The organism is Aeromonas sp. R2-2 (assembly GCF_040908355.1).
Classification (GTDB): domain Bacteria; phylum Pseudomonadota; class Gammaproteobacteria; order Enterobacterales; family Aeromonadaceae; genus Aeromonas; species Aeromonas veronii.
Genome location: NZ_JBFODQ010000059.1, coordinates 26,640 through 138,035, shown reverse-complemented (window position 1 = coordinate 138,035; position 111,396 = coordinate 26,640). Strand labels below are relative to the sequence as shown.

At 58.5% G+C, this 111,396-nt stretch carries 116 protein-coding genes; 80 read left to right on the top strand and 36 right to left on the bottom strand.

Translation table 11 applies throughout. The features are described 5' to 3' along the window. Positions 1–78 precede the first annotated feature (78 nt). Positions 79–1,416, top strand: a complete 1,338-nt coding sequence (gene mepM / locus AB5Z09_RS11610; protein ID WP_005354854.1) for a murein DD-endopeptidase MepM — start codon at positions 79–81, stop codon at positions 1,414–1,416. A 71-nt stretch (positions 1,417–1,487) separates the two neighbouring features. Here the strand turns inward: mepM and AB5Z09_RS11605 are convergent, their stop codons facing one another. Beyond that, positions 1,488–2,432 carry a D-2-hydroxyacid dehydrogenase gene (locus AB5Z09_RS11605; RefSeq protein ID WP_323915045.1) on the bottom strand — a complete coding sequence of 315 codons (945 nt, stop codon included), beginning with the start codon at positions 2,430–2,432 and terminating at the stop codon, positions 1,488–1,490. 162 nt (positions 2,433–2,594) lie between these two features. On the opposite strand from AB5Z09_RS11605, the gene AB5Z09_RS11600 reads away from it, so the two are divergent. The 5 genes from AB5Z09_RS11600 to AB5Z09_RS11580 all read left to right on the top strand — a co-directional run bounded on the left by AB5Z09_RS11600 (position 2,595) and on the right by AB5Z09_RS11580 (position 6,871). After that, positions 2,595–3,176, top strand: a complete 582-nt coding sequence (locus AB5Z09_RS11600) for a YjaG family protein (RefSeq protein ID WP_005335839.1) — start codon at positions 2,595–2,597, stop codon at positions 3,174–3,176. 139 nt (positions 3,177–3,315) lie between these two features. Beyond that, positions 3,316–3,879: an NnrU family protein gene (locus AB5Z09_RS11595; protein ID WP_368195345.1), complete on the top strand. Its 564-nt coding sequence runs from the start codon at positions 3,316–3,318 to the stop codon at positions 3,877–3,879. A gap of 58 nt (positions 3,880–3,937) precedes the next feature. Next, positions 3,938–4,474 carry a glutathione peroxidase gene (locus AB5Z09_RS11590; protein WP_368195344.1) on the top strand — a complete coding sequence of 179 codons (537 nt, stop codon included), beginning with the start codon at positions 3,938–3,940 and terminating at the stop codon, positions 4,472–4,474. Between the two features lie 82 nt (positions 4,475–4,556). Further along, on the top strand, positions 4,557–5,492 hold the full coding sequence (locus AB5Z09_RS11585; protein ID WP_368195384.1) for a LysR family transcriptional regulator: 936 nt from the start codon (positions 4,557–4,559) through the stop codon (positions 5,490–5,492). A gap of 182 nt (positions 5,493–5,674) precedes the next feature. Next, on the top strand, positions 5,675–6,871 hold the full coding sequence (locus AB5Z09_RS11580; RefSeq protein WP_368195343.1) for a NupC/NupG family nucleoside CNT transporter: 1,197 nt from the start codon (positions 5,675–5,677) through the stop codon (positions 6,869–6,871). Between the two features lie 101 nt (positions 6,872–6,972). Here AB5Z09_RS11580 and AB5Z09_RS11575 read toward each other — a convergent pair whose 3' ends face one another. From AB5Z09_RS11575 to AB5Z09_RS11555, 5 genes are all read right to left on the bottom strand, one after another. Then, entirely contained in the window at positions 6,973–7,392 is a 420-nt protein-coding gene (locus AB5Z09_RS11575; RefSeq protein ID WP_005341419.1) for a DUF4426 domain-containing protein, read from the bottom strand. Positions 7,393–7,435: 43 nt separating this feature from the next. Then, positions 7,436–7,738 (bottom strand): DUF167 family protein YggU, encoded by a 303-nt coding sequence (gene yggU / locus AB5Z09_RS11570; protein WP_123173809.1) that lies wholly within the window; start codon positions 7,736–7,738, stop codon positions 7,436–7,438. Next, positions 7,738–8,289: a YggT family protein gene (locus AB5Z09_RS11565; RefSeq protein WP_115521283.1), complete on the bottom strand. Its 552-nt coding sequence runs from the start codon at positions 8,287–8,289 to the stop codon at positions 7,738–7,740. Before AB5Z09_RS11565 ends, yggU begins: the two co-directional genes overlap by 1 nt. An 11-nt stretch (positions 8,290–8,300) precedes the next feature. Beyond that, positions 8,301–9,125 carry a pyrroline-5-carboxylate reductase gene (gene proC / locus AB5Z09_RS11560; protein ID WP_368195342.1) on the bottom strand — a complete coding sequence of 275 codons (825 nt, stop codon included), beginning with the start codon at positions 9,123–9,125 and terminating at the stop codon, positions 8,301–8,303. Between the two features lie 142 nt (positions 9,126–9,267). Further along, a complete protein-coding gene (locus tag AB5Z09_RS11555) occupies positions 9,268–9,969 on the bottom strand; it encodes a YggS family pyridoxal phosphate-dependent enzyme (protein WP_368195341.1) in 702 nt (233 codons plus the stop codon). Between the two features lie 39 nt (positions 9,970–10,008). On the opposite strand from AB5Z09_RS11555, the gene tapT reads away from it, so the two are divergent. The 4 genes from tapT to AB5Z09_RS11535 all read left to right on the top strand — a co-directional run bounded on the left by tapT (position 10,009) and on the right by AB5Z09_RS11535 (position 13,622). Further along, the gene (gene tapT / locus AB5Z09_RS11550) at positions 10,009–11,043 is read left to right on the top strand and encodes a type IVa pilus ATPase TapT (protein ID WP_123173807.1); all 1,035 of its coding nucleotides are present in this window, start codon (positions 10,009–10,011) and stop codon (positions 11,041–11,043) included. 28 nt (positions 11,044–11,071) lie between these two features. Beyond that, positions 11,072–12,181 (top strand): type IVa pilus ATPase TapU, encoded by a 1,110-nt coding sequence (tapU, locus tag AB5Z09_RS11545; protein ID WP_005340356.1) that lies wholly within the window; start codon positions 11,072–11,074, stop codon positions 12,179–12,181. A gap of 47 nt (positions 12,182–12,228) precedes the next feature. Then, positions 12,229–13,002 (top strand): peroxide stress protein YaaA, encoded by a 774-nt coding sequence (gene yaaA, locus AB5Z09_RS11540; RefSeq protein ID WP_368195340.1) that lies wholly within the window; start codon positions 12,229–12,231, stop codon positions 13,000–13,002. A 194-nt stretch (positions 13,003–13,196) separates the two neighbouring features. Continuing rightward, complete coding sequence (locus AB5Z09_RS11535; RefSeq protein ID WP_005340360.1) at positions 13,197–13,622, top strand: hypothetical protein; 426 nt, start codon at positions 13,197–13,199, stop codon at positions 13,620–13,622. 360 nt (positions 13,623–13,982) lie between these two features. Here AB5Z09_RS11535 and AB5Z09_RS11530 read toward each other — a convergent pair whose 3' ends face one another. Then, a complete protein-coding gene (locus AB5Z09_RS11530; RefSeq protein ID WP_368195339.1) occupies positions 13,983–14,474 on the bottom strand; it encodes a methylated-DNA--[protein]-cysteine S-methyltransferase in 492 nt (163 codons plus the stop codon). Between the two features lie 25 nt (positions 14,475–14,499). Then, positions 14,500–14,916 (bottom strand): alternative ribosome rescue aminoacyl-tRNA hydrolase ArfB, encoded by a 417-nt coding sequence (gene arfB / locus AB5Z09_RS11525; protein ID WP_021230947.1) that lies wholly within the window; start codon positions 14,914–14,916, stop codon positions 14,500–14,502. 201 nt (positions 14,917–15,117) lie between these two features. Here arfB and glnK point away from each other — a divergent pair, with 201 nt between their 5' ends. The 5 genes from glnK (at position 15,118) to AB5Z09_RS11500 (ending at position 20,512) form a co-directional block, all read left to right on the top strand. Continuing rightward, complete coding sequence (glnK, locus tag AB5Z09_RS11520) at positions 15,118–15,456, top strand: P-II family nitrogen regulator (RefSeq protein WP_005341406.1); 339 nt, start codon at positions 15,118–15,120, stop codon at positions 15,454–15,456. 257 nt (positions 15,457–15,713) lie between these two features. Continuing rightward, positions 15,714–16,721 carry a Fe(3+) ABC transporter substrate-binding protein gene (locus AB5Z09_RS11515; RefSeq protein WP_005357960.1) on the top strand — a complete coding sequence of 336 codons (1,008 nt, stop codon included), beginning with the start codon at positions 15,714–15,716 and terminating at the stop codon, positions 16,719–16,721. 39 nt (positions 16,722–16,760) lie between these two features. Then, positions 16,761–18,386, top strand: coding sequence for an ABC transporter permease (locus tag AB5Z09_RS11510; protein WP_368195338.1), 1,626 nt, complete (start codon positions 16,761–16,763; stop codon positions 18,384–18,386). 82 nt (positions 18,387–18,468) lie between these two features. Then, complete coding sequence (locus tag AB5Z09_RS11505; RefSeq protein ID WP_368195337.1) at positions 18,469–19,503, top strand: ABC transporter ATP-binding protein; 1,035 nt, start codon at positions 18,469–18,471, stop codon at positions 19,501–19,503. 103 nt (positions 19,504–19,606) lie between these two features. Further along, positions 19,607–20,512, top strand: a complete 906-nt coding sequence (locus AB5Z09_RS11500) for a Dyp-type peroxidase (RefSeq protein ID WP_320545424.1) — start codon at positions 19,607–19,609, stop codon at positions 20,510–20,512. A gap of 90 nt (positions 20,513–20,602) precedes the next feature. Here the strand turns inward: AB5Z09_RS11500 and argR are convergent, their stop codons facing one another. Then, entirely contained in the window at positions 20,603–21,073 is a 471-nt protein-coding gene (gene argR / locus AB5Z09_RS11495) for a transcriptional regulator ArgR (protein ID WP_005340378.1), read from the bottom strand. A 201-nt stretch (positions 21,074–21,274) separates the two neighbouring features. Here argR and AB5Z09_RS11490 point away from each other — a divergent pair, with 201 nt between their 5' ends. The 6 genes from AB5Z09_RS11490 (at position 21,275) to AB5Z09_RS11465 (ending at position 26,234) form a co-directional block, all read left to right on the top strand. Continuing rightward, positions 21,275–22,015 carry an ATP-binding cassette domain-containing protein gene (locus AB5Z09_RS11490; RefSeq protein WP_368195336.1) on the top strand — a complete coding sequence of 247 codons (741 nt, stop codon included), beginning with the start codon at positions 21,275–21,277 and terminating at the stop codon, positions 22,013–22,015. 24 nt (positions 22,016–22,039) lie between these two features. Then, positions 22,040–22,777 carry a transporter substrate-binding domain-containing protein gene (locus AB5Z09_RS11485; protein ID WP_149153638.1) on the top strand — a complete coding sequence of 246 codons (738 nt, stop codon included), beginning with the start codon at positions 22,040–22,042 and terminating at the stop codon, positions 22,775–22,777. A gap of 3 nt (positions 22,778–22,780) precedes the next feature. Further along, positions 22,781–23,431, top strand: a complete 651-nt coding sequence (gene artQ, locus AB5Z09_RS11480) for an arginine ABC transporter permease ArtQ (RefSeq protein ID WP_110304044.1) — start codon at positions 22,781–22,783, stop codon at positions 23,429–23,431. 3 nt (positions 23,432–23,434) lie between these two features. Continuing rightward, positions 23,435–24,097 (top strand): arginine ABC transporter permease ArtM, encoded by a 663-nt coding sequence (artM, locus tag AB5Z09_RS11475; protein ID WP_005348902.1) that lies wholly within the window; start codon positions 23,435–23,437, stop codon positions 24,095–24,097. Positions 24,098–24,318: 221 nt separating this feature from the next. After that, positions 24,319–25,254, top strand: a complete 936-nt coding sequence (mdh, locus tag AB5Z09_RS11470) for a malate dehydrogenase (RefSeq protein WP_005340384.1) — start codon at positions 24,319–24,321, stop codon at positions 25,252–25,254. Positions 25,255–25,622: 368 nt separating this feature from the next. Continuing rightward, positions 25,623–26,234 carry a tetratricopeptide repeat protein gene (locus AB5Z09_RS11465; protein ID WP_368195383.1) on the top strand — a complete coding sequence of 204 codons (612 nt, stop codon included), beginning with the start codon at positions 25,623–25,625 and terminating at the stop codon, positions 26,232–26,234. A 99-nt stretch (positions 26,235–26,333) separates the two neighbouring features. On the opposite strand, the gene hmpA is transcribed toward AB5Z09_RS11465, so the two are convergent. After that, the gene (gene hmpA / locus AB5Z09_RS11460) at positions 26,334–27,527 is read right to left on the bottom strand and encodes an NO-inducible flavohemoprotein (RefSeq protein WP_368195335.1); all 1,194 of its coding nucleotides are present in this window, start codon (positions 27,525–27,527) and stop codon (positions 26,334–26,336) included. Between the two features lie 111 nt (positions 27,528–27,638). Here hmpA and AB5Z09_RS11455 point away from each other — a divergent pair, with 111 nt between their 5' ends. Beyond that, positions 27,639–28,109 carry an Rrf2 family transcriptional regulator gene (locus AB5Z09_RS11455; RefSeq protein ID WP_103251359.1) on the top strand — a complete coding sequence of 157 codons (471 nt, stop codon included), beginning with the start codon at positions 27,639–27,641 and terminating at the stop codon, positions 28,107–28,109. A gap of 27 nt (positions 28,110–28,136) precedes the next feature. On the opposite strand, the gene AB5Z09_RS11450 is transcribed toward AB5Z09_RS11455, so the two are convergent. Next, complete coding sequence (locus AB5Z09_RS11450) at positions 28,137–29,417, bottom strand: HlyC/CorC family transporter (RefSeq protein WP_005348906.1); 1,281 nt, start codon at positions 29,415–29,417, stop codon at positions 28,137–28,139. Between the two features lie 42 nt (positions 29,418–29,459). Beyond that, positions 29,460–30,248, bottom strand: a complete 789-nt coding sequence (ccsA, locus tag AB5Z09_RS11445; RefSeq protein WP_005340390.1) for an inner membrane protein YpjD — start codon at positions 30,246–30,248, stop codon at positions 29,460–29,462. Positions 30,249–30,450: 202 nt separating this feature from the next. On the opposite strand from ccsA, the gene ffh reads away from it, so the two are divergent. The 5 genes from ffh to rplS all read left to right on the top strand — a co-directional run bounded on the left by ffh (position 30,451) and on the right by rplS (position 33,963). Continuing rightward, the gene (gene ffh / locus AB5Z09_RS11440; protein ID WP_005340391.1) at positions 30,451–31,827 is read left to right on the top strand and encodes a signal recognition particle protein; all 1,377 of its coding nucleotides are present in this window, start codon (positions 30,451–30,453) and stop codon (positions 31,825–31,827) included. Between the two features lie 177 nt (positions 31,828–32,004). Next, entirely contained in the window at positions 32,005–32,253 is a 249-nt protein-coding gene (rpsP, locus tag AB5Z09_RS11435) for a 30S ribosomal protein S16 (protein ID WP_005340392.1), read from the top strand. A gap of 24 nt (positions 32,254–32,277) precedes the next feature. Then, positions 32,278–32,799: a ribosome maturation factor RimM gene (rimM, locus tag AB5Z09_RS11430; RefSeq protein ID WP_005340394.1), complete on the top strand. Its 522-nt coding sequence runs from the start codon at positions 32,278–32,280 to the stop codon at positions 32,797–32,799. Positions 32,800–32,833: 34 nt separating this feature from the next. Continuing rightward, on the top strand, positions 32,834–33,583 hold the full coding sequence (gene trmD / locus AB5Z09_RS11425; RefSeq protein ID WP_005340400.1) for a tRNA (guanosine(37)-N1)-methyltransferase TrmD: 750 nt from the start codon (positions 32,834–32,836) through the stop codon (positions 33,581–33,583). A gap of 32 nt (positions 33,584–33,615) precedes the next feature. Next, complete coding sequence (rplS, locus tag AB5Z09_RS11420) at positions 33,616–33,963, top strand: 50S ribosomal protein L19 (RefSeq protein ID WP_005313505.1); 348 nt, start codon at positions 33,616–33,618, stop codon at positions 33,961–33,963. A 108-nt stretch (positions 33,964–34,071) separates the two neighbouring features. Here rplS and AB5Z09_RS11415 read toward each other — a convergent pair whose 3' ends face one another. Together AB5Z09_RS11415 and mutH are read right to left on the bottom strand one after the other, a co-directional pair. Continuing rightward, on the bottom strand, positions 34,072–34,395 hold the full coding sequence (locus tag AB5Z09_RS11415; RefSeq protein WP_005348910.1) for an isoamylase early set domain-containing protein: 324 nt from the start codon (positions 34,393–34,395) through the stop codon (positions 34,072–34,074). Between the two features lie 80 nt (positions 34,396–34,475). Further along, positions 34,476–35,150, bottom strand: coding sequence for a DNA mismatch repair endonuclease MutH (gene mutH, locus AB5Z09_RS11410; protein ID WP_042084339.1), 675 nt, complete (start codon positions 35,148–35,150; stop codon positions 34,476–34,478). A gap of 733 nt (positions 35,151–35,883) precedes the next feature. Between mutH and rppH the strand changes: the two genes are divergently transcribed. From rppH to AB5Z09_RS11370, 8 genes are all read left to right on the top strand, one after another. Next, a complete protein-coding gene (gene rppH / locus AB5Z09_RS11405; RefSeq protein ID WP_005340421.1) occupies positions 35,884–36,411 on the top strand; it encodes an RNA pyrophosphohydrolase in 528 nt (175 codons plus the stop codon). Between the two features lie 14 nt (positions 36,412–36,425). Then, on the top strand, positions 36,426–38,705 hold the full coding sequence (gene ptsP, locus AB5Z09_RS11400; RefSeq protein ID WP_335837067.1) for a phosphoenolpyruvate--protein phosphotransferase: 2,280 nt from the start codon (positions 36,426–36,428) through the stop codon (positions 38,703–38,705). 67 nt (positions 38,706–38,772) lie between these two features. Beyond that, a complete protein-coding gene (gene lgt / locus AB5Z09_RS11395) occupies positions 38,773–39,597 on the top strand; it encodes a prolipoprotein diacylglyceryl transferase (RefSeq protein ID WP_031227775.1) in 825 nt (274 codons plus the stop codon). Beyond that, a complete protein-coding gene (gene thyA / locus AB5Z09_RS11390) occupies positions 39,597–40,391 on the top strand; it encodes a thymidylate synthase (RefSeq protein WP_236323095.1) in 795 nt (264 codons plus the stop codon). The genes lgt and thyA overlap by 1 nt, the downstream gene beginning before the upstream one ends. Before the next feature lie 223 nt (positions 40,392–40,614). Beyond that, a complete protein-coding gene (nhaA, locus tag AB5Z09_RS11385; RefSeq protein ID WP_064338810.1) occupies positions 40,615–41,805 on the top strand; it encodes a Na+/H+ antiporter NhaA in 1,191 nt (396 codons plus the stop codon). Next, entirely contained in the window at positions 41,802–42,209 is a 408-nt protein-coding gene (locus AB5Z09_RS11380; protein ID WP_019445581.1) for a hypothetical protein, read from the top strand. The genes nhaA and AB5Z09_RS11380 overlap by 4 nt, the downstream gene beginning before the upstream one ends. Then, a complete protein-coding gene (gene nhaR / locus AB5Z09_RS11375; RefSeq protein ID WP_005340434.1) occupies positions 42,196–43,128 on the top strand; it encodes a transcriptional activator NhaR in 933 nt (310 codons plus the stop codon). Before AB5Z09_RS11380 ends, nhaR begins: the two co-directional genes overlap by 14 nt. Positions 43,129–43,179: 51 nt before the next feature. Further along, positions 43,180–43,482, top strand: a complete 303-nt coding sequence (locus AB5Z09_RS11370) for a metalloregulator ArsR/SmtB family transcription factor (protein WP_013724128.1) — start codon at positions 43,180–43,182, stop codon at positions 43,480–43,482. Between the two features lie 49 nt (positions 43,483–43,531). Here the strand turns inward: AB5Z09_RS11370 and rpsT are convergent, their stop codons facing one another. Further along, positions 43,532–43,795 carry a 30S ribosomal protein S20 gene (rpsT, locus tag AB5Z09_RS11365; RefSeq protein WP_005308808.1) on the bottom strand — a complete coding sequence of 88 codons (264 nt, stop codon included), beginning with the start codon at positions 43,793–43,795 and terminating at the stop codon, positions 43,532–43,534. A gap of 191 nt (positions 43,796–43,986) precedes the next feature. Between rpsT and murJ the strand changes: the two genes are divergently transcribed. The 12 genes from murJ (at position 43,987) to tapY2 (ending at position 57,816) form a co-directional block, all read left to right on the top strand. After that, entirely contained in the window at positions 43,987–45,549 is a 1,563-nt protein-coding gene (gene murJ, locus AB5Z09_RS11360) for a murein biosynthesis integral membrane protein MurJ (protein WP_227273005.1), read from the top strand. Positions 45,550–45,703: 154 nt separating this feature from the next. Then, the gene (ribF, locus tag AB5Z09_RS11355) at positions 45,704–46,678 is read left to right on the top strand and encodes a bifunctional riboflavin kinase/FAD synthetase (RefSeq protein ID WP_103251353.1); all 975 of its coding nucleotides are present in this window, start codon (positions 45,704–45,706) and stop codon (positions 46,676–46,678) included. Further along, positions 46,678–49,539: an isoleucine--tRNA ligase gene (gene ileS, locus AB5Z09_RS11350; protein WP_157161449.1), complete on the top strand. Its 2,862-nt coding sequence runs from the start codon at positions 46,678–46,680 to the stop codon at positions 49,537–49,539. Before ribF ends, ileS begins: the two co-directional genes overlap by 1 nt. After that, positions 49,539–50,036 carry a signal peptidase II gene (gene lspA, locus AB5Z09_RS11345; RefSeq protein WP_005340447.1) on the top strand — a complete coding sequence of 166 codons (498 nt, stop codon included), beginning with the start codon at positions 49,539–49,541 and terminating at the stop codon, positions 50,034–50,036. Before ileS ends, lspA begins: the two co-directional genes overlap by 1 nt. Further along, entirely contained in the window at positions 50,033–50,485 is a 453-nt protein-coding gene (gene fkpB, locus AB5Z09_RS11340; protein WP_005341354.1) for an FKBP-type peptidyl-prolyl cis-trans isomerase, read from the top strand. The genes lspA and fkpB overlap by 4 nt, the downstream gene beginning before the upstream one ends. Beyond that, entirely contained in the window at positions 50,485–51,420 is a 936-nt protein-coding gene (ispH, locus tag AB5Z09_RS11335) for a 4-hydroxy-3-methylbut-2-enyl diphosphate reductase (RefSeq protein ID WP_058057986.1), read from the top strand. Before fkpB ends, ispH begins: the two co-directional genes overlap by 1 nt. 110 nt (positions 51,421–51,530) lie before the next feature. Next, positions 51,531–51,935, top strand: coding sequence for a type IV pilin protein (locus AB5Z09_RS11330; RefSeq protein ID WP_005358030.1), 405 nt, complete (start codon positions 51,531–51,533; stop codon positions 51,933–51,935). A 2-nt stretch (positions 51,936–51,937) separates the two neighbouring features. Further along, positions 51,938–52,504 carry a type IV pilus modification protein PilV gene (pilV, locus tag AB5Z09_RS11325; protein ID WP_005340453.1) on the top strand — a complete coding sequence of 189 codons (567 nt, stop codon included), beginning with the start codon at positions 51,938–51,940 and terminating at the stop codon, positions 52,502–52,504. After that, entirely contained in the window at positions 52,501–53,484 is a 984-nt protein-coding gene (tppC, locus tag AB5Z09_RS11320) for a type IVa pilus pseudopilin TppC (RefSeq protein ID WP_107683790.1), read from the top strand. The genes pilV and tppC overlap by 4 nt, the downstream gene beginning before the upstream one ends. After that, the gene (gene tppD, locus AB5Z09_RS11315) at positions 53,484–53,921 is read left to right on the top strand and encodes a type IVa pilus pseudopilin TppD (protein ID WP_041202403.1); all 438 of its coding nucleotides are present in this window, start codon (positions 53,484–53,486) and stop codon (positions 53,919–53,921) included. Before tppC ends, tppD begins: the two co-directional genes overlap by 1 nt. An 11-nt stretch (positions 53,922–53,932) precedes the next feature. Continuing rightward, positions 53,933–57,544, top strand: a complete 3,612-nt coding sequence (locus AB5Z09_RS11310; RefSeq protein WP_368195334.1) for a pilus assembly protein — start codon at positions 53,933–53,935, stop codon at positions 57,542–57,544. Beyond that, the gene (gene tapY2 / locus AB5Z09_RS11305; protein ID WP_127006936.1) at positions 57,541–57,816 is read left to right on the top strand and encodes a type IVa secretion system protein TapY2; all 276 of its coding nucleotides are present in this window, start codon (positions 57,541–57,543) and stop codon (positions 57,814–57,816) included. The genes AB5Z09_RS11310 and tapY2 overlap by 4 nt, the downstream gene beginning before the upstream one ends. Positions 57,817–57,819: 3 nt before the next feature. Here the strand turns inward: tapY2 and AB5Z09_RS11300 are convergent, their stop codons facing one another. After that, positions 57,820–58,452 carry a GspH/FimT family pseudopilin gene (locus tag AB5Z09_RS11300; RefSeq protein WP_368195333.1) on the bottom strand — a complete coding sequence of 211 codons (633 nt, stop codon included), beginning with the start codon at positions 58,450–58,452 and terminating at the stop codon, positions 57,820–57,822. A gap of 11 nt (positions 58,453–58,463) precedes the next feature. On the opposite strand from AB5Z09_RS11300, the gene AB5Z09_RS11295 reads away from it, so the two are divergent. From AB5Z09_RS11295 to AB5Z09_RS11275, 5 genes are all read left to right on the top strand, one after another. Further along, positions 58,464–60,086: an NAD+ synthase gene (locus tag AB5Z09_RS11295; RefSeq protein ID WP_236353721.1), complete on the top strand. Its 1,623-nt coding sequence runs from the start codon at positions 58,464–58,466 to the stop codon at positions 60,084–60,086. 9 nt (positions 60,087–60,095) lie between these two features. After that, complete coding sequence (gene glnB / locus AB5Z09_RS11290) at positions 60,096–60,434, top strand: nitrogen regulatory protein P-II (protein ID WP_005308848.1); 339 nt, start codon at positions 60,096–60,098, stop codon at positions 60,432–60,434. 50 nt (positions 60,435–60,484) lie between these two features. Next, positions 60,485–61,087 (top strand): hypothetical protein, encoded by a 603-nt coding sequence (locus AB5Z09_RS11285; protein WP_058057992.1) that lies wholly within the window; start codon positions 60,485–60,487, stop codon positions 61,085–61,087. Positions 61,088–61,105: 18 nt separating this feature from the next. Then, entirely contained in the window at positions 61,106–61,615 is a 510-nt protein-coding gene (gene luxS / locus AB5Z09_RS11280) for an S-ribosylhomocysteine lyase (protein WP_101531102.1), read from the top strand. Positions 61,616–61,792: 177 nt separating this feature from the next. Further along, the gene (locus tag AB5Z09_RS11275) at positions 61,793–61,972 is read left to right on the top strand and encodes a DUF5363 family protein (protein WP_075113932.1); all 180 of its coding nucleotides are present in this window, start codon (positions 61,793–61,795) and stop codon (positions 61,970–61,972) included. Here the strand turns inward: AB5Z09_RS11275 and AB5Z09_RS11270 are convergent. Then, complete coding sequence (locus AB5Z09_RS11270; protein ID WP_158114311.1) at positions 61,941–62,567, bottom strand: type II secretion system protein; 627 nt, start codon at positions 62,565–62,567, stop codon at positions 61,941–61,943. The genes AB5Z09_RS11275 and AB5Z09_RS11270 overlap by 32 nt on opposite strands. A gap of 41 nt (positions 62,568–62,608) precedes the next feature. Between AB5Z09_RS11270 and AB5Z09_RS11265 the strand changes: the two genes are divergently transcribed. The 7 genes from AB5Z09_RS11265 to deoD all read left to right on the top strand — a co-directional run bounded on the left by AB5Z09_RS11265 (position 62,609) and on the right by deoD (position 69,829). After that, the gene (locus tag AB5Z09_RS11265; RefSeq protein ID WP_368195332.1) at positions 62,609–63,382 is read left to right on the top strand and encodes a TatD family hydrolase; all 774 of its coding nucleotides are present in this window, start codon (positions 62,609–62,611) and stop codon (positions 63,380–63,382) included. 222 nt (positions 63,383–63,604) lie between these two features. After that, positions 63,605–64,879, top strand: a complete 1,275-nt coding sequence (locus tag AB5Z09_RS11260; protein WP_005340466.1) for a NupC/NupG family nucleoside CNT transporter — start codon at positions 63,605–63,607, stop codon at positions 64,877–64,879. 125 nt (positions 64,880–65,004) lie between these two features. Beyond that, on the top strand, positions 65,005–65,175 hold the full coding sequence (locus tag AB5Z09_RS11255) for a XapX domain-containing protein (protein ID WP_005340467.1): 171 nt from the start codon (positions 65,005–65,007) through the stop codon (positions 65,173–65,175). A gap of 424 nt (positions 65,176–65,599) precedes the next feature. Beyond that, positions 65,600–66,373, top strand: a complete 774-nt coding sequence (gene deoC / locus AB5Z09_RS11250) for a deoxyribose-phosphate aldolase (protein ID WP_005340468.1) — start codon at positions 65,600–65,602, stop codon at positions 66,371–66,373. 109 nt (positions 66,374–66,482) lie between these two features. Beyond that, on the top strand, positions 66,483–67,814 hold the full coding sequence (gene deoA / locus AB5Z09_RS11245; RefSeq protein WP_368195331.1) for a thymidine phosphorylase: 1,332 nt from the start codon (positions 66,483–66,485) through the stop codon (positions 67,812–67,814). A 14-nt stretch (positions 67,815–67,828) separates the two neighbouring features. After that, positions 67,829–69,037, top strand: a complete 1,209-nt coding sequence (locus tag AB5Z09_RS11240) for a phosphopentomutase (RefSeq protein WP_123173778.1) — start codon at positions 67,829–67,831, stop codon at positions 69,035–69,037. Between the two features lie 75 nt (positions 69,038–69,112). Next, positions 69,113–69,829, top strand: coding sequence for a purine-nucleoside phosphorylase (deoD, locus tag AB5Z09_RS11235; RefSeq protein WP_005340471.1), 717 nt, complete (start codon positions 69,113–69,115; stop codon positions 69,827–69,829). A 67-nt stretch (positions 69,830–69,896) separates the two neighbouring features. On the opposite strand, the gene AB5Z09_RS11230 is transcribed toward deoD, so the two are convergent. Continuing rightward, entirely contained in the window at positions 69,897–70,517 is a 621-nt protein-coding gene (locus AB5Z09_RS11230; RefSeq protein ID WP_005340472.1) for an AhpA/YtjB family protein, read from the bottom strand. A gap of 120 nt (positions 70,518–70,637) precedes the next feature. Between AB5Z09_RS11230 and serB the strand changes: the two genes are divergently transcribed. After that, positions 70,638–71,648: a phosphoserine phosphatase SerB gene (gene serB / locus AB5Z09_RS11225; RefSeq protein ID WP_368195330.1), complete on the top strand. Its 1,011-nt coding sequence runs from the start codon at positions 70,638–70,640 to the stop codon at positions 71,646–71,648. Between the two features lie 28 nt (positions 71,649–71,676). Next, a complete protein-coding gene (locus AB5Z09_RS11220; RefSeq protein ID WP_110304068.1) occupies positions 71,677–72,582 on the top strand; it encodes an alpha/beta fold hydrolase in 906 nt (301 codons plus the stop codon). A gap of 54 nt (positions 72,583–72,636) precedes the next feature. On the opposite strand, the gene AB5Z09_RS11215 is transcribed toward AB5Z09_RS11220, so the two are convergent. Next, positions 72,637–75,015 carry a PilZ domain-containing protein gene (locus tag AB5Z09_RS11215; RefSeq protein ID WP_368195329.1) on the bottom strand — a complete coding sequence of 793 codons (2,379 nt, stop codon included), beginning with the start codon at positions 75,013–75,015 and terminating at the stop codon, positions 72,637–72,639. A 100-nt stretch (positions 75,016–75,115) separates the two neighbouring features. On the opposite strand from AB5Z09_RS11215, the gene radA reads away from it, so the two are divergent. Then, positions 75,116–76,483 (top strand): DNA repair protein RadA, encoded by a 1,368-nt coding sequence (gene radA / locus AB5Z09_RS11210; RefSeq protein ID WP_005340481.1) that lies wholly within the window; start codon positions 75,116–75,118, stop codon positions 76,481–76,483. Positions 76,484–76,564: 81 nt separating this feature from the next. Here the strand turns inward: radA and AB5Z09_RS11205 are convergent, their stop codons facing one another. Together AB5Z09_RS11205 and AB5Z09_RS11200 are read right to left on the bottom strand one after the other, a co-directional pair. Beyond that, entirely contained in the window at positions 76,565–76,945 is a 381-nt protein-coding gene (locus tag AB5Z09_RS11205; RefSeq protein ID WP_005340482.1) for a PilZ domain-containing protein, read from the bottom strand. Between the two features lie 100 nt (positions 76,946–77,045). Continuing rightward, positions 77,046–77,528, bottom strand: coding sequence for an Rsd/AlgQ family anti-sigma factor (locus tag AB5Z09_RS11200; RefSeq protein ID WP_005348975.1), 483 nt, complete (start codon positions 77,526–77,528; stop codon positions 77,046–77,048). Positions 77,529–77,865: 337 nt separating this feature from the next. Between AB5Z09_RS11200 and hupA the strand changes: the two genes are divergently transcribed. Further along, positions 77,866–78,138 carry a nucleoid-associated protein HU-alpha gene (gene hupA, locus AB5Z09_RS11195; RefSeq protein ID WP_005340484.1) on the top strand — a complete coding sequence of 91 codons (273 nt, stop codon included), beginning with the start codon at positions 77,866–77,868 and terminating at the stop codon, positions 78,136–78,138. Positions 78,139–78,265: 127 nt separating this feature from the next. Here hupA and AB5Z09_RS11190 read toward each other — a convergent pair whose 3' ends face one another. From AB5Z09_RS11190 to AB5Z09_RS11180, 3 genes are all read right to left on the bottom strand, one after another. Next, positions 78,266–78,709 carry a PACE efflux transporter gene (locus AB5Z09_RS11190; protein WP_368195328.1) on the bottom strand — a complete coding sequence of 148 codons (444 nt, stop codon included), beginning with the start codon at positions 78,707–78,709 and terminating at the stop codon, positions 78,266–78,268. 164 nt (positions 78,710–78,873) lie between these two features. Beyond that, on the bottom strand, positions 78,874–79,731 hold the full coding sequence (locus AB5Z09_RS11185) for a hypothetical protein (RefSeq protein WP_323892659.1): 858 nt from the start codon (positions 79,729–79,731) through the stop codon (positions 78,874–78,876). A 111-nt stretch (positions 79,732–79,842) separates the two neighbouring features. Further along, positions 79,843–81,066 carry an Nramp family divalent metal transporter gene (locus AB5Z09_RS11180; RefSeq protein ID WP_368195327.1) on the bottom strand — a complete coding sequence of 408 codons (1,224 nt, stop codon included), beginning with the start codon at positions 81,064–81,066 and terminating at the stop codon, positions 79,843–79,845. A 236-nt stretch (positions 81,067–81,302) separates the two neighbouring features. Between AB5Z09_RS11180 and rpsF the strand changes: the two genes are divergently transcribed. The 4 genes from rpsF to AB5Z09_RS11160 all read left to right on the top strand — a co-directional run bounded on the left by rpsF (position 81,303) and on the right by AB5Z09_RS11160 (position 83,291). Then, a complete protein-coding gene (rpsF, locus tag AB5Z09_RS11175; RefSeq protein WP_005308887.1) occupies positions 81,303–81,689 on the top strand; it encodes a 30S ribosomal protein S6 in 387 nt (128 codons plus the stop codon). Between the two features lie 30 nt (positions 81,690–81,719). Beyond that, positions 81,720–81,950 carry a 30S ribosomal protein S18 gene (gene rpsR / locus AB5Z09_RS11170; RefSeq protein WP_005308890.1) on the top strand — a complete coding sequence of 77 codons (231 nt, stop codon included), beginning with the start codon at positions 81,720–81,722 and terminating at the stop codon, positions 81,948–81,950. 52 nt (positions 81,951–82,002) lie between these two features. Continuing rightward, the gene (gene rplI, locus AB5Z09_RS11165) at positions 82,003–82,449 is read left to right on the top strand and encodes a 50S ribosomal protein L9 (protein ID WP_005340490.1); all 447 of its coding nucleotides are present in this window, start codon (positions 82,003–82,005) and stop codon (positions 82,447–82,449) included. A 101-nt stretch (positions 82,450–82,550) separates the two neighbouring features. After that, positions 82,551–83,291 (top strand): ferredoxin--NADP reductase, encoded by a 741-nt coding sequence (locus AB5Z09_RS11160; protein ID WP_368195326.1) that lies wholly within the window; start codon positions 82,551–82,553, stop codon positions 83,289–83,291. Positions 83,292–83,339: 48 nt separating this feature from the next. On the opposite strand, the gene AB5Z09_RS11155 is transcribed toward AB5Z09_RS11160, so the two are convergent. Together AB5Z09_RS11155 and AB5Z09_RS11150 are read right to left on the bottom strand one after the other, a co-directional pair. Then, on the bottom strand, positions 83,340–83,690 hold the full coding sequence (locus AB5Z09_RS11155; protein WP_368195325.1) for a hypothetical protein: 351 nt from the start codon (positions 83,688–83,690) through the stop codon (positions 83,340–83,342). A gap of 19 nt (positions 83,691–83,709) precedes the next feature. Continuing rightward, positions 83,710–84,006 (bottom strand): hypothetical protein, encoded by a 297-nt coding sequence (locus AB5Z09_RS11150; RefSeq protein WP_005358055.1) that lies wholly within the window; start codon positions 84,004–84,006, stop codon positions 83,710–83,712. Between the two features lie 255 nt (positions 84,007–84,261). Here AB5Z09_RS11150 and AB5Z09_RS11145 point away from each other — a divergent pair, with 255 nt between their 5' ends. Then, complete coding sequence (locus AB5Z09_RS11145; protein WP_042053368.1) at positions 84,262–85,272, top strand: hypothetical protein; 1,011 nt, start codon at positions 84,262–84,264, stop codon at positions 85,270–85,272. Between the two features lie 54 nt (positions 85,273–85,326). Here AB5Z09_RS11145 and AB5Z09_RS11140 read toward each other — a convergent pair whose 3' ends face one another. Beyond that, the gene (locus tag AB5Z09_RS11140) at positions 85,327–85,494 is read right to left on the bottom strand and encodes a hypothetical protein (RefSeq protein ID WP_005308905.1); all 168 of its coding nucleotides are present in this window, start codon (positions 85,492–85,494) and stop codon (positions 85,327–85,329) included. Positions 85,495–85,550: 56 nt separating this feature from the next. Between AB5Z09_RS11140 and AB5Z09_RS11135 the strand changes: the two genes are divergently transcribed. The 4 genes from AB5Z09_RS11135 (at position 85,551) to gshA (ending at position 91,463) form a co-directional block, all read left to right on the top strand. Further along, entirely contained in the window at positions 85,551–86,528 is a 978-nt protein-coding gene (locus tag AB5Z09_RS11135; RefSeq protein WP_164461871.1) for an NADP-dependent oxidoreductase, read from the top strand. Then, positions 86,525–86,962: a YqaA family protein gene (locus AB5Z09_RS11130; RefSeq protein WP_123173770.1), complete on the top strand. Its 438-nt coding sequence runs from the start codon at positions 86,525–86,527 to the stop codon at positions 86,960–86,962. Before AB5Z09_RS11135 ends, AB5Z09_RS11130 begins: the two co-directional genes overlap by 4 nt. Positions 86,963–86,989: 27 nt before the next feature. Next, entirely contained in the window at positions 86,990–89,803 is a 2,814-nt protein-coding gene (locus AB5Z09_RS11125) for a M16 family metallopeptidase (RefSeq protein WP_368195324.1), read from the top strand. Between the two features lie 61 nt (positions 89,804–89,864). Continuing rightward, positions 89,865–91,463: a glutamate--cysteine ligase gene (gene gshA, locus AB5Z09_RS11120; protein ID WP_368195323.1), complete on the top strand. Its 1,599-nt coding sequence runs from the start codon at positions 89,865–89,867 to the stop codon at positions 91,461–91,463. Between the two features lie 97 nt (positions 91,464–91,560). Here gshA and AB5Z09_RS11115 read toward each other — a convergent pair whose 3' ends face one another. After that, positions 91,561–93,351 carry a long-chain fatty acid--CoA ligase gene (locus AB5Z09_RS11115; protein WP_069528041.1) on the bottom strand — a complete coding sequence of 597 codons (1,791 nt, stop codon included), beginning with the start codon at positions 93,349–93,351 and terminating at the stop codon, positions 91,561–91,563. A gap of 185 nt (positions 93,352–93,536) precedes the next feature. On the opposite strand from AB5Z09_RS11115, the gene AB5Z09_RS11110 reads away from it, so the two are divergent. Beyond that, a complete protein-coding gene (locus AB5Z09_RS11110; protein ID WP_005340504.1) occupies positions 93,537–94,082 on the top strand; it encodes a hypothetical protein in 546 nt (181 codons plus the stop codon). A gap of 37 nt (positions 94,083–94,119) precedes the next feature. Here AB5Z09_RS11110 and rimI read toward each other — a convergent pair whose 3' ends face one another. Together rimI and AB5Z09_RS11100 are read right to left on the bottom strand one after the other, a co-directional pair. Next, positions 94,120–94,569, bottom strand: coding sequence for a ribosomal protein S18-alanine N-acetyltransferase (rimI, locus tag AB5Z09_RS11105; protein ID WP_368195322.1), 450 nt, complete (start codon positions 94,567–94,569; stop codon positions 94,120–94,122). 118 nt (positions 94,570–94,687) lie between these two features. Then, positions 94,688–95,122 carry a DNA polymerase III subunit psi gene (locus AB5Z09_RS11100; RefSeq protein WP_368195321.1) on the bottom strand — a complete coding sequence of 145 codons (435 nt, stop codon included), beginning with the start codon at positions 95,120–95,122 and terminating at the stop codon, positions 94,688–94,690. Positions 95,123–95,435: 313 nt separating this feature from the next. Between AB5Z09_RS11100 and AB5Z09_RS11095 the strand changes: the two genes are divergently transcribed. The 3 genes from AB5Z09_RS11095 (at position 95,436) to AB5Z09_RS11085 (ending at position 100,578) form a co-directional block, all read left to right on the top strand. Next, the gene (locus tag AB5Z09_RS11095) at positions 95,436–97,049 is read left to right on the top strand and encodes an ATPase RavA domain-containing protein (RefSeq protein WP_368172295.1); all 1,614 of its coding nucleotides are present in this window, start codon (positions 95,436–95,438) and stop codon (positions 97,047–97,049) included. A gap of 9 nt (positions 97,050–97,058) precedes the next feature. After that, positions 97,059–98,513, top strand: coding sequence for an ATPase RavA stimulator ViaA (gene viaA / locus AB5Z09_RS11090; RefSeq protein WP_368195320.1), 1,455 nt, complete (start codon positions 97,059–97,061; stop codon positions 98,511–98,513). Positions 98,514–98,730: 217 nt separating this feature from the next. Continuing rightward, a complete protein-coding gene (locus AB5Z09_RS11085) occupies positions 98,731–100,578 on the top strand; it encodes a diguanylate cyclase (protein ID WP_368195319.1) in 1,848 nt (615 codons plus the stop codon). A 141-nt stretch (positions 100,579–100,719) separates the two neighbouring features. Here the strand turns inward: AB5Z09_RS11085 and AB5Z09_RS11080 are convergent, their stop codons facing one another. Continuing rightward, entirely contained in the window at positions 100,720–101,442 is a 723-nt protein-coding gene (locus AB5Z09_RS11080; RefSeq protein ID WP_368195318.1) for an SDR family oxidoreductase, read from the bottom strand. A 429-nt stretch (positions 101,443–101,871) separates the two neighbouring features. On the opposite strand from AB5Z09_RS11080, the gene prfC reads away from it, so the two are divergent. Further along, positions 101,872–103,461, top strand: a complete 1,590-nt coding sequence (gene prfC / locus AB5Z09_RS11075; RefSeq protein ID WP_085942998.1) for a peptide chain release factor 3 — start codon at positions 101,872–101,874, stop codon at positions 103,459–103,461. 250 nt (positions 103,462–103,711) lie between these two features. On the opposite strand, the gene AB5Z09_RS11070 is transcribed toward prfC, so the two are convergent. Both AB5Z09_RS11070 and mdtH read right to left on the bottom strand, forming a co-directional pair. Continuing rightward, complete coding sequence (locus tag AB5Z09_RS11070) at positions 103,712–104,623, bottom strand: GNAT family N-acetyltransferase (protein ID WP_368195317.1); 912 nt, start codon at positions 104,621–104,623, stop codon at positions 103,712–103,714. A gap of 139 nt (positions 104,624–104,762) precedes the next feature. Further along, positions 104,763–105,959 carry a multidrug efflux MFS transporter MdtH gene (gene mdtH / locus AB5Z09_RS11065; protein WP_005340523.1) on the bottom strand — a complete coding sequence of 399 codons (1,197 nt, stop codon included), beginning with the start codon at positions 105,957–105,959 and terminating at the stop codon, positions 104,763–104,765. A gap of 92 nt (positions 105,960–106,051) precedes the next feature. Between mdtH and AB5Z09_RS11060 the strand changes: the two genes are divergently transcribed. After that, complete coding sequence (locus AB5Z09_RS11060) at positions 106,052–106,945, top strand: LysR family transcriptional regulator (protein WP_335827226.1); 894 nt, start codon at positions 106,052–106,054, stop codon at positions 106,943–106,945. Positions 106,946–106,977: 32 nt separating this feature from the next. Here the strand turns inward: AB5Z09_RS11060 and AB5Z09_RS11055 are convergent, their stop codons facing one another. Next, a complete protein-coding gene (locus tag AB5Z09_RS11055) occupies positions 106,978–108,753 on the bottom strand; it encodes a M4 family metallopeptidase (RefSeq protein WP_368195316.1) in 1,776 nt (591 codons plus the stop codon). 346 nt (positions 108,754–109,099) lie between these two features. Here AB5Z09_RS11055 and AB5Z09_RS11050 point away from each other — a divergent pair, with 346 nt between their 5' ends. Next, positions 109,100–109,654, top strand: coding sequence for a GNAT family N-acetyltransferase (locus tag AB5Z09_RS11050; protein WP_368195315.1), 555 nt, complete (start codon positions 109,100–109,102; stop codon positions 109,652–109,654). Beyond that, positions 109,654–110,205 carry a ribosomal protein S5-alanine N-acetyltransferase gene (rimJ, locus tag AB5Z09_RS11045; RefSeq protein ID WP_368195314.1) on the top strand — a complete coding sequence of 184 codons (552 nt, stop codon included), beginning with the start codon at positions 109,654–109,656 and terminating at the stop codon, positions 110,203–110,205. Before AB5Z09_RS11050 ends, rimJ begins: the two co-directional genes overlap by 1 nt. A 62-nt stretch (positions 110,206–110,267) precedes the next feature. Here rimJ and AB5Z09_RS11040 read toward each other — a convergent pair whose 3' ends face one another. Next, complete coding sequence (locus tag AB5Z09_RS11040; protein ID WP_005340533.1) at positions 110,268–110,516, bottom strand: hypothetical protein; 249 nt, start codon at positions 110,514–110,516, stop codon at positions 110,268–110,270. Between the two features lie 309 nt (positions 110,517–110,825). Beyond that, positions 110,826–111,396 (bottom strand): Gfo/Idh/MocA family oxidoreductase (locus AB5Z09_RS11035; RefSeq protein ID WP_368195313.1); only part of this gene is annotated, 571 nt, incomplete at its 5' end.

Sequence of the window (111,396 nt, the reverse complement as noted above, 5' to 3'; positions counted from 1 at the left end):
CTAACAAACAGTTTTATACGGTTTTGTCACAACTGACATCGCAACTCACACTCTTTAGATCTAAATACAGGATAGCGGATGAAACGTCTCCGTCCCTTGGTGGTACAGGCTGCCAATTGGGAACCACCGGTTCCCCGCAAACACTTTTACGCCATGCTGATGCTGACGGCCATGACCCTGTCAGCAGTGGCATTATTGCCAGCTCCGGGTGACATCCTCGAGCGGCCGCTGCGTCTTGAGTTGCCCATTGATACCGCAGGTACGGCAACCAACGAAAACAACACCGACTTTAACGAAATTCCCGATCACGAACTGGTTGATCAGAGTGCGCCGGATGACGACATCCCGGTTGACACCACCCCCCAGTGGCAGGATTACCGGGTCCGCAACGGCGAAAACCTGACTGCTATTTTTAACAATCTCGGTCTCTCCACCACCACCCTCTACAAGGTGCTGGACGCGGACAACAAGAACTATCTGGCGCGCCTCAAGCCGGGCCAGAATATCGAGCTGCTGATCGATCAGGACAACATCCTGCAGCAACTCAAAATCCGCCTGAACATCAAGCAGACGCTGGTGATGGCGCGCAGCGACGATGCCTATACCGCCTCCATGATCAATGAGAAGGTCGAGTGGCAACCGCAGCGTTACAACGGCGTGATCAACGGCAGCTTCTATGTCAGTGCCCGCAATGCGGGGATTCCAGCCAACCATATCCAGAAAATTGCCAACCTGTTCCAGTGGCGAATGAATTTCGCCAAGGATTTGCAGAAGGGCGACAAGTTCAAAGTGCTGGTACGCCAGGAGACGGTGGAAGGCAAGAGCACTGGTAACAGCCAGCTGCTGGGTGTGGAAGTGACCAGCCAAGGCAAGACGGTGTCGGCCTGGCTCTCCGATGACGGCAACTATTACGACGGTCAGGGCAACAGTCTGGAGCGCGGATTCCGCCGCTACCCGACCCATAGCCGCTATCGGATCAGCTCCAATTTCAACCCAGCGCGCAAACATCCGGTAACCGGTATGGTGCGTCCTCACGAGGGCACCGACTTCGCAGTGCCGGTGGGCACGCCAGTGCTGGCGACCGGCGATGGTATCGTCCAGAAGGCAACCAGCCACCCGCTGGCGGGCACTTATATCGTCATCAAGCATGGCCGTACTCTCTCTACCCGTTATCTGCACCTGAGCAAGCTGCTGGTCAAAACCGGTCAGCGAGTGAAGATGGGCGACAAGATCGGCCTCTCCGGCAACACAGGTCGCTCAACCGGTGCTCACCTGCACTACGAACTGCGGATCAACAACCGCCCGGTCAATGCCATGACCGCCAAGCTGCCGATGGCTGAACCGCTCAGCGGCAAGGAGCGTCGTCAGTTCCTTGCCAAGGTGAAGAGCTACCGCAAGGAGCTGGCTGCGGGTTGATACCTGTTGTCACCGCCTGAAATGAAAGGCCCCGCCAGATTGGCGGGGCCTTTTTACATGCGCAGTGAGGGTCAATAACCCTTGTCGAAGTCGATTTTGCCATCCAGTGGCTGGCCATCGATAAAGCGGATGTAGTTGCGCACAAAGATCTGGGCCACATCATCCGGGAAGCTGTAGGCGCTGTTGTGGGGGGTGACGATGAGGTTGGGTTGGCCCCACAGCGGACTGTCGGCGGGCAGCGGCTCCTGCTCGAACACATCCAGCACCGCCATCGCCAGCTTGCCGGTACGCAGTGCGGTGAGCAGATCGCCAGAGTGCACGGCGCTGCCACGGCCAACGTTGAACAGGATGGCGCCCGGTTTGCAGTGTTCGAAGCGGGCGGCATTGAACAGATGACGGGTATCGCGGGTGGCTGGCAGCACGCTGACGATGACATCGGCCTGCGCCAGCATCTTGTTGAGCGCAGGTAGTTGATAAACCTGATCAAACCCGGCCCGCTCCCGGCCGCTGCGGCTGATGCCCAGCACCTTCATGCCAAAATGTTTGCCGGTATGGGCGATATGCTGGCCAATGCTGCCGGTCCCCAGGATCAGCATGGTGCGCCCCTTGAGGCCCTGATAGGGGTGGCTTTGCCACAGTCGCTGTTTCTGCTGCTCCCGATAAAGGGGAATTTGGCGCATCAGGCTGAGCAGATGACCAAAGACATACTCGCTCATCAGCGGGCCGAAGATGCCGCGTACATTGGTGAGCTGATAATCACGGCGACTGTCAGGGTCGAGCAGCACATCGACTCCCGCATAGGTGGACTGGAACCAGCTCAGCTTGTTGGCTTTGGGCAGCAGCGGTTTGGCACGGGCCGGTTCGGCCATCAGAATATGGGCTTCGCCGATCAGCTTCTCGGCATCGCCCGGATTATCGGCTCGCAGAATGCGCAGATGGGGGAGATTGGCGACCTTGAGCAGCCGTTCGTAGTGAGCATTATCCTGGCTGAGCAAAAGAAGGGTACGTTGGCTCATACTCTTGTTCCTTATCAGAATTTGCGGCGCAACAAGATGCCGCTCTCGACCCATCTTACCTGACTTCATATCGCAACATAGCCGACCAGGGCGCTTTTTCGTTTTCGCCGCGCGCCTCGTGGGCTACAATCTGCCCCACATTTTGCAAAGGATCCGACTCCAGTGTTTGGTGACAAGTTTTATAAGCGACTGGCCGAGCTACAGCCTTGGCAACAGACCGTCTACACCCTGGCGCTGGCAGAGCGCATGTACCCCAACTATGCCCTGTTCTGTCAGGCTTCCGGCTTTGGCAATGCAGGCGCTTTCCGGCATGCGCTGGATCAGATGTGGGTCTACCTCACCGTCAAGGGATCCCGGGTCAATCTGGGTGCCATTCTCGAAGAGTTCGAGTCTCACATTCCGGATCCCCGCAAGTTTGAATCCTACGGTGCCTATCCGGCGCTTGATGCCTGTGTTGCGCTGGGCTGCGCCTACAACTCGGTGATCTGCCGGGTCGGCGAAGAGGCCAACGATGCCAGCCATGCGTCAGTCGGTACTGTGGCCGGTTTTATCGAGCTGCTGGAAGAGCGGGATCTGACCGAAGAGGAGCTCTACGAGCACGAGTACATGGAAGCCGAGCTGGAGTTCCAGGTCGAGCTGCTCAAGCGGGTTGCCCATGAGCGCGACAGCGATCGTATCCTGGCCATCAGAGTATTCGCCTCTCAGGATGGCGTCTCCAATATCGGGATCAGCCTGGAAGAGTAATCCTCTACGACCCCTGATAGAACAAAGCTCCCTTTCGGGAGCTTTTTCATATGAGCTGCAGTTCTGCCTGTCGTTGGTTTTTATAGGCGCATCTTTCCCTTTACGGCATAGTGGTCGTACCAAGTACAAGGAGAGACTCATGTTCCTGCTGACTCTGGGGGTTACGCTGTTTACCCTGATCCATCTCTACCCCTGTTTTGCGGTGGCCCATCGGGCGCGACTGAGAGAACGGCTGGGTGAAAATCGCTACAAGGGGCTCTTCTCCCTGCAGGTGTTTGTCGCCATTGCCTGCATCATCGCTGGTTGGCGGTCGGCCAGCTCGCTGCCGCTCTATTTCCTGCCGGATTGGGGGCCGATGACCATGACGGTGATGATGCCCTTTGCGCTGATCCTCTTCTTCTCCGGCCAGGGGCCCAACCATCTGCGCCGCTGGCTGGTGCATCCCCAACTGCTCGGTACCCTGCTCTGGGCGGTGGCCCATCTGCTGGTCAACAGCGAGGCGCGATCTCTGGTGCTGTTTGGCGGCATCGGGCTCTGGGCGCTGGTGAGCATGGTCTGGATTTCGGTGCGGGACTGGCAGCGATATCCCCGCCCGGCGGCTAACTGGACGGGCACTGGCATCAGCGTCGGGGCGGGCCTGGCTGCCACCGCGCTGCTGGTGTTCTGGGGCCACGGCTGGCTGACCGGCATTCCCCTGCATTGAGAGTGAACTGCGGCTCTGGTAACCGCGTATGATGGACAAAACAAAAGGAGTCTTGGCGATGAAATGGTTCACTCTGTTGCTGTTATTGGTGGCCGGTGCTGCCTCTGCGGCGTGCTCCGATTATTTCAATGTGGAGATGCGGGAGCTAAACAACTCTCAGCGCCACAACCTCTGTCAGCTGACCGAGGGCAAGGTGGTGCTGGTGGTCAATACCGCCTCCTACTGCGGCTACAGCGGCCAGTTCCGCGATCTGGAGAAGCTCTACCAGAGCTACAAGGATAAGGGGCTGATTATTCTGGGTTTCCCCTCCAACGACTTCTGGCAGGAGGCGGGCAACGAGACCAAGACCGCCGAGGTATGCCGCCGCGACTATGGCGTCACCTTCCCGATGTTCAATCGGGTAGCGGTGCGGGGCTCCGATGCAGTGCCACTGTTCAAGGGGCTGGCGGCGGCCGCTGACGGGGATGAGCCGAACTGGAACTTCCACAAGTATCTGGTGGGGCGCGATGGCAAGCTGATCGCCAGCTACGGCGCCAATCAGAATCCGGCTGACGACCCCCTCAAACTGCAGATCACCCGGGCGCTGGGGCTCTGACCCTACCCCTTGGCGGGCGGCTCTGGAATAATGGGCTCCCGCCACTCAATCCGGTTATCTTGTGCTGCAACGTCTTCCTCAAATGGTGATCTTCGATGCGCTGGTGCGCGAGCAGGGGATCTCTGCCGCCGCCCGTCGTCTCGGGGTCTCCAAATCCCATATCAGCAAGCAGCTGGCGCTGCTGGAGACCACCCTCGGTGCCCAGCTGGTCCAGCGCACCACCCGCCGCTTCGTCCTGACCGAGCTGGGTCAGGAGTATGCCCGTCACTGTCATGCGCTGGTGGCGGTGGCGCAGGAGGCGGACTCCATGATCGCCGAGCGGCGTGGCAAGGTGAGTGGCGTGCTCCATCTCGGGGTGGGCCAATCCTTTGGCCGCTTGCACGTCATTCCTCATCTCAAGGCGTTTCAGGATCGCTATCCCGAGCTGGAGCTGGAGGTCTCGCTGTTCGACCACAGAACCAATCTGGTGGATGAGGGGCTGGATCTCTGGCTCACCACCTATGAGGACAAGCCGGAAGGGCTGGTGGGACAGCGGCTGGCCGACATCGGCTTCGTGGTGGCGGCGTCGCCGGATTACCTGCTGAGCCACGGCACGCCGCTTCATCCCAAGGATCTGGCCCAGCACAACTGCATCACTTACCAGAGTCGGGAGCGGTGCTATCACCAGTGGTCGTTTCGCCAGGGCAAGGAGCGCCAGACGGTGCAGGTGGCGGGCAACTATCGGGTGGATATGGCGGAGGCGGTGCGGGATGCGGCACTGGCCGGGCTCGGCATCGCCTATATCGCCAACTACTTGCTGGACAAGGAGTTACAGAGCGGCAAGCTGATCCCTGTGCTGCCAGGGTGGCGACCGAACCAGCAGATGGCGGTACACGCCGTTTATGCCCGGCGTGAACATCTGGATCCCAAGATCCGTCTCTTCATCGATTTCCTCAAGGCCCGCTTTGGCCCCGAACCCTATTGGGAGCAGCGACTGGCCCCCTGGCTCGGGGGTAAATTGTCCGGTGGTGAGGAATGATTGTTTCCATTTAAGAACTCTCGATTTCTCCTGATACTAAAATCGAACCAAATCAGCCAGTTGGCGCAACCGATATCGTGCAAACGTTTTTTCTAACAGGGTTGTAACCAAGCGGACTTGCAGTGACGGGGTGAGAGGCGCAGAATCCGCGCCCATCTTTTGCCCCACCTGATGGAGTCCCTATGATTGCCCTGCTCGGCATCCTGAGTATCCTGGCGCTTGCCGTCATATGCTCTGATAATCGTCGTCGTATCCCGTTGCGAACAGTTGGCCTTGCCCTCTGCTTGCAAATCATGTTTGCCGGTTTGGTGCTCTGGTTGCCTGCCGGTCAGCATGTGCTGAACGGGGTCAGCGAGAGCGTAAGCAGCGTGATTGGTTATGGTCAGGAGGGGATCGCCTTCCTGTTCGGCGATCTGGCCAAGTTCAAGCTGGGCTTCATCTTTGCCTTCAACGTGTTGCCGGTCATCATCTTCTTCTCCGCGGTGATCGCCATCCTCTACCACATCGGTATCATGCCGCGGGTGATCGCCCTGCTGGGTGGTGGCTTGCAGAAGCTGCTGGGCACCGGCCGTGCCGAGAGTCTTTCCGCGACCGCCAACATCTTCGTCGGCATGGTGGAAGCGCCGCTGGTGGTCAAACCCTACCTCTCCAAGATGTCTGATTCCCAGTTCTTCGCGGTGATGAGCTGTGGCCTTGCCTCCGTCGCCGGCGGTACCCTGGTGGGGTATGCCAGTATCGGGGTTGAGCTGAAATACCTGATCGCGGCCGCTTTCATGTCGGCCCCTGCCGGTCTGGCGATGGCCAAGATCCTGGTGCCGCCGGGAGCTGAAGAGGTTGATCACCACCAGGATGTGGAGATCCCCCGCGCCACCAACGTGATTGAAGCGGCGGCCGATGGCGCCATGTCCGGTCTCAATATCGCAGTGGCGGTCGGTGCGACCCTGCTGGCCTTCGTCGGTGTGATCGCCATGCTCAATGGCCTGCTCGGCTGGGCTGGCGGTTTGGTGGGGCTGGATCTGAGCTTCCAGATCATTCTGGGCTGGCTGTTTGCCCCCATCTCCTGGCTGATCGGTGTGCCCTGGGATCAGGCGCAAGCCGCTGGCGCCCTGATCGGCACCAAGATCGTGGTCAACGAGTTCGTCGCCTTCATCGGTCTGGTGCAGGATCAGACCCTGAGCGAGTCGAGCAAGGCCATCGTGACCTTTGCCCTGTGCGGCTTTGCCAACATCTCCTCCATGGCGATCCTGATCGGCGGTCTGGGCTCCATGGTGCCGGAGCGCAAATCCTTCATCGCCCGTTACGGCATGCGCGCCATTCTCTCCGGCGTGCTGGCGAACCTGATGAGCGCCTGTCTGGCCGGTCTGTTCCTCGCCCTGTAACAGACGGGGGTACGGACTGGATGCAACAAGGGCGCCCTGATGGCGCCCTTGTCATATGGATAAAAGAAGCCCCGACCAAGGTCGGGGCTTCTTGTTGCTGTTCAGTCGACGTAGAATGTCTGCTGGAAGCTGAGGTTCTGTTGCTGCCCGCCACCCATGATCTTCAGGGTGAACTGATAGGTATCTTCGTTGCGGTAGGGGAGGGTCGCCAGATAGTAGATGGCATCGCCCTCTTTTACCTCCTGAAAGCTCAGGGTACGGATGGTGCCGGTCAGGTTCTTGGCCTCACCGGTGATCCCCACGGCTTGCGCCACTTTCTGCTTGTCCTGTACCGCGATATTGATGATGGCGTTGTAGCGACTGCGCTCCAGCCCGTATGTTTTGGCCACTTCCGGGGTAAGGAAGCTGGAGTTGAAGGCGTTGTAGTGCACCAGCCAGGGCCCCAGCTCCTTCATCTGTTCTGCCTTGAGCGGCAGGGTCATCAGCAGTGCCAGCAGGCCACTCATCCAGGCTGTTTTCATCTGTCATCCCTCTCATATCTACGGTTGGCGCAGGCCGATTCATTCAGCCTTGCGTGTCATTCAGCAGTGCACTCACTTCTTGCGGCAACTGTTTGGGGCTGTCGATGGTGACGGTTTTGTGTCGCCCCAGCTCGCCCCGCACTATGGTGATCTGTCCCTTGGCCACCTTGAACTGCTTGGCCAGAAACTTGATCAGATGGCTGTTGGCCTGGCCATCAACCGGCGGCGCCGTGATGGCCACTTTCAGCTCTTCACCATGCAATCCGATGATCTGATCCCGACTCGCCTTGGGCTGGATCACCAGATGCAGTACCAGTTCATCCCCTTGTTGCAGGACGGCTGGCATCAAATCATCCACCACAGCTGGCCGAACAGGTCACCCAGCAGGTAGTTGATGGCTTGCAGGCCGATAAAGGCGACCAGCACTGAGAGATCCAGCCCGCCCAGTGCTGGCAGTACGCGGCGGATAGGGGCGAGGAATGGCTCGGTCAGCTGATGCATCACATATTCGATGGGGTTGCGGCCCTGGCTGACCCAGCTCAGGATGGCGCGGATCAGCAGTACCCAGAAGATCATCGAGCCCGCTTTCTTCAGCACGGTCAGCGCGGCAAACAGGCTGATGCTGAGCCAGTCCGCCAGCAGTACGTTCATGCTCTTGAGCAGGGCCAGCTTGAGGAAGGCGACAGCCAGCGCCAGCACCACGGAGGCGAGATCGATGCCGCCCAAGCCCGGGATCACCCGGCGCAGCGGGATCACCAGCGGATTGGTCAGCTTGACCACCATCTGGCTCATCGGGTTGTAGAAGTCGGCACGGGCCCACTGCAGCCAGACGCGCAGCAGGATCACCATCAGGTAGAGATCGAAAACGGTGTTAATCAGAAAGTAAGCAGTGTTCATCTGGGCTCCTGTTAGAAGAGGGTTTCCATTTCGGTGGCGCGAGCGACGGCCGCCTGCATGGCTTGCGCAGTCAGCGGCATCAGCCCCTGCTGCTGGAATGTCTTGATGGCTTCGGCTGTGGTGCCGCCCTTGCTGGTCACCTGCTCACGCAGGGTCTGCAGCGCCAGCTCCGGGTTTTGCTCCACCATGGCGGCTGCGCCCAGCGCGGTCTGCTGCACCAGCAGGCGTGCTTGCTCGGGCGAGAAACCCATCGCCTCCGCCTCTTCGGCGATCGCCTGCATAAAGAGGAAGAAGTAGGCCGGGGCACTGCCCGCTGCGGCGATGACGCCGTTGATGCCGGACTCCTGCTCCACCCAGAGGGTCTTGCCGACCGCCTGCATCATCAGCTCGGCAAAGTCGCGATCCACGGCGGCAATATGTTCGGGTGCATAGAGGCCGGTCATGCCCAGACCCAGCAGGGCAGGGGTATTGGGCATAGTGCGGATGATGCGGTCATGGCCACCGGCCATCTCGCCAAGGCGCGCCACCTTGATACCGGCCGCGATGGATATGAGCAGCTTGCCCTCAAGGGAGCCCAACTCGGCAACCAGGGCTGCCAGCATGCCGGCCATCAGCTGCGGTTTGACCGCCAGCACGATCACCTCTGCGTTGCGGGCCGCCTCGGCATTACTCTGGGTGATGCGAATGCCATGTTCGCTCGCCAGAGCCTCCAGCTTGGGCAGACTGGGGTTGGCAGCAGTGATCTGCCCGGCGGGATAACCCGCCTTGACCAGTCCGGCGATGATGCTGCGGCTCATGTTGCCCGCGCCGATAAAGGCCAGCGTTCTATGCTGCATCAGATGCTCCTGTTGCACATGGGGTCGCGGCGGGGTTGGCGCTACCTGCACCACCTGACGCCAGAATTCGGTGTTCCATCAAACGCTCCTGTTGATGAAGTCGCGGCAAGAGGCGGACGTATGGGTTATCCGCTGGCCTTGCCTATGAGTAGTCACGGGCGCCGAAGATGGCGGTGCCGACCCGCACCATGGTGCTGCCGTGGGCTATCGCCAGTTCAAGATCCTCGGTCATCCCCATCGAGAGGGTATCCACCGTGGGGTATTGTCGCGCAAGCTCGGTGAACAGAGTCTGCATACGGGTCATTTGGGCGGCCAGTACGCGCTCGTCACTGGTGTGCTCGGGAATGGCCATCAGCCCCCGCAGCACCAGTCGCTCACTTTGAGAGACCAGCTCGGCAAGGCGGAAAATCTCTTGTTCCGACGTTCCGGATTTGCTGCTCTCTCCGCTAATATTGATTTGCAGACAAACATTTAGCGGTGCCATGGTAGTTGGGCGCTGGTTGTTGAGGCGGTCGATCAGCTTGTCCCGATCCACGCTCTGCACCCAGTCAAATCGTTCGGCGACCAGTTTGGATTTGTTCGATTGCAAAGGGCCGATAAAGTGCCACTCTATGTCGCGATATTCCGGCTGCTGGCGCAAGGTATCGATCTTGGCCGCTGCTTCCTGAGCGTAGGATTCGCCAAAGCAGCGCTGACCTGCGGCATGGGCGGCCATGATGGCCTCGACCGGCTTGGTCTTGCTCACGGCCAGCAGGCGGATCTGCTGGAGGTTGCGGCTCGCTCGTTCGGCGGCTTGGGCAATACGTTCCTTTACCTGAAACAGGTGCTGGGCAATCTGGTTCATATTTCGTTAGTGATCTTGTGATGGGAGAATGACAAGTCTATGGATATCACAGAGTTATTGGCTTTCAGTGTAAAGCATAAAGCCTCGGATCTACACCTCTCGGCCGGGGTTCCCCCGATGATCAGGGTTGATGGTGAGGTTCGCAAGATCAATTTGCCCGCCCTGGAACACCGGGAAGTGCATGGCCTCATTTACGACATCATGAACGACCATCAGCGCAAGGAGCTGGAGGAGAACTTCGAGGTCGACTTCTCGTTCGAGGTGCCCAATCTGGCCCGTTTCCGGGTCAACGCCTTCCAGCAGGCGCGCGGTTCGGGCGCGGTATTTCGTACCATCCCCAGCACTGTGCTGAGCCTCGAGGATCTCGATGCGCCGGAGATCTTCCGCAAGATCGCCGAGTTCCCGCGGGGTCTGGTGCTGGTGACCGGCCCGACCGGTTCCGGTAAGTCGACCACCCTGGCGGCCATGGTCAACTACATCAACGAGAACTTCCATCACCATATCCTCACCATCGAAGACCCCATCGAATTCGTCCACGAGAACAAGCGCTGTCTGGTGAACCAGCGAGAAGTGCACCGCGATACCAAGAGCTTCAGCAACGCCCTGCGCTCGGCACTGCGGGAAGACCCGGACATCATTCTGGTGGGCGAGATGCGCGACCTTGAGACCATTCGTTTGGCCATGACCGCCGCCGAAACTGGCCATCTGGTGTTTGGCACCCTGCACACCTCGTCGGCGGCCAAGACCATCGACCGTATCATTGACGTCTTCCCCGGCGCGGAGAAGGACATGGTGCGTTCCATGCTCTCCGAATCCCTGCGGGCGGTCATCTCCCAGACCCTGCTCAAGCGCATTGGCGGCGGCCGGGTGGCGGCCCACGAGATCATGATGGGCATTCCGGCGGTGCGTAACTTGATCCGGGAGGACAAGATTGCCCAGCTCTACTCGGTGATCCAGACCGGGATGACCCACGGCATGCAGACCATGGATCAGAGCCTCAAGCAATTGGTGAGTCGTGGTGTGGTGGCATCCCTCGATGCCAAGGCCAAGGCCGTGGATCCCAACAGCATTTAAGAGACTCGGACCCAGGGAGGGATAGATGATGAATCTGGATGATCTGCTGAGCGAGCTGGTCGAGCGAAAGGGATCGGATCTGTTTGTGACGGTGGGCTCGCCGCCTACCCTCAAGGTGAATGGCCATCTGGTGTCGCTGGGGGGTGAGGCGCTCGACAAGAAGGGGGCACTGACGCTGGTCAGGGATACCCTCAGCAGCGATCACTTCGAGCGCTATATCCGCACCAAGGAGGCCAACTACGCGATTTATCGCGAAGCGCTTGGCCGTTTTCGGGTCAGCGCCTTCTGGCAGCAGGAGCTGCCCGGCATGGTGGTGCGGCGTATCGAGACCCGCATTCCCACCTTTGAAGATTTGCAGCTACCCAAGATCCTGCAAGAGGTGGCGATGGCCAAGCGGGGACTGGTGCTGTTTGTCGGCGCTACTGGGGCGGGCAAATCGACCACCCAGGCGGCGATGATCGGCTATCGCAACCAGCATGCCGATGGTCACATTCTGACGGTGGAAGATCCGGTGGAGTTCGTCCATCAGCATGGTCGCAGTCTGGTGACCCAGCGAGAGGTGGGGATCGACACCGAGTCATTCGATGTTGCGCTGAAAAGTTCGCTGCGTCAGGCGCCGGACGTGATCCTGATCGGCGAGATCCGAAGTCAGGAGACCATGGAGTTTGCCCTGCAGTTCGCCGAGACGGGACACCTTTGTCTCGCCACTTTGCATGCCAACAATGCCAACCAGGCGCTGGATCGCATCCTCCATCTGGTGCCGCAAGACAAACACCGCCAGTTCCTGTTCGATCTCTCTTTCAACCTCAAGGCCATCGTCGCCCAGCAGCTGGTGCCGAGTATGGATGGCAAGCGGCGCTGCGCTGCGTTCGAGATCCTGCTCAATACCCCGCTCATCACCGACATCATCCGCAAGGGAGAGATGCATCGCCTCAAGGAGGTGATGACCAAATCCACCGAGCTGGGTATGCAGACCTTCGATCAGGCGCTCTTCAGCCTGTTCTGTGCCGGCCAGATTGGCTACAGTGAGGCCCTCGCCCACGCCGACTCGGCCAACGACCTGCGACTGCTGATCAAGCTCTCCGGTCGCGAACGGCTCGGCACCGGTACGCTGGACAATGTGACGCTGGATGAATGAATCATGGGGCCGCTCTGCCGTTCGGCCCCTCGCCATAAAGGAACGTTATGCTGATTGTGGTTTCCCCGGCTAAGACGCTGGATTACGAGTCACCGCTGGTGACACCCCGTTTCACCCAACCCGAGCTGCTGGATCACTCCGCCGAACTGATTAGCCGGGCCCGCCAACTGAGCCCGGACCAGATCGCCACTCTGATGAAGATCAGCGACAAGCTGGCCGGTCTCAATGCCGCCCGTTTTGCCGAGTGGCAGCCAGATTTCACCCCCGCCAACGCCCGTCAGGCGCTGCTGGCTTTCAAGGGGGATGTCTACACCGGTTTGGCGGTAGAGGATTTCAGCGAGGCCGATTTTGACTTCGCTCAGGCACACCTGCGGATGCTCTCCGGCCTCTACGGCGTGCTTCGCCCCCTCGACCTGATGATGCCCTATCGGCTGGAGATGGGGACCAAACTCGACAATAGTCGCGGCAAGGATCTTTACCAGTTCTGGGGGGAGGTGATCACTCACCATCTCAACGACGCGCTGGCAGCGCAGGGGGATGAAGTGTTGATCAATCTGGCCTCCGACGAGTATTTCAAGTCGGTACGCCCCAAGAGCCTGAAAGGGCGGATTGTCACACCGGTGTTCAAGGATGAGAAGAACGGCCAGTTCAAGATCATCAGCTTCTACGCCAAGAAGGCGCGCGGCATGATGGCTCGCCACATCATCAAGCACCGTCTGACCGAGGTGGAGCAGCTGACCGGTTTCAACGCCGAGGGCTACTACTTCGTGCCGGAAGAGTCGGACGCCAATACCATGATGTTTAAACGCGCCGAAAATTAATTACAAAAAGAGGGAACCAATCTTTCGACCCACGGGTCTGAATATGTGAATCCTCTGTTGTAAGCACTTTTTATTCGCCGACGTTTGATACGTCGGCTTTTTTATTGCCGTTTTTATTGTCCATCGATTGCCTTCGCCGGGACTATGTGGTTCAGATAGACTCAATACAGGGAGCGAGTCGTCGTGAGGTGAATATGGAACAGAAAAATGCCATTCGGCAGGTTGCCGTACCTTGGGCTCCGTCCCGCCAGCTACCGCCTGGTCTGGTTGTGGCCGAGCTGCATCAGGATCTCTGGAGCGACTCTCTGACCATCATGCTGGGGCGGGCACGCAGCATCGATCTGCCCCCGCAAATCCTCTGCCGGGTCTATTTTCGCCATATCTATGCCCTGCGGGTTATCGAAGATTGCGATCTGGCCGAGGGGAAGGATAGTCACGCTATCGAAGAGCAGATCCAGCTCATCACCCCATCCCGTTTTGCCAGCTGGTTCCATCAGGAGTCGGATGGTCTGCATCTGGATGAAGATCTGCAGCACTATCGCATCTCGACCTGGGATTATTGCGCCGATGTGCTGACCTCCTCGGCGCCAGAACTGCAGTTCCTGCCCCAGAGCGAGTAGCCAGCTGTTACGTCAGAGGCGAAGGATGATCCTTCGCCTCTTGGTTTTTGGGCGGGCGCAGATTTTGTGGCGTTCAGGCCATTCAGCCCAAGTGGTGGCCTGTTGTGTCGGCACAAAAAAAGCGCCTCAGAGGAGGCGCGGGGAAAAAGACAGATTGGAAGCGTCACATGGGTGCTACTTGAATCAGCGAATGAGCCGTGCCATTCAAGTATGGAGCCATCATGCCAAGCTCAATCTGAAGTAGTTCTGAGGCGATTCTTCATTTTCTGTTCATCTTGTCAGCAAAGCGTGGCCACTGGCTGAAAGCCTTTTCATTCTGATCACGATATTGTCCCGCCCTCTCTAGGGGCGCTCATAGTGTCATGGGGCCAGCTCGAATGTTGTGCCTGTCTGTTCCAGATCCAGCAACCAGCGCTTGATGGGAATGCCGCCAGCATAGCCGGTCAGCTCGCCGCTGCGTCCGATCACCCGATGGCAGGGCACTATGATGCTGAGCGGATTGCGGCCGTTGGCAGCACCCACCGCCCGCACTGCCTTGGGATTGCCGATAGCCTGGGCAATCTCGAGATAGCTCACGGTCTCGCCATAGGGGATATCGCACAAAGCGTTCCACACCGTTTGCTGGAACGGGGTGCCCTTCGCTACCATGGGCAGATCGAACTGCTGCAATTTTCCGGCGAAATAGGCGTTGAACTGGGCGAGATAGGGGGTCAGCGCCTTGTCATCCCGTTGCCAGTCAGTTTGCGGCATGACGGGCCGCTCTCCGTGCATGAACTCCACGTGGCGCAGGCCATCCTGATCGATGGCGACCAGCAGCGGGCCGCGGGCGCTGTCGCAAAAACTGTATCTCATCGGCGGACATCCTTTGGGGGTTGGCTCAGTCCAGAACCGGTTTGCCGCGGGCGGACTTGATATCCCCCTTGCGTTTCTTGGCATCGACCCGTTTGCGCTGGGAGCTGCGGGTCGGCTTGGTGGCATGGCGAGCCTTGGGGCGCCAGGCTGCTTTCTTCAGCAACTCCACCAGACGACTCATCGCCTCCTTGCGGTTCATGTCCTGGCTGCGATGGCTCTCGACCCGGATCAGGATAAAGCCATCGTGTACCCGGCTATCGCTCAGCTTGTCGAGACCCTCCTTGTAGAGGGGCGTCAGGCTGGGAGAGTTGCGGTAATCGAAGCGCAACCAGACGGCGGAGTCGGTCTTGTTGACGTGCTGTCCGCCGTTGCCCTGTGCCCGCATGGTCTGAAATTGCAGCTCATGCCAGGGAATCGTGACGCTGTTGGAGATAACTAACATGCTGTTTTGCTCTTGTTTGGTGCATACCCGCTGACCGCTGCAGCATGGTGCCTCATTATGGGGCGTGCTGGCCAGTTATGGGGAAGTGCCTGGCGAATGGCGCCGGCATTAAACTCTATCTATATGAAATAAAACAATAAAAATACTTGGCATAAGAATTGAAACCCGATTCATGACACACCATGGATTGGGAGCAACCAGATGAAGCTGATTAGTGCGATTATCAAACCGTTCAAGTTGGACGATGTCCGCGAGGCTATTGCCAACCTGGGGGTGGAAGGGCTGACCGTGTCCGAGGTCAAGGGATTTGGCCGCCAGAAGGGACACACCGAATTATACCGGGGAGCCGAGTATCAGGTCGACTTCCTGCCCAAGGTGAAGCTGGAGATTGCTACCGCCGATGATAACGTGGAAGGGGTGATCGAGGCGATCTGCAAGGCGGCCTATACCGGCAAGATCGGCGACGGCAAGATCTTTGTCTACGACTTGCTGCAAGCGGTGCGCATCCGCACCGGCGAGAGTGACGACGAGGCGCTGTGATGAACCGTATCCGTGACGTACAGATCTGTTGACCTCCCGACCTCGGGCATCCCGAGAGAGTGAGCGCTTATTGAAGCCTGATCAACATAACGTTTTGCTCAGAAGAGGCCGAATGGGATTCCATCCGGCCCTTTTCATTTATGGGCGATTAAATATGTGATGTGGCGACGGCGAGCTTTCTTGATCCGCTTATAAGATGTATGCAGAATGCAAACGGAAATCGTTATCACTCTGTATAGCTAATCAAGGAATGGATGATGAAAATGAAGATGTTGGCACTGGCTTTCTCTGCGTTGGCAGCTCAGTCGGCATTGGCGGCCGGGGAAGTGAATGTCTACTCCAACCGGCAGGATGAGCTGATCAAGCCCATCATCCAGCAGTTCGAGAAGGAATCTGGCATCAAGGTGAACGTGGTGTTCGCCAAAGAGGGGTTGAACGAGCGTCTGGAGCGGGAAGGCAAGCTCTCTCCGGCCGACCTGATGCTGACCGTTGATATCAGCCGTCTGACCGATCTGGTGGACAAGGGGCTGGTGCAGCCGGTAGACAGCAAGATCCTGCAGGAGAACATCCCCGCCATCTATCGTGATCCGGAGAATCGCTGGTTCGCCCTGACCACCCGGGTTCGCGCCATCTACTCCAGCAAGGAGCGCCTCGGCAAGCTCGATACCATCAGCTATGAAGATCTGGCCAAACCGGAATTCAAAGGGAAAATCTGCACCCGCAGCGGCAAGCATGAGTACAATGTGGCGCTGGTCTCCTCCATGATTGCCCATCACGGCATGGCCGAGACCAAAACCTGGCTGGAAGGGGTCAAGGCCAACCTGGCGCGCAAGCCGCAGGGCAACGACCGGGATCAGGTCAAGGCGATCAAGGATGGTATCTGTGACGTGTCACTCGGCAACAGCTACTATCTGGGCGCCATGTTGAAAGATCCTGCGCAGAAGTCCTGGGCGGATGCGGTCTATATCAACTTCCCGAACCAGGCTGACCGCGGTGCCCACGTCAACGTGAGCGGCGTGGCCATGACCAAATATGCCAAGAACAAGGCCGAGGCCCAGAAGCTGATGGAGTTTCTGGCTGGCGACACCGCCCAGCACATGTATGCGGACGTGAACGCCGAATATCCGGTCAAGGCCGGAGTCGAGCCTTCCGCCATGGTCAAGTCCTGGGGCAGTTTCAAGTCTGACGCACTACCGGTCAGCGATTACGCCAAGCACCGCAAGGACGCCTTGCAGTTGCTGGATGAAGTGAAGTTCGACTTGTAATCAGATGGGGCCAACGGCCCCATCAACATCTGTGGTCTCATGAAAAATTTTGGATGGATGATCGGCAGCTGGGCCATCGCCCTGCTGCTGGGTTTACCGGTTATAGCCCTGCTTTTCTCTGCCTTTTCGGCTGAGGGGGAGCTGTTTCGCCACCTCGCCGATACCGTGCTGCTCGATTATCTGGCCAATACCCTGGGGCTGGTGGTCGGCGTGGTGCTACTCAGCCTGCTGTTTGGCGTGCCCACCGCCTGGCTGGTGGCCATGTGTCAGGTGCCGGGGCGGCGCGCTTTGCAGTGGGCCTTGATGCTGCCGATGGCGATGCCTTCCTATATCGTCGCCTACGTCTATACCGACTTGCTCGATTACTCGGGCCCGCTACAGGCCGGATTGCGAGCACTCTTTGGCTGGAACAGTCCGGCCGATTACTGGTTTCCGGCCGTTCGCTCCCTTGGCGGCGCCGCCTGGGTGCTGGCGCTGGTGCTGTTCCCCTATGTCTATCTGCTGACCCGCGCCTCTTTTCTCGAGCAGTCAGTCAGCCTGATCCACTCAAGCCGCCTGCTCGGCTGTACCCCCTGGCAGAGCTTTCGTCGTCTCAGTCTGCCGCTGGCGCGCCCCGCCATCATGGTGGCGGTATCGCTGGTGGCCATGGAAACGCTGGCCGATTTCGCCACCGTCCACTTCTTTGCCATCAACACCCTGACCACCGCGGTCTACGACACCTGGCTCGGTTACGGCAGTCTGGCCACTGCGGCCAAACTCTCCTGCCTGATGTTGCTGGCTGTGGTGCTGCTGATCGCGCTGGAGCGGCGCTCGCGCAGTCGGCAGCAGGTGTTCCAGAAGTCGATGGGTCATGAGCAGCCGCTGCGCTATCCGCTCAAGGGGATGAGTCGCGCTCTGGCCGCTTTTTGGTGCTGGGGGCTGGTGCTGGCCGGTTTCGCTCTGCCGTTCGTCATCCTGCTCGATTACGGGGTGCGCTACTTCGAATTGTCGTGGACGCCGGAGTTTGTCCGCTTTGCGGGTAACAGTCTGCTCATCTCGGCGCTGACTGCTCTGCTGGCGATGGGCATCGCCCTGCTGCTCGGCTTCTTCCGTCGTCTTGATGGCGGGATAAAGAGTCTGTTGCCCCTGCGCATCGCCGCCATGGGTTACGCCATGCCGGGTACCGTGCTCGCCATCGGGGTGCTGGTGCCGCTCACCGCCCTCGACTTTGCCATCAACGATCTGGCCGAGTGGCTCGGGCGTCAGGGCCCGGGCTTGCTGCTGACCGGCACCATCACCGCCATCGTGTTCGGTTATCTGGTGCGCTTCGTGGCCATCGCCATCGGCTCGGTGGAGAGCAGCATGGGCAAGATCTCCCCCAGCCTCGACATGGCTGCCCGCTCTCTTGGGCAAGGGGATGGCGGCATGCTGCGCCGGGTCCATCTGCCGCTGGTGCGCCGTGGTCTGTTTGCCGGTGCCATGCTGGTATTCATCGAATCCATGAAGGAACTGCCCGCCGCTCTGCTGCTGCGGCCGTTCAACTTCGATACCCTGGCGACCCACGTCTACCAGTTCGTCTCGGACGAGATGCTGGAGCGCGGCGCGCTGGGGGCCATTGTTATCGTGCTGGTGGGACTGTTGCCGCTGATCTGGGTCAACCGCAGTCTGGATAGTCCGGGCCACTGAGTCGCTCCGTCGGTCAATGAAATTGCATGCGGTGTGCTGAACCGAAAGGCAGCGCGCCGCCAGAAACGAGAGGAAGTCAGCCTTGTCCTGTTTGCAGGTTGAAAATGTCAGCTGCCGTTACAACGGCCGCAATGTGCTGGAGCAGCTCTCCCTGACGGTGGCAGACAACGAGATCGTCTGCCTGCTGGGGGCCAGTGGTTGCGGCAAAACCACGCTGCTCAAGGCTATCGCCGGGTTGCTGCCGTTGGCTGAGGGCTCGATTCGCCTCGGCGATACCCTACTCGACGGGCCCGGTGCCAGCGTGCCGCCCGAGGCGCGCAACATCGGCATGATCTTTCAGGATTACGCCCTCTTCCCCCACCTGACGGTGGCCGACAATGTCGGCTTTGGCCTGACCAAACTCGATCGCCGCACCCGCCAGCAGCAGGTGGACGAGGCGCTGGCGCTGGTTAATCTGCAGGGGCTGGGGGATCGCTATCCGCACCAGCTCTCCGGTGGCCAGCAGCAGCGAGTGGCTATCGCCCGGGCGCTGGTGTGCAAGCCGCGGCTGATGCTGCTGGATGAGCCCTTCTCCAACATCGATACCCAGGTGCGGATGAAGTTGATCCTCGAGATCCGCGCCCTGCTCAAGCAGCAGGGGATCGGCGCCATCTTCGTCAGCCACAGCAAGGAGGAGGCGTTTGCCTTCGCCGATCGGCTGGCGCTGTTTCGCGCCGGTCATATCGAGCAGGTGGGCCAGCCGGAGCAGCTCTATCGCCGCCCGCAAAATCGCTTCGTGGCGGAGTTTCTCGGCGGGGTCAACTATCTGGCTGCCGAGGTGGTGGACAGCCACTGCGTGCAGACGGCGCTCGGGGTCATCTGTGGCAGCGAGCCTCATGGCCGGGTGGTGGGCGAGCAGTTGCAGCTGATGCTCAGACCCCAGCAGTTGTTGCTGGAGAGCGCCGCAGATGGGGAGCTCAAGGTGGTGGAGCAGCAGTTCCTCGGTCACCACTGCCGGGTGCTGTTCGAGTGTGGCGATCTGCAGCTGGAGGCGAGCATTGGCGAGCCCCTTGATGGGATGCAGGCACGGATCAAGGTCGCCCCCCATGGGCTGGTGTTGTTTGATCCTTTGCCCTGAACGCGTGATATCGTCGTGAAATCAAAGAACTGGATTCACTCTGGTTTATAATCGCGCAACGCAAATAGCCCGTAACGCTAACGCCTATTCAGGGGAGAGATATATGAAAGCCCAAGCCGGGATCTGCGCAGAGCCGAATCTGCACGCCCTCTATCTGATGTTCAATCGTACCGGCGATGCCGCCGAACTGGTCGGCCGTCTGGCCAAACTGCCCGCCTTGTGGCAGGCGGTCGCCGCCGATTTCCCTGATGCCGGTTTCAGCGGTCTGGTTGCTGTTGGCGCCGACGCCTGGGATGGTCTCTACCCTGCCGCCCGTCCGCCCCAGTTCCGCAGCTTTATGGCGCAATCCGCCAACGGTCAGGAGGCCCCCAACACCCCGTTTGATCTCTTTATTCAGCTGCGCGCCGATCGGGTGGATGTGCTGCACCACGCCGGTCACCGAGTGATGGCACTGCTGGCCGGACTGGTCGAGCTGGCCGAAGAGGTGCGCGGTTTCCGCAATCTGGATTTCCGTGACCTGACCGGTTTCGTTGACGGCACCGAGAACCCGCAGGATGAACACCGTGCCGAAGTGGCGCTGCTGGCGGAAGGCGAGTTTGCCGGTGGCTCCTACATTCATGTCCAGCGCTGGGTCCACGCCATGAGCGACTGGGAGAAGCTGGCGCAAAAAGAGCAGGAAGACATTATCGGTCGCACCAAGCCCGACAACATCGAGTATGAATCTGCCGCCAAACCGCTGACCGCCCACATCAAGCGGGTCAATCTCAAGACGCCGAAAGGGGAGTCCATGGAGATCCTGCGCCAGAGCATGCCCTGGGGCACCATGACTGAGCAGGGGCTCTACTTCATCTCCTGCTGCCGCACTCCGCAGCACTTCAACGCCATGCTGGCCAGCATGTACAAGGGGGAGGGCAGCCACTTCGACCACCTTCTGCGCTTCACCAAGGCGGTGACCGGCGCGGCTTTCTTCGCTCCATCTGAAAGTTTTTTGATGGCGCAGGGTAAATAAGCCCGCCTGACGAAGCTGCAGAAAACAAAAATCCCGGCCTTGGCCGGGATTTTTCGTTCTGGCGTGACCGCTATGACGCGGTGGCGGCCATTACGGCGTCTGTTCGAACAGCTCGAGGGCGGAGAGGTAGAGCTCTTCGATATCGGTGTCGCTGGTCGGGGTGATGAAGATGGTGTCATCACCGGCGATGGTACCGAGGATCCCCTCTGCCTTACCAAGGGAGTCGAGCAGGCGGGCGATCAGCTGGGCAGCGCCCGGGCTGGTGTGGATCACCACCAGTGCGCCGTTGTGATCGACGTCCAGTACCAGATTCTTGAGCGGGCTGGAGGTGGTGGGCACGCCCAGTTCCACCGGCAGGCAGTAGACCATCTCCATCTTGGCATTGCGAGTGCGAACGGCGCCGAAGCGGCTCAGCATGCGCGATACCTTGGACTGGTTGATGTTCTCGAAGCCCAGCTCTTGCAGGGCGGTGACGATTTCTGCCTGGGAGCCAAAGCGCTCTTCTTTCAGCAAGGCTTTAAAGGCCTTGGCCAGTTTTTCTTGCTTGTCGTTGTGTTTCATCTTGGTCTCACGAATGAGGAGGTGTGGCGGCCTGTGCGATACAGGCGGCAGATACGAACAGCGGGGCCATTTTGCATTCATATGCCGTTTTTTGCAAGGAAGCGGCGCTTGTTCTGCATATTGATTCAAAAATGGCTTGCATCAACCTTTATTAGGGATAGAATCGGGATGAAATTTTGAAAACTTATTCAATTGGGCTGTATGGGTATTGAATTAATAGGTATCGAGAAGTCCTGGCACAAGGTGCCGGTTCTGCAACAGGTCAGCTTTCGGACATCCCCCGGTGAAACCTTGGTGTTGCTGGGCCCGAGTGGTGCTGGCAAGAGTTCCCTGCTACGGATGATGAACCTGCTGGATACCCCGGATGCGGGTGTTCTGCGGATTGGCGAAAGTGAATTTTCTTTCCCGAACGCCCTCTCTGCTGCCGAATTCAACCGCCAGTCCCAACTGCTGCGTCGCAAGGTGGGGATGGTATTCCAGCAGTACAATCTCTGGCCACATCTCACTGTGATGGAGAATCTGATTGAAGCGCCGATCAAGGTGCTCGGCATGAGCAAGGAGGCCGCCATCGAGAAGGGGGCCTACCTGCTGGCCCAGCTGCAACTGGCCGACAAGCGCGATGCCTGGCCTGCCCGTCTCTCCGGCGGTCAGCAGCAGCGGGTGGCTATTGCCCGTACCCTGATGATGGATCCGGAAGTGCTGCTGTTTGACGAGCCTACCGCCGCCCTCGATCCCGAGATCACCAAGGAGGTGGCCGAGATCATCCGCAACCTGAGCCAGACCGGTATTACCCAGGTGGTGGTGACCCACGAGGTCGACTTTGCCCGCAAGGTAGCCAGCCAGGTGATTTATCTGGAGAAGGGGCGGATCATCGAATCCGGCACCGCTGCCATTTTCCAATCCCCGCAAACCAGCCGGTTTGCCGAATTCTTGATGCATTGATATTGAATCGATAAGGAAGCTGTCATGAAAAAGAGTCTGTTGTTGGTTGCTGCCATGGGCCTGTTGAGTACCTCCGTACTGGCCAAAGAGATCAAGTTCGCCACCGAGGCCACCTACGCACCGTTCGAATACCTGGATGACAAGAACGAGTTTCAGGGTTTTGACATCGATCTGGCGCGCGCCATCTGCGAGCAGGCCAAGCTGGAGTGCAGCTTCCATAACCAGGCCTTTGACAGCCTGATCCCCAGCCTGAAATTCCGTCGCTATGATGCAGCCATCGCCGCCATGGACGTGACCCCGGAGCGGGCCGCTCAGGTCGATTTCTCCGACATCTACTACGAGAACTCAGCAGTATTCGTCGCCAAGAAAGGTGCCTTCAAGGGGCCGGAAGAGATGGTCGACAAGACAGTCGGCGTGCAGAACGGCACCTCTCACCAGTCCTATCTGGTGGATAATTGGGTGAGCAAGGGTCTGCTGACCGTTCCTTATGCCAGCTACCAGAGCGCCTTCCTCGACATGATGAATGGCCGTACCGACGGTGTGTTTGCTGATACCGCCGTTGCTGCCGACTGGCTGAAGCAGCACAAGGAGTATGCGGTGGTGGGGGCGCCGGTGACCGATGCCAAGTACTTCGGTACCGGCTTTGGCATCGCGGTCGCCAAGGGCAATCAGGAGCTGCTGACCCAGCTGAACAAGGGGCTGGCCGAGATCAAGGCCAACGGCACCTATCAGAAAATCTTCGACAAATACTTCGCGCAGTAAGCCATGTTAAGCCTGTTGTTGGATGCAGCCTGGATGACCCTCGGGCTGGCCTTGGCATCACTGGTCGGGGGCATGGTATTGGCACTGGCGTTCAGTGCCGCCGAGCTCAGCAAGCAGCGTGCGCTGGTGTGGCCGGTGGCCACCCTGACCACGCTGATCCGTGGCCTGCCCGAGTTGCTGGTGGTGCTGTTCATCTACTTCGGCTCGACCCAGGTGCTGTTCCTCATCACTGGCGAGTATGTGGAGTTCAGTCCGTTCGCCTGTGGCGTGCTGGCGCTCTCCCTGCTGTTTGCCAGCTATGCGACCCAGACCCTGAGGGCGGCGCTCAATGCGGTGCCTTCAGGTCAACGGCTGGCGGCGCTGGCGCTGGGTTTGAACAAGAGCCACATCTTCTTTCGCATCGTGTTGCCTCAGGCGTGGCGTCATGCCTTGCCGGGTCTCGGCAACCAGTGGTTGGTATTGCTGAAAGATACCGCGCTGGTGTCGCTTATCGGGGTGAACGAGATGATGCGTCAGGCCCAGATGGCCTCGGCCAGTACCTATGAGCCGTTCACCTGGTATGCCGCCGCGGCCCTCATCTATCTGGCCATCAGTCTGGTGAGCGAGTACGGCCTCGGGCTGGCTGCCCGCTACACCCGCCGCTACGGAGGCTAACTGATGCAAGAGTATCTCGTTACGTTGCTGGGCGGTCTTGTCACCACGCTGGAGCTGACCCTGTTCAGCCTGCTGCTGGGGATTGTGTTGGCAGCCCTGATGACCTGGGTGCTGGAGCTGCGCCTGCCGGTGGCGACCCAGCTGGTGCAGCTGTGGGTGCTGCTCTTTACCGGTACGCCGCTGCTCATTCAGATCTTCCTGATTTACTACGGGCCGGGCCAGTTCGAGTGGCTGAAAGCCAGCCCGCTCTGGCCGCTGCTCAAGCAGCCCTGGTTCTGCGCCGTGTTGGCGCTGGGGCTCAACACGGCGGCCTACTCCACCCGGTTGTTCAAGGGGGCGCTCGATGCCATCCCGGCCGGTGAAGTAGAGGCGTGTCGTGCGCTTGGCTTTAACGGCCGCCAGACCTTGTGGATGAAGGTGCGCCACGCCGCCCGTCATCTGGTGCCTGCCTACTCCAACGAGGTGATCCTGGTGCTCAAGGGGAGCTCCCTTGCCAGTACCATCACCATCATGGATATCATGGGGCTGGCGCAGGGGCTGAATGCCCAGACCTACGATACCCTGGCGGTGTTCGGGGTGGCTGGTGGGCTTTATCTGGCGATGAACGGATTGTTAACAATTGGTTTTCGCTGGTGTGAAAAACGGGCGCTGGCATTCCAATCCTGAGACCTTCAAATCTACCTCTTTATGGTAAGGAGAAGTGCAGAAAAACTGTGCTTCTCCTCCAACTTTTTGTATTTCCCTCCAATTTTTGCTCCCGCATGTTTCGTGGCTCACAGAACCCGTGACTGCAACTGTTATCAGATTGTTTTTTATGGGGGGATCCATTAAGGTTGGGCGCACAACAACAAACAACCTTAAACCTACGCTTAAACATGGAGTTGATCATGAAAGTTGCCGTTCTGGGTGCCGCTGGTGGCATCGGTCAAGCCCTCGCTCTGCTGTTGAAAAACCGTCTGCCGGCTGGCTCCGAGCTGAGCCTGTATGACATCGCCCCGGTTACTCCGGGTGTGGCCGTTGACCTCAGTCATATTCCTACCGACGTCGCCATCAAGGGCTTCTGCGGTGAAGATCCGACTCCTGCGCTGGTTGGGGCCGATGTGGTGCTGATTTCCGCCGGTGTGGCACGCAAGCCGGGGATGGATCGCTCCGACCTGTTCAATATCAACGCCGGTATCGTCAAGAATCTGGTCGAGAAGTGCGCGGCCACTTGCCCGAAAGCACTGATCGGCATCATCACCAACCCGGTCAACACCACTGTGGCTATCGCCGCCGAAGTGCTGAAGAAAGCCGGTGTCTATGACAAGCGTCGCCTGTTCGGTGTCACCACCCTGGATGTGATCCGCGCCGAGACCTTCGTGGCCGCTGCCAAAGGGCTGAACATCGACAAGGTTCGCGTCAATGTGATCGGTGGTCACAGTGGCGTCACCATTCTGCCGCTGCTCTCCCAGATTGAAGGTGCCTCCTTCACTGCTGAAGAAGTGGCTGCCATGACCAAGCGCATCCAGAATGCCGGTACCGAAGTGGTAGAAGCCAAGGCCGGTGGTGGTTCTGCGACCCTCTCCATGGGTCAGGCGGCTTGCCGTTTCGGTCTCTCCCTCATCAAGGGTCTGCAGGGCGAAGCCAACGTTGTTGAGTGCGCCTACGTGGAAGGCAACGGCGAGCACGCCACCTTCTTCGCGCAGCCGGTACTACTGGGCAAGAACGGCGTCGAAACCGTACTGGATTACGGCAAGCTGAGCGCGTTCGAGCAGGAAGCGATGGAAGGCATGCTGGCTACCCTGAAAGCCGATATCCAGCTGGGTGTCGATTTCGTCAAGTAAGCGGGTCAACCGTGCCAACAAGGGAGCTTCGGCTCCCTTTTGTATTGATGAGATCCGCCCGGCAGGCTAAGGGGATGGGGCTTGATGCCGATAACAGAGTGCAGCAGGAGATCCTTATGATGAAACCCCTTACCCTTCTCGTTCTTGTCGGTGCATTCACCGCGCCCCTCTATGGTGCCGAGGCGGTATCGGCTGCCGTATCGAGCGATGCGCCTGCAGCAAGTGCATCGGCACCGACAGCAAGCAGTGCTGCGGTGTCAACGGCCCCTGTCTCTGCTGCTACGCCAGCGCCCTCTGAGGCCGTCCCCGTCTTGCTCCCGACCGAGCCGGTCACACTCGTTGCCAGCAGTGGCGAGGGGGCCGCGCCGCTGCCAAAACCGGCGGAGCCTGCCGCTGTAGTGGCGCCTCCCGCACCTCTGGCCGCTGGCGAGTTGCAGGCGGTGCCGCTCTATCGTCAGGACGAGCTGCTCAACTGGATTGAGCAGGGGCGCCACCTCACTCAGGTGAAGCAGGATCGCTGTCAGCTGACTCAGGATATCGAAGCGCGCGCCTCGGTGATGAAGATCCCGGCCTATCAATTCCTCTGGGGGGATATGCTGGCGTGGGGTGTCTGTACCAAACCCAATGCCGAGATCGGGGTGCAATATATGTGGGAGGCGGCCAATCAGGGGTTGGCTCCGGCGCTGGAGCAACTGGGCCGCTACTACTGGAAAGGAACTTTGGTGCAGAAGGATTTGGTGCGAGCCGAGACCCTGATGCGCGAGGCAGCCAGCCTCGGTTTTCTGCGGGCTCGCATCGAGTGGGTCGAGATGCTGTTGCAGGGGATGGGCAGTCCGCTTGATTATGAGGACGCCTATCGCTGGCTCCATGGCTCCGTCATAGGTGACAAGGCGCTGCACCAGAAGGCGGCGACTCTGCTCAACCGTCTTGGCAACAGGATGCCGGCCAACGTGGTGGCCCGCGCCAAGGCGATGCACTGATCCAAAAAAATGACCCACAGATCTGCACCTGTGGGTCCGGTTCCAGCCGCCGTGCCATGACAGGCCGGAACCTTCCTCTGTTATATGGCTTCCCGCGCCTTAGAGATCTTGGTGGGGGCCAAAAACTTCGTAATGGAGCTGCCCGACTGGCACTCCAGCCGCCAGCAGCTGCCGCTTGATCTCTTGCATGAAGCCGACAGGGCCACAGAAGTAGTAGTGGGCCTCTGGCGTGATGCGCTCCTTCACTGCGGCCAGATCCATGGTACCGGACTGATCGTAATCTTGACCCTGCACATCACTGGCCTCCGGTTCCCGATACCAGATCCGGCTCAGCAAGTTGGGATGCTGGCGGGATTTTTGCTGAATATCCTCCCGGAAGGCGTGTACAGCGCCCTGTTCGCAGGCGTGCAGCCAGGTGACATCAGCCTGATGGCCGTTCGCCAGCAGCTGGTTGAGCATGCTCATCATCGGCGTCACGCCGACACCGGCTGAGAGCAGTACCACCGGGGTCTGGCTGTCGGCTTTCAGGTAGAAATCGCCGGTAGGGGGCATCACCTCGATCTTGTCACCCGCCTGCAGGTGATCGTGCAGCAGGTTGGAGACCTGACCCTGCGGCTCACGCTTGACGCTGATGCGGTAATCCTGCCCGTTGGGAGCATCGGAGAGGGAGTATTGGCGGATCTCCTGATATTCCAGCTCGGGGTGAACCAGCTTGATGCTGAGGTATTGGCCCGGTTTGAAGGTCAGTACCGGCTTGCCATCTTCCGGCGCCAGCAGGAAGGAGGTGATGAGGTCGCTCTCGGCTCGCTTCTCCTTGATGATGAAGGTGCGGGTACCTTGCCAGCCGCCATCCTGATTGGCCTTCTCCTGATAGATCTCCTGCTCGCGGCCGATGAAGATGTCGGCCAGCACGCCATACGCCTTGCCCCATGCCTCCAGCACCTCGTCGGTGACCGCACTTCCGCCCAATTCTTTGAGCGTGGCCAAGAGATGACTACCTACAATGTGATATTGTTCCGGCTGGATCAGGAATCCGGTATGTTTGTGCGCAATCCGCTCGACCGCACCGGCGAGCGCTCCCAGATTGTCGATATTCTTTGCATACGCGGCGACTGCATTGAACAGGGCCAGCGGCTGGCCGCCACTGCGTTGGTGGGCCAGGTTGAAGATATCTTTCAGCTCCGGGTTATGGCTGAACATCCGCTGGTAGAAGTGCTGGGTGAGGGCAGGGCCTGCCGATTCGAGCAGCGGAATGGTGCTTTTGATGACGGCAACGGTGGTTTGATCTAGCATAGGGGCCTCGTTCTAATTGAACATATAAAATGTCATTTAATAAGTGGCATCCTAGATGTTTATTTGATTTGAATCAATACTCCACTTTTCGCATCGCGCTAATCAGGTTTTATGAGACTAACCAGTTATACAGATTTCGGATTGAGAGCCCTGCTCTATCTTGCCACCCTGCCGGAAGGGGAGTTGTCGAGCGTTGCCAAGGTATCGGCCCTGTATGGCGTTTCCCGCAACCACATGGTGAAGGTGGTCAATCAGCTGGTGAAGCTGGGCTATCTGCAATCCCAGCGGGGCAAGAATGGCGGTATTCGTATGGCTTGCGATCCCGCCACCATCAACATCGGGCAGGTGATCAGGTCGCTGGAAGGCAATCTGGACGGCATTGACTGCGGTTCGCCCGCTTGTCACATCGTCTCTGTCTGTCTGCTCAAGAGTGCGCTGAAAGAGGCGATGGATGCGTTTCTGGCGGTGATGGACAGCTATACGCTGCAAGACCTGCTGGCCAACCGTGACGAGCTGCAACGGGTGTTTGGCGAGTTGATCCCGACGCTGGTGCTGGAGCCGGATGATGACGATGAGCAATAGAAAAGGGCTGCCACTGGCAGCCCTTTTTCAATCTTGTGAATCCGACTCCGCCCGGTACGATGCCGGCATGATCCGCGCCATCTTCACCATGTTGTTCTCCACATCGAGGATCTCGATAGGATAACCGGCCAACCGGATCCCGATGTTGGGCTGGGGGATCTCCTCCAGATATTCGAGGATCAGGCCGTTGAGGGTACGAGGGCCGTCGATGGGCAGGTGCCAGTTCATCTCCTTGTTCAGCTCACGAATATTGGCTGAGCCTTCGACCAGATAAGAACCATCTGACTGGGGGTGGATCTCGTCGCTCGGCGCTGGCGTCATGGAGGTGGTGAAGTCGCCGACGATCTCTTCCAGAATATCGTCCAGGGTGATCAACCCCTGAATGTCGCCGTATTCGTCGACGATCAGGCCAATTCGCTCCTTGTTGCGCTGGAACTTGGCCAGCTGCACGTTGAGCGGCGTTCCTTCCGGAATGAAGTAGATCTCGTCCACTTCCCGCAACAGACTCGATTTGTTGAACTGGTCCCTGGCTACCAGCCGCAGGGCATCGCGCGCGTGCAAAAAGCCGACAACGTCGTCGATATTGTCGCGATAGAGCAGGATCTTGGTGTGAGCGCAGTGGGCCAGCTGGCGCTGGATGCTCTTCCAGTCATCGTTGATGTCGATGGCGTAGATATCGCTGCGCGGCACCATGATGTCCTCGACCAGCATCTTGTCGAGATCCAGAATGCTCAGCAGCATCTCTTGATGACGCTGGGGGATCAGGTTACCCGCCTCATTGACGATGGTGCGCAGTTCCTCGGTGTTGAGGGAGTCATCCTTGTTAGGATTGATCTTCAGCATCTTGAGCAGGCCGCTGGTGATGCCGTTGATCAGCCAGACCAGCGGCGAGAGCGGCACCATCAGCCCCTTGAGGATCCAGGAGGCGGGATAGGCGATCTTCTCCGGAAACATGGCTGCCAGGGTCTTGGGGGTCACTTCACCGAATACCAGCACTACCAGGGTCAGGCCGAAGGTGGCGATGGCGACCCCGAGATCACCAAACAGCCGGATACAGACGATGGTGGCGATGGCGGAGGCGAGGATATTGACCAGATTGTTGCCGATCAGGATCAGCCCCAGCAGGCGATCGGGGCGGGCGAGCAGTTGTTCGACGCGACGTGCGGCTTTGTGTTTGGTCTGTGCCAGATGCCGCAGTTTGTAGCGGTTGATGGACATCAGGCCGGTTTCGGCACTGGAGAAAAAGGCGGAAAGAAGGATCAAGATAACGAGAACAATCAGTAATGTACTCGTTGAGATGCTGTCCAAAAAGGGCTCCTGTTGGATGGTATGGCTAAAAGAGTATAGGTGTCAGCTCAACAGCACTTCTTTGACGAAGCGACTGCCAAAGTAGGCAAGAGTCAGGATGAAGCTGCCGATCAGACTGAGCGTGATGACTTTGCGGCCGCGCCAGCCATAGGTGTGATGACCCCACAGCAGCAACACGTAGACACACCATGCCAGGATGGAGAGCACTGCCTTGTGAGACTTGCCCTGGGCGAACATATCTTCGAGGAAGAAGAGGCCGGAAGCGATGGAGAGTGTCAGTAGCAGCACCCCTGCAGAGATCAACTGAAACAGCCGTTTCTCCACTGTCATCAGTGGCGGCATGGCTGGCAGGTTGCTGATTTTTCGAGATTTAAGCTGCTTGTCCAGACAGGCGAGCTGCAGCGCAAACAGACAGGCGATCATCAATACCGAGTAGGCCATCAGGGCGAGGCCGATGTGCAGCAACAGCTGGGGGTGGGCCTCCAGATGGGTTATGTAGCGACCCGGGATCAAGGCGCTGGCAGCCAGCAACAGGGCCGAGAAGCTGTAGACCACCGGCAGCAGGATCCAGCCGTTGAAGCGGCGGGTTACGCAAGTCATGAAGCAACTGATGATGAGGCTGACCAGCGAGGCAACGTTGAGCATGCTCAGGTTCTGGCCGTAACTCTGCAATACCTCTGAACCGAGGGCACTGGCGTGGGCGATCAGGGCCAATCCGATACAGGCAAACAGGGAGCGCTGTCCCACCGGCTTGGCGCTCAGTAACAGATGCAGGGAGGCGATGATGGCCAGCAGATAAAACGCCAGGGCCAGAACAGAGATTACGATCATAACCAGGTCGTTGTTGCACAAGCTTTTGAGGGTAAGAGGGGCAGTATACCTTGCACGAGAAGTGCTCGCCAGTTGTGCAGCGGCCGATCTGCCCATATATAGGGAGAAGCTCCCTGCTGCTGCGGTGCGGTGAATAATCGTCCTCGCGCCCGCTCTGGGTTATAATGCCCCCAATTTATTACGCCAAGAACCGGAATCCGTCATGTTTGAGAATTTGACTGAACGACTCTCGCGCACCTTGCGCAATGTCAGTGGCCGTGGTCGCCTGACCGAAGACAATATCAAGGAAACCCTGCGTGAAGTCCGCATGGCGCTGCTCGAGGCGGATGTCGCCCTGCCGGTCGTGCGTGATTTCGTGGCGCGTGTCAAAGAGCGCGCAGTCGGGCAGGAAGTGGCCAAATCCCTGAGCCCGGGCCAGGCATTCATCAAGATTGTGCACGGTGAACTGGTCACCGTAATGGGGGAGGCCAACGAACAGCTCAACCTGGCTGCCCAGCCGCCTGCCATCATCCTGATGGCCGGTCTGCAGGGGGCCGGTAAGACCACCACAGTTGGCAAACTGGCCAAGCTGCTCAAAGAGCGCAGCAAGAAGAAGGTGCTGGTAGTCAGTGCCGACGTTTATCGCCCAGCAGCGATCAAGCAGCTGGAGACCCTGGCCAGCGACATCGGTGTCGACTTCTTCCCCAGCGATGCCAGCCAGAAGCCGGTCGACATCGCCACCGCCGCCATCGATCAGGCGCGCAAGAAATTCTATGACGTGGTGATCGTCGATACCGCCGGTCGTCTGCACGTTGATAGCGAGATGATGGCCGAGATCCAGGATCTGCATGCCACCATCAAGCCGGTCGAGACCCTGTTCGTGGTGGATGCCATGACAGGTCAGGATGCCGCCAACACCGCCAAGGCGTTCAACGAAGCGCTGCCGCTCACCGGTGTCATCCTTACCAAGGCGGACGGCGATGCCCGTGGTGGTGCTGCTCTGTCGGTGCGTCACATCACCGGCAAGCCGGTCAAGTTTATCGGTATGGGTGAAAAGACCGATGCGCTGGAGCCGTTCCACCCGGATCGTCTCGCCTCCCGTATCCTCGGTATGGGCGATGTGCTCTCTCTGATCGAGGAAGTCGAGCGCAACGTCGATAAAGAGAAAGCGGCCAAGCTGGCTAGCAAGGTCAAGAGTGGCAAAGGCTTCGATCTGGAAGATTTCCGCGAGCAGCTGGCCCAGATGCGCAACATGGGCGGCATGATGGGGATGCTCGACAAGCTGCCCGGCATGTCCGGGCTGCCGGATAACGTTAAAGATCAGATGGATGACAAGCTCACCGTGCGGATGGAGGCCATCATCAGCTCCATGACGCCCAAGGAGCGCGCTCATCCTGATCTCATCAAGGGTTCCCGCAAACGCCGTATCGCCGCAGGCTCCGGCATGCAGGTGCAGGACGTGAACAAGCTGCTCAAGCAGTTCACCGAGATGCAGCGCATGATGAAGAAAATGTCCGGCAAGGGCGGCATGCGCAAAATGATGAGCCAGATGAAGAACATGATGCCCCCCGGGTTCGGTGGCGGTCGCGGCCCGTTCTGATCCGGCCTGCGTGTTGATGGGGGTCTGCAGTGGCAGGCCCCTTTTCATTGCCGCTCTGCGCAAAAAATGGCTGGCTTGGTTGCAATTATTACGAATCCAAGTAGAATTACGCGGCTTATTTTAAGCTAGGGTCCGCGTGTTTGCGGGCCTTGTTCATTAGATGTTAATGAGGACGATATGGTAACCATTCGTTTACAACGTGGTGGCGCGAAAAAGCGTCCGTTCTACCAGGTAGTAGTTTCTGACAGCCGTTGCGCCCGTGACGGTCGCTTCATCGAGCGCGTTGGTTTCTTCAACCCGGTTGCTGCTGGTCAAGCTGAAAAGCTGAACCTGGACCTGGCTCGTATCGAGCATTGGGTTGCTACTGGTGCCGCTGTTTCTGACCGCGTTGCCAAGCTGATCAAAGACGCTAAAAAAGCTGCTTAATCAGCCCAACGGTAAGGAGTTAAGGTGGAAAAACCTGTAGTTCTGGGCACCCTGGGTACCGTTTATGGCATCAAGGGCTGGCTTAAAGTGAACTCCTTCACCGATGTTGCCGAAGCGATTTTCGATTACAACCCCTGGCTGATTAATCAGAACGGGGCGTGGCGTGAAATTCGGGTTTCATCCTGGAAACGTCACAACAAGGGTCTGATCTGCAAACTCGATGGTATCGATGTGCGCGAAGATGCCCTGGCATTGACCAATGTCGAGATTGGCGTACCCGCCGATCTGTTGCCTGCGTTGCCTGAAGGTGAGTTCTACTGGCGTGACCTGATTGGTTGCTCCGTGGTGACCACCAAGGGATACGACCTGGGCAAGGTGACCGAATTGATGGAAACCGGCTCCAACGATGTGTTGGTGGTTGAGGCCAATGTAAAAGATGCCTTTGGTGCAAAGGAGCGGTTGATTCCGTTCCTGGAAGAGCAGGTGATCAAGAATATTGATCTGACTGCTCGAACAATCGAAGTTGATTGGGATCCTGGTTTCTAGTTTCCCGCGCTAACACGGGTGCCGGAGGTTTCTTATGTGGATTGGGGTTATTAGCCTCTTCCCTGAAATGTTCCGAGCCATTACCGAGCACGGGGTAACGGGTCGGGCCGTCAAGAGTGGCCTGCTGCAGATTGAGTGCTGGAACCCCCGGGAGTTTACCCACGACAAACACCGTACGGTCGATGATCGTCCTTATGGTGGTGGGCCTGGCATGTTAATGATGGTTCAGCCGCTGCGTGACGCGATTCATGCAGCCAAGCAAGCAGCGGGAGACGGGGCGAAAGTCATCTATCTCTCTCCTCAGGGACGCAAGCTGACTCAAGCGGGCGTAACCGAGTTGGCGACGAATCAGAAACTGATTCTGGTAGCCGGTCGATACGAAGGTATCGATGAACGCGTGATACAAACCGAAGTCGACGAAGAGTGGTCTATCGGGGATTACGTGTTAAGTGGTGGCGAGTTGCCTGCCATGACCCTGATCGATGCGGTTTCGCGTCTGGTCCCCGGGGTTTTGGGCGATCAGGCCAGTGCCGAGCAAGACTCCTTTACGGATGGCTTGCTGGATCATCCCCACTATACTCGGCCGGAGGTGTTGGATGGATTGGCGGTGCCCGAGGCGCTGACAAGCGGCAATCACGAAGTGATTCGACGCTGGCGTCTCAAGCAGTCGCTCGGACGAACCTGGCAAAGAAGGCCGGAACTTATTAACAACCTAGCTCTGACTGACGAGCAAGAATCACTTCTTGCCGAGTATGTCCGCGAAGTGCGTGACAGCGTTAAGTAGAGTTTTCAGTTTATCCTAGGTAAGGAAAGACAATGAGCAAGATTATTCAGCAGCTTGAACAAGAGCAACTGCGTACCGACATCCCGGCTTTTGCCCAGGGCGACACTGTACGTGTTCAAGTTCGTGTTAAAGAAGGTGGTAAAGAGCGTCTGCAGGCTTTCGAAGGCATCGTTATTGCCAAGCGTAACCGCGGTCTGCACTCTGCTTTCACCGTTCGCAAGATCTCCAACGGCGAAGGTGTTGAGCGTGTATTCCAGACTCACTCTCCGCTGATCCACAGTGTAGAACTGAAGCGTCGTGGTGATGTTCGCCGCGCCAAACTGTACTACCTGCGCAACCTGTCCGGCAAAGCTGCTCGTATCAAAGAGAAGCTCAACTAATTCGATTCGAATTGGTGTCGGTATGTCGGCAAATAGCTCGACAGGTAGTGAAAAGGCTCGCCAATGGCGAGCCTTTTTTGTATCCGTCTATTGGCTATCTGGGAGCCGTTACTGGATGACCCGAACTACCGAGTTGTCTCGCCCGAAGGGGCCTGGCACATAGTCATCCGCTGCCCAGTCATTCTCGTAGAGGGTTTCCCCTGCCGGAGTGATGAGCTGGTAGCAATATTCAAAGTACCCCGGGCCGTCGGTCGGCAGATTGAGGGTGGCTTTGAACTCGCCGCTCTTCATGCGTTTCAGCTCGACCGGTTGCCACTGGGTGAACTCGCCGATCAGCATCACCTGTTCTGCCCCAGCAGCCGCCTCTTTCTCTACGGCAAAGGTCACCTTGACCTCGGGCTTGGACTTCAAAAACTGTTTGATCAGTGGCATGACGCCTCCTTGTCTGTGAGTTAAAAATGGCTCCTGTCTATTTTTATACCACCATATGACAAAGATGTTGATAAGGCGGATCAAGTCGGCAAGGCAAAATAGCGTTGCAGCAAACTGTGGGTAAAGTCGATCTTGAGATAGAAGCCGCGGGGCAGGGTCATGATGGGTTGACCATCGCGGCCGATGGCGCGAGTCAGCGCCTTGTTGTTGGCCGCCTTGGGCCGCAGTTGCATCACCTGGCCGTGGCGGGCGCTGATCTGCTCCACTTCTCCCAGCACTATCATGTCCATCAGCTCCTCCCAGTCCTGACGCAGTAGTCGATCTTCCTCTTCATTCGGGCTCCACATCAGCGGCATGCCGACCCGCCGCTCGCCAACCGGGATCTCGCGACTGCCTTCCACCGGGATCCAGAGCACCCGGGAGAGCTTGTTGCGCACGTTGGACTCCTCCCAGCGCTGGCCGCTGACGCCGATCAGCGGGGCAACGCAGACGAAGGTGGTCTCCAGCGGTTTGCCTTGAGGATCCACGGGGATCGTCTTGAGTTCGATCCCCAGTTCCGGGAAGTCCTGCTCTGGCTTGCTCCCGGCGCTGGCCCCCAGTTGCAGCTCGATCAACTGACCGACCCACCCCTTGTCACGGCGCAGGTCTTTGGGCACAGCGACGCCAGCCTCGGCGGCCAGCTGCGCCAGCGTGAAGCCGGCCATGGCATAGGCGCGGCTCAATAACTCCTGCTCGGATTGGGGATTGCTTGGCATAGTTGGCTCCATCTTGCTCGCCATATTCTAACAGGGGAGGATCCCGAGAAGGATCGCTGTTTTTATAACCGATCCTGAGTGGATAAGATCAAATGCAGAGAATTTGGGGGCTATCAGCTCATCGTGATGATTTTAAAGGGTTTTGTCTGTTTTATCGAGCAGTAAACCAGGTCTGGTTTGACCTCGAAATAGTTGTCCAAGGGTTTGTGCATGATGTTACACACAGTTATCCACAGAAATCTTGGATAAGTGGATGAAAGTGGGTGGAGTCGCTGATATGTTACAAAAAATTGTGAATGCCACCCCATTTTTACAGGGTAAACGGGGTAGATATTGTGCCACTCCTGTGGATAATTTCGCCGCGGTGGATCTTTGAGCAGTTGAACTTGTTCACAATCAGGATCATGGATCTGGCTCTTGGTGGAACATGGATCTAGATCCAGTTGTTTTATCTCAAGCTTATAAAAAATAATGATTTTTTATATTTTATGTCGCGTGGTGATACGGAGAGGCACTTTTCGCGTACAGTTAAAAAGTACTGTATATACCCGTTTGCTAACAGCTTTATGCACAGCCTGGGTGGGCAACTTGGGGGCGCGGATCCTTGGATTTGTTTATAAGTATGTTTGAAATCGAAAGTTATTCATGAAACAGGGGATTCACTCCTTGTTTGCTGCCACGGAGTGAATGTGGAACAATCTCCTTATAGATTCAGCCTTTATAAGGTGATCACGTGATTGATGGCGACGGATTTCGTCCCAATGTCGGTATCGTGATCTGTAACCGTGAAGGACAAGTGTTGTGGGCTAAACGCTATGGGCAGCACTCCTGGCAGTTTCCGCAGGGGGGGGTTGATGATGGTGAAACGCCAGAGCAGGCCATGTATCGAGAGCTGTATGAGGAGATTGGCCTCAAGCCCGAAGATGTGACCATCATGGCCACCAGTCGTAACTGGCTAAAGTACCGTTTACCCAAACGTCTTGTCCGCTGGGACAGTTCACCGGTCTGTATTGGCCAAAAACAAAAATGGTTCCTGTTACAGCTGAATTCGGGCAAGGAGTCGCGGATCCAGTTCGGCTGTCATGGCCATCCCGAATTTGACGACTGGCGTTGGGTCAGCTTCTGGTATCCGGTGCGTCAGGTCGTCTCGTTCAAGCGGGAGGTTTACCGCCGGGTCATGAAAGAGTTTGCCCCGCTGGCGATGCCGGTGCCGGCAGTGCAGGTCAACAAGAAGGATGGGCGGCGCAACCGCGCCCGTTAAGGAGCACAGATTAGTTGTTAACGGAACTGAGACGTATCGTCGAGAGCATGGCCGAGGCCAATACCCTCGAGCAGGCCTTGCAAGCATTGGTGAGCCAGACCCGGCACGCCATGGCAGTGGACTGCTGCTCCGTCTATGTCTCGGAACCCGAGGTGCGCCGCTATCGCCTGGCGGCTACCGACGGCTTGGCCCCGTCCGCGGTGGGCAAGGTGACCCTGCCCTACGAGCAGGGCATCGTCGGTCTGGTAGGTCAGCGTGAAGAGTTGATCAACTTGGCTGATGCCCCCGCACACCCCAGCTTCAAATTCCTGCCCGATGTGGCCGAAGAGGCGTTCCGCTCCTTCCTCGGCGCACCCATCATGCATCAGCGTCAGGTGGTCGGCATTCTTGTGGTGCAGCAGAAGGAGAGCCGCCGCTTCGATGAGGGGGAAGAGTCCTTCATGGTCACCCTGGCGGCCCAGCTGGCGGCGCGGATCGCCCAGGCGCAAGCCAAGGGGTGGTTGCAGAAGACCGACTGGAGCAAGCCGCTGCGCGGTATTGCCGGTGCCAGCGGCATCGCCATGGCCAAGGCCTGGGTGTGGCGGCCCCGCAAGGCGCTCTCGTCCATTACCCCGCGCAAGGATGAAGACCATGCCAGCCAGCTGGCGCGGCTGGAGCTGGCGGTTGAGGAAGTGCGGCACGACTTGGAGAGTCTGGCGCTGCGTTTTCGCGAGAGCTACAGCCAGGATTCGGTGGCGATCTTCGACATCTATCTCCATCTGCTGAACGATCCCGGCTACATCAAGCCCATTCGCAACAAGGTGAGCAAGGAGCACTGGACTGCGGTATCTGCGGTCAAGCTCATCAGCGATCGCTTGATCGAGCAGTTCAAGGGGATGAAGGATCCTTACCTGCAGGAGCGCTCCACCGACGTGAAGGATATTGCCCAGCGGCTGATCAGCCGACTGGTGCAGAATGAACCGGAACATATCTCCATCGGCGAGCCGGTGGTGCTGGTTGCCGACGAGGTGACTGCTACCATTCTGGCGGAAGTGCCCCGCGAGTATCTGACCGGGGTGGTCTCGCTCAAGGGGGGAACCAACTCCCACGCGGCCATTCTGGCCCGCGCCATGGGGGTGGCCGCCATCATGGGGGTTGATCTGCCCCTTGGTGACATCGGTGGTCGCATGCTGGTCGTCGATGGCTATAGTGGTGATCTCTTCATCGAGCCCAATCAGGTGATCCTGACCGAGTATCGTCAGCTGCTGAGCGAAGAGCGGGCGCTCGATACCCTGGTGCGCAGCGTCGACAACCAGCCTTCGGAGACGGCGGACGGCACCAAGGTCTCCCTGCTGCTCAACGCCGGTCTCAGTGCCGATACCGAGATCTCCCTCAATCAGCTGGCGGACGGGGTCGGTCTCTATCGCACCGAGATCCCCTTTATGCTGCAGGAGAGCTTCCCCTCCGAGTGGGAACAGACTGCCCGCTATCGCGGCATTCTGGAGACCTACCGCAACCGGCCGGTCTGCATGCGGACGCTGGATGTGGGCGGCGACAAGCCGTTACCCTATTTCCCCATCGTCGAGGAAAACCCCTTCCTTGGCTGGCGGGGGATCCGGATCACCCTGGATCACCCCGAACTGTTTCTGGTGCAGCTCAAGGCGATGCTGAGGGCCAGTGAAGGGCTGGACAATCTGGCCATCATGCTGCCGATGATCAGCAGCGTCAGCGAAATCAAAGCTTCCCGTCGTCTGCTGGATCAGGCATGGCGGGAAGTGTCGGAAGAGGCGGCGAGCCGCGATGCGGTGATCCGCTACCCCAGCCTCGGGGTGATGATCGAGGTGCCCTCAGCCCTCTTTATCTTGCCGGAGATGGCGCCGCTCATCGATTTCTGGTCGGTGGGCAGTAACGACCTGACCCAGTACCTGCTGGCGGTAGATCGCAACAATTCCCGGGTCGCCAACATCTATGATGCCTTCCATCCTGCGGTGATCCGCGCCCTGCAACAGTTGGTTGATGCTTCCCACCGTTACCAGAAGCCGGTGTCAGTGTGTGGCGAGCTGGCCGGTGATCCGGTCGGTGTATTGCTGCTGCTTGCCATGGGCTATCGCCGCTTCAGTATGAACACCCACAACATCGCCCGGATCAAGTACGTGCTGCGTCAATCCACCCTGAGCGAGTTGACCGAACTGATGGCCGATGGCCTCAAACATGACAACCCCCATGTACTGCGCGGCCTGTTTGCCCGCTATCTGGAGGAGCATGGTTTGGGCGGTTTGCTGCGAGCCGGTCATAAATCGAAACAGAGTGATTGATAATCATGCCTTGTCCCTGCTGACGAATGATCGGAAAATGCGGCTTTTATTTTGACTGGGGCCGCATATGCAGCACGATGGATATTGGGTTTTCTCGCAGATTGATCCCGTAGCATTCAGTTTGGGACCACTATCGGTACGCTGGTATGGTCTCATGTACCTGTTCGGTTTCGCGTTTGCCATGTGGCTTGCCGGCCGTCGCGCCGATGCGCCGAACAGCGGCTGGACCCGCAACGAGGTGTCGGATCTGCTGTTCTACGGTTTCCTCGGGGTGATCCTTGGTGGCCGTGTCGGTTACGTGCTGTTCTACAACTTCGATCTCTTCCTCGCGGATCCCACCTATCTGTTCAAGATCTGGACCGGCGGTATGTCGTTCCACGGTGGGTTGATCGGGGTGATCACCGCGATGATCTGGTTTGCCCACAAGACCAAGCGCCACTTCTTCACCGTGGCCGACTTTGTGGCACCGCTCATTCCGTTCGGTCTCGGCGTTGGCCGGATCGGCAACTTCCTCAACGGCGAGCTGTGGGGCCGGGTCACCGATGTGCCCTGGGCCATCATCTTCCCGGAGGCCGGCCCCGAGCCGCGTCATCCCTCCCAGCTCTACCAGTTCGCCCTGGAAGGGGTGGTGCTGTTCATCATCCTCAACCTGTTCTGGCGCAAGAATCCGCCGCGCGGTGCCATCTCCGGCATGTTCCTGCTGTTCTACGGCCTGTTCCGCTTCCTGGTGGAGTTTGTGCGCCAGCCGGACAGCCAGCTCGGTCTCTACTTCCAGGAGATCAGCATGGGCCAGATCCTCTCCACCCCGATGATTATCGCCGGTGCCCTGATGATTTGGGCCGCCTACAAGCGTCCGCAGTTGTTCGGTAATGCCGTGAAGGAGGCGAAATAATGCGAGCTTATCTCGACCTGATGCAGAAAATCCTTGATGAGGGGACCGTCAAGTCTGACCGTACCGGCACCGGTACTGTCTCCCTGTTCGGCCATCAGATGCGCTTCAATCTGGTGGAAGGTTTCCCGCTGGTCACCACCAAGAAATGCCATCTGCGCTCCATCATTCACGAGCTGCTCTGGTTCCTCAATGGCGATACCAATACCGCTTATCTGAAGGAAAATGGCGTCAGCATCTGGGATGAGTGGGCCGACGAGAATGGCGATCTGGGGCCAGTTTACGGCGCGCAGTGGCGCTCCTGGCCTGCGGCCGACGGGTCTGTCATCGACCAGATCCAGAAGGCGGTGGATGACATCAAGCACAACCCGGATTCGCGCCGTATCATCGTATCCGCCTGGAACGTGGGTGAACTGGACAAGATGGCGCTGGCTCCCTGCCACGCCTTCTTCCAGTTCTATGTGGCGGACGGCAAGCTATCCTGCCAGCTCTACCAGCGCAGCTGTGATGTGTTCCTCGGCCTGCCGTTCAACATCGCCAGCTACGCCCTGCTGACCCATATGATGGCCCAGCAGTGCGATCTGGAAGTGGGTGACTTCGTCTGGACTGGTGGTGATGTGCATCTCTACTCCAATCACATGGAGCAGACTGCGCTGCAGCTATCCCGCGAGCCGCGCCCGCTGCCGACCCTGGTGATCAAGCGCAAACCTGACTCCATCTTCGACTACAAGTTCGAGGATTTCGAGATCGAGGGTTATGACCCCCATCCCGGCATCAAGGCGCCCGTCGCCATCTGATAGCAAGGCGCCTCAGGGCGCCTTTTTTATGCAGTTAAATAATTGAAAATTCATTTTATTGATTAATAAGACGGTAGCCAGAGACGAGGAAAAACCTGCTTATAGCAGGTATGTTCTATTTTGCCTTCGGTTTTTTCGTTGTATTGAGCAGCAAGAAACGATTTTCCATTGGTTGTTGCAAGGGATAGACTCAAACCAAAGCAATACGGTGGAAAATTTAACCATGAGTGACGTAATCAAAAAGTTCCTGAAGCTGGAGGCCGCCTCCGGAATTATTCTGATCATGGCTGCCATGCTGGCAATGATTTTAGCCAATACCGCGCTGGCTGGCGGGTATCAGGCGTTTCTCGACACGCCGGTGCAGGTGCGCATCGCGGCTCTCGACATCAACAAGCCGCTGCTGCTCTGGATCAACGATGGCTTTATGGCGATCTTCTTCCTGCTGGTTGGTCTGGAAGTGAAGCGTGAAATGCTTGAGGGGGCGCTCTCCTCTCGGGTGCAAGCGACTTTTCCGGCTATTGCGGCGGTTGGCGGCATGCTGGCTCCGGCCTTGATCTACGCCTTTTTCAACTATTCGGACGAAGTGGCGCGCGCTGGCTGGGCAATTCCGGCTGCGACCGACATCGCCTTTGCCCTCGGGGTGATGGCGCTGCTCGGCAAGCGGGTGCCGGTGAGCCTCAAGGTATTCCTGCTGGCGTTGGCCATCATGGATGACCTCGGCGTCATCATCATCATCGCGCTCTTCTATACCCAGCAGTTGTCGCTGGAGGCGCTGGCCATCGGTATTCTGGCAACCCTCACCCTGCTTTGGATGAATCGTCGTGGTGAGGACAGGATCAGCCTCTACATGCTGGTTGGCCTGGTGCTCTGGGTTGCGGTGCTCAAGTCTGGCGTCCATGCGACCCTGGCGGGTGTAGTGGTGGGCTTTATGGTTCCGCTTAACGGCAAGCGTTACGCCTCGCCGCTCAAGTATCTGGAGCATCAGCTGCACCCCTGGAGTGCCTATCTGATCCTGCCGCTGTTTGCCTTTGCCAACGCAGGGGTATCGCTGGAGGGGATTGGTCTCTCCTCCCTGCTGAGTCCGGTACCTATGGGGATCATGCTGGGGCTGTTTATCGGCAAGCCGCTCGGGGTGTTCACCATTAGCTGGCTGTCGGTCAAGCTGGGCATCGCCCAGTTGCCGCCCGGGGTCAACTTCAAGCAGATTTTTGCGGTCAGCATCCTCTGTGGCATCGGGTTCACCATGTCGATGTTTATCGCGTCGCTTGCCTTCGAGCACGGTGGGCTGGATTACGGCAGCTACTCTCGCCTCGGGATCCTGGTGGGCTCCACCATGGCGGCGGTAGTCGGCTATCTGGCCTTGCGCATGGCCCTTCCCAAGGGTGAAGGGGAACAGAGTACGGAGGGACTATGAAGCTGCATACAGGGTTGTTGATGCTGTTGTTGAGCCCCGCGGCATGGGCCGGCGGGCTGGAGGATTGCAAGCAGGACGCAGCTTCGGCGAACTGCTCTGCCTATCTGAACGGGGTGGTAGACAGCGCCCTGCTGCTGGGGGACAAGCAAGCCAAGGCGCGCTTTGGCGAGACTTTCTCCGAGCGGGCGTTGAGCAGCCGGGCAGGGGAGATGGTCAAGCGTTCCAACAAGCGTTATTGCGCTGACCGAATGCCGGACAAAGCACGCCTCAAGGCCAGTCTGATGGAGCAGTTTGGCGCGAACAAGGTTGACTCGGTTAGCGACATGTATGACATTCTGGCGGTTGAACTCAGCTGCTACCGGAGTCCGCGTCAAGCGGGAACCCCATCGGATGTCACACCTTAACTACAACCATCTCTACTATTTCTGGATGACTCAGAAGAAGGGCTCCGTTACCCAGGCTGCGGAAGCCCTTTTTTTGACCCCGCAAACCGTCACCGGTCAGATCAAGCTGCTGGAGCAGCGCCTCGGGGGCAAGCTACTCAAACGCAAGGGGCGCTCCCTTGAGGCGACCGAGCTGGGCCAGCTGGTGTTTCGCTATGCCGACAAGATGTTCAGCCTCTCCTACGAGATGCTCGATATCGTCAACTACCGCAAGGAGAGCCAGATCCTGTTCGACGTTGGCATCGCCGATGCCCTCTCCAAGCGCCTTGCCAGCCGCGTGCTGCTCTCTGTCATCCCCAATGATGGTTCCATCCATCTGCGCTGTTTCGAATCGACCCACGAACTGCTGCTGGAGCAGCTGAGCGAGCACAAGCTCGATATGATCCTCTCCGACTGTCCGGTGGACTCCAGCCAGCATGCGGGCCTGCTCTCCAAACGGTTGGGCGGCTGTGGCGTCAGCTTCTTCTGCAAGGCGCCGTTGCCTGAAAAGCCCTTTCCAGCCTGTCTGGAAGAGCGCAAGCTGCTGATCCCCGGTCGCCGTACTGCCATGGGGCGTCAGCTGACCCAGTGGTTCGAGCAGCAGGGGGTTTCTCCCAGCATTCTTGGCGAGTTTGATGATGCCGCCTTGATGAAGGCGTTTGGCTTCTTCAATCAGGGCATCTTCATGGCTCCCACCATCTATCGGGAGGAGATCCTTGAGGGGGAGGGGGTGATGCTGATCGGGGAAACTCAGGATCTGATGGAGGAGTATTACGTCATCTTCGCCGAGCGAATGATCCAGCATCCGGCGGTGAAGCGGGTCTGCGAGAGCGATTTTACCTTTCTCTTTTCCGGCCAGGAGAACTTCTCCGCCATCCAGCCGGCCACCCTGTCGTTTTAAAACGACCCGTCACCACGTATCATCGGCGATCAGTGGTAGAGGAGAGATGTGATGCAACTTGAAGAGATGGAAGCCAATGCGAGTAAAGCGGTGGCCTTGCTCAAGGCGCTAGCCAACGAACGGCGACTGTTTATTCTGTGCCAGTTGCTGGAGCGCGAACTGTCAGTGGGGGAGCTCAACGAGCGATTGGGATTGAGTCAGTCGGCCTTGTCACAGCATCTGGCGCTGCTGCGGCGGGATGAGCTGGTGACGACGCGCAAAGAGGCCCAGACGGTCTACTATTCGCTGCGCAGCCATGAAGTGCGTGAAATGATCAGCTTGCTGCATCGACTTTATTGCAGCGCAGATAAATAAAAAACCGGCACTAAGGCCGGTTTTTTCAGCTTTGATCAGCAGAAGCTGATTAAGCCATAGCTTTGATCTGGGCAGACAGGCGGCTCTTGTGACGAGCAGCTTTGTTCTTGTGGATCAGGCCTTTGGTCGCCATACGATCCATGATCGGCTGAGCAACAGCGAAAGCGGCAGTCGCAGCCGCTTTGTCGCCAGAGGCGATAGCAGCAATGACTTTCTTCAGGTAGGTACGGGTCATGGAACGACGGCTGGCGTTGTGCTGACGGCGTTTTTCTGACTGAAGAGCGCGCTTCTTAGCAGATTTGATGTTAGCCAAGGTAAAACTCCTAAAACTGTCTTAGCGAGTGTATTGAAAAGGCCCGGAAATATGCCCTTCCAACCACATATTGTCAAATGATTTGTGCAAATAAACACCGCCTCCCGGTGGTGTGTCAGTAGGGAGACGGTTAAACTGTCGGCCGATTCTAGCAGCATTCTTTTCATTCTGACAGTTCCAGAGGCCTCGTCTTGAGTAAGAAATTGATCAAATCCGGCATGATAGTGTCCGGAATGACGCTGGCATCCCGCGTAATGGGCTTGGTTCGCGATGTAGTCATCGCAAATCTGCTTGGTGCCGGGGTGGCCGCCGACGTCTTCTTTTTTGCCAATCGCATTCCCAACTTTCTGCGCCGTCTGTTCGCCGAAGGTGCCTTCAACCAGGCCTTTGTTCCCGTGATGACGGAGTACAAGAAAAATGGCGACGAGGGGGAAGTGCGTGAATTGCTGGCCGCAGTGGCGGGCACGCTGGGGGGCATAGTGACTGTGGTCACCCTGCTCGGTGTGCTGGGGTCGGGTGTGCTGACCGCGCTGTTTGGCTGGGGCTGGTTCTGGGACTGGCTGCATGGCGGCCCTGCGGCCGAGAAGTTCGAGCTCGCCAGTCTGATGCTCAAAATCACCTTCCCCTACCTCTGGTTTATCACTTTTACCGCCATGGCGGGAGCCATCCTCAACACCTTCGGCCGCTTTGCGGTCTCGTCGTTCACGCCGGTGTTTCTCAACATCACCATGATTGCGGCGGCCTGGTGGATTGCACCGCTGATGGACAAACCTGAGATCTCGCTGGCGATTGGTGTCTTTTTGGGTGGTTTGGTGCAGTTTCTGTTCCAGTACCCCTTTTTGCGCCAAATCAACATGCTGGTATGGCCCAAGTGGGGATGGAATCACCCGGGGGTGGTGAAGATCCGCACCCTGATGCTCCCGGCCCTGTTCGGGGTCTCGGTCAGCCAGATCAACCTGCTGGTCAACACCATGCTGGCTTCCTTCCTGGCGACTGGTGCCATCAGCTATCTCTACTACTCGGATCGCCTGCTGGAGTTCCCCCTCGGGCTGTTTGCGGTAGCCATCAGTACCGTGATCCTGCCTGCGCTGGCGAAAAAGCATGTGGATGCCGATCCGGCCGACTTCTCCCGCACCATGGATTGGGGGGTGCGGATGGTGATGCTGCTCGGCCTGCCCGCCATGATAGGCATTGCGGTCATGCGCGAGCCCATTTTGCGAGTGCTGTTCATGCGCGGCGAATTTGGCCTGCATGAAGTGGCCATGTCGAGCGCCAGCCTGCTGGCCTCCACTACCGGTCTGCTCTCCCTGATGCTGATCAAGGTGCTGGCGCCCGGTTACTACGCCCGTCAGGACACCAAAACGCCGGTGCGGATCGGGGTGATGTCGATGATTGCCAACATGGTCTGCAACCTCATCTTCATCTACCCGCTCGGTTACGTGGGGCTGGCGCTCTCGACCGCCTGCTCGGGCACTCTGAATGCGGCCTTGCTGTTCAAGGGGTTGTACCAGCAGAGCGTCTATCGTCCCTCCTGCCATACTGGCGTGTTCTGCCTTAAGCTGCTGGTCGCCAGCGTGCTGATGGGGGGCGTGCTCGCCTATCTGTCGCCAGATTTGGCCCAGTGGGGCGCATGGAGCATGGGCAAGGCCAGTTTGCAGCTGACCATGCTGCTGTCGCTGGGGGCTGCGGTCTATGCCGTGGTGTTGCTGCTGCTGGGCATTCGGCCGCGTCACCTTAAATCGGGGCAGCAGTAGCCGTGATCCTGCGGCGCCATGGGGATAGTGCCCCATGGCGCCGCAGGGGGCGTGATTGGGCCCGGATAGTTGAAATCAGGCTATGAGGGCTGATCCTGCCTGCTGCCTGATATATAATCCGCCGATTTCCATGGCAGCAACGCACAAGGCACTGATGGAGCTTATTCGCGGCATTCACAATCTCAAGCCCCGTCACCGGGGATGTGTATTAACCATTGGCAACTTTGATGGGGTTCATCAGGGTCACCATGCGGTATTGGCACGTCTCAAGGAGAAAGCGGCCCAGCTGGGATTGCCCGCCTGCGTCATGCTGTTTGAGCCGCAGCCGCTGGAACTGTTTGCCGGCACGGCAGCGCCCGCCCGGCTGAGCCGGTTGCGGGAAAAGTACGAAGCGCTGCAGGGGCTGCATATCGATCGCATGCTCTGCGTGCGCTTCAGCCACCGCTTTGCCGAGCAGGCGGCCTCGACCTTCATCGAGCAGTTGCTGGTGGAGAGACTCGGGGTGCGCTATCTGGTGGTCGGCGATGATTTTCGCTTCGGCAAGGGGCGGGAAGGTGACTTCCACCTGCTGGAGGAGGCGGGTCATCGCTTCGGCTTCGAGGTGATCAGCACCCAGAGCTTCCAGCTCGAACGGCAGCGGGTCAGCAGCACCCTGGTGCGTGAAGCCCTTAAGGCGGGCCGGATGGCGGAAGTGGAGCTGATGCTTGGCCGTCCCTACACCATCAGCGGCCGGGTGGCTCACGGCGACAAGCTGGGGCGCACCATAGGTTTTCCCACCGCCAATCTGGCCCTCAAGCGTCAGGTGATCCCGGTCGGTGGCGTGTTTGCGGTGGAAGTGATATGTTCCGGCAAGACCTTCCCCGGTGTAGCCAATGTGGGTGTACGGCCGACCTTGAGCGGTACACAAGCCAGATTGGAAGTACATCTATTTGATTTTTCTGGTGATCTATATGGTCAGCAGGTCAAGGTGCTGCTTCGCCACAAGCTGCGCGAAGAGCAGAAGTTTGCCTCTTTCACTGCCTTGAAAGAGCAGATCGAACGAGATGCCCTGGCGGCCCGAGCCTGGTTCGGGCTGCCACAATTCAATTTACCCAGCACTCTTTTAGAAAAGAAGGGAACCCAGGACTGATGAGCGACTATAAACACACCCTGAATCTTCCGGAAACCGAGTTTCCGATGCGTGGCGATCTGGCCAAGCGCGAACCCAACATGCTGAAACGTTGGTACGATCAGGATCTCTACGGCGCTATTCGCCGCGCCAAAGCGGGCAAGCCTTCTTTCATTCTGCATGATGGCCCCCCCTATGCGAACGGCAATATTCACATCGGTCACTCGGTCAACAAGATCCTCAAAGACATCATCATCAAGTCCAAGGGCCTCTCCGGTTTCGATTCCCCCTATGTGCCGGGTTGGGATTGCCACGGTCTGCCTATCGAACTGAAAGTGGAAGGCATGGTCGGCAAGCCGGGCGAGAAGGTTTCCGCTGCCGAATTCCGCGCCGAGTGCCGCAAATACGCCAAGACCCAGATCGAAGCGCAGAAGACCGACTTCATCCGTCTGGGTGTGCTGGGTGACTGGGAACACCCCTACCTGACCATGGATTTTGGCACCGAAGCCAACATCATCCGCTCCATGGCCAAGATCGTTGAAAACGGCCACCTGCACAAAGGCTCCAAGCCGGTGCACTGGTGTACCGATTGCGGCTCCGCCCTGGCTGAAGCCGAGGTTGAGTACTACGACAAAAACTCCCCCTCCATCGATGTGCGCTTCAAGGCCGTCGATGAGGCATCTGTTGCCGCCAAGTTTGACTGCGCCGAAGGCCACACCGGCAAGGGCCCGATCTCTGCGGTGATCTGGACCACCACTCCGTGGACCCTGCCAGCCAACCGCGCCATCGCCATGCACGCCGACCTCGACTACGCACTGGTGCAGGTTGAAGGTGAGCACCCCGAGCGTCTGATCCTGGCCGCCGAGCTGGTCAAGGATGTGATGGATCGCGCCGGTATTGAGAAGTTCCACAATCTGGGCTACGCCAAGGGGGCCGCGCTCGAGCTGCTGCGCTTCAACCACCCCTTCTACAGCTTCGATGTGCCGGTGGTACTGGGTGATCACGTTACCCTGGATGCCGGTACCGGTGCCGTTCACACCGCACCTGGCCACGGTCAGGAAGACTTCGTGGTCGGTCAGAAGTACGGTCTGGAAGTGGCCAACCCGGTTGGCAGCAACGGTGTTTACCTGCCGGATACCGAACTGTTTGCCGGTCAGCATGTGTTCAAGGCCAACGCCTCCGTGATCGAAGTGCTGACCGAGCGCGGCGCCCTGTTGCATCACAAGGTGTTCAACCACTCCTATCCGCACTGCTGGCGTCACAAGACCCCTATCATCTTCCGTGCTACTCCACAGTGGTTCATCAGCATGGAGCAGAAGGGTCTGCGCAAGCGCGCACTGGAAGAGATCGAGCGCATCGAGAAGGACGGTATTGCCCAGCAAGGCCAGAGCGGCTGGGTACCGGCCTGGGGTAAAAACCGCATTCAGGCGATGGTCGAGAACCGTCCAGACTGGTGTATCTCCCGTCAGCGTACCTGGGGTGTGCCCATCTCCCTGTTCGTCCACAAAGAGACCCAGGAACTGCATCCGGAATCCGTGCGCCTGATGCATGAAGTAGCCAAGCGGGTCGAGCAGTCCGGCATTCAGGCATGGTGGGATCTGGACAAGGCTGAGCTGCTGGGTGCCGATGCCGACATGTACGACAAGGTGCCTGACACCCTCGACGTCTGGTTTGACTCCGGTTCTACCCACGCCTCCGTGGTCGATGCCCGTCCCGAGTTCAACGGCAAGCCGGCCGACATGTATCTGGAAGGTTCTGACCAGCACCGTGGCTGGTTCATGTCCTCCCTGATGATCGGTGTGGCCATGAAAGACAAGGCTCCCTACAACCAGGTGCTGACTCACGGCTTCACCGTGGATGGTCAGGGTCGCAAGATGTCCAAGTCCATCGGCAACGTGGTGAGCCCGCAGGACGTAATGAACAAGCTGGGTGCAGACATCCTGCGTCTGTGGGTAGCGAGCACTGACTACACCGGCGAGATGACTGTCTCCGACGAGATCCTCAAGCGCTCTGCCGATGCTTATCGTCGTATTCGCAATACTGCCCGCTTCCTGCTGGCCAACCTGAACGGCTTCAATCCAGCGACCGACATGGTGGCACCTGCCGACATGGTAGTGGTGGATCGTTGGGCTGTGGGTCGTGCCAAAGCGGTACAGGCCGAGATCATGGCGGCATTCGACGAGTACAACTTCCACGGTGTAACCCAGAAGCTGATGCAGTTCTGCTCCATCGAGATGGGCTCCTTCTATCTGGACGTCATCAAGGATCGTCAATACACCGCCAAGGCTGACAGCCTGGCCCGTCGCTCCTGCCAGACCGCCCTCTATCACATTGCCGAGGCCATGGTGCGCTGGATGGCGCCGATCATGAGCTTCACCGCCGATGAAATCTGGGCCCTGCTGCCGGGTGAGCGCGGCGAGTTCGTCTTCACCGAAGAGTGGTACGACGGCCTGTTCGGGCTGGAAGCGGGTGAAACCCTCAACGACGAGTTCTGGGCCGAGATCCTCACCGTGCGCGGTGAAGTGAACAAAGCGCTGGAAGTGGCTCGTGGTGAGAAGCGCATCGGCGGCTCCCTGCAGGCCGAGCTGACCCTGTTCGCCAAGCCGGAGCTGGCTGCACGCCTGAATGCCCTGGCTGATGAGCTGCGCTTTGTGCTGCTCACCTCCAAAGCCAAGGTTGTGGAGGCTGACACTGCGCCGGAAGGCTCTGTGGCGACCGAGCGTGATGACCTGTGGTTGAGCGTGGCCCAGTCTGCTGCCGCCAAGTGCGACCGCTGCTGGCACCATGTAGAAGATGTGGGCACCATCGCGGGTCACGAAGAGATCTGTGGTCGCTGTGTGACCAACGTTGAGGGTGACGGCGAAACTCGTCAATTTGCCTGATGAACATGACTCAACATAAAAGCGGCCTGCGTTGGCTGTGGCTGGCAGTGCTGGCCTTTGTACTGGACCAGGCGAGCAAGCTCGCCGTGGTCAAGTTGCTGCCATTTGGTTACCCGGGGGTGGAGATCACCCCCTTCTTCAATCTGGTTCACGTCTACAACAAGGGCGCCGCATTCAGCTTTCTGGCTGATCAGGGGGGCTGGCAGCGCTGGTTCTTCGCGGTGCTGGCTTTTGCCATCTGTGGATTGCTGATCCACTGGCTGCGCAAGCAGTCGGTGACCCAGCGTTGGAGCGGTATCGCCTATTCACTCATCATCGGCGGCGCCCTCGGCAACGTCTTTGATCGACTGGTGTTGGGCCATGTGGTCGATTTCCTCGACTTCTACTGGCAGCGTGCGCACTGGCCGGCATTCAATCTGGCCGACAGCTTTATCTTTATCGGGGCCGCCATGATCGTGCTGGACGGTTTCCGTGGTGAGAAAAAGGAGCAGGCATGAGCCAGCAGATCACCGCTAACAGCAGCGTGCTGTTCCACTTCTCCATCAAGCTGGAAGATGGCTCGGTTGCCGACAGCACGGCGCTGCACGGCAAACCTGCCCGCCTGCGGATGGGCGATGGCAGCCTGACTCCCACCTTCGAGCAGTGTCTGCTGGGGCTGAGCGAAGGGGAGAGCAAGAGTTTTACTCTGGCGCCGGAAGAGGCCTTTGGTCTCTCCAACCCCGACAACATCTACCATCTCGACCGTGCCAAATTTGGCGCCGATGTGGAGCCAAAGGTCGGCACCATCATCCTGTTCGATCAGCCCAATGGCAGCGAGCTGCCGGGCATTATCCGGGCGGTAGCCGGGATGTCGGTCACGGTCGATTTCAACCACCCGCTGGCCGGTCATACCGTCACCTTCGAGGTGGAGATCTTGGGCGTTGATGATGAGGAGAAGGTGCATTAATGGATATTCTGCTCGCTAACCCTCGCGGTTTTTGCGCCGGTGTCGATCGTGCCATCAGCATTGTCGAGAGCGCGCTAGAGAAGTTCGGTGCCCCCATCTATGTCCGCCACGAAGTGGTGCATAACCGCTATGTGGTGAACAAGCTGAAAGAGGCGGGCGCTGTCTTCGTCGAGGAGCTCGACGAGGTGCCGGATGACAGCATCGTCATCTTCTCTGCCCACGGCGTGGCCAAGACAGTGCGCGAGATGGCCAAGTCCCGCGCCCTCAAGGTATTCGATGCCACCTGTCCGCTGGTGACCAAGGTGCACATGGAGGTTCATCGCGCCAGCCGCAAGGGCTCCGAGGCTGTACTTATCGGCCACGCCGGTCACCCCGAGGTGATCGGGACCATGGGGCAGTACGAGAATCGCGAAGGCGGCATGTATTTGGTGGAGACACCGGAAGATGTCGCCAAGCTCAAGGTGAAGAATCCGGATGACCTCTGCTTCGTCACCCAGACTACCCTGAGCGTGGATGAGACCTCTGACGTGATCGATGCGCTGCGCAAGCACTTCCCCAAGATCCAGGGGCCGCGCAAGGACGATATCTGCTACGCCACCCAGAACCGTCAGGATGCGGTGCGGGAGATGGCAGGGCTGGTGGACGCCATGCTGGTGGTGGGGTCTCGCAACTCCTCCAACTCCAACCGTCTGCGCGAGTTGGCCGAGAAGGTGGGTGCCAGAGCCTATCTTATCGACGATGCGTCGATGATCGAGGCGAGCTGGCTGGAAGGGGTGAAGGCGATCGGCGTCACTGCAGGTGCATCCGCCCCCGAGGTGCTGGTGCAAAACGTGATTGCCCGCCTGCGGGAGCTGGGAGGCAAGGTGGTTGCCGAGCATCCTGGCCGTGAAGAGAACGTAGTCTTTGAGGTTCCTCCCGAACTTAGAATAATTTGAGTGCAGCCAGGAAGGCTTAAGAATAAAGTGTGTTGATAATGACGCCGGGTTTGTTCAAGAGACAGGCTCGGCGTTAAACTTATGAAGCAGTCTGTCACCAAGGATGGGATATGATTGGATACTTTCGTGGCTTTTCTCTTATTGAGTTGATGATTGTCATCGCCATCGTGGCGATTCTTGGCACCATCGCTTATCCCGCCTATCAGCAATATGTGCTGACCAGTCATCGTGTCGAAGCCAAGAGCATGCTGTTGAATGCGGCCAATCGGCAAGAAACCTATTTTATGGATTTCAATCAGTATGCATCCTCTGCTGCTGCTCTTGGTATCAGTAGTGCATCTGAGAATGGCCTGTATCAATTATCCATTGCCGTATCAGGCAACACCTACACCTTGTCAGCCAGTGCCGGCGCGGCGACGGCCCAAGCTAAAGATACCGATTGCACGGTGTTTTCCATTAATCAGTTGGGTGTCAAAAGTGCTTCCGGTGCAGCTAGCAATAGCTGTTGGGAATAGCAATGGCCATTCATGTTTCATCACATGAGAGAGGATTCAGCCTGCTGGAGGTGATGATAGCTGCAGTTGTGTTGTCATTTGGCTTGCTGGGACTGGTTGCTATGCAGGCTCAGTCGAAGTTTTCCGGATATGAAGCCCGACAACGAACAATTGCCAGCTGGTTGGCTAACGATATGGTCGAGAGGCTCAGAGTCAACCGTGGAGCCTGGGAGTCGCAAGCTAACAATACCTGGATTGTCAGCGCCGGAACTTCATCATTGCCATCCTGTGCTAATGAAAATGGCACTATGAGCAGCTGTAGCGATGCTCAGTTACGGGATCTCGATCTTTATTATTGGCGACAGTCATTAATGGGAAGTGCTGCTTCGGGGGCCGGCGCAACATTACAAAATCCCACCGGCTGTATTATCAAGGGAGCCAGTAATGCATTGACGGTCTCAATTTTTTGGGCTGGACGTGAATCATCTCATGATGGGGCAAATGGCGTTGCGTCAACGATTACGACGGCATGTGGAATTGCAGGTGTTGATTTAACGAGGCGTCAGTTTGTTCTGATGACGACGCTATGAAACATCATGGGTTTACGCTGGTTGAATGGCTCATCGCAATGGTGATTGGTGTTTTTCTGCTCGGTGGGGTGATGAGTATTTTTGTGGCCTCACGCGCTACCACCAATGAGTCCTTCGATCAGAGTGAGCTGCTCGAAAATGGTCGAATTGCCATGCGTCTCATCACTCAGGATTTACGCTGGGCCGGGTTTTGGGGGGATTTCACGGGGGGGGCTCTGATTGCGGGTGATGAGCTCACTTTGTCTGCTGATGCTGCCGTGACAAATGACTGTCTGGATGAGAGAAATGAAGGGAGTCTACCCTCCAACCTTTTTCCAGTACGCCCGCTGTGGGTTACTCATATCAGTGCTGCAGGCACCATGAGTGGTTTTGCCTGTATCTCATCCTCTACTCGCGTTGCCGGCTCGGATGTTATCAGTATCAAGCGCCTGATTGGCAATCCGGTGACAGGAGGACTGGATGCCAATCGTTTCTATATGGCCACCAATACTCAACAGGCTCATTTATTCAGAGGTAATGAGGCTGCGCCTTCCGAGGCTGCCATGCCGATGCGTCAGATTTGGGAGTACCAGCATCATGTCTATTACCTCTCGCCTAATGGTCGTGGGGGTTTTGAACTGCGCAAGCGTATCCTCACTGCTGATGGCGGTTCTTGGTTGATATCTGGGGCTTTGGTTGATGGTATTGAACGCATGGTGCTGTTGTTTGGGGTCGATACAAGCAATGTGCCAGATGGGCGTGTAGACAAGTTCTCCTCCATAGATGCAGTCACCTCGCAAGAGTGGGGCGAGGGGCGGGTCATCGCAGTCCGTGTTTTTTTGCTTGTGCGCTCGCTGCAGGCATCCAGTCGCTATACCAACAACAATGTCTATCAACTGGGAGATATCAGCGTGGCTGGCAATGGGGATGGGTTTCGACGCTTGTTGCTGGAAAGTACTGTGGTACTGCGTAATCCCATGGTGATGGCGGGAGGTGGGTAGTGAAGCATTCACGTGGCGTGGCATTGATCGTGGCGCTGGTGATTCTGGCCCCTTTGACTTTGATTGCCGTGGTGTTGATGCAATCTGGGGGCATGGATTTACGTGCTAGTGGAGCGGCGGCAGCGTTACAGCAAGTCGAACACAGAGTAGAGGGCATCATAGGTGGCGCCATGCAGCAAGCAGGGCTTGCTACCCAGATTGCTCAGATGCCTTCTGTTTCGACGGCAACGTCAACAGTGAGTGGCTCTATGGGTAACGCCACCATGCAATATAGAAGTGAAACAGTGTGCAAGCGCCGATTTGACGCGACCAGCAAGAACGTCATACCAGCCTGCCGTTATGTAGAGCTAGAGGCAAGCCAAACGTACGGAAAACAGGGGCGTCCTATGACGTGGACGGTTGGAGTCGAACAGCCATTGTTAAAGACGGCTGAATAGGAGCGACAGCGATGTTACATCATGGAAAACTGTGGCTGATGGCCCTGTGTGCACTTAGTGTGCCAGCTGTCGCCAGCGATGCTTACTCGGATGATACCGAACTGTTCATCTATGACTTCTCGAAAGCGGGAGATTATCGGCCCAAGGTGCTGATTATCTTCGACAACTCTGGCAGTATGGCCGAAACCATGGAGCTGGAGCGGGAAAAGTATAATCCTGCCACTGTCTACCCAGCGCTGAACCGAGATCCTGATACCAGTAACTCGCTTAATTATATCTATTATTCGACCGATGGTTCTGTGCCCGCCATCAATAGTTCTCGGCGTTTTCGCGACAGCATCAATGCTTGCGCCTCATCAAAGACCCCCCTAAGCACGGTCGGTTATTTTCAGTCCCAAGTCTGGACGTATGTCTATTCAAGTTATCGCAATGGATTACCTCGTCAGGGGGATTGGGAGACCATCTCTGGCAAGTACGAAGATGACATCACCATTGTCGACTGCAAGCAGGATATTCAGAACCGCAATCCTGCCAATCCTTTCAACGGAACGCTGGTGGTGGGGGCGGTCGGCGATGGTTATCCGGTCGACAAAACCAGCAACACTCGCGGCGAGTGGTATTACACAGCTAATGCGAATAATGCCACATCGGGTAGCAATACCAGTGTAACTCTCTACACTGCCAACTATATCCGCTGGTATTACGGGCCGACGGGCTATGCCGTTGAATCGCGCTTACGTATCGCCAAGGATGCAGTCAAGTCGGTGATCTCCTCCACTCCTGGGGTTGATTTCGGCTTGGCCATCTTCAATACCAACAATAGTACCAGCACCAATGGTGGCAGAGTGGTGCGTCGCATCCTCAGTAACGACGATATTGTCGGCACCATTACTGCCGAACAGGACTTGCTCAATACTGTGGAAGACCTGTCGGCTACGACCAATACGCCATTATGTGAAACCCTCTATGAAGCCTACCGTTTCTACGGAGGGCAATCCGTGCTCTATGGCAAGCAAGGTGGTACGCGGGACAAGCTTGCTGAAGATCCGGAAGGTACTTACACCTCGCCTTATGACAAATGTTCAAATAATGGCTATGTCATCTATGTCACTGATGGTGCTCCGACCAGCGATACGGCTGCTGATAGTGCAGTAAAAGCGTTGACGGATTCGCTAAGCCCAGATGAACGGGCTGCCTACGGCTCAACAGTGGGATATGGTTCCGGCACTTCCAAGAGCTATCTGGCAGCGATGGCTGGCTACATGAAGAACAAGGATGTAAATACTTCATCGCCCGGCAAGCAGACTGTTACCACGTTTACCGTGGGGTTTGGTGATGACGCGATCTCTGGGGCGGGCAATCTGCTGGCAGAAACGGCGAGACGTGGAGGCGGTCAATATTACCCTGCGGTCAGTGCTGAAGCGCTCACTCAGGCGTTGCGATCTTCCCTGTTAGCCATTTTGCGGATAAACACCTCTCTGGTGTCGCCAGCTATTACCACTAACAACTTTGACCGGACTCGCAGCCTCAATAATATCTATTACGCCATGTTCGAGCCTGATACAGGGCCGCGCTGGAAGGGTAACCTGAAGAAGCTAGTTTTGTCTGGTGATGGGTATGTGGCAGATGTTAACGGTTTGCCCGCCATCAAGGTAGATGGTTCCATTCTGGATCAGGCTCAGACCTATTGGTCATCGGAACGGGATGGCAATCTGGTTGCCAAGGGCGGCGTGCAGGCCATGCTGGCAGAGAAGACCAATCGCAATCTTTATGTGATCAATACGGTTGCATCGCCCAAGCGATTGGATGCTTTTAACAAAGCCAATTTGGTGTCGATCGCAGGCTCTGCCGACAACTTGGCTAGTTACATGCGGTTGGCCAGTGCCACCGAACTTGACGGACAGATCGACTGGACAAAAGGTGTCGATGTGGACGATGAAGATTATGATGCCAGTACCACCATTCGGCCATACATAGTGGGAGACCCCCTGCACTCTCGTCCATTGGTGGTCAATTATGGTTGCTCCATTGCTTCAGGCCAGAGCACCTGTACCCCTGACTTGCGGATCCTGATGGGAACCAATGCTGGTTTCCTGCATATGTTCAAAGATCTCGGTAGTACGGTTGATGAAAGCTGGGCCATGATCCCCTATGGGCTGTTGCCCAGGCAAGAAGCTCTACGTCTCAATGCCGAGTCTGGCGATCATATCTACGGTGTTGATGCTTCACCGGTTGCGTTGATTAAGGATGCCAATAGGAATGGTGTTATCAAGGCATCAGAGGGAGACTTTGTCTGGCTGCTTTTCGGTTTGCGAGGGGGTGGTAGTAGCTACTATGCACTTGATATTACCAACCCAGATGCCCCCAGCTTGAAATGGACGATCAATAGTCAGACTGCGGGCTTCTCATTACTGGGGGAAACCTGGTCAGTACCGGAGGTGGCTTATATTCCTTGGGATGCTCCTCCGAGCAACAAGCGATTGGTGATGGTTTTTTCCGGTGGTTACGATGCCAATAAGAGTAAAGTCGGGATAGGTAGCTCTGACAGCAAGGGTATGGGCGTCTACATGGTCGATGCCGATAGTGGTGCTCTTGTGTTCAGCGCAACACCTGGAGCTGGCTCCAGTACCAACAAGCAGGTGACTGCGATGGTTGATAGCATGCCGGGGTCAGTTTCCACTCTAGACAGTGATGGTGATGGGAAAACTGACCGAATTTATGCTGGTGATACAGGCGGCAATATCTGGCGCCTGGATATGCCTTCAACCAGTACTAGCTCCTGGAGTGTTTTCAAGTTTGCCAGTCTTGGGTCTGATGATGTACAGGCTAATGACCGCCGCTTTTTCACTCAGCCTGTATTGGTACGTACTATCAACAAGCAAGTGACCAAGACGGTAATTAGTGGCGAAGATTATTTCTCGTTCAAAGATAGGCCATTCGATGCAGTGCTGATTGGTTCTGGTGATCGAAACCGCCCATCGTCCGAGTCTACCGTGCAAAACGCCTATTTTATGTTGCGTGACTACGGGGTAGTTACCAAGAGTTATAACACTGCTGCTCCAGCCCCTATCACGATGACGGACTTGTATGACGTATCGGTTGATCCTCTGGCTGGTGTCACGGACACCAATGACCTGCTTAGTTTGAGAGCTGCCATTACCAGTAAATTGGGTTGGAAATATTGGCTAGCCGAGTCAGGAGAGAAGTCGATGGGGTCTGGTGTTGTGCTGCAAGGCAAGCTCTATTTTACCTCTTTTTTACCGCAGGTTCAGTCATTCGAGGAGTGTACGATCCAGTCGATAGGCGCGATGCGGCAGTATATGGTCGACATGCATTACGGTACCTCTTTCAAATATGTGGTGGATCAGGATGGTAATGAAATCCCGGAACGCTATGTGGAAGTCAATAACAAGGTGGCCGATGATCTGGTGATCCATGCTGGTGATGATTCAAAGATCCGGATTATTGGCGGAGCCCCAGGTGAAGAGGTGATTCTCAAAGACGAAGGAGAAGGGGTTCCTGAGCGCTGTACCGGCGAGGGGGAGTGTTCGGAAGGTGCGGAGGAGGCTGAAATGGATATGACGCCCAAGAAAATATACCTGTATGAGGATGAGCCACAATGAAAATGATCCTCTGGCTGATGGCGTTGTCAAATGCGGCCAATGTCTATGCTGTCGTGGATAGAAAATGCTATGTCGAGTTGGCAAATGATACCTATGTCGTTATTCAGGGAACGATAAAGGATAGCCAGAGTGCTGAAATCGTCTTTCAAAAGAAAGGGTTTGAACTGAATGGGCAACTCCTGATGGTGAAGAGAGTTATCGAGTGTCAGCCAACCGAACAGCCATTCAATCTTGAGGCTGCGCAACGGCAAGAGAAACTGCAGCCAAGATAGTGGTCAAGGGCAAATGCTGGTGGTTTCGGATTTACTGCTGCGACCTGATGCTGCGATTACAACATCAACTCTGGGTTCTTCGCTGATGCAGACCCTTACGGTCATATTGGTACCTAGGCTGGTTCCATCAGCGGCAAACAATACTCGGGGTCTGGTTGAACTGATGGTGGTATCTGGAGTAAAAGCTGGTGTGCGTGCGAGTTCTACTTCCCCTTCGTCCAGCTCGGCATTACCGTCATCATCGATGAAAACCAATAATTGAACCGGATCCTGTTCAACACACTCGTTATTGTTGTTTATTAGGCATGCGGTGACGGTTTGCTGGTCACTGATAGCTTGGGTGCGGGCAAAGCGCAGGAGCTTAATCAACCGCTCGCTTTCATAGTTAGCCGTGCTGTCTTTAAGCAGAGAGCCCAAAGAAGGAATACCAATCCCCAACAGAATGACGCCCAGTGCAATGGCTATCATCAACTCCATCAGGGTAAATCCGGCGTTTTTCATATCTGCGAAGGCCTGTCGTTCCGTGACTATGTACAGCTTATCCTTCCCGCTGGTTGCTGTCACACGGTTACGCCCGTCTTGAACTGGCAGATTGCCCCCCTTTTCTTTATCATTCCCCATCATTTTCGAATTCAAGATGCATCGCCATGGCAAAAGCCCTCTCTCTGATGCTTGCCCAGTTGAATCTGACGGTAGGCGCCATCGAAGATAACACTGACAAAGTGCTCGCTGCGGCAGCTCAAGCCGAACAGCAAGGTGCCGATCTGCTTGTCTGCTCCGAGCTGGCCCTGACCGGTTATCCACCGGAAGATCTGTTGTTGCGTGCCGATCTGATGATCCGGGTCGAAGCCGCGTTGGCTCGTGTTGCCGAATGGCAGGGCAACTGTGCCATTTTGGTGGGTCACCCTTGGCGTGAAGGAGAGGCGCTCTACAACGCGGCTTCCCTCTATGAGCAGGGCCAGCTGATTGCCCGTTACTTCAAGCAGGATTTGCCCAACTACGGCGTGTTTGATGAGAAGCGCTACTTTACCGCTGCAAGCGAGACCTGCGTGGTGCCATTCCGGGGTCACCAGCTGGGGCTGCTCATCTGTGAAGATCTGTGGCAGCCGGGTCCGGCGCTGGCCGCCAAGGCGGCAGGGGCCGAACTGCTGCTCACCATCAACGCCTCGCCCTATGATCAGGAAAAACCTTGGATCCGCCGCGAGCTGATGGCCGAGCGCTGCGATCAGACCGGTCTGCCGCTGGTCTACCTCAATCAGGTGTGCGGTCAGGACGAGCTGATTTTCGACGGCTGCTCCAAGGTGTTCAGCAGCCAGGGTGAGTTGACCCACAAGCTGGCCCCGTTTGCCGAAGAGCTGGCGCTGGTACGTTTTGCTGATGGCCAGCCGGTGAAGGAGCGGGAACCCGCGGCGCCGCTCGAGCCGTTGGCCGAGACCTATCAGGCACTGGTGCTGGCAGTGCGCGACTATGTCACCAAGAACGGCTTTCACGGCGCGGTGCTGGGCCTATCCGGCGGCATCGACTCGGCGCTGACGCTGGCTATCGCGGCCGATGCCATCGGGGCCGACAAGGTGCAGGCGGTGATGATGCCGTTCCGCTACACAGCACAGATGAGTGTGGAAGATGCCAAGGAGCAGGCCGAGCGGATGGGGGTTGAGTTCAACATCATCTCCATCGAGCCGATGTTCGAAGGGTTTATGGCCCAGCTGGCACCACTGTTTGAAGGTACCGCCCGCGATACCACAGAAGAGAACCTGCAGGCCCGCTGCCGCGGTGTGCTGCTGATGGCGCTCTCCAACAAGCGTCGTCGTATCGTGCTGACCACTGGCAACAAGAGTGAAATGGCTGTGGGTTATGCCACCCTGTACGGTGACATGGCGGGCGGTTTCGACGTGCTGAAAGATGTGCCCAAGACGCTGGTTTTCAAGTTGTGCGAATATCGCAACTCGGTCGACTACGTGATCCCGCAGCGGGTTATCGACCGTCCTCCTTCAGCGGAGCTGGCGCCGGATCAGGTGGATCAGGACAGCCTGCCCCCGTATGACATCCTTGATGCCATCCTCAAGCGTTACGTGGAAGAGGATGCATCGGTCGCCGACATGGTGGCAGAAGGGTTCGAGGAAGCGGTGGTGCGCAAGGTGATCCGCTTGGTGGATCTCAACGAATACAAGCGCCGTCAGGCGGCGGTCGGGCCCCGCATTACGGCTCGCAACTTTGGTAAGGATCGCCGTTACCCCATTACATCCGGGTTCGGCAAACAGAACTGGTAAGGAGTCACCATGAAGAAGATTGAAGCCATCATCAAACCGTTCAAGCTGGACGATGTGCGCGAGGCCCTGGCCGAGATCGGCATCAACGGCATGACCGTATCCGAAGTCAAAGGCTTCGGCCGCCAGAAGGGCCATACCGAGCTCTATCGCGGCGCCGAATATATGGTCGACTTCCTGCCGAAAGTGAAGGTGGAGCTGGTGGTGCAGGACGAGGATCTCGATGCCTGTCTGGAAGCGATCCAGAACACCGCCCGTACCGGCAAGATTGGTGATGGCAAGATCTTCGTCTGCGAGGTGGAGCGTGTCATTCGTATCCGTACCGGCGAAGAGAACGAAGACGCGATCTGACCTTGGCTATCTCTTTACCTGACCAGAGGTGCGAAGTGCTGCCTCATTTGATGGGGTGGCTGCGCTTGGTGGTGGTCGCCAGCCTGTTGGCGGGCCTGACTGCTTGCAGTACCCGTCCACCTGCTCAGCCGGAGAATCTGTGCCAGATCTTTCGCGAGAAGCCGGAGTGGCACAAGGCCGCGCTCAAGATGAACGAGAAGTGGGGGACGCCGATCCATGTGGTGATGGCCATGATGTATCAGGAGTCCTCGTACGTACATGATGCCCAGCCGCCGATGCAGTATTTCCTCTTCATCCCGACCGGGCGGGCCAGTTCGGCTTATGGTTATGCCCAGGTCAAAGATGAAACCTGGGCTGATTACCAGCGGGAAACCGGCAACAGCTGGAGTGACCGCGATGATTTTGCCGACGCCATCGATTTTATGGGTTGGTACACTAACAAAGCCCAGCGGCTCAATGGCACCTCCAAGTGGGATGCCTATGGCCAGTACCTCAACTATCACGAAGGGTGGGGTGGCTACCGGCGTGGCAGCTATCGCAGCAAGGGGTGGTTGATGAAGACCTCTCGCAAAGTGGAAGCTCGCGCCCAGCGCTACGGCGCCCAGTACCGTCAATGCAAGGATCAGCTCTCCCGTGGGGGCTGGTTCTGGTAACCAAATCAGGAGTCAGAAATGCCGTTATTGGACAGTTTTACCGTTGACCACACCCGTATGGAAGCGCCAGCGGTGCGTGTGGCCAAGACCATGCAGACCCCGAACAAGGACACCATTACCGTGTTCGACCTGCGTTTCTGTGTGCCGAACCAGGAGATCCTCTCCGAGCGCGGTATCCATACGCTGGAGCACCTGTTCGCCGGTTTTATGCGTGATCATCTGAACGGCAATGGTGTGGAGATCATCGACATCTCCCCCATGGGTTGCCGTACTGGTTTCTACATGAGCCTGATCGGCGCGCCGGACGAAGCCCGTGTTGGCGCAGCCTGGCAGGCGGCCATGAGCGACGTGCTGACCGTGCAGGAGCAGGCCAAGATCCCCGAGCTGAACGAGTATCAGTGCGGCACCTACAGCATGCACTCGCTGGAAGAGGCGCACGCCATCGCCCGTCATGTGCTGGAGCGCGGTATCGGCGTCAACCACAACGACGAGCTGGCCCTGCCGGAAGAGAAGCTGAAGAGTCTGTGAGGCTGATGAGCTGTCGCTCATCGGATAACCTCTTCAGGGAATGTTAAAAGAGCCGGTCAGCCATGCTGACCGGCTCTTTTTTATCTCGCCCGACCGCAATAGTGGGGATGGCTTGCTCACCTTGCCGACTCTGATTAGGATGGTTTTTGAACCGAATCCTTTGGCGGAGGTGTGACGATGAAAGGGGTATTGCTGCGTTGGCTGGCCCGTTACGACGCGTGGTGCGAGGAGTGGGGGCTCACTCAGGAGAACCGGCGCTGCTGCACGCCGGTTCGTTATGATGATGATTCAAGCAAAGAGCGAGCTTGCGCAGAAGAGGCTGAGCTCAATCAAAATTGCGGGTCACGGCACCGGTAACACTGTTGTACTCGAAGCCGAGGCCGTTGGGGTGATCCGGGAGGCGGCCGATAGAATCGCGAAGAATATAGGTGCAATTCCTATGGGTTTGACCATGCTCGTCGGTTTTGTAATTACTGCTGACTGTAGATATGTAGTCTGCTTTGTCGATCAGAGCTTGGTTTTCATTGCTGGCTGCAACCGTGTATTCAGTTTCGAGTAACTCATTGAAGACAAGCTTGCAGTCATCATTTCCAGAAATAGAAATGTAGTCTGATGGCAGTTTGCTCAAATCATACGTCTCGTTTACGCCTTTTCCGCTGCCCTCTTCAGAGCCCACCGGCCAGCCATAGAGATTGATGTCCATATTCTTGGCACCAAAACTTCCCAGATTATATAGAGCGAGAGCTTGTCCTTGTGTGGTTACTGCCCAGCCAGCATGAGCCAGCTGAACTGCACTGGCAAAGCTGCCTGCGGTCGCCGAGACCGTGCTTTTCAGGGCATCATCCTTGATATTGATAAAGCGGGGCAGGGCGGTGACGGCCAGGATCCCCAGCACTATGATCACCAGCACCAGTTCAATCAGGGTAAAGCCGTTGTTTCTGTTGTTCATCATGTTCAATGACCCATTAAATACCGCAAACAGGTGTGAGTGATATGCAGCTGATAGATACCCATTGCCATCTCGACTTTCCGGTGTTCGACCAGGACAGGGAGGCGCTGCTGGCCCGTTGTCGGGCATTAGGGGTGACGGAGTATATCATTCCTGCCATCGCAGAGGATAACTGGACTCGTGTGATGGCTCTGGCAGATCAGCATGACGGCCTCTTTTATGGTCTGGGCGTTCATCCCTGGTATGCCGGTGAACAGCGGGAGGGGGTGATGGCGCGGCTGCGAACGCTGGTAATGAGCCAACCTGCTGGCCTGATAGCCATAGGCGAGTGCGGGCTGGACCTCCGTTCACAAGTGCCGCAGGAGGGGCAGCTTGCGCTGTTTGAGGCTCAGATCCGGCTGGCTGCCGATGTCGGGCTTCCCCTGATGATCCACTCGGTGCGTGCCAATGACACTGTGGCCAAGCTGTTGCGCCGCTTCAAGCCGCCACGTGGCGGGGTGATCCACGCTTTCAGCGGTTCGTTGCAGCAGGCGGAGACTTTCTGGCAACTGGGCTTTCGACTCGGAGTGGGCGGGGTGATCAGTTTTGAACGGGCGAACAAGACGCGAGAGGTATTTCGGGCTATGCCGCTCGAGGCTCTGGTGCTGGAAACCGATTCGCCAGATATGCCGTTGCAAGGCGCACAAGGCTCCCGAAATACACCGGAAGCGCTGCCAAAAATAGCGGAAGTATTGATGACCTTGCGGGATGAACCATCGGCAGATGTTGCCAAGGTGTTATTTGAAACTGCCCGGCATATTTTCCATCACGACCAATAGCGATGAAACAAATTCGCAACACCTGATTTAGTTGTCAGGAAAAAAAATGAGCGTAAAAATCGTTTGCTGTCTAATTTTGTGACACTTGGACATTTTGATAACGATAAAATGTGACCAGCATTCTATTTTATCGGACTTTAATTAGTATAATGCGCTCCCCTTGATTAGTTGGGTTTAATAACAACTCGCTAACAAGCCAGGTGCTACTAGAGGAAGATAATAATGAATTTGTTCATGGGTCTGGTAGGGATGGCGACGCTCGTCCTTATCGCGGTGCTGTTCTCCAGCAATCGCAAGGCAATCAACGTGCGTACCGTTGTCGGTGCGTTCGCTATTCAAGCCGGTCTGGGGGCGTTTGTTCTCTATGTTCCGGTTGGTCGCGATATCCTGGTCGGCGTGTCCGACGCGGTATCCAGCGTGATCAGCTACGGCCAGAACGGGATCGACTTCCTGTTTGGCGGTCTGGTCAGCAACAAGATGTTTGAAGTGTTCGGTGGCGGCGGCTTTGTCTTTGCCTTCCGTGTTCTGCCGGTCATCATCTTCTTCTCTTCCCTGATTGCAGTGCTCTACTACCTGGGCATCATGCAGATGGTCATCAAGTTGCTGGGCGGCGGTCTGCAGAAAGTACTGGGTACTTCCCGCACCGAATCCCTGTCTGCAACTGCCAACATCTTCGTCGGTCAGACCGAAGCGCCGCTGGTGGTTCGTCCCTACATCGCCAAGATGACTGACTCCGAGCTGTTCGCTGTCATGTGTGGTGGTCTGGCCTCCGTTGCCGGTTCCGTACTGGCCGGTTATGCCTCCATGGGCGTGAAGATGGAGTACCTGATTGCTGCTTCCTTCATGGCTGCACCGGGTGGTCTGCTGTTCGCCAAGCTGCTGGTTCCCGAGACCGAGACCCCGAACTACGACGAAAGCTCTGCCGATGCCGAGCTGGATGACAAGCCTGCCAACGTCATTGACGCTGCTGCTGCTGGCGCCTCTGCCGGCATGCAACTGGCCCTGAACGTCGGCGCCATGCTGCTGGCCTTCATCGGTCTGATTGCCATGATCAACGGCATCTTCTCCGGTGTGGGTGGCTGGTTCGGTTATCCGCAACTCTCTCTGGAACTGCTGCTGGGCTGGATCTTCTCCCCGCTGGCCTTCCTGATCGGTGTGCCTTGGAATGAAGCAGTGGTTGCTGGTTCCTTCATCGGTCAGAAGCTGGTAGTGAACGAGTTCGTGGCTTACCTGAACTTCGCTCCGTACCTGAAAGACGAAGTGCTGATCAACGGTGTGGCCATGTCCGATCACACCAAGGCTATCATCTCCTTCGCGCTGTGTGGTTTTGCCAACCTCTCCTCTGTTGCCATCCTGCTGGGTGGTCTGGGGTCCATGGCGCCGAACCGCCGCGGCACCATTGCACGCTTTGGTCTGAAAGCCGTACTGGCTGGCTCTCTGTCCAACCTGATGTCTGCCACTATCGCAGGCTTCTTCCTGGCACTGTCCGGCATGTAATCGCCGCCTGACTGACAGGATATAAACACGAACGCCACGGCATCTGCCGTGGCGTTCGCGTATGGAGCGGTGACAACCGTTTTCCTATCTAAACTAATAATAAAATGAGTCAAATCGGAGGTTATATGAATGAAGTGCTACTGGCGATGGTGGCCGGCTTTATAGTTGGTTTGTTGTTTTCTTTCCTCAAATTGCCGATCCCGGCGCCTCCCGTTTTGTCCGGGGTAATGGGGATCGTCGGGGTCTATCTGGGGGGATTGGCCTACTCCTGGATCCTGACTCGTTTCTTTTCGTAAGGCTTTTTTAGACCTGGATTTGCCAGATGTGAGGTACCTCTGAAATTGGCAAATCCGGCTTGCAAACAGGGGGTATCTCGGCTGAAATAGGCGTTGCCAGCAGGGTGCTGGCAATGACTAATACTCGATGAAATCGGGTGTTGGCGGTCAAATGGAATTGATTGGGAAGTCGGGTCAGATGTTGTCGGCCTTTCTCAAGTCTTCATGGAACCAAGTCCGCACTTTTGTAAGAAAGTGACAGGGCTCTTGCCTTATTTACAGTCGCAGTGCCTGCAGGGTGTTTTGAATAGCATCCCGATAGTGCCGGTGCCTTCGCACTGTAATTCCATTCCCGTATAGCTGGGGATTACTGCCTGTGCATCCATCGCTGGATGGTATGGTGGTGCCCGGTTATCTGGATTAAATCGAGACTTTGGAGAACAGAATGACTGATCTGAAAGTGGCCGCTCAGCGCGCCCTGAACCTGATGGACCTGACCACCCTGAACGATGACGACACCGATCAGAAGGTGATCGACCTGTGCCATAAGGCCAAGTCACCGGCTGGCCTGACTGCCGCCGTCTGCATCTATCCCCGTTTTATTCCTATCGCTCGCAAGACCCTGCGTGAGATCGGCGCTGCCGACGTACGCATTGCGACCGTGACCAACTTCCCGCACGGCAACGACGACATCGAGATCGCCGTGGCCGAGACCCGTGCCGCAGTCGCCTACGGTGCTGACGAAGTGGACGTAGTGTTCCCGTATCGCGCCTTCATGGCCGGTAATGAACAGATCGGTTTTGATCTGGTCAAAGCCTGTAAAGAGGCCTGCGGTGCCAACGTGCTGCTGAAAGTGATCATAGAAACCGGCGAGCTGAAAGAAGAGGCGCTGATCCGTCGCGCTTCCGAGATCTGTATCGATGCCGGTGCCGACTTCATCAAGACCTCCACCGGCAAGGTGCCGGTCAATGCGACCCCGGAAGCGGCACGCATCATGATGGAAGTGATCAAGGCCAAGAATCCGAAAGTCGGCTTCAAGCCTGCTGGTGGCGTGAAAGATGCCGCCGTTGCCGGTCAGTATCTGGCCATGGCCGAAGAGATCCTCGGCAACGACTGGGTATCCGCCCGAACCTTCCGCTTTGGTGCATCCAGCCTGCTGGCCAGTCTGCTGGCCACTCTGGGGCATGGCGACAAGCCAGCCAACACCAGCGGTTACTAATAGGTTGATGAGAGGGCGGACTGCTGTTCGCCCTGTTAGCCCCCACCATGCGGTGTGCGGGCAAGGATTCAGGCTTGTGTAACGCCAGCAATGGCGGAGGGAATGAAAGATGTTTTTGCCTCAAGAAATTATTCGCAAGAAGCGCAACGGTGAAGCGCTCAGTACCCAAGAGATTCAATTCTTCGTTCAGGGCATTACCAACAACACCATCGGCGAGGGGCAGATCGCTGCACTGGCGATGGCGGTCTACTTCAAAGACATGACCATGGATGAGCGGGTTGCCCTGACCTGCGCCATGCGCGACTCCGGCATGGTATTGACCTGGGATCACCTCAATCTGGGTGGCCCGATTGTCGACAAGCACTCTACCGGCGGTGTGGGTGACGTTGTCTCCCTGATGCTTGGCCCGATGGTGGCCGCTTGTGGCGGTTTCGTGCCGATGATCTCCGGCCGTGGCTTGGGCCACACCGGCGGTACCCTCGACAAGCTGGATGCCATTCCCGGCTACCAGACCTCGGTCGACAACGACCGCTTCCTGAAAGTGGTGAAAGAGGCGGGTGTCGCCATCATCGGCCAGACCGGCGATCTCGCCCCGGCTGACAAGCGTATCTATGCAGTACGGGACATCACCGCCACCGTCGAATCCATCGCCATGATCACCGGCTCTATCCTCTCCAAGAAGCTCGCCTCCGGGCTCGAAGCGCTGGTGATGGATGTGAAAGTGGGCTCCGGCGCCTTTATGCCGACCTTCGAAGCGTCCGAAGAGCTGGCCAAGAGCATTGTGGCCGTGGCCAACGGTGCCGGTTGCCGCACCTCTGCGCTCTTGACCGATATGAACCAGGTGCTGGCCTCCAGCGCCGGTAACGCGGTGGAAGTGCGTGAAGCGGTGCGCTACCTGACCGGTGAATACCGCAACCCGCGGATCCACGAAGTGACCATGGCGCTGTGCGCCGAGATGCTGATCTCCGCCGGTCTGGCCAGCGACGAGCGCAATGCCCGCACCAAGCTGCAGGCGGTGCTGGATAACGGCAAGGCGGCCGAGATCTTCGGTCGCATGGTGACAGGTCTCGGTGGCCCGGCCGATTTTATGGAGCGTTACGACGCTTACCTGCCCAAAGCCGCCATCGTGCGCCCGGTCTTCGCGGCCAACAGCGGTTTCGTGACCGCCATGGATACCCGCGAGCTGGGTCTGGCCGTGGTCGCCATGGGCGGTGGTCGCCGCGCTGCCGGTGACAAACTTGATTATGCGGTCGGTCTGACCGACTTTATCCGCCTGGGTCAAAGTGTTGATGCTGACAAGCCGATCGCGATGATCCACGCTCAGACTGAAGAGCAATATGCTCAGGCTGCCAGCATGGTGCAGGCGGCTGTCCGGATTGGTGGCGAGCGGCCGGAAGCACTGCCTGAAGTGTACCGCCGTATCACCCTGGCCGATTTGTAACAAGGGGAAGACCCATGAAACGTACCTTTATTCTGATGATGGACTCTTTCGGTATTGGCGCAGCTGCCGACGCCGACAAGTTCGGAGATGTGGGCGCCAACACCCTTGGCCATATCGCCAAGGCGTGTGCGGCGGGTGAAATTGAAGGCCGTGGCGCCCTCAATCTGCCCAACCTCAACAAGCTGGGTCTGGGCCATGCCTGCGAGCAGGCCTCCGGCTACTTCCCGGAAGGGCTGAAGAAAGATATCGAGGTGGTCGGTGCCTACGGCTTTGCGCAGGAGCTCTCCTCCGGCAAGGACACCCCGTCCGGTCACTGGGAGATCGCCGGTGTGCCCGTGCTGTTCGAGTGGGGCTACTTCAAGGATCACCACAACAGCTTCCCGCAGGAGCTGCTGGACGCCATCGTCGAGAAGGCTGGTCTGCCGGGCTATCTCGGTAACTGCCACGCTTCCGGTACCCAGGTGCTGGACGATCTGGGCGAAGAGCACATGAAGACCGGCAAGCCGATCCTCTACACCTCTGCCGATTCCGTATTCCAGATTGCCTGCCACGAAGAGACCTACGGCCTCGAGAAGCTCTATGAGCTGTGCCACATCGTGCGCGAGCTGCTGGAGCCCTACAACATCGGCCGCGTGATTGCGCGTCCGTTCGTAGGTACTGGCAAGGGCAACTTCAAGCGTACCGGCAACCGTCACGACTACTCAGTGCTGCCGCCGGCGCCGACTGTGCTGGATTACATGAAAGATGCGGGCGGTCAGGTGGTCTCCATCGGCAAGATTGCCGACATCTATGCCCAACAGGGCATCACCAAGCAGGTGAAAGGGACCGGTCTGACCGAGTTGTGGGATCGCACGCTGGAAGAGGTGAAAGCGGCCGGTGACAACACCATCGTCTTCACCAACTTCGTCGACTTCGACTCCTCCTACGGCCACCGCCGTGACGTTGCCGGTTATGCCGGTGCGCTGGAGTATTTCGATTCCCGCCTGCCGGAGCTGTTTGATCTGCTGCAAGATGGCGACGTGGTAGTGCTGACTGCCGACCACGGCTGTGACCCGACCTGGGGTGGCACCGACCACACCCGTGAATACATTCCGGTGCTGTTCTTCGGCAAGCCGGTCAAAGCCGGCTCCGTTGGTCGTCGCGAGACCTTTGCCGATATCGGCCAGAGCATCGCGGCTTACCACGGTCTGCCGAAACTGGCATACGGTACCAGCTTCCTGTAATTTACCCGCCCGCCACTTCGGCGGCGGGCAATTTATAAAACAATAAAACTCAACCTGTGTGAAGGAATCAAGAGAATGGCAACTCCTCATATCAATGCGAAAGATGGCGCCTTTGCTGATACCGTGCTGATGCCGGGCGACCCCCTGCGCGCCAAGTACATCGCTGAAACTTTCCTGGAGAACGTTGAGCAGATCTGCGACGTGCGCAACATGTTCGGCTTTACCGGTACCTACAAGGGCCGTCGTATCTCCGTGATGGGTCATGGCATGGGTATCCCGTCCTGCTCCATCTACGCAAAAGAGCTGATCACCGATTACGGTGTGAAGACCCTGATCCGTGTGGGCTCCTGTGGTGCCGTGCGTGAAGACGTGAAACTGCGTGACGTGGTGATCGGTATGGGTGCCTGCACCGACTCCAAAGTAAACCGTCTGCGCTTCAAGGATCACGACTTCGCTGCCATCGCCGACTTCGACCTGGTTGCCAATGCCGTGCAGGCCGCCAAGAACAAGGGCGTTGCCGTGCGCGTCGGTAACATCTTCTCTGCCGACCTGTTCTACACCCCGGACCCCTCCATGTTCGATGTCATGGAAAAATACGGCATCCTGGGTGTCGAGATGGAAGCCGCCGGTATCTACGGCGTAGCTGCAGAGTACGGTGCCAAGGCACTGACCATCTGCACCGTATCCGACCATATCCGTACCGGTGAGCAGACCACCTCTGAAGAGCGTCAGCTGACCTTCAACGACATGATCGAAATCGCACTGGATTCCGTCCTGTTGGGCGACAAGTAATTCCCTTGCGAATAAGAAACGGCGGCCTTCTGGCCGCCGTTTTTGTATTTGCTCTCTGGTTGCGCCATCAGTTTTCCGGAGGTGGCGAGGGGGGCGTACTCTTTTTCTTGTGCTTGCGCACCCGCATGTAGTTGCGGCGCACGCCGTAGGAGATGAGCACCCCGGCCAGCAGGGCGACCAGCAGCATCAGCCGCTGTTTCTCCTGCACCACCTTGAGCCGGGTGTCCTTGTCTGCCAGCATCTGCTGTTCTTCCAGGGTGATGCGCAGGAAGCCGATGGTCTGCTCGCCATCCCGGATCTCCTGCACGAACTGGATCCGCCCCTTGCCCTGCTCCGGCAGCGACTTGTTATCGCTGCCGATGGGCAGCAGGCTCTCCAGCGGCACCGCCTGCTCAGATTGGGCGAGGGGAATGCCGCGTCCGTCGTAGAGGGTGGCATCGAGGATCTCCGGCTCCGCCGCCAGATCCCGCGCCAGCCGCTCCAGCTCGCTGCTCTTCTCCTCCTTGATCCAGCGTTTCATGTCGCGGGCGGCATAGGCGACCAGCGCCTGCGCCCGGTTGCGCGCTTCGCTGTGCAGCGAGGCCTGGCTTTCACCCTGCATATGAATGAGCACACCGAGCACCCAGCATCCGAGCAGGATACCGGCACCCAGGCTGAGAACACGTTTGATGGGAAGATGACGCTGCAAGCGCGAGACCTCATGGTAACAAGGAGTGGCGGGATCTTGGCGCTTGCCTGTACAAAAAGCAATACGCTACTCTGGGCCAGCATTGTTAACCCCCTGATCACCAAGGAAGGCGTATCCCTTATGTTGTTGTCCCAGCTCCCCCCTCTGTTATCCGATTGGCCCGCGTTGTTGTCCGGCTCACCCTGTTGGCAGCTCAGCGCAGATGCGTTGCAACCGACAGAGACTCCGCTGGCTGGCGGCTGGTTGGTGCTGTTTGGCAAGGGGCTGGCTGCCTCCCATCTGGCGCATTTGTCTCCATTGTTGGCAGCGCAGGGGATGGCGGCTACCCTCTATCCTCCCACCGAGGTGGCGGGCGTACCACAGCTGCTGCTTGGCTGCGATCGCTTTTCTGCCGAGCTGGTGGCCGAGCTCAAGAGCGGTGAGTGGGAGATCGATCTCTGCCATCTGCCCGCGCTACCGACCCTGAAGGAGCCCGGCCTGCTGGTGATGGACATGGACTCCACCGCGATCCGCATCGAGTGCATCGACGAGATTGCCCGGCTTGCCGGGGTCGGCGAGCAGGTGGCGGCAGTGACGGCCGCGGCGATGCAGGGCAAGCTGGAGTTTTCCGACAGCCTGCGCAATAGGGTGGCCCTTCTGGCAGGGGCGCCGGTCACCATTCTCGACGAGGTGGCGGCATGGATGCCCTGGATGCCGGGCTTGCAGCTGATGGTCGATACCCTCAAAGGGGCGGGTTGGAAGGTGGCCATCGCCTCCGGCGGTTTTACCCGTTTTGCTGGCCAGTTGCAGCGCGAGCTGGGGCTCGATGCCATCTTCGCCAACGAGCTGGCGGTGGAAGGGGGTCAGCTGACCGGCAAGGTGAGCGGGCGCATCGTTGATGCCAGCGTCAAGGCCGAGGTGTTGCAGCAGCTGGCTCAGGAGTACGGCATTGCTGCCGACCAGACCGTGGCCATCGGCGATGGTGCCAACGACCTCAAGATGATGGGGGTCGCTGGCCTTGGCATTGCCATTCACGCCAAGCCGCTGGTGCGGGCGCAGGCGGCGGCCACCCTCAATCATCACGATTTGGAGGGGGTGATCTGCCTGCTGGCGGCGCGGGCCTGTAGCGAGCAACGCTGGGACAAGCGCTGACAGTGTTTCAAGGAGGAAACCAATAAAAATGGAATTGTTGCAGCAGTCTCTGTTTATCCCCTGTGGTGGCCATCAATTGCATGTGCGCCACATCAAACCCCGGGTCGCCGTGCATGGCGAGCCGATCCTGATGGTGCATGGCGCCATCGAGAACGGGCGGATCTTCTATACCGAATCGGGCAAGGGGCTGGCCTGCTTTCTGGCCCGTCACGGCTATCAGGTCTATGTGGCTGATTTGCGGGGGCGGGGGCTCAGCACTCCTGCCATCGCCGAGCAGGCAGAGCACGGTCAGCATGAGCTGATCACCGAGGATCTGCCCGCCCTGCAGCGCTGGATTGCAGAGCGCCATCATGGTTTCAAGGTGCACTGGGTAGCCCACTCCTGGGGTGGTGTCATCATGGCCTCGACTCTGGTGCGCTTCCCCGAGCTGGCGGAGCAGGTGGCCAGTCTGCTGTTTTTTGGCACCAAGCGCGGCGTGTCGGTGCACAATCCCGAGCGCTGGCTGAAGGTGGATCTGATCTGGAATCGGCTGGCCCCCTGGCTGGCCCGCCGCCGTGGTTTTCTGGCGGCTCGTACTCTGAAGATCGGTGCTGACGACGAGCCGCTGCGCTATCTGCAGGAGACCATCCCCTGGGTCAAGTGCGGCCCCTGGCAGGATCCTCACGACGGTTTTGCCTATGACGAGGCGGCGGCACGGGTCAACTGGCCACCGCTCTGGATGATTTCGGCCAAAGCGGACAAGGTGCTGGGTCACCCGACCGATGTGCGCCGCTTCAGCGACGAGATGGGTTCGGCAACTCGTCACACCCGATTGGGGCGGGACAACGGCAACCGCCTCGATTATGACCACATCAATATGCTGACCGCCCCGCAGGCCCAGGAGGATCACTTCCCCCAGATCCTCGACTGGCTGCTCAACCCGCAGGCGGCATGACAAAAAACAGGGCGCCTCGAGCGCCCTGTTTCATTTTTGTCTGTTTCCGGATCGTCAGTTCAGCGGCGGCGTGATGCCAAAGCGGAACAGGGTTGCCTGGGTGGTATCGGTCAGTTCGCCTACCCCCACCACACTCCACAGCTCCTCTTCCAGCTTGCGCGCCTTGTGGATGGCGAACTTGGCGATGTAGTCCAACTCGTTGGCGATGAAGTTGGTGTCGGGCCGTCCGGTACGGGAGATGCCGACCAGCACCGAGTAGAACTCCCCCTGTTGCTGCGCCAGCTCGATGAACTGACGCTTCTCTTTGACATTGGCAAAGCTGCTGGCCAGCCGGCTGCTGAAGATGGGCAGGCCGGCCTTGGTCTGGATGCTGGCGATATAGACCTCATCTTCTCTCGGTTTGTCCTCCCGCTCGATGGCACGCAGCGGGTTCATCAGCAGCTCCTTGAGCAACTCCCCCTGAAACAGCGGGTAGAGGTTCTCCTGCTCCGGCAGCTCGGCACAGGCTTGCAGCAGCCGCTGCAGACTGCGTGGTTGCAGAGACTTGCCGATGGAGGCCGGTTTGGGGGCCCCCTTCAGCTTGTTGACGTAGACCGGCGAGTTGAACAGGTGGTGGGTGTAGATGTTGCGCAGTGCCCGTGCCAGCCCACGATAGCGGCGCTGCTCCTGCGCCGCCTTGAGCTTATTCTGGTTGCTCTCGATCAACAGGCTGAAGAACTGGCGGCCGGTATGGCGATCCGAATCCCCTTCGATGCAGAGGTGCAGCACGGTGCGGGTCATGTTGAGGCTGACCAGCCGGTAGGAGAGGCGCTGCAGATCCATGCTCTTGGAGAGCTCCTGCAAGCGGGGCAGGGCGATGGTCACCACATCGTTTTTCTCGCCGATAAAGGCATCTTCCAGCTCGATTTGCAGGCCGTGAGTCGAGATGTCGCGGGTCCAGCCGATCCAGGATTTGCCGTTGTGATGGATGGCGACCGCGGTCTTGTGGATGTAGCGCGACTCCTTGCGTAGCTGAACATAGTGCAGGGTCTCGATCTCGAACGGGGCAACCCCCTGCTCGTGACCAAAGCGTTGCAGCTCGTTGGCGTTGTTGCTGACCCCTTCCTGATGGAACTCTTCCCGCTGGGACTCCAGGCCGATCTCCTGCAGCAGGCCGCAATAGCCGATCTGTTTGAGCCGCTCGAGTAGCAGGATGTCTTGCAACTGCGGGTTGTCCTGCCCCTGCAGTTGTCCCACATCCGCCTCGACCAGATCGCACGCCTCCAGCGTGAACTTGTAGACTCGCCAGCTGGGGCGGCGTGAGCCCACCTGGAAGAAGAGGGCGGTGAGGCCACTCTGGCGCAGCTCCTCGGCGGTGGCGGAGAAGAAGTAGATGTGGCTGCGCACCGTGTGGGTAAAGCAGTAGATGATGGTCTCGGTGGTGGTGCCGGGGGCCGGGCAGAGCCGTTTCATCCGCTCTGCGCTGAAAAGCCCCGCGAGAGCATCGCGGTTTTTCTCATCGCGCCAATACTCCAGCAGGTGCTGGTTGTTTTCCGTGCGCAGGGCAATCTCGAGATTGGGGCTGTCGCCGGTGCCGAAGAAGAGCGGCATGCCGGTCATCCGCGGCAGGTAGAACTGCTCATACCCCTTGATGATGGCGGCGGAGAGCAGATAGTCGACGCTGACCCGATAGCGGATCTTGTTGGCGTCGATAAAGTCGCTGAGGAAGGCATCAAAGGCTGGCTGTTCGCCGGAGCGCACCAGTCGCAGCCAGTATTTCCCCTCTTTGCTCTCTTCGCCGAGGATCTGATAGCCGACCGACTGATGCAGCACCGGATTGGGGGTGTCCCGCTCCAGTCCGGTAAAGAAGACCTCCACCTGGGTGCCGGTGTGATAGTTAGGCAGATAGGGTACCGAGACCCGCATGCCACCCAGCGAGAGATCGGAACTCTTGGCGAACAACTTTTCCCCGTCCTGAAACTTGATCAGCACCGGCGAGCTGAAGTGCATCCGCTCCTGACGGCGGCCGTAGTAGCTGGCAAAGGCAATAGTGTTGACATCATATTGCCGGAAGGGGCTGGCCGGCGGCGACAGCTGCCCATCCACGCGGGCGTTGTGGTGCTGTTTTTGCCACTGTTGCAGCGCCTCGTAGACACCGAGGGTATAGATATCGCGGTAGAGATAGCACTGGGACTGGAAAAGGGCTATCGCATCGGCGGGCATGAAGTGAGTGATGCCGTCAAACTCATGCACCAGGCACTCATCCTCCAGCTCATCGCGCATGTCGATGACCCTGCGGCAGGGGGAGCACTTGCGCTTGAGCTCCATCTTGATCAGAAAACGGCTGTTGCTGTTTTCCTCCTGAGTCATGCGGTTGAAGATCTCCTCGAAATCTTTCTCCCGCAGCAAGGGGACGAGTTGTTCAATCAGATGTTGCTGGTGTTCTGAATCCATTTGTTCCTGCCACGGAAAGTCACTTTTCCGATTCTGGGTTTGATCTGTCGGTCGCAAACAAGTATATCAAGCAGGAATTCATCCTGTCCCCGAGTTATCAATGGCCAAAAATAAAACTGCTTATGTTTGTTCCGAATGTGGTGCCGACTTCACACGCTGGCAAGGTCAATGCAGCGAGTGCAAGGAGTGGAATACCATCACCGAGGTGCGCCTCGGCTCGGTGAGCCCCGCTGGCAAGAGTGCCCGTTACACCGGTTATGCCGGCGCGGTCGGCAGTCAGGTACAGACACTGGCAGAGATCGCCACCACCGAAATTCCCCGTTTTACCTCAGGTTTCAAGGAGCTGGATCGGGTGCTTGGTGGCGGTGTGGTGCCAGGCTCAGCCATTTTGATCGGCGGCAACCCGGGGGCGGGCAAGTCGACCCTGCTGCTGCAGACCATGTGTGGTCTCGCAGAGCGGATGAAAACCCTCTATGTCACCGGCGAGGAGTCGCTCCAGCAAGTCGCGATGCGGGCCAACCGCCTTGGGCTGCCCACCGACAAGCTGCGGATGCTTTCCGAGACCAGCGTCGAGCAGATCTGCCTGATTGCCCAGCAGGAGCAGCCGCAGATCATGGTGATCGACTCCATTCAGGTGATGCATGTGGCGGATGTGCAATCGTCCCCCGGTTCTGTCTCTCAGGTGCGTGAAGCGGCGGCGCTGCTGACCCGCTACGCCAAACAGAATCATGTGGCCATCTTTATGGTGGGTCATGTGACCAAGGATGGCAGTCTGGCTGGTCCCAAGGTGCTGGAGCACTGCATCGACTGCTCTGTGCTGCTCGATGGTGGCCATGACTCCCGTTTTCGGACTCTGCGTTCCCACAAGAACCGCTTCGGTGCGGTCAACGAGCTGGGGGTCTTTGCCATGACCGAACAGGGGATGCGCGAGGTGAGCAACCCCTCCGCCATCTTCCTCAGCCGGGGGCAGGAGCAGGCGCCCGGTTCCATCGTCATGGTGATCTGGGAGGGTACCCGACCGCTGCTGGTGGAGTTGCAGGCGCTGGTGGACTACTCCCAGCTCTCCAACCCGCGCCGGGTGGCGGTTGGGATGGATCATAATCGGCTCGCCATGTTGCTGGCGGTGCTGCACCGTCACGGCGGGTTGCAGATGGCGGATCAGGATGTCTTCATCAACGTGGTCGGCGGGGTCAAGGTCGAGGAGACCAGTGCGGACCTGGCGCTGCTGCTGGCGATGGTCTCCAGCTTCCGGGATCAGGCGCTGCCCAAGGATCTGGTGGTGTTCGGCGAAGTGGGTCTTTCTGGTGAAATTCGCCCGGTGCCGTCCGGTCAGGAGCGGTTGCAGGAGGCGGCCAAACACGGTTTTCGTCGCGCAATCGTGCCGCACGCCAATGCCCCCAAGCATCCCATCGAAGGGATGGAAGTGGTGCCGGTCAAGAAGCTGTCCGAGGCACTCGAGGCGCTGTAATCCCTCAGCATTGCAATCGAGACAACCGCACAACGAAAAAAGAGCGCCTCGGCGCTCTTTTTTATGGGCTGGAACCTGCCATCAGGGCTGACTGTGTTCCAGATGTTCGCTCAGCAGTTGTTCCAGCTCGCGGTGGAGCAGCTCTTCGTCGCCGACGTTAAGCTCGATCATCCGCTTGAGATGGGTGGCACTGTCGATATCGATGTGGTGGCAGTAGAAACCCAGCTTCTTGCTGGCTTCGTGGGTCAGCTCGACCTGCATTTTGATCTCGATATCGCTCCCGCTCAGGATAAAGCTGAGCTGGTACTCCTTGTTGTCACGGCTCTCCCAGTCGTCGGGGCGGATCAGCAGGGCTCCCTGCAAGGAGACGTCGACAAGCTGGGTCTGCCACTTCTGTTCCCCCTGGGTGAGTTCTGCCATGGTCAAGTAGAGGATCCGTGCAAAACGGCGGCGCTCAGACATGCTCATCTCCTGTATGCAATAAGTGTGGACGCTAGGGTCATTGCTCTGAGTGTAATCCACCTTGGTTGCCAGTATCTTGAACTTGCTCCGAAAATGGCATTCAGGCTTGCTGGGTACTCAAGGATTCCACTACATGAAGCGCCTTGACCAGGCGATCTTCCTGTTTGAACCGCTCTTCCAGAACCGGACCCAACTCATTGAGGTCATCATCCAGTAGCAGCAATTGGGCCTCGTCGGCATCACTGTATTTGTCGTTGAACTCGAGGGCGAATTCAGTGCTGTTACGAATATGGGGATAGATGCGCTTGGCCAGCTCCAGTGTTTCGCCGCTGGCTTGCTCGAAGGCGGTGACGACGTGGTGGTAGATCTCGAAATGGCCTGCACTGACATAGTCGACCAGGCGGTCGCAAAACTGATGCAGCTCTTCTGTTTTGGGCAGGCTGCGTTGCTTGGTCCGCGCCGGAGTGAGGCCTGCCAGCTGCATGTATCCAACCAGCAGCGCTTGCCTTGCATCCAGCCAGTCGTCGATAGCCTTATGCTTGCCTGCCAGCGCCTGCTTGGTCTGTTCCAGTTTCGTCAACATAATCCCTATCCCTCCGTGGGGCAAAGGCTGGCCGATTGTTCGGTATTCCGAGCCGTTTGAGCAGTGACACAACCTATAACTAGGGAAAATCTGGGCAAGCGTCAATAGCCATGGGGGGATAATGTTAAGTGGCGAAGAAATAGTCAGCGGATTGTGTCTGCGTGCTAGCAGGTTTCAGGCCTGCTCACGGTTTTTCGCGTGTGGAATGTGACTATTTCCGCAGATCTTGATGAAAACCCCAGCGTTTGACGCGTTCGGCTCGATAAAGGCTTTGCCTGTGCGTTTTTTTTTGCATAGAGTGACCCAGCGCTAAATGCCCGATCATAAAGGAAATGTTATGAACAAAGCTCAACTTGTCGATGCGATTGCCGCCAAAGCAGATCTGAGCAAAGCTCAGGCCAAAGTGGCTCTGGAAGAGATCATCAATGGTATTACCCAGAGCTTGAAAGAAGGCGATGCTGTGCAACTGGTCGGTTTTGGCACCTTCAAGGTCACCCACCGCGCAGGCCGCACCGGTCGTAACCCGCAAACTGGTAAAGAGATCCAGATTGCTGCTGCCAACGTGCCTTCATTCGTGGCTGGCAAGGCTCTGAAAGACGCCGTCAAGTAAGTCCGAAAGTCTGTTTTGTCCAATGCCAGTCAGCTTGCTGACTGGCATTGTTTTTATGGGATTCTCACATCCTTCCTATTAGTCCTTCCTGACTTTTCCTTCTGTCAGCCTTATTGCGGCTGAGGCCTTATGCCGTCTGCGGGTTGGATGGCAGCGGCCATATCCGCTCATAGGCCCAGGTAAAGACCATGATGTAGACGAGGTAGAAGGCGACGAAACCGAGATCCAGCATCAGGGCGTCCCACACTCCCAAATCGAGCCAGAACATGACGCAGGGGAGGGAGAGCATCATAAAGCTCGCCTCATAGCCAAACGCGTGCAGGAAGCGGTCCAGTGGTCGCTTGGTGGTGCGCCCGCAAAGTTTGAGTAACCCCTTGTCAAACAACAGGTTCCAGCCATAGGTCCAGGCGGTGGCGACGATGGAGAAGAAGATGGCCAGCGAACCGACCTCGGCGACGCACTGACCGAACAGCTGGCTGATCAGCGGTGCGACCAGTGTCAGCCCGATGCCTTCGTAGAGAACCAGATAACGAAGTCGATCCGGGGTGGTGCGTAGTTGGGTACTACTCATGGGTGATGTGCCTCCTGTGGGAGGCGCATTCTAATCAGGGAGTGGTTAAAAGAGAAGCATCGGCCCGTCATGACTGACGTTGAGGGGCACGATGATGCCCCCTCATTTGCGATACTTCTCTATTGCCAATTTGGGCGTTAGCCCTGAGTGGTCAAGTCTGCGACTCAGGCGCCGGTTGGCGTGACCTGAGTCAGCATGGCAAAGCCCTCTTCCACTTGAGTGAGCTCTACCTTGACCTCTCCCAACTCGGCGAGCGAGGCAACATGGGTGCCACCACAGGGAATGGTCACCTCCTGGCCTTCCAGCATGCAGTGCCAGTAACGGGAATCGATGATCGCCTCGCCAGCGCGGCTGCGGCGGATTTCGCCTCCGGCTGCAATCCAGTCGGCCAGCTGCTGGTTTACCTTCTCTTCAATCAGCGCCAGATCTGCCAGCAGCGCCTCGCTGTTGACCCCTTTCTTGCGCAGGCTCTTGCCGATTCGGTACTGCTCCCGTGATCCGCAAGGCTCGACCCGAGAGCTTTGAATAGCCAGACGGTCGAAGTCGGGCTGGCCCAGAGCATCACGCTCGCTTACCACCTTGCGCCAGTAGGGAGTTAGTACTCGATTGAGCGCCAGCGCGGCCAGATGGCAGCCGCTATGGCCAAGGCTCAGGGCGTGGCGGGCAGCGCTATCTACTTGCAATTCGACCTGGCTACCAACGGCCAGCGCGTGGTCTCCGGTCAGCGGGTGGACCACCACGAAACGCCACCCCTCTGCGCCCCGCTTGACCGGAATGGCAGTATCGACGAACAGCTCGTCATCCGGGCTGATGGCTCCCATTCGGCAAGGGCCAATGGTTGCTTCGCCCCCTTCCCAGCGAACATGGCCCACATCCCCCGGCTGATCGGGCCAGAGGTGGCTCTGGGGATGAAAGGGGGTGAGGTCGGTGACCAGCAGCGTGGTGTCACCGCGCTGGCAGCAGACCACGCTGGCCTGCTCTTGATGATGGCCCAGTACGAAGCTGGCTCGGGTATGTTCCATGGCAAGGCTCCCGCAACGATAAATGAGAAGAGAAAGCGGCAGCATACGCCAAAGTGCGAAGAGGCTCATTAATCAGAGTTAATGAGCCTCTATTCTCGGTTTTACGGTTCGCTAGATCATGGCGACCAGCAGATAGGCATTGAGCCCGATCACCAGCGCAACGATAAGGCGGCCGACGGCTTGTGTGACCGGATGGTTGCGATGTTGCCCCATCAGCGCCCGATCGCCGGTCAGCATCAACAGCGGGATCAGGGCCAGCGCGATGCCAAAGCTCAGGATCACCTGACTCAACACCAGAATTTCGGTGGTGTTGAGCCCCATAGCGATTACCACGAAGGCGGGAGCCATGGTGATGGCGCGACGCAGCCAGAGCGGGATGGTAAAGCGGACAAAGCCCTGCATCACCACTTGCCCGGCCAGGGTGCCCACCACGGTAGAGCTGATGCCGGAGGCGACCAGCGAGAGGCCAAACAGGGTGGCGGCAGCCTGACCCAGCAGCGGAGTGAGGGTCTGATAGGCGGATTCCAGCTCTGCTACCTGCTGGTGGCCCGAGCTGTGGAACGCGGCGGCCGCCATCGCCATCATCGCCAGATTGACGAAGCCAGCGATGGTCATGGCAATCGCCACATCGACCCGGGTGGTGTGCAGCCGCTGGCTGACCGAGCCCTGATCCTGCGTGTGCTGGGTCAGTGCCGAGTGCAGATAGATAACGTGGGGCATCACTGTGGCACCGAGCACACCGGCGGCCAGATAGACGGCATCGCTATTGGGCAGACCGGGGAAGAGGGCGCCCTCCAGCAGGCTGGGCAGATGGGGGCGGGAGAAGATCAGCTCGACGATATAGGCCGCCGCGACAAACAGCAGCAGGCCACCGACCACGAACTCCAGCGGTTTCTGACCACGGGATTGCAGCATCAGGATCCCCCAGGTGACCACGGCGGTGATGCAGGCCCCTTCAAGCAAGGTCACGCCAAGCAGCAGTTTGAAGCCGACTGCGGCGCCGATAAATTCGGCGAGATCGGTGGCCATGGCGATGATCTCTGCCTGCACCCAGTAGGCCCAGACCGCCGCTTTTGGCAGTCGGTCGCGGATGTGCTCCGCCAGATTCTTGCCGGTGACGATGCCAAGTTTGGCCGAGAGGGTCTGCACCAGCATGGCCATCAGGTTGGCCCATACCACCACCCAGAGCAACTGGTAGCCAAAGGTAGAGCCCGCCTGAATATTGGTGGCGAAGTTGCCCGGGTCGATATAGCCGATGGCGGCGATAAAGGCAGGCCCGAGCAGGGTCAGTTTGAATTTACGGGCTGGAATCGTAGTCGTTAGTGCGGGTTGCATGGCATCACCCTCCATAAGGATATGGAGAGAGAATAGATCTAAATGATAATTGTTATCAATTGTTGTTTCTGATGATTTCCATCGGGAAAAACATTTAAGGCAGTCAGTTGCAGTGAGGGATGTGATTTCGTACAATACGCCGCCCTAGAAAGCAGCGACTAAACACCTTTATGTTCCTTGCCTCCGAGGTCTGGCTGCACCTGGGCGGAGGCTGAATTAATCCGTAAGGAGCTAAAATGCGTCATTACGAAATCGTCTTCATGGTTCATCCGGACCAGAGCGAGCAAGTTCCCGGCATGATCGAGCGTTACACCGGCGCCATCACCACCTCCGGTGGTACCATTCATCGCCTGGAAGATTGGGGCCGTCGTCAGCTGGCTTACCCGATCGACAAACTGCACAAAGCCCACTACGTTCTGATGAACGTAGAAGCAGAGCAAGCCGTTATCGATGAGCTGGAAACCAACTTCCGCTTCAACGATGCCGTTATCCGCAACATGATCATGCGCACCAAGCACGCCGTGACTGAAGTTTCTCCGATGGCCAAGGCCAAAGAAGAGCGCTTCACCCGTCGTGACGACGAGCGCCGCGAAGAAGCTACTGAAGCTGCTTCCGAAGAGTAATTCTGGATCACTGACTAGAGGATAAAGGCCATGGCACGTTATTTCCGTCGTCGTAAGTTCTGCCGCTTCACCGCCGAGAACGTTACCGAGATCGACTACAAAGATATCGTTACTCTGAAAAACTACATCACTGAATCTGGCAAGATCGTACCGAGCCGTATCACCGGTACCCGCGCCAAGTATCAGCGTCAGCTGGCACGCGCCATCAAGCGTGCTCGTTACCTGGCTCTGCTGCCGTACACCGATCTGCACAACAAGTAAGAATCGGCCCGGCACTTAAGCCTAACTCAACGAAATTTATAGAGGAAAGGTAATGCAAGTTATCCTGCTCGACAAAATCGCCAAACTGGGCGGTCTGGGTGACCAAGTTTCCGTGAAATCTGGTTATGCCCGTAACTACCTGATCCCGCAAGGCAAAGCTGTTATGGCCACCAAGGCCAACATCGAAGCTTTCGGTGCTCGTCGCGCTGAGCTGGAAGCCAAACTGGCTGCCAACAAAGCTGCTGCTGAAGAGCGTGCTGCCAAGCTGGCCGAACTGGCTACCGTGGTTATCGCTTCCAAGTCTGGCGACGAAGGCAAGCTGTTCGGTTCCATCGGTACCCGTGACGTGGCTGAAGCCATCACTGCTGCCGGCGTAGCCGTTGCCAAGAGCGAAGTCCGTATGGGCAACGTTCTGCGTAACACCGGTGACTACGAAGTTGCTGTTCAGCTGCACGCTGACGTTAAAGCAACCGTACAGATCCAGGTTGTTGCCCTGTAATAGCGATTCGCTTTTGCAGAAAAAACCCGCGTACTTGCGCGGGTTTTTTATTTTCCGGCCCGGGGGTAGAGTGAAGGTCTGTTCCATTGGAGGAGATCTTTATGGCTTGGGTAGAAGGTCGCGTCATCGAACGCATCGAATGGACACCCACTCTGTTCTCCCTGCGGGTAGCGGCCGAGCTGGCTCCCTACAAGGCAGGCCAATTCACCAAGCTGGCCCTCGAGCAGGGCGATCGCCGCATTCAGCGCGCCTACTCCTTCGTCAATCCCCCCTCTGCGCCATATCACGAGTTCTATCTGGTCGAGATCCCGAGCGGTGAGCTGACTCCATCCCTCGGCTCGCTGCAAGCGGGCGATACCTTGCTGGTGCAGTCTCTGGCCACCGGCTTTCTGACGCTGGATGAGGTGCCCGCCGGGCGCGATCTCTGGCTGCTCTCGACCGGCACTGCCATCGGCCCCTTTCTCTCCATGCTGGCCGATGGCGAGGCGTTCAACCGTTTCGAGAATCTGGTGCTGGTACACGGGGTGCGCAAAGGCGAAGAGCTGAGCTATCAGGATTTGATCGCCAGCTTTGCCGAGCAATATGGCGAGCGCTTTCGCTATGTCCCCTTTGTCAGCCGCGAGCCCTGGCCCGATGCAATAGCAGGGCGGATCCCGGCGGCGATTGCCAATGGTCAGTTGCAGGATCGAGTGGGGTTGGAGTTCTCACCCAAGCTGAGTCAGGTGCTTATCTGTGGCAATCCGGAGATGGTGAAAGAGACCCAGCAGATCTTGCTGGCGCAGGGGTTGGCCAAGAATCTGCGGCGGGCGCCGGGCAATATCAGTGCGGAGAATTATTGGTAAACAATCAGCACAGGGGCGCCAGGCCCCTGTTGCATCAGGAGAGGGCGTTCAGTTCTTCTTGCCGTTGCCCTTGTTTTTATCTTTCTGTTTATCGTGACCTTGCCCGGGGTTATTACCGCTGTGGATGCTGCGGTTGTAGTGATCCCGGTACTTGCCATCCATCTTGTCGCAGTTGAGTTTGATCCGGCTGTCGCCAATGCCAAGATCCAGACAGTTGTCCTGCCACCAGTCGTACTCTTTGTCATCCCAGTCGAGATTGATCTTGATGTCATCACCGGAGATCTTGATGCCATCGCCATTTTTGCTTGGCGGCGCTGCAACCGCGATGCCATGTGCCATCAGCAGGGAGAGCAGCAGGGCGCCACGCTGGATAATGGGGTTGTGTTTGGCTTGGGTCATCGCAGGGGTACTCCTGTTGTTATTGGCCACTCTGCGCGTTGGCAGGGATCTGGTTGGTTTGCGGTGGCTGGTTGCGGTTCTCTTCATCTTCCAGATTGAATTTGACCGCCCTGCAGTCGGCCGGGGCGGTTTCGCCGACCCCCAAGTCGAGGCAGTCGTTCTGGGTCCAGCCGAACTGCTTGTCATCCCAGTCCAGGTTGAATTTAAGCTCATCGACGGAGAATTCGGAGCCACTGCTCTCTTGATATTGCTGGGTCGCTGCGGCGCTGCCGGTAACCAGAAGAAGGGAGAGTAGCAAAGTGGTCTTACTGTTCATGATGGCCTCGGATAATTGCAACGGTGGATGAGTGTACAGACCGGAGCTGAACCCGGGCGGAACTGTTCCCCATCTCACCACATGATCAAGTCAGGGAGGGATTGTATCGCTTTTCTGCTGCCGATTTGTCCGTTTTGGTCGCACTCTGGGCAGCTGGTTGCCAATCTGAAGGAATTCAGTCATTTGCCCTTCTCTGGGCGAGTCTGGCGACTATAATCGGCAGCCAACTTTTCCTGCACAGCACACCCCTTCATCATGACCACACAGGACTCCTCTACATTGCGCTACCCCAAGGGGTGGTTTGCTCTGACGACGGTATACAGTTTCACCGGGTTGGCCATTCTGGCTTCCATTATCTTCTCCCTGCTGCTGTTCCTCTCCATCGATGACAATCCGCTGATGAAGTGGCTGTTCGGCGGCTTGGCCATCATCTTCGAATTGGGCAAGTTTTACGTCTGGTACGAGTACGGCGAGCGCAAGGCGCGGCGGGATCTGAGTGGTGCCTTCTGGTCGCTGCTGTTTTACAGCGTGCTGGCGGCCATCTCCATCGGCGGCAGTATCGGTGGCATCAACAGCGCCACCAACACGGTGCTGAGCCAGCAGGCGCGCCACGAGCGGGAGCTGGCCCGTTTCGACGAGCAGATCGCCAGCATCGAGCGGCAGATCCAGCTCAATGAGGAGGCGGCCCGCAAATATATCGAGCTGGAGCGCATCTCCAGCGGCGTCTCCTCGTTGCAGCATGCCAACACCAAGCTGCGCTTGCAGCAGGATGAGCTGCGTCAGCAGCGCGATGCCAAGCCGGTCAACGAACAATCCTCCATGCTGGGGCTGATGAGCAGTCTGGCGGACGGGGTGGGGATGAGCATTAGTCAGGTGCAGTTCCTGCTGGTCTGCTTCCTCTCGGTGTTGCTCGATGTGTTCGGTGCCTTTTTCGTCAGTCTGATCGGCGAGGAGAACCGCTTTCGCCGGATGTGGCGCTGGCAGCAGGAGCAAGCTCGCAGAGAGGCGCAGGCAGCGTTGGCGATGGCGGCGCAGCCCGAGCCCATCATGCCCCCCGAGCCCGCCCCCGAAGTGCTGGCCCAGGTGCGCGGTGCGCTGGTGAGCGGTGAGCTCAAGTGCAGCAAGCGCTCGGTGGCACAGGCGCTGTCACTCTCGCTGGAGGAGGTGGATCGGGTGTTCCACCATCTGCTGTCGCAAGGGGTGCTGGGACAGGGGAGTAATCGACACTACTACCTCAATCCGGCGCTGGAGCAGCAACCCGGATAGTGAGAAGGCCACCGGAACTCGGTGGCCTTTTTCGTTATCGAGTGGCTGTGGCACTCAGTGAGTCAGCACCATCATCAGGCTGAGGAAGGCGGCCAGTCCGCCACCGATGCCGATGATCCAGTAAAACCCCTTGGCCCCCTGTTTGAGCGGGATGCGGAAGTAGAGCAGAAACGCCCACCACCCCAGTGCCAGCAACAGAGGAATAAGAAACATTCGAGCCATGGTGTCCTCGCTGTTATTCTGTTGACCCTTGATCAATCAACAGGATGGATTGTGCAATGACGCAACTACAGATTACCGCATTCGGTGACCCCTCGGTACTCAAGCTCAACCCTTCCCTCGATAAGGTGCCTGCCGATGGCGAAGTGCGGGTGCGCATCTGCTTTGCGGGGGTCAATCCCATCGATGCCAAAACTCGCGCCGGTCTCGGCTGGGCGGCGGCCCAGAACAAGGACAAGCTGCCCTGGACACCGGGTTATGACGTCTCCGGCGTGGTGGAGAAGGTAGGCCCCGGTGTGACCTCGCTGGTCGAGGGGGATCGGGTGTGCGGCATGGTCGGTTTTCCTCTTACCGCCGGTGGCTACGGGGAGTCTGTGGTGGCAAGCGAGAGCGAGCTGGTCAAGCTCGACGGGGTGAGCCTTCAGCAGGGGGCTGCGCTGCCGCTGGCCGGTCTCACCGCCTGGCAGGGGCTGCTTGAGCACGGCGGCCTCCAGAGCGGTCAGCGGGTCTTGATCCTCGCCGGTGCCGGTGGGGTCGGCCATCTGGCGGTGCAGTTTGCCAGCGCCTATGGCGCCGAGGTGGTGGCTACCGCCAGCCCCGACAACCATGGCTTCCTGCATGCTCTGGGGGCGCGCTGGATGGTGGATTACCATGATGCGAACTGGCCCGCACGGGTGGTGGCAGAGGCCGGTCAGGTCGATCTGGTGCTGGATCTGGTAGGCGGCGAGAGCGGCAAGGCGGCGCTGGCCTGCGTCAAGTCGGGTGGCCGTCTGGTGACGGTGCCCACCATTACCGCCCAGCAGATCAAGGATGCAGGGGTTGCGGCGGGTATCGAGGTGGTCGGCATGCTGGTTCATCCCGACCAGAAGCAGCTGGGGCAGATGTTGATACTGCTGCGTCAGGGGGAGGTGAAGGTCACCCTCGCCGGTGAATTCCCCCTGGCCGAGGGGGCGCTGGCCCATCAGGCCATCGAAGGGGGCCATGTACGCGGCAAGCTGCTGCTGCGGATGCCTGCGGCCGACGGCTATCCCGGATGAGCGAGATGATGGAGATGGGGCTGGGGTGGCTCTTTTTAAGTGCATTCACCTCCGCCACCCTGCTGCCCGGCAGCTCCGAAGTGCTGCTGGGGGCCATGGCGGCCAAGGGGGAGTGGAGCATGGCGAGCCTGCTGCTGTGGGCGACGCTGGGCAATACCTTCGGCTCCATGACCACCTGGTGGCTCGGCTGGCTCGCCACCTTCAAGAAAAAACCGGAAGATTTTCAAGGCCGTGGGGAACAAAAAGCCTTAGGCTGGCTCAAACAACATGGTCACTGGTGTCTGCTGCTTGCCTGGACGCCGGTGGTCGGTGATGGTCTCTGTCTGTTGGCAGGTTGGCTGCGCCTCTCCTTCTGGCGCTCTCTCATTCTGATCGGGCTCGGCAAATTGTTCCGTTATGCCCTGGTTTTTCTGCTGGCCAGTCACATTTTCTAGCCTGTTTTTGTCACTCACGAGGTTACCGTGAACAAAGTCATACCTTTAACGATTCTGCTGGGCTTCACCCTGCCGGTGCTGGCGGCACCGACCCTGATCGCCGAACAGGGAAAGGAGGAGGGCAAGCTCGCCATCCCCTACCAGATGTACAAGCTGGACAACGGCCTGACCGTGATCCTGGCTCCCGACCGCTCCGATCCGCTGGTGCACCTCGATGTGACCTATCACGTCGGTTCATCCCGCGAGCAGGTGGGCAAGTCCGGTTTCGCCCACTTCTTCGAGCACATGATGTTCCAGGGCTCGAAACACGTCGGTGATCAGGAGCATATGCGGATCATCAACGAGGCCGGTGGTGACATGAATGGCACCACCAACAAGGATCGCACCAACTACTACGAGACTGTGCCTGCCAACCAGCTGGAAAAAGTGCTCTGGCTGGAGGCGGATCGGATGGGCTTCCTGCTCGATGCGGTGAGCCAGAAGAAGTTCGAGATCCAGCGCGCCACCGTCAAGAACGAACGGGCCCAGCGGGTCGACAACCAGCCGTACGGGCTGGTGAGCGAAAAGGTGGGGGAGGCGCTCTATCCGCGTACTCACCCCTACTCCTGGCAGCCCATCGGTTACGTGGAAGATCTCGACCGGGTCGATGTGAACGACCTCAAGCAGTTCTTCCTGCGCTGGTATGGCCCCAACAACGCCACCCTGACTCTGGGCGGCGACTTTGACAGCAAGCAGGCCCTCGAGTGGATCGAGAAGTACTTCGGCTCCATCCCGCGCGGCCCGGACGTGGCCGAGCCGACGCCAAAGCCGGTGACTCTGCCCGAGACCCGCTACGTGACGTTGCAGGACAAGGTGCACCTGCCGCTGCTCTATATCAGCTACCCCACCGTCTCCCTTGGTGATCCGCAGGAGCCGGCACTCGACATGTTTGCCGACGTGCTGGGCGGTTCCGCCAGCTCCATGCTCTACCAGTCGCTGGTGAAAACCGGCAAGGCGATCGATGTGGGGGCGTCCCACTACTGCGAAGAGCTGGCCTGTACCCTGACGGTCTACGCCTACCCCAATCCGTCGCAGGATGGCAGCCTCAAGACCCTCAAGGGGGAGGTGGACAAGGTGATCGGCGAGTTCGCCCAGCGCGGCCTCAAACCGGAAGATCTGGAGAAGGCGATCGCCAAGTATCGCGCCTCTGCCATCTGGGGGCTGGACAGCGTCTCCGGCAAGGTGAGCCAGCTCGCCATGGGTCAGGTGTTTGCCCAGGATCCCAACTATGTGTTCAAGACGCTGGATGCCATCGGCAAGGTGACACCGGAGCAGGTGAAGGCCGCCTACGACAAGTTCATCGCCGGCAAGCCGGCGGTGGTGCTGAGCGTGGTGCCCAAGGGCAAGACCGAGTGGCAGGTTGCCACCCCGAACTTTACCCCCGCCAAGCGCGAGCTGCCGGATTACAGCAAGCATGACGAAGCGCTGGCCGAACGACCGGTAAAAGACAATTTCGATCGCAGCGTGCAGCCCAAGGCGAGCGAGGCGGTGAGCGTCAAGGTGCCTGCCATCTGGCACGGCAAGCTCGACAAGAACATCGAGATCATCGGCACCAAGAGTGACGAGATCCCGGCCGTCTCCATCATGATCGCCCTGCCGGGCGGCATTCGTGCCGAAGATAAGGGGCAACTGGGGCTAGCCAATCTGACCGCCGCCATGATGGGGCAGGGCACGGTGCGCCTGACCGAGGCTCAGCTGAGCGACGAGCTGCAAAAGCTGGGATCTTCCATCGATGTCTCCAGCGCCCAGTACAACAACCTCATCACCGTCAGCTCGCTGGCGGACAAGTTGCCCCAGACGCTGGCGCTGGTGCGCGAGGTGCTGGAGCGCCCGGGCATGCGGGAGGCGGACTTCGAGCGGGTCAAGGCGCAGCTGCTGCAAGGGATGCAGCAGGCCCAGCAGCAGCCCGAGTGGCTGGCCGGGCAGGCGTTCCGCGAGCTGGTCTACGGCAAGCAGAACCGCCTCGGCCAACCCACCGACGGGGTCGCGGCCGATGTGGCCAAGCTGACCCTGGCGGACGTGAAGCACTTCTATCAGGCCTACTACAACCCCACCAACGCCAAAGTGGTGGTGGTCGGTGATGTGGAGCAGAAGCAGATCGAGGAGCAACTTGGCTTCCTGACCGAGTGGAAGGGGGCCACGCCAACCCTGGGGGATCTCAAGCTCAAGGGTGAGCAGGCCAAGCCGGGCATCTATCTGGTCGACAAGCCGGGGGCGCCCCAGTCGGTGATCCGCATTGGTCGTCGCGCCATGCCGTTCGATACCACGGGGGATTACTTCACCGCCGGGCTGATGAACTTCAACCTGGGTGGTAACTTCAACAGCCGCATCAACCTCAACCTGCGGGAGGACAAGGGTTACACCTACGGCGCCAGCTCCGGTTTCTCCGCTAACCGCGAGGTAGGCACCTTCGCCACCGGCGCCAATGTGCGGGCCGATGCGACTGTGGATGCCATCCGCCAGTTCCTCAAGGAGATGGACAACTACCGCAAGAGCGGCCCGACACCGGTGGAGCTGGCCTATATGCGCAGCGCGGTCTCCCAGCAGGATGCCCTCTCCTACGAGACCCTCGGCCAGAAGGCGGGCTTCCTGCTGCAGATGGTGATGTATGACCTGAAGCCGGACTATGTGCAGGCCCAGAACAACCTGATCAAAACGGTGTCGCCCGAGGCGCTGAAGGCCAGTGCCGCCCGTTGGCTCAATTCGGCCGACATGGTGATCGTGGTGGTGGGAGACAAGCAAAAGCTTGAAAAACCCCTGAAGGAGCTTCATCTTCCCATCTATCCGCTGCAGTTGCCGTAACTGACGCTTTATAAAAATCAAGAGCCGCCCCGGATGGGGCGGCCTCACATGAGCCGTGAATATGACTACAACAAGCTTGTCGCTCACCGAGTTGCTGAATGCGTTGGGATCACCGGAGCGCCTCACCGCGCTCAAGGGGATCCGGCGCGGGATCGAACGTGAATGCCTGCGCATCACGCCGGATGGCCGACTCGCACAGAGTGACCATCCCCGGGCGCTGGGCTCGGCCCTGACCCACCCCAATATCACCACCGACTACTCGGAGAGTCTGCTGGAGTTCATCACCCCGGCCACCGACTCCATCGACAGCCTGATGGAGCAGCTCGGCGACATCCATCACCATGTGATTCAGCATCTGGGTGACGAGCGGATTTGGCCGCTCTCCATGCCCTGCTTCGTCGGCGGGGAAGAGAGCATCCGGCTGGCCCAGTACGGCAGCTCCAATATCGGCAAGATGAAGACCCTCTACCGTCAGGGTTTGAAGAACCGCTATGGCAGCCTGATGCAGGTGATCGCCGGGGTGCACTTCAACTTCTCCATGCCAGACAGCTTCTGGAGCGAGTGGCAGGATCTGGTGTGCGAAGGGTGCTGCAGCCAGCGCTTTATCTCCGACAAGTACATGGGGCTTATTCGCAACGTCTACCGCTTCGGCTGGCTGGTGCCCTATCTGTTTGGTGCCTCTCCGGCCATCTGCGAATCCTTCCTCAAAGGGCGCAAGAGCAACCTGCCGTTCGAGAAGACCGGCAAGGGCACCCTCTATCTACCTTACGCCACCGCGCTGCGTCTCTCTGATCTTGGCTATACCAACAGCGCCCAGGCTGGGCTCAAGATCAGCCACGACAATCTGCCGGCCTATGTCAGCAGCCTGCGCCGCGCCATCAATACCCACAATCCCGACTTTGCCAAGATCGGGGTCAAGGTGGATGGGGAGTATCGTCAGCTCAACGACAACGTGTTGCAGCTGGAGAATGAGCTCTACGCCCCGATCCGCCCCAAGCGCACCCCGCGCAGCGGCGAGAAGCCCTCGGATGCGCTGGATCAGCGCGGCATCGAATACATCGAGCTGCGTACCGTGGACGTCAACCCCTTCACCCCTCTGGGCATCGATGCCGACCAGATCCGCTTCTTCGATCTGTTCCTGGTCTGGTGCCTGCTGCGCCCCTCTCCGGTGCTGAGTGACGAAGAGATTGCCCGCAACCGCCGCAACCAGAACAAGGTGGTGCTGGAAGGGCGTCGTCCCGGCCTGACGCTGGAAGATGAGCAGGGCAATGCCATTGGCCTCAAAGAGTACGGCCTCAAACTGTTCGACGAGCTGGCTCAGGTGGCCGATCTGCTGGATCGCTGCTGTGGCCGCAACCGCTATCGCGAGACGCTGGCGATGCACCGCGAGAAGCTGCTCAACCCAGAGCTCACCTACTCAGCTCGCATGCTCAAGGAACTGCTGGAGAGTGGCAAAGACAACGGCTGCTACGGCGACAAGCTGGCGACCCGTTATCGCGAGGAGCTGCTGGCAGGGGAGCTGCAGTACTGGGATGAGGCCTACTTTGCCGGTGAGGCGAAGGATTCGCTGGCCAAGCAGCGCGAACGCGAGCGCAGCGACAGTCTGGCGTTCGATGACTTCCTGGCCGACTACTTCGGTACCAGTACCACCACGGCCTGAAGGCGGGTTCGTACCAACCAAAGTGCCAACAAAAAGCCGCTCGAGTGAGCGGCTTTTTTATTTCTCTGAACCTGAGCGATATCAGACGTGCTTGTACTCAGACATGGTTATACATGGCCTCGATTTCGCTCTGGTACTTGGCCTCGATGATCTTGCGGCGCAGCTTCATGGTGGGGGTCAGCTCACCCAGCTCCATGGAGAAGGCGCTCGGCAGCAGGGTGAACTTCTTCACCTGCTCGAACTTGGCCAGCTCTTTTTGCAGATCGGCGATGCGGGCTTCGAAGAACTCCATCACCCGGGAGTGGCGCAGCAGCTCGGTCTTGCACTGGTACTGCAGGTTGATGGAACGAGCGTACTCCTCCAGCGACTCGAAGCAGGGGACGATCAACGCCGAGACGAAGTGGCGGGCATCGGCGACGATGGCGATCTGCTCGATAAAGCGATCCTTGCCGATGGTCCCTTCCACCAGTTGCGGAGCCACGTATTTGCCGTTGGAGGTCTTCATCAGCTCCTTGAGACGTTCGGTGAAGTAGATATTGCCCTGGCTGTCGAGCTCACCGGCATCGCCGGTACGCAGGAAGCCATCCTCGGTCATCACCTCGGCGGTCGCGTCCGGCTTGTTGTAGTAGCCGCGCATTACGGTGGGGGAGCGCACCAGCAGTTCGTTGTTCTCACCCAGCTTCACCTCGATGCCGTTCAGTGCCGTGCCAATGGAGCCGAGCTTGAACTGGCTGTCTTCGTAGCAGCAGACGGTGGCGGTGGTCTCGGTCATGCCGTAGCCGTACTTGAGGTTGAGTCCCATCGCCTGGAAGAAGAGGTTCACATCGTCGGCAAGACGGGCGCCTGCCACCGGCAGGAAGCGGGTACGACCGCCAAAACGGGCGCGCAGCTTGCGAAACACCAGTCGCTCGGCGAGCCAGAGCTGGCCGTAGAGCAGGGGGGAGGCGGACTTGCCAGCCTGACGGGTTGCAACCATCTGCTTGCCGACCTTGGTCGCCCAGCCAAACAGGGCGCGGCGCAGAGCCGGAGCCTGAGCGACTTTGGCCTGGATCATGGCGTAGGCCTTCTCGTAGAGGCGCGGCACAGCGCACATCACGGTCGGCTGCACCTCGCCAATCACATCCATCACCTTCTGCGGATCGCGGATATAGACGTTCTCGGCACCACAGTAGAGCACGTAGTAGCTCCAGGCCCGCTCGAACACGTGGCTGAGTGGCAGCATGCAGAGCGACACATCCTGCTGATTGAGGTCGAGGCGGCTGTTGTGCATCTCGAAACAGGCGGCGATGTTGCTGAAGTCGAGCATGACCCCCTTGGGCTCGCCTGTGGTGCCGGAGGTGTAGATCAGGGTCAGCAGATCATCCATCCGGTACTGGGTTTCCCGCTCGCGCAGCTCCTGCTCGCTGGGCTGATGGTTGCCGGAGACCAGAAATGTCTGGAAGTGACTCGCCTGCTCGCAGCCGCGCAGATTGACGTTGCCATCGAGGGCGATGAGCTGGCGGATCTCGCCGCTTTCAATCAGTTGCAGCGCCTGATCGAACTGAGGTTGTTCGCCAACGAACAGCACCTTGATGCCGGCATCTTTGACGATGTAGCGCAGCTGATCGAGCGTGCTGGTGGGATAGATAGGGACGCTGACACCGCGGGCGGCAAGGATGCCGAGGTCGGCCTGGGTCCACTCCGGCATGTTGCGGGCATAGATGCCGACCATTTCGGTTGGCTGGTGGCCGGCCCGGATCAGCGCCTGTGCGCAGTAGTCCATGGCCTGGCCCAGAGTACGCCAGCCGATGGCGCGCCACTGGCCATCTTGCTGAACCCGCAGGGCAGCCTTGTTGCCAAGCTGGGCAATACGTTCACGCATCAGTCGAACCAGATGAAGCTTCGGCATCAGTTAAACATCCTTTAATTACAGTTGTACGCCCGCGAGGGCACTAAAAATCGGGCTAGAGTTTAAACTCCAACATTACAGCTTACAAGTGTTCGCTGTTTGTCTTGGATCACAAAGAGCGCAAATAGCTCTCCCTTTGCGCAGACTGGCCGATACTGCTAGGAGGCAGAGAGAGGGTTAACGATATGAATCTGTGGGTGAAAGGGGCGTTGGCCGCGGTCGGGCTGATGGTGGTGGGGGGCGCTGCGTTTTGGTTCTTTGCCGGAACGTCATCACAGGGGCCCGCCAATCCCTGGTATCAGGGGGCCGAGGGGTATCAGCAGGCGCAGCAACAGGCGCTGGCGTTGGGCTATCCGCTGCTCTATGTGCTGGAGACCCCCAAGTGCCGCCGCTGCGGCGATCTGGAGAAGAAATTCTGGCAGAGCAAGGAGATGGCTGGCCCGCTTGCCCGGTTGGTGAAAGTGCGGCTCAACCCGGGCAAGGGGGATGGCAGCGAGCAGATCCTGCGCCGCTTTCCCAAGGTCGCCACGCCGCCAGGCATCTATATTCAACAGCCGGGCCAGCCCCTCAGACCCATCAAGATAGTGGTGGATATCGACCAGATCTGGATGCCGGGAAAAACCTGGCAGCGTGGCTTCTATATGCCGCTCTCCGGTGCCGGATTCGAGGCGGTAGTGCACACTACGCTTGCCTTGCAGGATCCCGCACTGGACAATGCCCCCCTCGATTGAGGGGGACAAAAGGCTTGGGCGCGACGAACAGGCTGGATCAGCCGAAATCGAACAATCGCGACATCAGCACCGCATCTTCCCTGTCGTTGCCGGTGCCGTAGTAGTCGGCGCGGCGGCAATATTCGGCAAAACCGGCGCTCTCGTAGAGGTTGATGGCGGTCTGGTTACCGGCCCGTACCTCGAGAAACCAGGCCTCTGCCCCGGCTTGCTTGCTGCGCGCCAGATAGGCCTGCAACAGCGCTCGTCCCAACCCCTTGCCCTGAAACGCCGGATGCACGCAGATGTTCATCAGCGAGCTGTCACCGGCCACCAGATCCGAGATATAGAAGCCCGCCGGGGAACCATCGACCAGCATCAAGCCGTTGAGATAGCGAGGGCCGAAGCAGGAGAACAGGTTGGCCTCACTCCACGGCTCCTTGTGAGCGGCTTGCTCGATGGGGTAGACAAGGTCGAAATCGCTCTCGAGCAGGGGACGAAACTCAGGCATGGGGGCTCCGGATGGCAAGATGTTGGGCACTGTGGTTAGCAGAGGTTGCAGAGGCGGCATTTGTAAAATCAGGTAAAAAGAGCAGCATCACAGTGGGTCTTGGCGGCATGATGCAGGATCACGCCGCGTTGGCCGCAAGGTGCTGGCGCAGCTGTTGCCACAGGGCGCGCTTTTGCGCGGCGCTGGGGGTGAGCGGGCAGATCAGCGCATTTGGCCGCTCGGAGTTGGCTTCCGTCAGCCAGAGCAGAGGGGAGGCGCCCGCCGATTGTAGATCGGCAGGCGGCAGCTCGCTGAGCAGTGAGACCTCGTCGGGGGTCATGCCGAGCAACTGGCAGATATCCGCCAGCAGCGTGGTGGCAGGCAGCTGAGGCGCCAGCAGCCAGAGTTTGCCGCTGGGCAGCGGAGCGCGGGTGGCCGGTGCTGTCTGGTCGGGCTGCACGGTATCTTGCGCAAGCTCGGGAGCGGGAGCTGTGCCCAGCAATGCCGGACGACGCAGTTGCCAGCTTTGAATGCCCATGCGGGCCAACATGCTCTGACGAACGGGATCTTGCATTTGAGGCGACTCACTCTTGATCTGCATTGGGGAAAATTGTGTTGCGCAGGGTACACTCGAACCGCTTTTGCTGCACCCTTTGCAACGCATCATCTGGCGCATGCGGGCATGGTGCCATCACGACACTGGCTATGCATGGGCGCAGCACGCTGCCGATACGGTATCGCACTGCCTTTGCGTTTTTTCCTGCCAGAGGCGGGTATTGTGCGGCAAGAGATACCAGAATAAACATCATAACAAGACAAAACCCAAGGTCGAGCAAATGGATATCGCGCCTTGGGGCTAACATCATCCCAGCTTCGGAACACTCTCTATGTCGTCTTTAGCTCAAGCCCAGAACCCTGCGCGTCTTATTCCCATCCAGGAGCGCTTGCCCCGGCTGCTGGCCGCCCTCGGTGAGGGACTCTACGAACGACAGGATGCCCTGCGCCTCGGTCTGCTGGCTGCCCTCAGTGGCGAGAGTGTCTTCTTGCTGGGGCCGCCCGGTATCGCCAAGAGCCTGATTGCCCGTCGCCTCAAGCTGGCCTTTCACGACGCCCGCCACTTTGAATACCTGATGACCCGTTTCAGTACGCCGGAGGAGGTGTTTGGCCCCCTCTCCATTCAGGCGCTGAAAGAGGATGGCAAATATCTGCGCCTCACCACAGGTTATCTGCCAGAGGCCGAAGTGGTATTCCTCGATGAGATCTGGAAGGCGGGCCCTGCCATTCTCAACACCCTACTCACCGCCATCAACGAGCGGCAGTTTCGCAACGGCGACAGCCAGCACCCCATCCCGATGCGCTTGCTGGTGACTGCCTCCAACGAGCTGCCGGCGCCAGACAGCGGGCTGGAAGCGCTCTACGACCGGATGCTGGTGCGGATCTGGATGGATCGGGTACAGGAGAAAGCCAATTTTCAATCCATGCTGGCCAGCGATGGCCACGCTCACCAGAACCTGCCGGAATCCCTGCAGATCCGGGGGGATGAGTACGAGCAGTGGCAGAGCCAGATTGAACAGGTGCGCCTGCCGGATGCCTGTTTCGAGCTCATCTATCAGCTGCGCCAGCAGCTCGACAGCCAGCTGGCCCATCGCTGTTATGTGTCGGATCGCCGCTGGAAGAAGGCGGTACGGCTCATCAAGGCGAGTGCCTTCTTCAATGGCCGCGATGAGGTCGCACCGGTAGATCTGCTGCTGTTCAAGGATTGTCTCTGGCATGACGAGGAGTCCCGCACCGCCCTGCTGGAGATGATGACCGAATTCTCCCGCCTTTACGGCTATCAGCAACTGGCGATGACCCGTCAGCTGCTGGCGTTGCGGGATCAGTTCAAACAGCTCAAACAGAGCGTGGCCCAACGCCTTTGCACAAAGGCCCGCCAACGCAACCAGTGGTTTGGCCGGCGGGCCCGGGGTATCGAGATCCCGCTCGCCAATGCCAGACCCTTTGGCAAGCAGGTGCACTTCCATCTGCTCACCCCGGCGCCGCTGGATGGCGGCGATCCTGAACGGCTCACCCGCACCCTGGTGTTCGATCGCACCTTGCTCTCCCATTGGCATCCCACCGGTGAGGCGCTGGTGGGTTATGAGTTCGGCAACCCGAAAGAGGGGCATTACGAGCTGGTGCTGGACGATGAGCTGCGGCTGCAGGTGCTCGATATCCAGCGCCAGCAGATCCCGTTGGTGCTAATGGAGCGCAACGCCATCCCCGAGGTGGTGCTGGCGCCCTGGTTGCAGTCACTCGACGAGCAGCTGGTTCAGGTCGGCAAGGTGATGCAGATACTCAAGCAGCAGCGCAGCCTGTTCGAGCGTCACCAGCAACACCTCTTTATCGCCCAGCGCTGGCTGCAGCAGGTGGAAGACAGCTTCTTCGTGCTGAACCGGGATCTCGAACTGCTGCGTAGCGAGCTGACCCAGTGGCGCGAGCGGTTGCCAAGGCTGGACGAGTAAGGAGCGCTCATGCTTGAGATCGGCATGCTGGATCTGGGCCTTCTCATGGGAGAGGGTGAGCTGGCGGGAGAGGTGGTGGCGCTGCTGGCGGCCTCACCCAAGATTTCCGAATTTATCAAACGCTCCCCGCTACAGGGCAAGCTGCTGAAAAAGCGCCTGCAGAGTTGGGGCGAGCAGCTTGGTGAGGAGATCCGTCACAAGCCGGTGCCGGTGGCGTTGGAGCAGGAGTACTTGCTCTATCAGGCGCACCGGCAACTGCCGATGACCGAGCTGATTGGTCGCCTGCCCGGCCTACTGGAGTCGCTGGAGCAGTACAGCCCCTTCGCCGGTGAGGCCCGATCCTTGGTGCGTCAGCTGACGGCCCACCCCACCGAGGGGCTGCGCCAGCTCTTTATCGACAAGTGGCGCGCCAGTCTGGTGGGAAGCTTGCTGCAACTGCAGCAGCAGATCGCCGAAGCGGAGCGGGAGAAGCAGCGCCAGGAGATTGAAGATCAGCTGCTGGCGAGCCGCACTCTGGCCGATGCCCTCGATCCCAACAAAATCTCGGCTGGTGGCCTGTGGGATCTGGCACAGGGGCACTGGCACAAGCGCAGTCTGGTGCTGGTCAAGCAGTATGCCCGCATGTTGCAGCGCGAACCCTTGCTGGCGGAGATTGCCGGCCTGCTCGGGCGCAGCGAGCGGGATCGGCGGGCGCAGGAGCAACCTGTGCCGCCGGTGCAGGTGCTGGAGCTGGAGCCAGCACCCAGCGACGATGTGCCGGACGATCTGGTGGGCATCCATCAGGCGAACGATCTGATGCGGCTGCTGCCAAGTGAAGCTGTGATGCTGGGGCTGCCGGAGCTGGAGCTGGAGTTCTATCGCCGCTATCTGGAGCGGCGCCTGCTCAGCTATCAGTCACGTGGCACCTTGCCGCGCCAGCGCATCATGCTGCGCACCCCGGAGCAGGGTGGCCAGCAGTTGCAGCAGCGAGGCCCCTTTATCGTCTGCGTCGATACCTCCGGTTCCATGGGGGGCTATCCCGAGGAGTGTGCCAAGGCACTCTTTCTGGCGTTGCTCAAGGTGGCTATGGATGAGAAGCGCGGCTGCTACCTGATGCTCTTCTCTACCGAGGTGGCGACCCTCGAGATCACCGCAGATACCGGTCTGGACAAGGCGGAGCGCTTCCTCTCCATGAGTTTTCACGGCGGTACCGATCTGGTGCCCTGCCTGGAAAAAGCGCTGGCCAAGCTCGATGATCCCGCCTTTGCCAAGGCGGATGTGCTGGTCATCTCCGACTTTATCGCCCAAAGCTTGCCCCATCCCCTGCTCGATCAGATGAACCGCTATCGCCAGCGCCAGACCCGTTTTCACGCCGTCGCCATGTCCCGCCACGCCAAGCAGGCGCTGCTGCGGGTATTTGACAACAGCTGGCTGCTCGATTGCGGCCTGCGCGGCCGGCTGCTGCGGCGCTGGCAGCATCTGTGACGATATAGAGAACACAAGTTGGGCATCTGATTGCGATTTTCCCCCTCCCTGATTCGGCCGGCGCTCACCCTGACTCGACGATGATTCGCTACTGTGGGTCCGGTGGACATATCTTTGGGCTTCCTGCGGTGGCGCTTCCCTTTACAACGGTGGTGGCAGAAGGGAACAATAACAATAGTCATGTAGTATCGGATTGCCCCTTTTATCCGGAGAGTTTATGCGTCATCTCGCTGTACTGCTTTTGTTGGCAGCGTTCAGGCTTGCGGCTTATCCTTTGGCTCCTGCCCAGCTGGAAGGGGTGCTTGATGAGATGGAGCGAACCTACCAGCTTATAGAGTTACAGAGCGAGCGACTTAACCAGTTATTGCTGGAGGGGGATTCTTATTCACAATCGCAGCTGATGCGGATCAGGCGTTTGACCTGTTGGGCACAATCTGCCGATGACATGCAGAAGTCCAGTGCGGCTGTTACCTATGCCAATGCCCAATTGTTGCTGGCGTATCAGCAGCAGGATGGCGTTGCTATGGCAGACCTGACCATCTGTCGTGGTTGGTTCAATCAGCTACTGGGTGATGTGGCACATGCCCGTAAGGACTACGATGAGGGGTTGCAACGGGCCAGGGTGGCCCACGAGCCAAAGCTGGAAGCTCAGGCTCTCTCTCACCGTGGCGCTATGTTGTCGTTTCACGGCGCGGCAGGCCAAGGGTTGGTCGATCTTACTAGGGCGCACACCATTTATGAACGGCTCGGATTGATATCATGGTCTCAGCACGTCCAGCTGGAGATTGCAGCAGCATTTCGTCGTATGGGCCTTTATACCGATGCATTTACTGCTTTGGCGCCGCTTCGTCCGTACTTTATCGTCAGCAGTGATCGCTTCGGCATGGCCAGACTTAGCGATCAACTTGCTCTTATCTACCTGCGGACCGAACGTTATCAGGATGCCTTGGCTGAACTTGAGCTCAGCTCTGCATACTACCGTCAGATCCGGTATCGGATTGAGCATGCTGCTCGTCAGATAATGAAGGCCGAGGCCCTGCTCGGGCTGGGTAACCCCGATGAAGCAAAGAGTTTGTTGGATGCGGCTAGCAAAGTCTTGTTGGCAGATGTGGATCCCGTGCTTTATGGCCGTGTAGAGTTGGTGAGAGCCAAGTGGCAGCTGCAGGCTGGGCAACCGGAACAAGCGCTGCAGTCGCTGGAGCGAGTTGAGCCCATTCTCAAGGCGAAGGGCTATGTACTGTTTCTTACCACGTTGTATGCATTGCGTGCTGAGGCACAGGAGGCGTTGCATAACTATCCTGCGGCGTTGGCTGCCCAGCGGGATAACCTGACGCAAGAACAGCTCCTCGCTCAACTGTTACGGGAGCAAAGCATTGCCTGGGTTCGCGGCGAGTTCGAACTGGCCCGTCAAGAAGGCGATAATGCACGACTGAGAATCGAGCAGCAGTTGCAGCAGCAGGAGCTGGAGCAGGTCAAGGAGCGTCGTTTCTGGCTGCTGGTGGTGATGGTGCTTTGCGGGGTACTGGCGCTGCTGACGATGGGGTGGCTGCTTGATCGCAACCGTCGGATGCGTCGTCTGGCCTTTACCGATGAGCTGACCGGCATCAACAACCGCCGTCGCGTGCTACGGCAGGGCAGCGATATGCTGGCGCAGGCTCGCAGGCAGGGCACGCCATTTTGCCTGCTGGTGTTCGATATCGATCACTTCAAGCGGATCAACGATACCCTGGGCCATCACCAGGGAGACAGGGTGCTGCAATGGGTCTCTCGAGCGGCAGATCGTCAGCTGCGGCACCAGGATCAGTTGGGACGTACCGGCGGAGAGGAGTTCTTGATCCTGCTGCCGGATACCAGCCTTGAAGAGGCGTGCCGGGTGGCTGAGCGGATCCGTCACTCGGTCGCCAACCGGGCGCTGCCCGGCATGTCGTACCCGGTAACCATCAGTATCGGATGTGCCTCTCTGCGAGACGATGATCAGGATCTGGCGGCCTTGATCCAGCGTGCCGACAATGCGCTGTATCGTGCGAAAGAGGCGGGGCGCAACCGGGTGGAAACAGATAACTGACGGGCTGGGTATTGTCATTCATCAGGGTGTCATCGCTATTCGGGAGCACACTGATACGGCGATGATGCTCGTCCCCTGCGCTCGTTCTTGCCTGAGATGGCAGATTGGCAAGCACGAGCGCAGAAGACCGTCAGAAGGGCGTTATGCCCAGGCGCTGCCGCCATTGAGGTGAAGCACCTCACCATTCATGTTGTTATTGCTCATCAGGAACAGTGCGGCCTGCGCATAATCTTCTCCCTCTCCCAAGCGTTTCAACGGCAGGCTTTGCGCCACGGCTGCCACTTTTTGTGGGTCATTGCCCAGTGCTTTAAGCAGCATGGGAGTGCGCATGGGGCCCGGGTTGATGACGTTGATCCGACGAGGGGTCAGCTCGGTAACCAGACTGTGAGCCAGCGTTTCAACCGCGCCAGCTGCAACGGCAGGGAGTGCCTTACCTAGTTGTGGGCGGCGCGTCACCATCCCGGACGTGAGCACGATGGAGCCGCGTTCGGACAGTTTGGGTGCTGCGGCGCGGATCGCATGAACACTTCCCCAGAAGCGGCTGTCCATGTTGATTTTCAAATCCTCGATGGCAGCGGTGAGAAAGCTGCTTGGTCGCATGACTGCGGCGGTGATGACGAGATGATCCAGCGAATCCAGTTGGTTGAAAAAGTGATTGACGGAGTCGACGTCGAGAATATCCAGTTGATGGCCACTGGCATTTGCGCCCAGTTCAGCCAGCGCAGTGGCAAGCTGCTCACGGTTGGAACCGCCGATAATGACCTTGGCGCCTTGCTCGATCGCTTGTTGGGCGGTGGCCAGGCCAAGACCCGAGGTACCACCGATAATGACGATCTGTTGATTGTGCAGGGTGGAATGTTTCATGTAATGACCTCTCCATTATGTAGATACGATTTACATATTTGTAGCTGGGTAGGGAAAGTCCAAGTATGAAAATTTATCAAGAGTGGTTGTTGCTGGCATGAGGAGGGGGCCAAGTCCACGTGGTCCGGATGCTGCCATCCGATTCGGAGTGTTTGATTTTCTGTTCAGTTGGAACCAGTGGAACGGAGGAGCGGCCAAATTATCATCTATTGTCAGGCTGGGTATTTTTCACTCGCGCGGGTATAATGTCGCGCAATTTTGCTTTGACTCAGGCGAGAAGACCCATGTAACGCAACCCTCCTCCCTCTCTCCACCAGGTTGGCAATACGCCAGCTGGCGTGGCTTTCGTTGCGTATACATGTGCCGTGAGCGGCATTCCGGATTTATTCCCACGGTGGCTGATGCCACCGCTCAATAGAAGAACGTTGAATTATGTCAGCTGAATTTCTGAGTGAAGTCTCCAAGAGACGCACTTTTGCGATCATTTCGCACCCGGATGCGGGTAAAACCACCATCACCGAGAAAGTCCTGTTGTTCGGACAGGCCATTCAGCGCGCCGGTACCGTCAAGGGCCGTGGCTCGGGCCAGCACGCCAAATCCGACTGGATGGAGATGGAGAAGCAGCGTGGTATCTCCATCACCACCTCGGTGATGCAGTTCCCCTATGCCGATTGTCTGGTCAACCTGCTCGACACCCCGGGTCACGAGGACTTCTCCGAAGATACCTACCGTACCCTGACCGCGGTCGACTGCTGCCTGATGGTCATCGACGCCGCCAAGGGTGTTGAAGACCGGACCCGCAAGCTGATGGAAGTGACCCGTCTGCGTGATACCCCCATCCTCACCTTCATGAACAAGCTGGACCGCGAAGTGCGCGATCCGATGGAAGTGATGGACGAGGTGGAGCGCGAGCTGAAGATCATGTGCGCCCCCATCACCTGGCCTATCGGCTGCGGCAAATCCTTCAAGGGTGTCTATCACCTCTACAAGGATGAGACCTATCTCTATCAGAGCGGTCAGGGCCACACCATCCAGGAGAAGCGGGTGGTCAAGGGGCTGAACAACCCGGATCTGGATGCCGCCGTCGGCGAAGATCTGGCCCAGCAGCTGCGTGACGAGCTGGAGCTGGTGCAGGGCGCCTCTCCCGAGTTCGATCACGATGCCTTTATCGCTGGCGAGATGACCCCGGTCTTCTTCGGTACCGCACTGGGTAACTTCGGTGTTGACCACATGCTGGATGGCCTGACTGACTGGGCGCCGTCTCCCATGCCGCGCAAGGCCGAGAGCCGCGAAGTGGTAGCGACCGAGGAGAAGTTCTCCGGCTTCGTGTTCAAGATCCAGGCAAACATGGATCCGAAGCACCGTGACCGAATCGCTTTTATGCGTATCGTGTCAGGTACTTACAGCAAGGGCATGAAGATGCGCCACGTGCGTATCGGCAAGGATGTGAACATCTCCGACGCCGTGACCTTTATGGCCGGTGACCGTGAGCAGGCGGAAGACGCCTTCGCCGGTGACATCATCGGTCTGCACAACCACGGTACCATCCAGATCGGCGACACCTTCACCCAGGGTGAAGATCTCAAGTTCACCGGTATCCCGAACTTTGCGCCGGAACTGTTCCGCCGCATCCGCCTGCGCGATCCGCTCAAGCAGAAGCAGCTGCTCAAGGGGCTGGTGCAGCTCTCGGAAGAGGGCGCGGTGCAGGTGTTCCGTCCGCTGATCAGCAACGATCTCATCGTCGGCGCGGTCGGTGTGCTGCAGTTTGACGTGGTGGTTTCTCGTCTGAAGAGCGAGTACAACGTCGAGGCCATCTACGAGGCGGTCAACGTCTCCACCGCCCGCTGGGTGGAAGGGACCGACGTCAAGAAGTTTGAAGAGTTCAAGCGCAAGAACGAGGTCAACCTGGCCCTCGATGGCGGTGACAACCTCACCTATATCGCGCCGACCATGGTCAACCTGCGCCTGGCCCAGGAGCGTCACCCCGACGTGGAGTTCCGCCAGACTCGCGAGCACTGATCACCGCTGGTTTGCTTATTGGCAGATAATCAAAGAGACCCCGCTTCGGCGGGGTCTCTTGTTTTGTACCGTTTGCCTGTTTAAGGAGGGATGCAGGGGGGAATGGTTCAGCAGATACCAGTCGCAAGCAGCCCTCACCCTAGCCCTCTCCCGGAGGGAGAGGGAATCATCAGAGGTCTGCTTGAAAGATCACGGAAGTGTTTTTGCCCCCTTCTCCCCTTGCGGGAGAAGGGTTGGGGATGAGGGGGGGCTACCCCAGTGGCAGTACCATGCAGATCTCGCAATCCCCGTGGCCGGTGCAGCCAAGGGGGCCGGGCAGGTGTTCAAAGCCCAGTGATTCGTACAGGCTGGTAGCCTCGCGCAGTACCTCTGTGGTCTCCAGATAGCAGCGGCGATAGCCCAAACCGCGAGCGGCATCCAGTGCCTGCAACACCAGCCGCTTGCCAAGGCCCAGTCCGCGCAGGGCGGGCATAAAGTACATCTTTTGCAGCTCGCAGACTCCCTCTTCTCCCGCCAATGGTGCGATACCACCACCGCCGAGGATGGAACCGTCCGGCCCTTCGATGACCCAGTAGCGACTCTTCTCCCCCTGATAGCTCTGGGAGAGGGTGTCGAGATTGGGATCCGAGACCCCATAGCCCTTGTCTGCGGTGAGGCCATATTCGGCCGAGACGGCGCGGATCACCAAGGCGATCTGGGCATTGTCCGCCGCCGTGATGGGGCGGATCTGGTAGCCCCGCTGGCGACGGGCGCGGGAGAGGGCGCTGCGATAGAGCCGCAGCCCTTGCCACAGCTGCTCCCGCTCGGGCAGGCTCAACTGCGCCAGCATCTCTTCCATCGCCCCGTCCATCTCCCGGTGCAACTCCAGCAGCATCCCCTGACCGTTGACGGTGAGGCGGGCCTCCTTGCTGCGCCCATCGGAGGGGTGCGGGTGCCAGCTGATGAGCTCCCGCTCGGCGAGGCGCGCCAGCGGACGGCTGGCGTTGGATTTGTCGATGTGCAGCTTTTCTGCCAGCTGCTGGTTGGTGGCCGGGGCGTTTTCCAGCTCGATCAGCAGGTGAGCCTCGATGGGGGTGAGGGCCAGATTGCCGCACTGCTGGGAGAGCATGCCGAGTTCGCGAACCAGATCGCGCGACAGGGCGCGCAGGGGACGGGGATCCATATCGTGGGTTCCTTTTTAGTTGTGCATGACAACTAAAATAGCGTAAAAGTTGTAATTCGCAACCTTTTGCTGTGATGACTTGCAGAATATGGGGTGAGCGGCAGCACCGTTGGCGGGGCTGCCGTAGGCAGGGGGAGCGTCAGGCGGCGGCTCTGATAGCCAGCTCCGGGCGGCGGGAGAAGCAGCGGGCGAGCAGCAACATGGTGGCAACGCCTATGGTGCCCAGCACCAGCCAGGGGAGGGCCGGTTGTCCCTGTTGCAGCGAGAAGTCATAGAGGGAGCCGCCGCCCACATAGCCGGTCATGCCCCCCAGCGCCAGTCCGAGGCGGCTGAAGCCCATGTAGCTGCCGCGGGCTGTGGGGTTGGCCAGCCGGGTCATCAGGGTCTCCCGGGCCGGTTCGCAGATGATGATCCCCAGATAGAAGCAGGCCAGCAGCACGAAGATGCCGGAGAGGGTGCTGACGAAGGCGACCAGCCCTATCCCCACCGTCATCAGCAGGATACCTGCCATCAGTCGGCTCTCCAGCCGATAGCGCCGTTCGCTGAAACGGGCAATAGGGTAGAGCAGCGCCAGTGACAGCGCCGTTTCCAGGCTGTACATCCAGCCCACCGCCGTGGTGGTGCCGGAGAGCTGCTTGACCAGAATGGGGAAAATCAGCATCACCTGTACCCACAGCATGTAGTAGCCGCTTAAGATCAGCACCAGTCGGCAGAAGGCGCGATCCGCCAGCACCTGCCCCAACCCTTCCCGCATCGGAGTCGGTTTGACCGAGAGGCGGTAGGCGGGCAGCAGGGTCCAGTTGCACAGGGCCGCCAGCGTGAAGAGTCCGGCGCCCAGCAGGCAGACGTAGGTGAAGTCAAAACGCAGCAGCCAGCTGCCGAGCAGCGCACCGGTGACGGCTCCCGCGCTCTCCAGCATCATCAGCAGGGAGATAAAGCGGCCCCGCTCATGGGGACGGGTAAATTTGATCACCAGTGCGGCCCGTGGCGGGTCGAACAGGCAACCGCCCAGACCCGAGAGGAAGCAGGAGAAGATCAGCATGGCGCCGCTGTCGGCCCAGGCCAGGGTGGCAAAGCCGACGGCGCGCAGCAACATGCCGGTGACGATGAGCGGGCGGGCGCCGAAACGGTCGGCAAGCGAGCCGCCAAAGATCCCCAGCCCCTGCTGGGTCAGCTGGCGCAGGCCGAGGGCCAGCCCCACCAGACCGGCCGCCCAGCCGAGTTGATCGACGAAGCGCAGGCTGATCATCGGCATCACCACAAAGAAACCCAGGATCACCAGTGTGGTATCCAGCGCCAGAAACCAGCGTCCCCAAAACCTCGCCCTATCGACCATAACGCCCTCTCATTCACAGATACCTTCATTCTGGAGAGGGTTTAGATATAGTGGTAGACGACAACTACCTATATTTTATATCAGGATTATTTATGTCTATGGATCTGGACGATCTGCAACTGCTGCTGGATGTGGCCGAGCTGGGCAGCTTCAGTCAGGCGGCGGCCATTCGTGGCTGGTCACAGCCGCTGGTGAGTCAGCGGATTGCCCAGCTGGAGGAGAACCTCGGGGCGCCGCTGTTTCAGCGTCATCGGCGCGGCGTGACGCCGACCCGTGCCTGCGAGGAGTTTCTGCCATCGGCCCGCTCTGCGCTAGCGATCCTGAGCGAAGGGCGGCTGGCACTGCAGGGGGCGCCTGCGCTGCCTTGTATCCGTCTCTCCAGCTTGCCATCCCTCACTTCGGTGGTGTTTGGCTCGCTATTGATGGAGCTGGTGGATGAGCCGTTTGAGATCCGCTGCACCACGGATCACTCCGGCGAGATCATGCAGTCGCTGCTGACCGGGGAGGCCGATATCGGCTTTGTGCTCAAGCGCCCGCCGGTTGCGGGCCTGCAGATGGAGCTGCTCTGTTGCTCCCCCATTATCGCTATCGCCTCGCCATTGCATCCGCTGGCCGGTTGTCACGGCCTCACCCTGGAGGATATTGCCGACCAGCGGCTGGCACCTCAGGTATGGGGGCCGGGGTGTGACGTCTTTATCCAGCAGTTGCGGCGGCTGCGGCGGGCCGCCAGCCCCCTGCATGCGGTGCAGCCCGCCAGTGCGGCGCGGGATCTGGCGCTGGAACACGGGTTTATCACCCTGATGCCGGAGCTGGCCATCAAGCGGGATCTGGAGGTGGGGCGGCTGGTCAGGCTCGATGTGCGCAATCTGCCGCAAGAGCATTGGGATGTGATGATGGCGTGGCGAGGTGGCAAGCGGCCCAACCCGGCTCGGGAAACCGTGTTGGCCACCGCCCGCACGCTGGCGAAACGGTGGCGCAATGAGTAGAACGATGCGGGACAAGGCCCGCATCGGGTGGATCAGTAGCTGGCCTTGAGGGTCACGCCACTGAACGCTGTAAACCCTGACAGCTGCACATGCCAGGTGCCCGCCTTGGGATTGGTGAACGAGCAGCTTTCGTTATTGCCCCCCTTGTAGGGGCGGCAGTCGTAACTGCTGCTGGTGGGGGCGCTGCCAAAGCGGACGTAGAGGTCGGCATCACCGGTACCGCCACTGCTGCTGATCTGCAGCGACCTGGTGCCCGCCGGTACGTTCAGGGTGTAGTTGAGCTTGCCCCCCTTGCTGGCGGCGAGGTTGCTCACCGGCACGCCGTTTTGCAGTACGTTGTCGCTCGGTGGCGGCGTGCTGCCGCAGCTGGCATCAACCCCGACGGTCTGGAAGGCCCGTGCCACATCCGCCTGACTGTAACCCAGATCGGCGGTCGCCCGGCTGACGCCGCAGGCCCCTTGCTGGTAGTTGGTGTTGGCGCCCCAGTAGAGGCGGTTGGCCAGCAAGAACACTTCAAATGCCTTGCGGGTGTTCCAGCCGCTGCTGGTGGCGAGCAGGTAGAAGGCGCGGTTATAGACCCCGGAGCTGTGGTGTACATCCATCCCCTCTTGATAATCCGCCGCATGGCCGATGGATCTGCCATCCCGGGTCGGATCCTCGAAGTAGCGCAGGGAGCCGTTGCCCTTGAAGATCTGGGCGCCGACCAGCCAGTCGTTGCTCCCCTTCATGTAGAACTCGGCCGCTTCACCCGCCATATCGGAGAAGGCCTCGTTGATGCCACCGGATTGTCCTGAATAGACCAGCCCGGAGTTCTGCTCGGTAAAGCCGTGGCTCACCTCGTGGGCCGCCACATCGAGGCTCACCAGCGGGTGGAAGGTGGTAGCGCCGTCACCGAAGGTCATCTGGCTGCCATCCCAGAAGGCATTTTCGTAATTCTTGCTGTAGTGAACCCGCATCTTCAGTTTGAAGGTGAGGGGCGCCGTGTTGTACCAGTTGCGGTACATGTCGAACACCACGTTGCCGAAGTAGTGGGCGTCGTTGAGGGGCGAGTAGGCGCCGTTGATCTCCTTGACCCGGTTCTCCGGGCAGGTGAACTGGTGGATGGCACCGCCTGAGGTGGCGTGGTTGAGGTTGATGGTATCGACGTTGGGGCTGGTCATCCGGCAGTTGTCATCCACGATGAGCGGGCCAAAGTCGGTGCCGTAAAAGTATTTGCCGGTCTTGATGTTGCCCCCGGGGCCGGTGGCGTCCTTGTGGTTGATCCCCTCCCAGCGTTTGAGCTCCTCACCGCTCTGGGCATCAAGAATGACGAAGGGGCGGCTTGGCTTGTCACCTTCCGCAACGAAGGAGACCTGATAGACCAGTCGGGCCAGACCGTTCTCGTCCTGCATCACGTAAAGCTTGATCTGCTCGTTGCTCCCCTTGCTGCCCGCCTTGGCCTTGCTGGCGGCATCCTGTGGCGAAAGGGTGGCGACCGGGCTTGCCACATCCTGATCGATCTGGCGCAGCATGCGTCCACTGGCCTGTTGCAACTGGCCGTTCAGGCTCTTGTCAGCCACCACCACCTGACCCATTACCGGGATGCCGTTCCAGACCTGCTCGTAGCGGATCCGCTGCTGGCCGTTGGGCAGCTTGACCACCCGCACCTGACGAAACTCGCCATCTTCCAGCTGCAAGGTACCACTCGCGGCACTGAGGCCTGTCATGGCCCGGATGCCGTTTGCCGTTACGTTGATCTCTACCTCTTGCGCCGCCAGTGCGGCGCTTCCCCAGCAGGCCAGCGCAACGGCCAGATAAATTTTATTCATCTCTTCTTTCCTTAAATCGATGAGGTTGATAAACCGACCGAAGGTCGGGCGTTTTGAAGCTAGTGCCGGTGGGGGAAAGTGCCCCCTGTCAAAAGTGACAGCGCAGCACAAAGGGGTAGCAGGATCTGCCAAAGTGCCGTTTGGGGGGATTAATCGGCGTCATGTGGAGAGCATTATCCGGTTTCAGACACCCACCCTCCTCTTTTGAGGGAGGAGAGTACGTGCGCTGTCACCTTCTGCGAAGCCTGCCGGAGAGGGGCCGTAAAAGTGGCTGGCGCGGCCAGTGGCGATTGGCTACATTGGGTGCTGATTCGCGATTTGAGCACTGATTTGAAAGGAGAATCCCATGTTTTCATGGCAGTTGGACGACGAGCTTGCGCTGCTCTTCTTGCAGCCAGATATGGCGAGCGAACTGTTTGGCCTCTGCAATGACAACCGGGAGTACCTCTCCCAGTGGCTACCCTGGCCGCCACTGATCCAGCGCCCCGTTGACAGCGCCCTTTTCATTCGCAGTGCCATCGAGAAGTTCGCCCGCGGCGAGGGGCTCACCACCGCCATCGAATATCAGGGGGAGGTGGTGGGGGTCATAGGTTACAACAGCATCGATCACGACCTTGGCAAGGTGGTCATCGGTTACTGGCTGGCGGAGCGCTGGCAGGGCAACGGTATCATCACCCGTGCCTGTCAGGCCCTGATCCACCACGCCTTCGAGGAGATGGGGATGGAGAAGGTGGAGATCAGCGCCGCCACAGATAACGAGCCCAGCAGAGCCGTCTGTGAGCGGCTCGGGATGCAGCTGGAGGGGGTGACCCGGCGCGCAGAGCGGCTGGGCAACCGGATTGTGGACCATGCCCACTACAGCCTGCTGCGCGATGAGTGGCTAAGACAGAGGGAGTCCTGATGGCGCTGCCACATATCAAGACGGCCCGCACCCACCTGACCATACTGTCGCCGGATCAGGCCCCCATGATGCTCGACTTCTACCGGCGCAACCGCGACCACCTTACCCCTTGGGAGCCGCTTCGGGACGAGCACTTTTACACCCTCTCGTACTGGCATGCCCGGCTGCAGGACAGCTACAGCCAGTTCTTCAACGGCACCGGCGTCAATCTGGTGGCCCTCGATCCGGCTGGCGAGCGAGTGATCGCCACCTGCAACTTCAGCAATATCCTGATGGGGGGCTTCAAGGCGTGTCATCTGGGCTATGCCATCGACCAACAGCATCAGGGGCAGGGGGTGATGAGAGAGGTGCTGTCAGCCGCCATCGACTACCTGTTTCGGGAGCACGATCTGCATCGCATCATGGCTTGCTATATGCCTGCCAATCAGCGCAGTGGCGCCTTGCTGGAGCGGCTCGGCTTCGAGCGGGAGGGATTCGCGAGGGCGTATCTGATGATCAATGGTCGCTGGGAGGATCACATCCTCACCTCGCTGATTAATCCGGCGCCCTGAGCGACAGATAAAAAAACGGGCCCGAAGTTGCCTTCGGACCCGTCTTCGAATGAGGTGCAGGCTTAGTTGGCCTTGGCATCGCTCACTGCAGCTTCAACCTTGGTAGCGGCTTCGGTAGCAGCTTTTTCTACGGTTGCAGTCGCTTCGGAGGTGGCCTTCTCTACGGTAGAGGTGGCTTCGCTAGCGGCTTTTTCTACAGTGGCAGCAACTTCGGCGGCCGGAGCAGCAGCAGGAGCGGCAGCTTTTTCTTCTTTCTGACCGCAAGCAGTCAACATCAGACCCAGGATACCGGCTACCAGTACTTTGTTCATGTGCATTCCCTCAAATAAATATGGAGAGATGGTCTGTGCAACCATCACAGCGCCCACCGTTGCCCGGTATTGAAACAAGAAGCCGGGAGGCAGCAGGCGGGCGCAATATAGCCCCATTAGTTACCGATGAAAACGGATATCACAATGACATTTTTTCGTGCCGTGGATAAAAAGCTCCACTGCAACGACTGATATCAATACAAGATGCCGTTAAATGACACTAATTGCACAATAAAACACCGCTTTGCTGCCATCTTGTGGCGATTTAACAAGGTCAAGGTTGGTCAATAGCGGCCGATGACCCGCACCTTAGTCAGACAGCTTCTGACAGGGCAGCCGTTTTCCCTCAAGGTGGCTCTGACGGGCCAGATCCAGCAGTGCCATCACCGCCAGCGCTTCACTTGCTGGCACCGGGTTGCTTCCCTCGTCCTTGATGGCGGCGCAGACACCGCGATAGTAGGCGCCATAATCCCCCGCCTCACCCACCACGCTCTGCTGCTGTAACTGACCATCGACAATGCGGCTGAGCTGACCGGGTTCACTATCAATGCCCCAATCCGCCGCCGGTGGCCGCTTGCCCAGTTTGAGCTGATCTTCCTGCACATCCATACCGAATTTCACGAATGAGCCCTGGCTGCCGTGAATGACAAAGCGCGGCATGGTGGCTGAAACCAGACAGCTGCCATGCAGAATAACCCGCAGAGCACCGTAACCCAGCACCACATGGAAGTAGTCGTCCGCCAGTGCGCCGGGGCGTTGCTCGGCCAGATCGGCCTGCAGCCAGTCCGGCTGGCCGAACAGCTGCAGCGCCTGATCCAGTACATGGGGGCCGAGATCGAACCAGAGGCCGGAACCCGGGCCACCCGCTTCGCGCCAGCGC

Coding starts and splice junctions, on each gene's coding strand:
- mepM (WP_005354854.1), top strand. CDS start 79: ATGAAACGTCTCCGTCCCTTGGTGGTACAGGCTGCCAATTGGGAACCA.
- AB5Z09_RS11605 (WP_323915045.1), bottom strand. CDS start 2,432: ATGAGCCAACGTACCCTTCTTTTGCTCAGCCAGGATAATGCTCACTAC.
- AB5Z09_RS11595 (WP_368195345.1), top strand. CDS start 3,316: ATGTTCCTGCTGACTCTGGGGGTTACGCTGTTTACCCTGATCCATCTC.
- AB5Z09_RS11590 (WP_368195344.1), top strand. CDS start 3,938: ATGAAATGGTTCACTCTGTTGCTGTTATTGGTGGCCGGTGCTGCCTCT.
- AB5Z09_RS11585 (WP_368195384.1), top strand. CDS start 4,557: ATGGTGATCTTCGATGCGCTGGTGCGCGAGCAGGGGATCTCTGCCGCC.
- AB5Z09_RS11580 (WP_368195343.1), top strand. CDS start 5,675: ATGATTGCCCTGCTCGGCATCCTGAGTATCCTGGCGCTTGCCGTCATA.
- AB5Z09_RS11575 (WP_005341419.1), bottom strand. CDS start 7,392: ATGAAAACAGCCTGGATGAGTGGCCTGCTGGCACTGCTGATGACCCTG.
- yggU (WP_123173809.1), bottom strand. CDS start 7,738: ATGCCAGCCGTCCTGCAACAAGGGGATGAACTGGTACTGCATCTGGTG.
- AB5Z09_RS11565 (WP_115521283.1), bottom strand. CDS start 8,289: ATGAACACTGCTTACTTTCTGATTAACACCGTTTTCGATCTCTACCTG.
- proC (WP_368195342.1), bottom strand. CDS start 9,125: ATGCAGCATAGAACGCTGGCCTTTATCGGCGCGGGCAACATGAGCCGC.
- AB5Z09_RS11555 (WP_368195341.1), bottom strand. CDS start 9,969: ATGAACCAGATTGCCCAGCACCTGTTTCAGGTAAAGGAACGTATTGCC.
- tapT (WP_123173807.1), top strand. CDS start 10,009: ATGGATATCACAGAGTTATTGGCTTTCAGTGTAAAGCATAAAGCCTCG.
- tapU (WP_005340356.1), top strand. CDS start 11,072: ATGAATCTGGATGATCTGCTGAGCGAGCTGGTCGAGCGAAAGGGATCG.
- yaaA (WP_368195340.1), top strand. CDS start 12,229: ATGCTGATTGTGGTTTCCCCGGCTAAGACGCTGGATTACGAGTCACCG.
- AB5Z09_RS11535 (WP_005340360.1), top strand. CDS start 13,197: ATGGAACAGAAAAATGCCATTCGGCAGGTTGCCGTACCTTGGGCTCCG.
- AB5Z09_RS11530 (WP_368195339.1), bottom strand. CDS start 14,474: ATGAGATACAGTTTTTGCGACAGCGCCCGCGGCCCGCTGCTGGTCGCC.
- arfB (WP_021230947.1), bottom strand. CDS start 14,916: ATGTTAGTTATCTCCAACAGCGTCACGATTCCCTGGCATGAGCTGCAA.
- glnK (WP_005341406.1), top strand. CDS start 15,118: ATGAAGCTGATTAGTGCGATTATCAAACCGTTCAAGTTGGACGATGTC.
- AB5Z09_RS11515 (WP_005357960.1), top strand. CDS start 15,714: ATGAAAATGAAGATGTTGGCACTGGCTTTCTCTGCGTTGGCAGCTCAG.
- AB5Z09_RS11510 (WP_368195338.1), top strand. CDS start 16,761: ATGAAAAATTTTGGATGGATGATCGGCAGCTGGGCCATCGCCCTGCTG.
- AB5Z09_RS11500 (WP_320545424.1), top strand. CDS start 19,607: ATGAAAGCCCAAGCCGGGATCTGCGCAGAGCCGAATCTGCACGCCCTC.
- argR (WP_005340378.1), bottom strand. CDS start 21,073: ATGAAACACAACGACAAGCAAGAAAAACTGGCCAAGGCCTTTAAAGCC.
- AB5Z09_RS11490 (WP_368195336.1), top strand. CDS start 21,275: ATGGGTATTGAATTAATAGGTATCGAGAAGTCCTGGCACAAGGTGCCG.
- AB5Z09_RS11485 (WP_149153638.1), top strand. CDS start 22,040: ATGAAAAAGAGTCTGTTGTTGGTTGCTGCCATGGGCCTGTTGAGTACC.
- artQ (WP_110304044.1), top strand. CDS start 22,781: ATGTTAAGCCTGTTGTTGGATGCAGCCTGGATGACCCTCGGGCTGGCC.
- artM (WP_005348902.1), top strand. CDS start 23,435: ATGCAAGAGTATCTCGTTACGTTGCTGGGCGGTCTTGTCACCACGCTG.
- mdh (WP_005340384.1), top strand. CDS start 24,319: ATGAAAGTTGCCGTTCTGGGTGCCGCTGGTGGCATCGGTCAAGCCCTC.
- hmpA (WP_368195335.1), bottom strand. CDS start 27,527: ATGCTAGATCAAACCACCGTTGCCGTCATCAAAAGCACCATTCCGCTG.
- AB5Z09_RS11455 (WP_103251359.1), top strand. CDS start 27,639: ATGAGACTAACCAGTTATACAGATTTCGGATTGAGAGCCCTGCTCTAT.
- ccsA (WP_005340390.1), bottom strand. CDS start 30,248: ATGATCGTAATCTCTGTTCTGGCCCTGGCGTTTTATCTGCTGGCCATC.
- ffh (WP_005340391.1), top strand. CDS start 30,451: ATGTTTGAGAATTTGACTGAACGACTCTCGCGCACCTTGCGCAATGTC.
- rpsP (WP_005340392.1), top strand. CDS start 32,005: ATGGTAACCATTCGTTTACAACGTGGTGGCGCGAAAAAGCGTCCGTTC.
- trmD (WP_005340400.1), top strand. CDS start 32,834: ATGTGGATTGGGGTTATTAGCCTCTTCCCTGAAATGTTCCGAGCCATT.
- rplS (WP_005313505.1), top strand. CDS start 33,616: ATGAGCAAGATTATTCAGCAGCTTGAACAAGAGCAACTGCGTACCGAC.
- AB5Z09_RS11415 (WP_005348910.1), bottom strand. CDS start 34,395: ATGCCACTGATCAAACAGTTTTTGAAGTCCAAGCCCGAGGTCAAGGTG.
- mutH (WP_042084339.1), bottom strand. CDS start 35,150: ATGCCAAGCAATCCCCAATCCGAGCAGGAGTTATTGAGCCGCGCCTAT.
- lgt (WP_031227775.1), top strand. CDS start 38,773: ATGCAGCACGATGGATATTGGGTTTTCTCGCAGATTGATCCCGTAGCA.
- thyA (WP_236323095.1), top strand. CDS start 39,597: ATGCGAGCTTATCTCGACCTGATGCAGAAAATCCTTGATGAGGGGACC.
- nhaA (WP_064338810.1), top strand. CDS start 40,615: ATGAGTGACGTAATCAAAAAGTTCCTGAAGCTGGAGGCCGCCTCCGGA.
- AB5Z09_RS11380 (WP_019445581.1), top strand. CDS start 41,802: ATGAAGCTGCATACAGGGTTGTTGATGCTGTTGTTGAGCCCCGCGGCA.
- nhaR (WP_005340434.1), top strand. CDS start 42,196: ATGTCACACCTTAACTACAACCATCTCTACTATTTCTGGATGACTCAG.
- AB5Z09_RS11370 (WP_013724128.1), top strand. CDS start 43,180: ATGCAACTTGAAGAGATGGAAGCCAATGCGAGTAAAGCGGTGGCCTTG.
- ribF (WP_103251353.1), top strand. CDS start 45,704: ATGGAGCTTATTCGCGGCATTCACAATCTCAAGCCCCGTCACCGGGGA.
- ileS (WP_157161449.1), top strand. CDS start 46,678: ATGAGCGACTATAAACACACCCTGAATCTTCCGGAAACCGAGTTTCCG.
- lspA (WP_005340447.1), top strand. CDS start 49,539: ATGAACATGACTCAACATAAAAGCGGCCTGCGTTGGCTGTGGCTGGCA.
- fkpB (WP_005341354.1), top strand. CDS start 50,033: ATGAGCCAGCAGATCACCGCTAACAGCAGCGTGCTGTTCCACTTCTCC.
- ispH (WP_058057986.1), top strand. CDS start 50,485: ATGGATATTCTGCTCGCTAACCCTCGCGGTTTTTGCGCCGGTGTCGAT.
- AB5Z09_RS11330 (WP_005358030.1), top strand. CDS start 51,531: ATGATTGGATACTTTCGTGGCTTTTCTCTTATTGAGTTGATGATTGTC.
- pilV (WP_005340453.1), top strand. CDS start 51,938: ATGGCCATTCATGTTTCATCACATGAGAGAGGATTCAGCCTGCTGGAG.
- tppC (WP_107683790.1), top strand. CDS start 52,501: ATGAAACATCATGGGTTTACGCTGGTTGAATGGCTCATCGCAATGGTG.
- AB5Z09_RS11310 (WP_368195334.1), top strand. CDS start 53,933: ATGTTACATCATGGAAAACTGTGGCTGATGGCCCTGTGTGCACTTAGT.
- tapY2 (WP_127006936.1), top strand. CDS start 57,541: ATGAAAATGATCCTCTGGCTGATGGCGTTGTCAAATGCGGCCAATGTC.
- AB5Z09_RS11295 (WP_236353721.1), top strand. CDS start 58,464: ATGGCAAAAGCCCTCTCTCTGATGCTTGCCCAGTTGAATCTGACGGTA.
- glnB (WP_005308848.1), top strand. CDS start 60,096: ATGAAGAAGATTGAAGCCATCATCAAACCGTTCAAGCTGGACGATGTG.
- AB5Z09_RS11285 (WP_058057992.1), top strand. CDS start 60,485: ATGGGGTGGCTGCGCTTGGTGGTGGTCGCCAGCCTGTTGGCGGGCCTG.
- luxS (WP_101531102.1), top strand. CDS start 61,106: ATGCCGTTATTGGACAGTTTTACCGTTGACCACACCCGTATGGAAGCG.
- AB5Z09_RS11275 (WP_075113932.1), top strand. CDS start 61,793: ATGAAAGGGGTATTGCTGCGTTGGCTGGCCCGTTACGACGCGTGGTGC.
- AB5Z09_RS11270 (WP_158114311.1), bottom strand. CDS start 62,567: ATGATGAACAACAGAAACAACGGCTTTACCCTGATTGAACTGGTGCTG.
- AB5Z09_RS11265 (WP_368195332.1), top strand. CDS start 62,609: ATGCAGCTGATAGATACCCATTGCCATCTCGACTTTCCGGTGTTCGAC.
- AB5Z09_RS11260 (WP_005340466.1), top strand. CDS start 63,605: ATGAATTTGTTCATGGGTCTGGTAGGGATGGCGACGCTCGTCCTTATC.
- AB5Z09_RS11255 (WP_005340467.1), top strand. CDS start 65,005: ATGAATGAAGTGCTACTGGCGATGGTGGCCGGCTTTATAGTTGGTTTG.
- deoC (WP_005340468.1), top strand. CDS start 65,600: ATGACTGATCTGAAAGTGGCCGCTCAGCGCGCCCTGAACCTGATGGAC.
- deoA (WP_368195331.1), top strand. CDS start 66,483: ATGTTTTTGCCTCAAGAAATTATTCGCAAGAAGCGCAACGGTGAAGCG.
- AB5Z09_RS11240 (WP_123173778.1), top strand. CDS start 67,829: ATGAAACGTACCTTTATTCTGATGATGGACTCTTTCGGTATTGGCGCA.
- deoD (WP_005340471.1), top strand. CDS start 69,113: ATGGCAACTCCTCATATCAATGCGAAAGATGGCGCCTTTGCTGATACC.
- serB (WP_368195330.1), top strand. CDS start 70,638: ATGTTGTTGTCCCAGCTCCCCCCTCTGTTATCCGATTGGCCCGCGTTG.
- AB5Z09_RS11220 (WP_110304068.1), top strand. CDS start 71,677: ATGGAATTGTTGCAGCAGTCTCTGTTTATCCCCTGTGGTGGCCATCAA.
- AB5Z09_RS11215 (WP_368195329.1), bottom strand. CDS start 75,015: ATGGATTCAGAACACCAGCAACATCTGATTGAACAACTCGTCCCCTTG.
- radA (WP_005340481.1), top strand. CDS start 75,116: ATGGCCAAAAATAAAACTGCTTATGTTTGTTCCGAATGTGGTGCCGAC.
- AB5Z09_RS11205 (WP_005340482.1), bottom strand. CDS start 76,945: ATGTCTGAGCGCCGCCGTTTTGCACGGATCCTCTACTTGACCATGGCA.
- AB5Z09_RS11200 (WP_005348975.1), bottom strand. CDS start 77,528: ATGTTGACGAAACTGGAACAGACCAAGCAGGCGCTGGCAGGCAAGCAT.
- hupA (WP_005340484.1), top strand. CDS start 77,866: ATGAACAAAGCTCAACTTGTCGATGCGATTGCCGCCAAAGCAGATCTG.
- AB5Z09_RS11190 (WP_368195328.1), bottom strand. CDS start 78,709: ATGAGTAGTACCCAACTACGCACCACCCCGGATCGACTTCGTTATCTG.
- AB5Z09_RS11185 (WP_323892659.1), bottom strand. CDS start 79,731: ATGGAACATACCCGAGCCAGCTTCGTACTGGGCCATCATCAAGAGCAG.
- AB5Z09_RS11180 (WP_368195327.1), bottom strand. CDS start 81,066: ATGCAACCCGCACTAACGACTACGATTCCAGCCCGTAAATTCAAACTG.
- rpsF (WP_005308887.1), top strand. CDS start 81,303: ATGCGTCATTACGAAATCGTCTTCATGGTTCATCCGGACCAGAGCGAG.
- rpsR (WP_005308890.1), top strand. CDS start 81,720: ATGGCACGTTATTTCCGTCGTCGTAAGTTCTGCCGCTTCACCGCCGAG.
- rplI (WP_005340490.1), top strand. CDS start 82,003: ATGCAAGTTATCCTGCTCGACAAAATCGCCAAACTGGGCGGTCTGGGT.
- AB5Z09_RS11160 (WP_368195326.1), top strand. CDS start 82,551: ATGGCTTGGGTAGAAGGTCGCGTCATCGAACGCATCGAATGGACACCC.
- AB5Z09_RS11155 (WP_368195325.1), bottom strand. CDS start 83,690: ATGACCCAAGCCAAACACAACCCCATTATCCAGCGTGGCGCCCTGCTG.
- AB5Z09_RS11150 (WP_005358055.1), bottom strand. CDS start 84,006: ATGAACAGTAAGACCACTTTGCTACTCTCCCTTCTTCTGGTTACCGGC.
- AB5Z09_RS11145 (WP_042053368.1), top strand. CDS start 84,262: ATGACCACACAGGACTCCTCTACATTGCGCTACCCCAAGGGGTGGTTT.
- AB5Z09_RS11140 (WP_005308905.1), bottom strand. CDS start 85,494: ATGGCTCGAATGTTTCTTATTCCTCTGTTGCTGGCACTGGGGTGGTGG.
- AB5Z09_RS11135 (WP_164461871.1), top strand. CDS start 85,551: ATGACGCAACTACAGATTACCGCATTCGGTGACCCCTCGGTACTCAAG.
- AB5Z09_RS11130 (WP_123173770.1), top strand. CDS start 86,525: ATGAGCGAGATGATGGAGATGGGGCTGGGGTGGCTCTTTTTAAGTGCA.
- gshA (WP_368195323.1), top strand. CDS start 89,865: ATGACTACAACAAGCTTGTCGCTCACCGAGTTGCTGAATGCGTTGGGA.
- AB5Z09_RS11115 (WP_069528041.1), bottom strand. CDS start 93,351: ATGCCGAAGCTTCATCTGGTTCGACTGATGCGTGAACGTATTGCCCAG.
- AB5Z09_RS11110 (WP_005340504.1), top strand. CDS start 93,537: ATGAATCTGTGGGTGAAAGGGGCGTTGGCCGCGGTCGGGCTGATGGTG.
- rimI (WP_368195322.1), bottom strand. CDS start 94,569: ATGCCTGAGTTTCGTCCCCTGCTCGAGAGCGATTTCGACCTTGTCTAC.
- AB5Z09_RS11100 (WP_368195321.1), bottom strand. CDS start 95,122: ATGCAAGATCCCGTTCGTCAGAGCATGTTGGCCCGCATGGGCATTCAA.
- AB5Z09_RS11095 (WP_368172295.1), top strand. CDS start 95,436: ATGTCGTCTTTAGCTCAAGCCCAGAACCCTGCGCGTCTTATTCCCATC.
- viaA (WP_368195320.1), top strand. CDS start 97,059: ATGCTTGAGATCGGCATGCTGGATCTGGGCCTTCTCATGGGAGAGGGT.
- AB5Z09_RS11085 (WP_368195319.1), top strand. CDS start 98,731: ATGCGTCATCTCGCTGTACTGCTTTTGTTGGCAGCGTTCAGGCTTGCG.
- AB5Z09_RS11080 (WP_368195318.1), bottom strand. CDS start 101,442: ATGAAACATTCCACCCTGCACAATCAACAGATCGTCATTATCGGTGGT.
- AB5Z09_RS11070 (WP_368195317.1), bottom strand. CDS start 104,623: ATGGATCCCCGTCCCCTGCGCGCCCTGTCGCGCGATCTGGTTCGCGAA.
- mdtH (WP_005340523.1), bottom strand. CDS start 105,959: ATGGTCGATAGGGCGAGGTTTTGGGGACGCTGGTTTCTGGCGCTGGAT.
- AB5Z09_RS11060 (WP_335827226.1), top strand. CDS start 106,052: ATGTCTATGGATCTGGACGATCTGCAACTGCTGCTGGATGTGGCCGAG.
- AB5Z09_RS11055 (WP_368195316.1), bottom strand. CDS start 108,753: ATGAATAAAATTTATCTGGCCGTTGCGCTGGCCTGCTGGGGAAGCGCC.
- AB5Z09_RS11050 (WP_368195315.1), top strand. CDS start 109,100: ATGTTTTCATGGCAGTTGGACGACGAGCTTGCGCTGCTCTTCTTGCAG.
- rimJ (WP_368195314.1), top strand. CDS start 109,654: ATGGCGCTGCCACATATCAAGACGGCCCGCACCCACCTGACCATACTG.
- AB5Z09_RS11040 (WP_005340533.1), bottom strand. CDS start 110,516: ATGAACAAAGTACTGGTAGCCGGTATCCTGGGTCTGATGTTGACTGCT.